75 protein-coding genes and 1 pseudogene are annotated in these 81,538 nt (G+C 38.4%); 36 read left to right on the top strand and 40 right to left on the bottom strand.

Going from position 1 to position 81,538, the window contains the following annotated elements; genetic code table 11:
* Window positions 1–127 precede the first annotated feature (127 nt).
* Entirely contained in the window at window positions 128–361 is a 234-nt protein-coding gene (locus H4J63_RS04530; RefSeq protein WP_007582405.1) for a TIGR02647 family protein, read from the bottom strand.
* A gap of 138 nt (window positions 362–499) precedes the next feature.
* Here H4J63_RS04530 and H4J63_RS04525 point away from each other — a divergent pair, with 138 nt between their 5' ends.
* Both H4J63_RS04525 and H4J63_RS04520 read left to right on the top strand, forming a co-directional pair.
* Window positions 500–802: a DUF1496 domain-containing protein gene (locus H4J63_RS04525; RefSeq protein WP_024604176.1), complete on the top strand. Its 303-nt coding sequence runs from the start codon at window positions 500–502 to the stop codon at window positions 800–802.
* A gap of 54 nt (window positions 803–856) precedes the next feature.
* A complete protein-coding gene (locus tag H4J63_RS04520) occupies window positions 857–1,165 on the top strand; it encodes a VF530 family DNA-binding protein (protein ID WP_024591820.1) in 309 nt (102 codons plus the stop codon).
* Between the two features lie 50 nt (window positions 1,166–1,215).
* Here H4J63_RS04520 and H4J63_RS04515 read toward each other — a convergent pair whose 3' ends face one another.
* The gene (locus tag H4J63_RS04515) at window positions 1,216–2,835 is read right to left on the bottom strand and encodes a diacylglycerol kinase family protein (protein ID WP_182194825.1); all 1,620 of its coding nucleotides are present in this window, start codon (window positions 2,833–2,835) and stop codon (window positions 1,216–1,218) included.
* A gap of 348 nt (window positions 2,836–3,183) precedes the next feature.
* On the opposite strand from H4J63_RS04515, the gene H4J63_RS04510 reads away from it, so the two are divergent.
* From H4J63_RS04510 to H4J63_RS04485, 6 genes are all read left to right on the top strand, one after another.
* Window positions 3,184–3,708, top strand: coding sequence for a sigma-70 family RNA polymerase sigma factor (locus H4J63_RS04510; protein WP_182194822.1), 525 nt, complete (start codon window positions 3,184–3,186; stop codon window positions 3,706–3,708).
* Window positions 3,705–4,388 (top strand): anti-sigma factor domain-containing protein, encoded by a 684-nt coding sequence (locus tag H4J63_RS04505; RefSeq protein ID WP_182194819.1) that lies wholly within the window; start codon window positions 3,705–3,707, stop codon window positions 4,386–4,388. The genes H4J63_RS04510 and H4J63_RS04505 overlap by 4 nt, the downstream gene beginning before the upstream one ends.
* Before the next feature lie 158 nt (window positions 4,389–4,546).
* Window positions 4,547–6,139, top strand: a complete 1,593-nt coding sequence (locus tag H4J63_RS04500) for a DUF4331 domain-containing protein (protein WP_182194816.1) — start codon at window positions 4,547–4,549, stop codon at window positions 6,137–6,139.
* An 11-nt stretch (window positions 6,140–6,150) separates the two neighbouring features.
* On the top strand, window positions 6,151–6,660 hold the full coding sequence (locus tag H4J63_RS04495) for an Ig-like domain-containing protein (RefSeq protein ID WP_149603607.1): 510 nt from the start codon (window positions 6,151–6,153) through the stop codon (window positions 6,658–6,660).
* A gap of 53 nt (window positions 6,661–6,713) precedes the next feature.
* Window positions 6,714–7,739: a hypothetical protein gene (locus H4J63_RS04490; RefSeq protein WP_182194814.1), complete on the top strand. Its 1,026-nt coding sequence runs from the start codon at window positions 6,714–6,716 to the stop codon at window positions 7,737–7,739.
* Entirely contained in the window at window positions 7,736–8,848 is a 1,113-nt protein-coding gene (locus H4J63_RS04485; protein ID WP_182194811.1) for a HupE/UreJ family protein, read from the top strand. The genes H4J63_RS04490 and H4J63_RS04485 overlap by 4 nt, the downstream gene beginning before the upstream one ends.
* 66 nt (window positions 8,849–8,914) lie before the next feature.
* On the opposite strand, the gene H4J63_RS04480 is transcribed toward H4J63_RS04485, so the two are convergent.
* From H4J63_RS04480 to H4J63_RS04450, 7 genes and pseudogenes are all read right to left on the bottom strand, one after another.
* A complete protein-coding gene (locus H4J63_RS04480; protein ID WP_182194809.1) occupies window positions 8,915–9,541 on the bottom strand; it encodes a TetR/AcrR family transcriptional regulator in 627 nt (208 codons plus the stop codon).
* A gap of 96 nt (window positions 9,542–9,637) precedes the next feature.
* Window positions 9,638–11,056 carry an efflux transporter outer membrane subunit gene (locus H4J63_RS04475; RefSeq protein WP_182194806.1) on the bottom strand — a complete coding sequence of 473 codons (1,419 nt, stop codon included), beginning with the start codon at window positions 11,054–11,056 and terminating at the stop codon, window positions 9,638–9,640.
* Window positions 11,053–14,187 (bottom strand): efflux RND transporter permease subunit, encoded by a 3,135-nt coding sequence (locus H4J63_RS04470; RefSeq protein ID WP_182194803.1) that lies wholly within the window; start codon window positions 14,185–14,187, stop codon window positions 11,053–11,055. Before H4J63_RS04470 ends, H4J63_RS04475 begins: the two co-directional genes overlap by 4 nt.
* Before the next feature lie 12 nt (window positions 14,188–14,199).
* Window positions 14,200–15,369, bottom strand: a complete 1,170-nt coding sequence (locus H4J63_RS04465; protein ID WP_004588754.1) for an efflux RND transporter periplasmic adaptor subunit — start codon at window positions 15,367–15,369, stop codon at window positions 14,200–14,202.
* Window positions 15,370–15,655: 286 nt separating this feature from the next.
* On the bottom strand, window positions 15,656–16,957 hold the full coding sequence (locus H4J63_RS04460) for a hemolysin family protein (protein WP_182194800.1): 1,302 nt from the start codon (window positions 16,955–16,957) through the stop codon (window positions 15,656–15,658).
* A 147-nt stretch (window positions 16,958–17,104) separates the two neighbouring features.
* Window positions 17,105–17,794, bottom strand: a pseudogene (locus tag H4J63_RS20515) (amino acid ABC transporter substrate-binding protein).
* A gap of 129 nt (window positions 17,795–17,923) precedes the next feature.
* Complete coding sequence (locus tag H4J63_RS04450) at window positions 17,924–19,033, bottom strand: arginase family protein (protein WP_024605708.1); 1,110 nt, start codon at window positions 19,031–19,033, stop codon at window positions 17,924–17,926.
* A gap of 454 nt (window positions 19,034–19,487) precedes the next feature.
* Here H4J63_RS04450 and udp point away from each other — a divergent pair, with 454 nt between their 5' ends.
* A complete protein-coding gene (gene udp, locus H4J63_RS04445) occupies window positions 19,488–20,243 on the top strand; it encodes a uridine phosphorylase (protein WP_007582384.1) in 756 nt (251 codons plus the stop codon).
* A gap of 98 nt (window positions 20,244–20,341) precedes the next feature.
* Here udp and cdd read toward each other — a convergent pair whose 3' ends face one another.
* Together cdd and ppc are read right to left on the bottom strand one after the other, a co-directional pair.
* A complete protein-coding gene (gene cdd / locus H4J63_RS04440) occupies window positions 20,342–21,268 on the bottom strand; it encodes a cytidine deaminase (protein ID WP_182194797.1) in 927 nt (308 codons plus the stop codon).
* Window positions 21,269–21,423: 155 nt separating this feature from the next.
* Window positions 21,424–24,069, bottom strand: coding sequence for a phosphoenolpyruvate carboxylase (ppc, locus tag H4J63_RS04435; RefSeq protein WP_182194794.1), 2,646 nt, complete (start codon window positions 24,067–24,069; stop codon window positions 21,424–21,426).
* A gap of 120 nt (window positions 24,070–24,189) precedes the next feature.
* Between ppc and H4J63_RS04430 the strand changes: the two genes are divergently transcribed.
* The 5 genes from H4J63_RS04430 (at window position 24,190) to H4J63_RS04410 (ending at window position 28,026) form a co-directional block, all read left to right on the top strand.
* Window positions 24,190–24,588, top strand: a complete 399-nt coding sequence (locus H4J63_RS04430) for a thiol-disulfide oxidoreductase DCC family protein (RefSeq protein WP_182194791.1) — start codon at window positions 24,190–24,192, stop codon at window positions 24,586–24,588.
* Entirely contained in the window at window positions 24,585–25,310 is a 726-nt protein-coding gene (locus tag H4J63_RS04425) for an SDR family oxidoreductase (protein ID WP_182194788.1), read from the top strand. Before H4J63_RS04430 ends, H4J63_RS04425 begins: the two co-directional genes overlap by 4 nt.
* Window positions 25,311–25,319: 9 nt before the next feature.
* Window positions 25,320–25,928, top strand: coding sequence for a flavin reductase family protein (locus tag H4J63_RS04420; RefSeq protein ID WP_182194786.1), 609 nt, complete (start codon window positions 25,320–25,322; stop codon window positions 25,926–25,928).
* A gap of 101 nt (window positions 25,929–26,029) precedes the next feature.
* Window positions 26,030–27,250: a Xaa-Pro peptidase family protein gene (locus H4J63_RS04415; protein ID WP_182194783.1), complete on the top strand. Its 1,221-nt coding sequence runs from the start codon at window positions 26,030–26,032 to the stop codon at window positions 27,248–27,250.
* Between the two features lie 116 nt (window positions 27,251–27,366).
* Window positions 27,367–28,026: a DsbA family oxidoreductase gene (locus tag H4J63_RS04410; protein WP_182194780.1), complete on the top strand. Its 660-nt coding sequence runs from the start codon at window positions 27,367–27,369 to the stop codon at window positions 28,024–28,026.
* Between the two features lie 113 nt (window positions 28,027–28,139).
* Here H4J63_RS04410 and H4J63_RS04405 read toward each other — a convergent pair whose 3' ends face one another.
* Window positions 28,140–28,628, bottom strand: a complete 489-nt coding sequence (locus tag H4J63_RS04405; RefSeq protein ID WP_310734701.1) for an immunity 49 family protein — start codon at window positions 28,626–28,628, stop codon at window positions 28,140–28,142.
* On the opposite strand from H4J63_RS04405, the gene H4J63_RS04400 reads away from it, so the two are divergent.
* The gene (locus H4J63_RS04400) at window positions 28,622–28,990 is read left to right on the top strand and encodes an endonuclease V (protein ID WP_182194833.1); all 369 of its coding nucleotides are present in this window, start codon (window positions 28,622–28,624) and stop codon (window positions 28,988–28,990) included. The two genes, H4J63_RS04405 and H4J63_RS04400, sit on opposite strands and share 7 nt — an antisense overlap.
* 14 nt (window positions 28,991–29,004) lie before the next feature.
* On the opposite strand, the gene H4J63_RS04395 is transcribed toward H4J63_RS04400, so the two are convergent.
* Both H4J63_RS04395 and H4J63_RS20630 read right to left on the bottom strand, forming a co-directional pair.
* The gene (locus tag H4J63_RS04395) at window positions 29,005–29,901 is read right to left on the bottom strand and encodes a hypothetical protein (protein WP_182194774.1); all 897 of its coding nucleotides are present in this window, start codon (window positions 29,899–29,901) and stop codon (window positions 29,005–29,007) included.
* Window positions 29,901–30,113 carry a YwqJ-related putative deaminase gene (locus tag H4J63_RS20630; protein ID WP_409072673.1) on the bottom strand — a complete coding sequence of 71 codons (213 nt, stop codon included), beginning with the start codon at window positions 30,111–30,113 and terminating at the stop codon, window positions 29,901–29,903. The genes H4J63_RS04395 and H4J63_RS20630 overlap by 1 nt, the downstream gene beginning before the upstream one ends.
* Window positions 30,114–30,252: 139 nt before the next feature.
* On the opposite strand from H4J63_RS20630, the gene H4J63_RS04385 reads away from it, so the two are divergent.
* Both H4J63_RS04385 and H4J63_RS04380 read left to right on the top strand, forming a co-directional pair.
* Window positions 30,253–30,912, top strand: coding sequence for a DsbA family protein (locus H4J63_RS04385; RefSeq protein ID WP_182194771.1), 660 nt, complete (start codon window positions 30,253–30,255; stop codon window positions 30,910–30,912).
* Between the two features lie 341 nt (window positions 30,913–31,253).
* Window positions 31,254–31,985 (top strand): MauE/DoxX family redox-associated membrane protein, encoded by a 732-nt coding sequence (locus tag H4J63_RS04380; RefSeq protein WP_182194769.1) that lies wholly within the window; start codon window positions 31,254–31,256, stop codon window positions 31,983–31,985.
* A gap of 60 nt (window positions 31,986–32,045) precedes the next feature.
* Here the strand turns inward: H4J63_RS04380 and H4J63_RS04375 are convergent, their stop codons facing one another.
* From H4J63_RS04375 to H4J63_RS04350, 6 genes are all read right to left on the bottom strand, one after another.
* Window positions 32,046–32,324 (bottom strand): peptidylprolyl isomerase, encoded by a 279-nt coding sequence (locus H4J63_RS04375; RefSeq protein WP_002959014.1) that lies wholly within the window; start codon window positions 32,322–32,324, stop codon window positions 32,046–32,048.
* A gap of 102 nt (window positions 32,325–32,426) precedes the next feature.
* Complete coding sequence (locus H4J63_RS04370; protein WP_182194766.1) at window positions 32,427–32,849, bottom strand: thiol-disulfide oxidoreductase DCC family protein; 423 nt, start codon at window positions 32,847–32,849, stop codon at window positions 32,427–32,429.
* Window positions 32,850–32,876: 27 nt separating this feature from the next.
* Window positions 32,877–33,404, bottom strand: coding sequence for a response regulator transcription factor (locus tag H4J63_RS04365; protein WP_002959011.1), 528 nt, complete (start codon window positions 33,402–33,404; stop codon window positions 32,877–32,879).
* Window positions 33,401–34,642 carry a sensor histidine kinase gene (locus H4J63_RS04360; RefSeq protein WP_182194828.1) on the bottom strand — a complete coding sequence of 414 codons (1,242 nt, stop codon included), beginning with the start codon at window positions 34,640–34,642 and terminating at the stop codon, window positions 33,401–33,403. The genes H4J63_RS04365 and H4J63_RS04360 overlap by 4 nt, the downstream gene beginning before the upstream one ends.
* A 61-nt stretch (window positions 34,643–34,703) precedes the next feature.
* Complete coding sequence (locus H4J63_RS04355; RefSeq protein WP_182194762.1) at window positions 34,704–35,108, bottom strand: DUF4440 domain-containing protein; 405 nt, start codon at window positions 35,106–35,108, stop codon at window positions 34,704–34,706.
* A gap of 8 nt (window positions 35,109–35,116) precedes the next feature.
* Window positions 35,117–36,424 (bottom strand): amidohydrolase family protein, encoded by a 1,308-nt coding sequence (locus tag H4J63_RS04350; protein ID WP_182194759.1) that lies wholly within the window; start codon window positions 36,422–36,424, stop codon window positions 35,117–35,119.
* 153 nt (window positions 36,425–36,577) lie between these two features.
* On the opposite strand from H4J63_RS04350, the gene H4J63_RS04345 reads away from it, so the two are divergent.
* Both H4J63_RS04345 and H4J63_RS04340 read left to right on the top strand, forming a co-directional pair.
* The gene (locus H4J63_RS04345) at window positions 36,578–37,657 is read left to right on the top strand and encodes a ketoacyl-ACP synthase III (RefSeq protein ID WP_182194756.1); all 1,080 of its coding nucleotides are present in this window, start codon (window positions 36,578–36,580) and stop codon (window positions 37,655–37,657) included.
* 70 nt (window positions 37,658–37,727) lie between these two features.
* A complete protein-coding gene (locus H4J63_RS04340) occupies window positions 37,728–38,114 on the top strand; it encodes a VOC family protein (protein ID WP_182194753.1) in 387 nt (128 codons plus the stop codon).
* A gap of 39 nt (window positions 38,115–38,153) precedes the next feature.
* Here H4J63_RS04340 and H4J63_RS04335 read toward each other — a convergent pair whose 3' ends face one another.
* Window positions 38,154–39,518, bottom strand: a complete 1,365-nt coding sequence (locus H4J63_RS04335; RefSeq protein ID WP_182194749.1) for a M17 family metallopeptidase — start codon at window positions 39,516–39,518, stop codon at window positions 38,154–38,156.
* A gap of 87 nt (window positions 39,519–39,605) precedes the next feature.
* Complete coding sequence (locus tag H4J63_RS04330) at window positions 39,606–40,028, bottom strand: hypothetical protein (protein ID WP_007582356.1); 423 nt, start codon at window positions 40,026–40,028, stop codon at window positions 39,606–39,608.
* A 112-nt stretch (window positions 40,029–40,140) separates the two neighbouring features.
* Here H4J63_RS04330 and H4J63_RS04325 point away from each other — a divergent pair, with 112 nt between their 5' ends.
* The 3 genes from H4J63_RS04325 to H4J63_RS04315 all read left to right on the top strand — a co-directional run bounded on the left by H4J63_RS04325 (window position 40,141) and on the right by H4J63_RS04315 (window position 44,888).
* The gene (locus tag H4J63_RS04325) at window positions 40,141–40,311 is read left to right on the top strand and encodes an oxidoreductase-like domain-containing protein (RefSeq protein ID WP_010553991.1); all 171 of its coding nucleotides are present in this window, start codon (window positions 40,141–40,143) and stop codon (window positions 40,309–40,311) included.
* Window positions 40,312–40,621: 310 nt separating this feature from the next.
* A complete protein-coding gene (locus tag H4J63_RS04320) occupies window positions 40,622–43,204 on the top strand; it encodes a TonB-dependent siderophore receptor (protein WP_024605691.1) in 2,583 nt (860 codons plus the stop codon).
* A gap of 250 nt (window positions 43,205–43,454) precedes the next feature.
* Window positions 43,455–44,888, top strand: a complete 1,434-nt coding sequence (locus H4J63_RS04315; protein ID WP_024605690.1) for a sulfotransferase — start codon at window positions 43,455–43,457, stop codon at window positions 44,886–44,888.
* Here H4J63_RS04315 and H4J63_RS04310 read toward each other — a convergent pair.
* Complete coding sequence (locus H4J63_RS04310) at window positions 44,885–45,793, bottom strand: alpha/beta hydrolase (protein ID WP_024605689.1); 909 nt, start codon at window positions 45,791–45,793, stop codon at window positions 44,885–44,887. The two genes, H4J63_RS04315 and H4J63_RS04310, sit on opposite strands and share 4 nt — an antisense overlap.
* A 128-nt stretch (window positions 45,794–45,921) precedes the next feature.
* On the opposite strand from H4J63_RS04310, the gene rlmF reads away from it, so the two are divergent.
* Together rlmF and ltaE are read left to right on the top strand one after the other, a co-directional pair.
* Window positions 45,922–46,854 (top strand): 23S rRNA (adenine(1618)-N(6))-methyltransferase RlmF, encoded by a 933-nt coding sequence (gene rlmF, locus H4J63_RS04305; protein ID WP_024605688.1) that lies wholly within the window; start codon window positions 45,922–45,924, stop codon window positions 46,852–46,854.
* 40 nt (window positions 46,855–46,894) lie between these two features.
* Window positions 46,895–47,899, top strand: a complete 1,005-nt coding sequence (ltaE, locus tag H4J63_RS04300) for a low-specificity L-threonine aldolase (protein ID WP_024605687.1) — start codon at window positions 46,895–46,897, stop codon at window positions 47,897–47,899.
* On the opposite strand, the gene H4J63_RS04295 is transcribed toward ltaE, so the two are convergent.
* The 8 genes from H4J63_RS04295 to H4J63_RS04260 all read right to left on the bottom strand — a co-directional run bounded on the left by H4J63_RS04295 (window position 47,873) and on the right by H4J63_RS04260 (window position 57,789).
* Window positions 47,873–48,466 (bottom strand): thymidine kinase, encoded by a 594-nt coding sequence (locus H4J63_RS04295; protein ID WP_007582344.1) that lies wholly within the window; start codon window positions 48,464–48,466, stop codon window positions 47,873–47,875. The two genes, ltaE and H4J63_RS04295, sit on opposite strands and share 27 nt — an antisense overlap.
* A 185-nt stretch (window positions 48,467–48,651) precedes the next feature.
* Window positions 48,652–49,341, bottom strand: a complete 690-nt coding sequence (locus H4J63_RS04290; protein ID WP_240917420.1) for an amino acid ABC transporter substrate-binding protein — start codon at window positions 49,339–49,341, stop codon at window positions 48,652–48,654.
* A 72-nt stretch (window positions 49,342–49,413) separates the two neighbouring features.
* The gene (locus H4J63_RS04285; protein ID WP_024605686.1) at window positions 49,414–49,884 is read right to left on the bottom strand and encodes a methylated-DNA--[protein]-cysteine S-methyltransferase; all 471 of its coding nucleotides are present in this window, start codon (window positions 49,882–49,884) and stop codon (window positions 49,414–49,416) included.
* Window positions 49,884–51,236, bottom strand: coding sequence for a DNA-3-methyladenine glycosylase 2 family protein (locus H4J63_RS04280; protein ID WP_024605685.1), 1,353 nt, complete (start codon window positions 51,234–51,236; stop codon window positions 49,884–49,886). The genes H4J63_RS04285 and H4J63_RS04280 overlap by 1 nt, the downstream gene beginning before the upstream one ends.
* Before the next feature lie 74 nt (window positions 51,237–51,310).
* Window positions 51,311–51,922, bottom strand: coding sequence for a superoxide dismutase (locus H4J63_RS04275; protein WP_024605684.1), 612 nt, complete (start codon window positions 51,920–51,922; stop codon window positions 51,311–51,313).
* A gap of 22 nt (window positions 51,923–51,944) precedes the next feature.
* A complete protein-coding gene (locus H4J63_RS04270) occupies window positions 51,945–52,451 on the bottom strand; it encodes a hypothetical protein (protein ID WP_024605683.1) in 507 nt (168 codons plus the stop codon).
* A gap of 79 nt (window positions 52,452–52,530) precedes the next feature.
* Window positions 52,531–53,013, bottom strand: a complete 483-nt coding sequence (locus tag H4J63_RS04265) for a GNAT family N-acetyltransferase (RefSeq protein ID WP_024593105.1) — start codon at window positions 53,011–53,013, stop codon at window positions 52,531–52,533.
* A 12-nt stretch (window positions 53,014–53,025) separates the two neighbouring features.
* On the bottom strand, window positions 53,026–57,789 hold the full coding sequence (locus H4J63_RS04260; protein ID WP_024605682.1) for a PAS domain-containing protein: 4,764 nt from the start codon (window positions 57,787–57,789) through the stop codon (window positions 53,026–53,028).
* 257 nt (window positions 57,790–58,046) lie between these two features.
* On the opposite strand from H4J63_RS04260, the gene H4J63_RS04255 reads away from it, so the two are divergent.
* From H4J63_RS04255 to bfr (H4J63_RS04235), 5 genes are all read left to right on the top strand, one after another.
* On the top strand, window positions 58,047–58,922 hold the full coding sequence (locus H4J63_RS04255; protein ID WP_024600553.1) for a cation diffusion facilitator family transporter: 876 nt from the start codon (window positions 58,047–58,049) through the stop codon (window positions 58,920–58,922).
* Between the two features lie 57 nt (window positions 58,923–58,979).
* Entirely contained in the window at window positions 58,980–60,050 is a 1,071-nt protein-coding gene (locus H4J63_RS04250) for a PepSY domain-containing protein (protein ID WP_024605681.1), read from the top strand.
* 72 nt (window positions 60,051–60,122) lie between these two features.
* Complete coding sequence (locus H4J63_RS04245) at window positions 60,123–62,258, top strand: TonB-dependent receptor (protein WP_182194746.1); 2,136 nt, start codon at window positions 60,123–60,125, stop codon at window positions 62,256–62,258.
* A gap of 274 nt (window positions 62,259–62,532) precedes the next feature.
* The gene (bfr, locus tag H4J63_RS04240) at window positions 62,533–63,003 is read left to right on the top strand and encodes a bacterioferritin (protein WP_002958985.1); all 471 of its coding nucleotides are present in this window, start codon (window positions 62,533–62,535) and stop codon (window positions 63,001–63,003) included.
* Window positions 63,004–63,015: 12 nt separating this feature from the next.
* Entirely contained in the window at window positions 63,016–63,480 is a 465-nt protein-coding gene (gene bfr, locus H4J63_RS04235; protein ID WP_002958984.1) for a bacterioferritin, read from the top strand.
* Window positions 63,481–63,545: 65 nt separating this feature from the next.
* Here the strand turns inward: bfr (H4J63_RS04235) and H4J63_RS04230 are convergent, their stop codons facing one another.
* Window positions 63,546–63,740, bottom strand: coding sequence for a (2Fe-2S)-binding protein (locus H4J63_RS04230; RefSeq protein WP_002960627.1), 195 nt, complete (start codon window positions 63,738–63,740; stop codon window positions 63,546–63,548).
* A 342-nt stretch (window positions 63,741–64,082) separates the two neighbouring features.
* Here H4J63_RS04230 and H4J63_RS04225 point away from each other — a divergent pair, with 342 nt between their 5' ends.
* A complete protein-coding gene (locus tag H4J63_RS04225; RefSeq protein ID WP_024605680.1) occupies window positions 64,083–64,640 on the top strand; it encodes a TMEM165/GDT1 family protein in 558 nt (185 codons plus the stop codon).
* A gap of 61 nt (window positions 64,641–64,701) precedes the next feature.
* On the opposite strand, the gene H4J63_RS04220 is transcribed toward H4J63_RS04225, so the two are convergent.
* The 3 genes from H4J63_RS04220 to H4J63_RS04210 form a co-directional block, all read right to left on the bottom strand.
* Entirely contained in the window at window positions 64,702–65,226 is a 525-nt protein-coding gene (locus tag H4J63_RS04220) for a DUF6436 domain-containing protein (RefSeq protein ID WP_024605679.1), read from the bottom strand.
* Complete coding sequence (locus tag H4J63_RS04215) at window positions 65,210–66,676, bottom strand: methyl-accepting chemotaxis protein (protein WP_182194743.1); 1,467 nt, start codon at window positions 66,674–66,676, stop codon at window positions 65,210–65,212. The genes H4J63_RS04220 and H4J63_RS04215 overlap by 17 nt, the downstream gene beginning before the upstream one ends.
* 141 nt (window positions 66,677–66,817) lie before the next feature.
* Entirely contained in the window at window positions 66,818–67,369 is a 552-nt protein-coding gene (locus H4J63_RS04210; RefSeq protein ID WP_024605677.1) for a hydrolase, read from the bottom strand.
* A gap of 166 nt (window positions 67,370–67,535) precedes the next feature.
* Here H4J63_RS04210 and H4J63_RS04205 point away from each other — a divergent pair, with 166 nt between their 5' ends.
* Window positions 67,536–72,035 (top strand): EAL domain-containing protein, encoded by a 4,500-nt coding sequence (locus H4J63_RS04205; RefSeq protein WP_182194741.1) that lies wholly within the window; start codon window positions 67,536–67,538, stop codon window positions 72,033–72,035.
* A gap of 74 nt (window positions 72,036–72,109) precedes the next feature.
* On the opposite strand, the gene H4J63_RS04200 is transcribed toward H4J63_RS04205, so the two are convergent.
* Window positions 72,110–73,003, bottom strand: a complete 894-nt coding sequence (locus tag H4J63_RS04200) for a cation diffusion facilitator family transporter (protein ID WP_182194738.1) — start codon at window positions 73,001–73,003, stop codon at window positions 72,110–72,112.
* A 380-nt stretch (window positions 73,004–73,383) separates the two neighbouring features.
* On the opposite strand from H4J63_RS04200, the gene H4J63_RS04195 reads away from it, so the two are divergent.
* From H4J63_RS04195 to H4J63_RS04185, 3 genes are all read left to right on the top strand, one after another.
* Window positions 73,384–74,868, top strand: coding sequence for a diguanylate cyclase domain-containing protein (locus H4J63_RS04195; protein WP_182194735.1), 1,485 nt, complete (start codon window positions 73,384–73,386; stop codon window positions 74,866–74,868).
* An 85-nt stretch (window positions 74,869–74,953) separates the two neighbouring features.
* Window positions 74,954–75,907: a slipin family protein gene (locus H4J63_RS04190; RefSeq protein ID WP_007581832.1), complete on the top strand. Its 954-nt coding sequence runs from the start codon at window positions 74,954–74,956 to the stop codon at window positions 75,905–75,907.
* Window positions 75,908–75,928: 21 nt separating this feature from the next.
* A complete protein-coding gene (locus tag H4J63_RS04185; protein ID WP_024605673.1) occupies window positions 75,929–76,384 on the top strand; it encodes an NfeD family protein in 456 nt (151 codons plus the stop codon).
* Between the two features lie 34 nt (window positions 76,385–76,418).
* Here the strand turns inward: H4J63_RS04185 and H4J63_RS04180 are convergent, their stop codons facing one another.
* Window positions 76,419–77,291, bottom strand: coding sequence for an SMP-30/gluconolactonase/LRE family protein (locus tag H4J63_RS04180; protein ID WP_024605672.1), 873 nt, complete (start codon window positions 77,289–77,291; stop codon window positions 76,419–76,421).
* A gap of 166 nt (window positions 77,292–77,457) precedes the next feature.
* Here H4J63_RS04180 and H4J63_RS04175 point away from each other — a divergent pair, with 166 nt between their 5' ends.
* Window positions 77,458–78,294 (top strand): patatin family protein, encoded by an 837-nt coding sequence (locus H4J63_RS04175; RefSeq protein ID WP_182194732.1) that lies wholly within the window; start codon window positions 77,458–77,460, stop codon window positions 78,292–78,294.
* A 9-nt stretch (window positions 78,295–78,303) separates the two neighbouring features.
* On the opposite strand, the gene H4J63_RS04170 is transcribed toward H4J63_RS04175, so the two are convergent.
* From H4J63_RS04170 to H4J63_RS04160, 3 genes are read right to left on the bottom strand one after another with little or no spacing between them, the layout of a single operon-like run.
* A complete protein-coding gene (locus tag H4J63_RS04170; protein ID WP_007581829.1) occupies window positions 78,304–78,549 on the bottom strand; it encodes a hypothetical protein in 246 nt (81 codons plus the stop codon).
* Window positions 78,546–80,141 carry a PepSY domain-containing protein gene (locus H4J63_RS04165; protein WP_182194730.1) on the bottom strand — a complete coding sequence of 532 codons (1,596 nt, stop codon included), beginning with the start codon at window positions 80,139–80,141 and terminating at the stop codon, window positions 78,546–78,548. Before H4J63_RS04165 ends, H4J63_RS04170 begins: the two co-directional genes overlap by 4 nt.
* A complete protein-coding gene (locus tag H4J63_RS04160; RefSeq protein WP_024600574.1) occupies window positions 80,138–80,425 on the bottom strand; it encodes a hypothetical protein in 288 nt (95 codons plus the stop codon). Before H4J63_RS04160 ends, H4J63_RS04165 begins: the two co-directional genes overlap by 4 nt.
* Window positions 80,426–80,661: 236 nt before the next feature.
* Between H4J63_RS04160 and H4J63_RS04155 the strand changes: the two genes are divergently transcribed.
* Window positions 80,662–81,429 (top strand): undecaprenyl-diphosphate phosphatase, encoded by a 768-nt coding sequence (locus H4J63_RS04155; protein ID WP_182194727.1) that lies wholly within the window; start codon window positions 80,662–80,664, stop codon window positions 81,427–81,429.
* Window positions 81,430–81,538: the final 109 nt, after the last annotated feature.

Raw genomic sequence — 81,538 nt, 5'->3', positions numbered from 1 at the left:
AATCTTTTTGCTATGTCTAAACCAATTGTTGTAATCTTCATTTTGGTCTTCTCCCTTTGATTATTGTAACCACTTTAATCATGGCACATAGATGCCGTATAGGGAGGAGACCATTACATCAGGTTAGCTAACTTTGTAGCGCACTATGAATAACCGTAATATGCTCAATTAAATCTAAGCCCAGATCAGTTAAATATCCGCCATCTGGGCTATCTATAATCCCTTTTTCAAATAAACGTTGCGCTGCACTAAGTAAGCTTGGCTCTGCGTCTGAGTGTAATTTAATACCCTGCATTTTACTGTCGCGAGGAAACTTTGCTAATAGTGTGAATTCTTCGATCATTGTTTGATTAAATTGCATTGTGTGCACCTTTTTATTTGAATCTAAGTTGTTCTGTGTGTAACTAAGTTTATAATTAAAATCACTTTGTGTACTTTACACTAGCACGTTTTTTAGCTTAATGTATTATTTTTAACCCTCCCTATTTAAAGGCCTCTAATGCGTAACTTTTTAATTCTATGCTTTTGTTTTAGCAGCTTATCGTATTCAATACTTAGTGAAGCAACAACCCTTAAAACCCATTCTATTATTGATGCAAACCAGTTTGTAAATGAAGAATCTAACTGTTGGTACGACAACAAACGCTATAGCGAAGGCGCATTAATACAAGTTCACTCTTTTACACTTTTGTGTGGTGCTAAAACACCCCAACACAGTAACAGCCAACTCATTTGGCTTAAAATAGATAAGCAAGGTAATACTATTTACCCAACAGCTCCTAAAACAATCACTGTGAATTAGCGCTAAAAGCTGATTTAAGCTACAATGCACGCAGTTTAAATAAGTAGTATGGCTATGAATAATCAACCTAAAAACCCTTTACATGGGGTAACGCTAGAACAAATACTTGTTGAGTTAGAACAGCGACTTGGCTGGAGAACACTTGGCGAGCAAGTAAAAATTAAATGTTTTACTGATCAACCCAGCATTAAATCGAGTTTAAAGTTTTTGCGTAAAACGCCTTGGGCTCGCGATAAAGTGGAAGCACTTTATATTCACACTATAAATAATAAGCCTATTCGTAGACCAAAAAGTGCACCAAGAGAAACATCTTCTCAAGCGCCGGATACAACAGGGTTTGTTTGGCCATCAATTAAAAAATGATGTAAAAAAGGAGCTAATTTAGCTCCTTTTTTGATTATAACTAGCGCGATTTATTGCTCTTTGCAAATCACATTTAATGAAGCCGGCTCAATAGTAATAACGAGTTTGTGAGCAGTTTTAATTTCACCATCAAGTACGTATTTAAGCTCACCTTCGCCTGTAACCTCGACTCTTTTAGCATTTGTATGGTGCGAGTTTATAGCTAAATGTGTTTGCGTTAAGCTACTGTACATCAGCTCAGCAATACTTAAAATGGTTGTTGAGTTTTCATTATTGGGTGTTAGCCAATTTACATCAAGAAGCCCGTCACTATGATCTGGCTGCCCACCACCTTGAGCCAATAATGTTGTAAAAGGCGCGGCATTTGCCACAATAAAGCTATTTGTACATATTTCTTTGGGCTCATTATCGTCGAGTTTTATATTAAGTAGCTGTGATTTTTGTTCGCCAAAAGCTTCAAAAAAACCATTTAGATAGGCAAGTTGCCCCGACTTATTTTTCGACTCTCTATCTGCTTTTTCTATCATTGATTGCTCAAAACCAATGCCCGCTAATAAAAGTACTAATTCATTATTACAATAAGCAGTATCTATTATGCTTGTTTGACCATCTATAATTAGGTCACAGGCTTGTTCTACTGGAATAAACTTAGAGGTAATACCCATCAATACATGCGCAAGGGCGTTTGCAGTCCCCATAGGGATGATGCCTAGTTTACATTGTGTATTTACAAGTACGCTTGCAACTTCGGCCACTGTACCATCTCCCCCGCATGTGATAATAATATCCGGATTTTGCGCAATTTCCTGTTTAGCCAGCTCAATACCGTTAACTTCTTTTGTAGTAGTGAGTACTTTCAAATCGTAATAGTCCGATAGCCGCGCAACAATTAAGTGCTCTTTTTCTTCCCATAATCGTGTACCAGATACAGGGTTAGCAATTAAAACGGCTTTGTTTTTAATCAGTAATTCGCCTTTTTTATGTCGCTTAGCTAAATGGCGAAGTTGATGCTTATTTAAATTTGCGGTTTCGCGGGTTTCTTTTATTTGCGCAAGTACTTCATGTACATCTGCATTTTTGTTTTGACTCAATAAATAAGCCGCCATTACAAAAACAGACCGCCCACGGCCTAAGGCGCAATGTACAACTACGCGACGATTTTCTTTAATATGGTGATGTATCCAATTAATAGCCTGATTCAGCTGCGAATGTGAAGGGACACTATGATCAAGCACCGGAATATTTAAGTAATTAAAGTTCTCTTGCGTTGAACTCCACTCTAGACCGTCAAACTCGCACGTTACATCCAAAATCGCTGTAATTCCGTTATCTTTTAATGTGTCTATGTCTGAGGGAAATAATCGGCAAGCTAAAAATAGATTTTCGTTTACTTGTTGAATGGGCGGTACTTTGTCATGCTTACGCGACCAGGCATTATAAATTTGCACACCAAATAAAAATGGCACAAACGCCCAACGTATATAAAATGGGATCACTCCATTTTCACGTTTTCTAAATATTTTTGCTGTATTAAAAATATATGCGGTACTCACTAATAAAAGTGACAGCGCAGTCCAATAAAAAACAATAGCAAAATAAACAGAGTTCACTTCCCAACCAATAAAAATAAGCAGTAGTGCTAATAGTAAATAACTAATTGCAGCCCACATAGTCTCTCCTTTGTGAAAATAATGCCGATTTATAATCTTAATTTAAACGGCTTTAAGTAGTCTTTTGCAAATATCACGCCATATAAATGCCATTTAAAATTCAAACTCGAACAGTAGATCATTGATATATATAGTAATTAATAAACTAAAATCTACTACAGACCGCTCTTTGTGCATTTTTTACAAACATGTGAATAAATTATACTTACACGTCTAAATTTCAAACACTGATCGGTTATTGCTTGTACTAACGTATAAAGCAGCTAATCTAAAAGGCAATTAAATTTTTTGCATCCAAATCACACCCTCAACCGTTTACTCAATGATAATAAGAAAAACAGGACCCCTATGGATAACGATGATTTACTCCCTCTTTTGTGCGCAACAGCACAAGGAGACAAAAATGCTTTCTCAAGTTTATATCAACAAACTAGCGGCAAACTTTTTGCTATTAGCTTAAATATGCTCACTAACAGAGCTTATGCGGAAGAGGCACTACAAGACGCTTTTATAAAAATTTGGCATAACGCATCTGAATATAACGCCTCTAAAGGCACCGTTATTAGTTGGATGATAAGTATAGTCAGATACAGAAGTCTTGACTTACTTCGATATCACAAAGTACGAAAAGAGCAGTCGTTAGGCGATGACGAATATGAAAATGAAAGTATCGACGTTAATTACGATGAAGAAACGAAACTGGTCAATTGTATCGAACAGCTTGAGCCGCAACAAAAACAAGCTATTCACTTAGCTTATTATAAGGGGCTGAGTCATAGCGAGTTAGTGGATCATATAGAAACGCCATTAGGTACAGTTAAAAGCTGGATCAGGGGTGGGCTTATGCAGCTACAAAGGTGTTTAACATTATGAATTATAATAAACCCGAACTATTAGACGCGCTTGCTGGGCAGTACGTGCTTGGCACACTTAGAGGGCTTGCCCGTAAGCATTTTCAGCGTCTGTTACTTAGCTCAAATCAAGCACGTGAAGCAACAAATATGTGGGAGCAAAACCTAAACAACTTAGCGAGTGCTATTACACCGCAAACGCCACGTGACGATGTATGGGTAAATATACTACAGCGTATTGAAAACAGACCACAAACAAGTAAAACAGTCATACATACCAAGCCTTCAATTTGGCGTACATGGTCTTTTGTGGCGACTGCCGCATGCATTGTTTTAGCCTTTTTGGTTATTCAGCCTAGTACCAATGTTATGCAAACTCAGCAAATTGCTTTGGTTCAAAATCAAGATAAACAATCATTGTGGTTTATTGATGTAAGCGAGCAAGGGCTCTCAATTAAAGCTAGTAGCCAATTGGTTGCTCAAACTAATAAAGATTATGAGCTGTGGATGATTTTAAAAGGTCAAGATGCACCTATTTCATTGGGTTTACTGCCCAAGCAAGGCAGTAAAATATTATTTAAAGATAACCGCTTTAACGCAAGTGATATCGCATTGTTAGCAGTGAGTTTAGAGCCTATAGGTGGCTCACCAAATGGCTCTCCCACTGAAGTGCTTTACACCACAGAGCTGGTACTTTTATAACCCGACTATTATTACCAAAGTTGGCTGCTTACACAAAGCAGCCAACCTACTTTTAAACTTTTTAACAAAAAAAATAAAATAATTTAACTTTTTTGCATCCAATTTAAATCCTGCCCCGTTATTAGCTATGACTTCAATCAAAACTAAAGGACAAAGTCATGAAAGCTTTAACTCCATCAATACTCGCAGTAGTAATATGTAGTACATTTGTAAGTGCACCAAGTGAAGCATCTAGCCACAGAGAAGCGCCAAATATAAGCCGTTTCCCGACTTTAGATTCAACCGATTTTTATGTATTTAATAGTTACGAACAAGGTCGTGGTGATTTTGTAACACTAATAGCTAACTATATCCCGCTGCAAGATGCATACGGCGGTCCTAATTACTTTGCAATGGACCCAGATGCTACCTACAGCATTCATATAGATAACGACGGCGATGCTGTTGAAGATATTACATTTGCGTTTAACTTTAAAAGCATGCTCCCTAACGACAATCAAGGCGTGCAATTAACAGTTGGACCTGAAGGTAATCAACGAACAGTTTCGGTACCACTTAAAAATGTTGGCGGCGTGGCTGCAGGTGATGACAGCGCAGCAAATTTTAGTGAATCATACACAATGACCATGATTAGCGGCGCGCAGCGTACTGGCGAAACAACGGTATTAAATAACACTGCATCAAACTCAAGCTCATTTCCTAAACCGCTTGATTATGTAGGTGATAAAACATTTGGATCGATGAGTGATTATCAAACTTATGCTGACCAATTTGTTTATCAGGTTTCAATTCCTAACTGTGAAAACATGGCACAAGTTTTTGTAGGACAACGAAAAGACCCATTTGTAGTTAACCTAGGTAAAACATTTGATTTAGTTAACTATGTACCTGTAGAAGGTGATAGCGCCCCAGGTGCTGGTGACGGCGGTGGTTTCCCAGGTGGTATAACGCAATCTGCTGATAACGACGATCTTGCAGATAAAAACGTCACATCAATCGCTATCGAAATACCAAAGAGTTGTATTGTTGGTGAAGGTAACGGTGTAATTGGCTCGTGGACAACGGCAAGCTTACCTCAAGCACGTGTATTAAACCCAAATGCTAAATTTGCTAATAATGCGGTAAACGGTGGTGCATTAACTCAGGTCTCACGCCTAGGTAGCCCACTTGTAAATGAGCTTGTAATTGGCATTAAAGACAAAGACGCATTTTCAACAGCGCACCCTAAAGATGATGCACAATTCTTAGATTATGTATCTCACCCAGCACTACCAGAGTTATTAAATATTTTGTTTAAAGATGCGGTTAATACAACACTAGATACTAACTTTGAAACTCTGGCACCCACTAACTTCCCGCGTACTGATTTAATCACTGCATTTTTAACGGGTTTTGCAGACGTTAATCAGCAAGCAACGGTAACACCTTCAGAAATGCTGCGTTTAAACACAGCCATTACCGCAACAGCGCAGGCTGATCAATCTGCATTTGGTGTAGCGGGTAATGATTTAGCGGGTTTCCCAAATGGTCGTCGCCCGGGTGATGATGTGGTTGATATTGCACTTCGTGTTGTGATGGGTCGTTTATGTCATCCGATTCCTGTAAATGGTGAAGACACTGATTTAGGACTTTGTGCACCAGAGGATGCTAATACAGGCACAGTGCCATTTACAGACGGCGCACCTATTGATGCAACAATGATGGACTCAACATTCCCATATCTTGCAACACCACTTGCTGGCTCTAAATAAGGAGTAAAATAATGCGTAATTTAAAAACTACCCATATTTGTGTTCTCCTCAGTGCATTAACATTGGGAGCATGTAGTAGCGATGATGATAAAAAACAGCCTACACCGGTTGTAAACACAGCGCCGACCGCAAGTGATGCAATGCTAACTACACAAACTGAAGTAAGCATTACCGATATGCTTAGCGCAACCGACAATGATGGCGATTCGCTTACTTACTCATTAACAAGTGAACCAACTCTTGGAACTGTTACCGTTAATAGCGATGGTAACTTTACCTATACACCAAATAAAGAAGTGACAGGTTCAGATAGTTTTATGTTTGGTGTAAGTGATGGCGTTAATTCGCAAGTAACTGCAACAGTAAACATTACAATTGACGCACTACAAGTCGACTTTGCTCAATTTGCAACCGATGCATTTAATCAAGCGCCAAATGCAGAGCCGTTAACTGTTAACGGTCGGGTGTTTACAAACACAGATACCGATGTTGATGGATTAATTTCAACAAACGGTAACTAACCAAGTCATTAAGCTGACAGGCCATGGATGGCTTTTTTCAAAGGATATTTATAATGCATTTATCAATTTTTAAGTCCGTCGCATTTATTACTTTATGCCTAACACCCTTTGCGTTGAGCGCTGCGCCTTTTACCCCAAAAGATGATGCAGTTATTGCCAAAAGTAATTCAACGCTTAGTACTTCTCTCTCTGTTGACGAAATAAATACATTAGTCACTAACAGCCAATATGTAGGCCAAACAGAGCGTTTACAGGGGCTACTTAAAACCCGTTTAGCCCAGCTATATAAACAAACACCCTCATCTCAAATTGGTTACTTATATGCTCGCGTTTTACAAAAAGAGCACCTTTTTGACGAAGCTATTGATATTGCTAACAACGTTTTGATTGGAGAGCCAAAACATAATAATAGCCATTTATTGCTAGCCAATATATTTATGACTCAAGGTAAGTTCGCACAAGCAAAAAAACACTGCGTAGCCTTAATTGGGCAAGTAAGCACTATTACTGCTAGCACCTGTGTACTCGATGTACAAAGCCAACATGAAAGCGTTTTAGACAGCTACCAAGCATTAGTAAAAATTATAAATAATAATCAAACTAGCCTAGCTACAAACCATGTTTTAAGTGAAATGAGCTACCGTTTAAATAACTACAAACAAGCGTTGTCTCACTTACAAAGTGTAGATTTAGTTCAAGCCCCTGTGAGCCTTATTGTTTTATGGGCCGATATTCAAATTGCTCTAAATCAACCACAACAAGTATTAAATACATTAAGCGTACTGCTACCTGATAAAAGTAATTTAGAGGATGCTATTTTGTTAAGACTTTCAATCGCAGAAAAAAAACTAAATAAACGCGATAAAACATGGCAAAATACAATGGCGCAAAGAGTTACACTACGAGAGCTTCGTAAAGATTCTTTTCATGCAAGTGACTTAGCTAAATATTACCTTGATGTACAACCAAATCGCGAAAAAGCACTTTACTGGGCTCATATTAATTGGCAACAGGCTAAAATGAGCACCGATGAGCAATTACTTACTCAAGCAAAAGCGATGCAACGAGACACACTATGAAAACGCCTTATCTATTTATACTCACTTTAATGCTGTGTATTTTTTCAACTTACAGCTTTGCCCATCAACTAAGTACAAGTTATATAACCTTAAATAGCGAGAACAATAACGACACCAACAAAAACCAATACACGGGTACCTGGCAAATTAATATAGCCGACTTAGAGCACGCAGTACCTCTGGATTTAGATAAAAACGGGCAAATTTCGTGGGCAGAAATAAAAGCAAAACGCAGCTCAATTAATAACTTCATTGAAGAAAATTTAAATATCACGCAAAACGCGCAATCATGCCCTTTAAAAAGTGAAGGTATCTATCAGCTAGATAACCATTTTAACCAGCCTTATTTGGTGATTCCGCTGCAGTTTAGCTGTGATGACAATGAAACAATCTCCCTTTCCTATTCTGCTTTTTTTAAAACCGATGCCAATCATAAATCCATCGTAAATATAAACGGTGTATCTCGTGTATTTAATATCAACGAGGCACAACAAACGTTCAGCTTTGAGCAAACAAGTTATTTAAGTACCTTTAATCAATACGTGTATCAGGGTGTTTTACATATTTGGATTGGTATTGATCATATTTTATTTTTAATCGCCCTGTTACTTACCTGTGTTTTAAAGCGCAGCGATAAAGCATGGCAAGGTATTAGCTCTAAAAAACAAATTATTAAACACACAGCATGGATAGTAACCGCGTTTACGCTTGCGCACTCTATTACGCTTACCGCAACAGCTATGAGCTTAGTCTCACCAAATAGCCGCTGGGTAGAGCTTGGAATTGCTATATCGGTTTTATTTGCAGCATTAAATAATGTGTGGCCGCTGATACTTCGTTTAGGTTGGCTTACTTTTGCTTTTGGTTTACTACATGGTATGGGATTTGCGAGCGTACTTGGCGAGCTTGGCCTGTCGAGCGACTATCAACTGCTCAGTATTTTGGCGTTTAATTTAGGCGTCGAAATCGGTCAACTTAGTATATTACTGATAGCCTTACCAATACTCATTTATGTACGACACTACACTTGGTATAAAAAGTGGTTAATGCCAATGGGCTCCGTTGCTATCGCAATCATTGCACTTCAGTGGTCAATCGAGCGTTTTTAAATAGTATAAATAAAAAAGCTAGCCAAAATATTGGCTAGCTTACTTTTTAGTTATCTATTTTGAGCGTTACTGCGCTTCATCAAATGGCATCAGTAATGTTTTCATTGCAGGGCGAAGCGCTATGAGTACCGTTTCTTCGGTTAGCTCAGGGTAAAGTAACTTTCTAAGTAATAACCCCGCCATCATCGAAAAAATAACATTAATTCGGCTTTCAAGTTCAAGCTCATCAATGTCTTTGAGCGCACTTCGCTCGCTTGCTAAAAGCTGCCTCATGCGCCCTCTTGCTTGAATATCGGTTTCACGCAAAAGAGTAGCGACTTTAATATTACGACCCGCTTCTGCCATCATATCTAAATCGATAACACATGAGCCTGTATCCATGTGTCTTTGCACGCCAATATTTAAGCCATCTAAAAGAGCCGCCAAAACATCACCAGGGTGATCTTCAAACTTTTGAAAGATAGAGAACATTTCTTCCATGTCTTTTTCAATAATGCTTTCTATAATCGCCTCTTTGCTTTCAAAGTAATTATAAATATGGCCTGCACTCATCCCTGCCGTTTTAGATATTTCTGCCATACCTGCACCGTGGTAACCTTTACGGCGAAAACACTCTGCAGCAGCTGATAAAATTTGCTCACGCCTAGCAAGTGCTATCGCGGGATCTGTTTGCCTTTTTGCTTTAGGCTTCATGTTCAACTCCACTACCAAGTCATAAACTCAGTAAAGCAAGAGCTATAAATAGTCTCGCTATATAAATATGTAATGCGGCTTTAAAAGCCGCAAATATTATTTCTCTTCCTGAGTTGTTTCACTGGCTACATTCCATCCGCCACCAAGCGCTTTGTACAAGTTAATTTGACTCGCAAGATACGCTTGCTGACCCGCAATTAACTGCTGTTGCGCGCCGTACCACGTACGCTGAGCATCAAGTACTTGCAAGTAGCTATCTGCGCCTTTTTCGTAACGCATTTTTGATAAATCAAACGTGATTTGTCGACTACTTATAAGCATATCAAGGGCACTTAATTGCTCTTGGTAACCTTCTCTATCAGCAAGTGCATCGGCAACTTCGCGAAACGCATTTTGAATTTTTTGCTGATACGTTGCCACTGCAATTTCTTGATCTGCTTTTGCTACATCAAGATTTGCTTGGTTACGTCCCATATTAAAAATAGGTAAGCTAATTGTCGGCACAAAACTCCATGTCCCAGAGCCTGAATCAAACAAGCCACTTAAGTCACTTGAAGCTGACCCCGCATTGGCTGTTAAGCTTATGCTTGGATAAAACGCCGCACGAGCAATACCAATATTGGCATTTGCAGCAAGCATTAAATGCTCAGCGGCTTTAATATCAGGGCGCTGTGATAACAGGTCAGACGGTAAACCAACGGGTACTTCTGGCATACTGATCAAGTTAGTCAGGTCTTTATTAGGTAGTAAATCAGCTGAAACAGATTTACCTACTAATAAATCTAAGGCACTTTTATCACGCTTTAACAAACGTTTGTACGTTGCTATGTCTACTTTTGCCGTAGCAACTGTGCTTTTAAGCTGCTCAAGAGTAATAGAAGACGTCGCACCTAAATCAAAGCTTTTTTGCGTAAGCGATAATGACTCTTGCTGAGAGGTAAGCGTTTCTTTTGCAAGCTCTAGCAGTTGCAAATCAGTTGCATAATTTAGCCACGCATTTGCCAACTCTGAAATTAAAGACACCTGCGTGCTGTATTGACTAAGCTCTGTAGAGTATAAGTTTTGCAGTGCTTGCGCTGATTGGTTACTTACCTTGCCCCAAATATCTAACTCGTAAGAGGTAATACCCACTGTTGCACTGTATTGCGAGCTAATAGCTGCATCGCCAGTACCTGATAAGTCAGCCGGTAAACGCTGGCGCGTACCTGAGGCATTTAAATCAAGGGATGGATACAAAGCAGAGTCTTCAATTTGATATAAACCACGCACACGCTGCACATTAAGCACTGCAATTTGCATGTCTTTGTTATGCTCAAGGCTTTGACTAATTAACGTTTGTAGTTTTTCGTCATTAAAAAACTGCTGCCAATTTAATTGCTGCGCAGCGCTTTGCCCAGTATCTGATGCATAAGCATCAGATACTGGTAAAGCAAGGTCTTTTTGCTCTGGCGCTAGTTGGCAACCACTTAGCACCAATAAAGCAATTGCACTTAGGCTGAATGTTTTAATGCTCATTCTGCGCTCTCCTTCGTAGTCTCTTTAGCTTTGCCAGGAAATACACGGCGCACTAACACAAAGAATAACGGTACAAAAACAACAACTAATATTGATGATGCAAGTGTGCCGCCAATAATCGAAATACCTAACGCATTTTGCGCACCAGAACCCGCGCTTGAGGCAATAGCAAGCGGTAAAACACCACAAATAAAGGCCATCGAAGTCATAAGTATTGGACGCAAACGAAGGCGAACAGCAGCAATAGCCGCATCAACTAAGCCAAGCCCTTCTTCCATTTTATGAATCGCAAACTCTACAATCAGTATCGCATTTTTAGATGCCAAACCAATGGTGGTCAACAAGCCTACCTGCAAGTAGATATCGTTAGATAAGCCACCGCCAAGCGCTGCCATAATTGCACCAAATATACCCAGTGGCACAATCATCATTACCGCAAACGGTACCGACCAACTTTCATAAAGCGCGGCTAAACATAAAAATACAAATAACAGCGATAGGCCATATAGTAGAGGTGCTTGACCGCTACTAGAGCGCTCTTGGAATGAAATACCGGTCCACTCAGACGAAATACCATTTGGTAATTGTTTAACTAAACGCTCCATTTCATCCATTGCTTGGCCTGTACTGTAACCTGGCGCTGCACTACCTTGAATTTCCATTGCTGAAAAACCATTGTAACGCTCTAAACGCGGCGAACCATACGTCCAGTAGGCACTAGCAAACGCTGAAAAGGGCACCATATCGCCATTATCATTGCGTACATACCACTTATTTAGATCCTCAGGCACCATGCGAGATTGTACATCACCTTGCATATACACTTTTTTCACTCGACCACGGTCAATAAAGTCATTCACATAACTACTACCCCATGCTGTCGAAAGTGTACTGTTAATATCGTTTTGCGACACACCAAGCGCTTCGGCTTTTGCCAAATCTGTATCAAGTTGTAGCTCTGGCATATCTTCTTGTCCATTTGGACGCACGCCCGCTAAAATTGGACTTTGGCTTGCTAAACCTAATAACTGATTTCGTGCAGCTAAAAGTGCCTCATGGCCAAGGCCTACACGGTCTTGTAAGAAAATATTAAAGCCATTAGCAGTTCCCAGCTCAACAATTGCAGGTGGCGGAAAGGCAAAAACAAATGCTTCTTTTATCGTTGAAAAGTAGCCCATCGCTTTACCTGCAACACCTTGAACAGATAACTCGTCACGCTGACGCTCATCCCAATGTTTAAGATTTATAAAGGCAATTGCTGAGTTTTGACCAGAACCTGCAAAACTAAAACCAGTCACGGTTAAAATACCGTTTACTGCTTCAGATTGATCGTTTAAAAAGTGATTTTCTACCTTTTTAACAACCTCAAGCGTTTGCTGTGTTGTAGAACCCGCTGGTAATGAAACTTGGTTAAATAAAATACCTTGGTCTTCGTCTGGTAAAAACGCCGTTGGTAAATGCGAAAATACATACACCATGCCACCCACTATCACCGCGTAAATAAGTAAATAACGCTTAGAGTGGTTGATCATTCGGCTAACAAAGCCTTGCGCACCGCTATTAGTTTTATCAAACCCACGGTTAAAGCCAGAGAAAAATTTGCCAATAAATGAGGTGTTATCGTGAACGTGGCTTGGTTTTAAAAGCGTTGCACACAATGCAGGTGTTAAAATAAGTGCCACCAATACCGAAAGACCCATCGCCGATACCAGTGTAATAGAGAACTGACGATAAATAATACCGGTAGAACCACTAAAAAATGCCATTGGAATAAATACAGCCGAAAGCACCATAGCTATACCTACCAGCGCGCCTTTAATTTCATCCATAGATTTTCGTGTTGCTTCAAGCGCTGAGAGTTTTTCCTCGGTCATTAAGCGCTCTACGTTTTCTACAACAACGATTGCATCATCTACCAATAATCCTATGGCAAGTACCATCGCAAACATCGTTAGTGTATTTATTGAATAACCAAAGGTGTATAAAATACCAAACGTACCAAGTAAAACTACAGGCACGGCAATAGTTGGAATAAGTGTTGCCCTAAAGTTTTGTAGGAACAAATACATAACTACAAATACTAAAACAACGGCTTCAATTAAAGTGTGAATAACTTTTTCGATAGAGAGCGATACAAATGGCGTTGTGTCGTAAGGTACAACCGCATCTAACCCTTCAGGAAAAAATGGCTTTAACTCTTCAATTGCTTTTTTAACACCTTCAGCTGTATCAAGTGCGTTCGCGCCACTGGCTAATTTGATACCTAAGCCTGATGCTGGTTGTCCATCGTAACGTGCAACAACACGGTAGCTTTCACCGCCAAGCTCTACTCTAGCAACGTCCTCTAGACGCACAAAAGAGCCATCTGGATTGGTTTTAACTAAGATTTGTTCAAATTGCTCTGGCGTTTGTAATCGGCTTTGCGCCGTTACTGTAGCATTAAGCTGCTGACCATTAACCGCTGGCATACCACCAAGTTGACCAGCAGATACTTGTGCATTCTGTGCAGAAATAGAGGCGCTGATGTCGGCAGGTGTAAGCTGATAGTTTTGTAGTTTTGCAGGGTCTAACCAAATACGCATCGCGTACTGAGAACCAAACAGCTGTACTTCACCTACGCCTTCAACACGCGAGACAACGTCTTGCACGTTTGATGAAACATAATCGCCAATATCAATATTGGTCATGCTGCCATCTTTAGACACAAAAGCATAAACCATTAAAAAGTTACGCGCTGATTTTGCAACTACCACACCTTGCCTTTGTACGGCTTCTGGTAATAGTGGAGTTGCTGTAGCTAGTTTATTTTGCACTTGAACTTGTGCAATATCAGGGTCAGTTTCAGCGCTAAACGAAAGTGTAAGCGTAGCAGAACCACTCGACTCAGACGTAGATGACATATAAAGCAAGCCATCAAGCCCTTTCATTTTTTGCTCAATAACTTGCGTTACCGTATCTTCAAGTGTTCGTGCAGATGCACCAGGGTACGTTGCAGTAATACTCACTGCAGGTGGTGCAATTGAAGGATACTGCGAAATAGGTAAACTCCTAATCGCCAAAATACCTGCAAGCATCACTACAATAGCGAGTACCCAAGCAAATATCGGTCTATCGATAAAAAATCGTGACATTAAAACTCTCCGTTATTGCGCTTGATCGGCTTTAGCAGACGATTGAATTTCAGATGGGTTCACAGGTGCACCAGGGCGGATTTTTTGTAAACCTTCAACTATTAACTTATCGCCATCACTTAGGCCATCAGTAACAAGCCAATCAGAACCAATAGTTCTATCTACTTTTAATACGCGGCTTTCTACTGTGTTGTCTTTACTGACAACCATTGCTGTTGGTTCGCCTTTTGAATTACGGCTAACGCCACGTTGCGGAGCTAAAATAGCACCCGCTTTAACACCTTCCACAATAGAAGCTCGAGCATACATGCCAGGCAGTAATAATTTTTCTGGGTTTGAAAATTTAGCACGCAGTGTTACTGAGCCAGTACTTGGATCAACGGTCACTTCAGAAAACTGTAATGTGCCTTTATGAGGATAAATAGAGCCATCTTCCATAATAAGTTCAACGTCAGTTTGATTAGCCGAATCGACAGTTAGAGCACCTGATGATATTGCTTTTTTAAGTTGGGTAAGCTCATTACTTGATTGTGTTAAATCGATATAAATTGGATCTAACTGAGTTACTGTAGCAAGTGCTGTACTTTGATTGGCACTTACAAGTGCACCCACTGTTACGCTTGATTTACTAATTTGACCACTAATAGGAGAAGAGACGTGGCTGTAATCGAGATTAATTTGCGCTGATTTTAACTGCGCTTTAGCTGTTAATAATTCAGCATTAGCTTGCTTGTATGCGGCATCTGCTTCATCAAAATCTTGTTGGCTCACGGCTTTAATTTTTAAAAGTTCTTTATAACGCGATGCTTTTGATTTAGAGCTGGCAATGCTTGCCTCTGCGCGCGCTACGCTTGCTTCACTTGCTGCTAAGTCTGCTTCAAATGTAGCAGGGTCTATTTGATACAGTGCTTGGCCTTGTTTAACCTCATTACCTTCAACAAATAAACGAGATTGTACAATACCACTTACTTGTGGACGAATTTCAGCAATTTGAAATGCACTAATGCGACCAGGAAGTTCTTTTTTGAGAGTAAGCGCTTGGCTTTTTACTGTAATTACACCCACTGGGACAGCTTTAGGAGCTGAAGCTTGTGACTGCTCAGCAGCCTGATCACAACCAGTTAAAGCAACAGAACCGACGAGGGCTGACAATACAAATAAAGCGATGCGGGAACGCTGCATGTTAAATACCTTTTAGTTTAGAGTGAACGATCATTCTAAATTAAAATGCGCTGATAATGAATCTTAATAAGAAGAAATTTACACAAACTTACACTATTGAGTACAATATACGCCTTAGGTAGCATTTAATGTTAATTTGATGAAAATAGAATCAAAGCTGTTTGAAAATAAAGCAATTAAACAGATTGAAATAACCACTCCTTTTAAGCACAAAACTTTTAAATAGGCACAAAAAAGCCAAGCTAAAAACAACTTGGCTAGTTATATAAACGACTATCTTACTTTTTTAAAGGGGGGTGTCGTTCTGTGGATTAATAACTCTTGAAACTAACAACTGCTCTACCCTAATGCCCTCTACATCAACAACTTCAAACTTAAAGCCTGAAAAAGTTAAATGCTCTGCACGTTTAGGGATTCGCTTCATACTGTAAATTAAAAATCCAGCGACAGTTTCATAGTGCATCTGATCTGGAAATTCTTCTATATCAAGTACCTTTGCTAAATCGGTAATTGGAGTTAACCCATCTACAAGCCATGAATTTTTATCGCGCTCTATAATTAATTCATCACCTTGATGAGTAATTAAATCACCCATAAACCCTTTCATTAAGTCTTTAACCGTTACAATACCTACCGAAAGCGCGTATTCGTTTACGACAACAGCAAATGGCTTTGCTGCGCTTTTAAACGCATTTAAAGCTTCTGATAGGCTTAATGTTTCAGGTAAGTAAAAAACATCTTTATCAATCAGCTCATCGTTTATATTGGCGGCTTCGCCTTTGAGTACTTGTCGTAAAATATCTTTAGATTCAACAGAGCCATGCAATTTATCTAAATTTCCTGACACTACTAAAAAGTGATTATGAGGGTGATCAATAATTTTGGTCGCAATATCATGGCTAGATTCGTTTAAATCAAAATAGACAATTTGGTCGCGTGGCGTCATTACGCTTGATAAAAACCGCGCTTCTAGGTCAAACACATTACCAATGAGTTCATACTCTTGCTTTTGCAAACTACCATATGCAGCACCCGCTTCCATCATGGCAACAATGTCCTCAGTTGTAACGTTGTCTTCTCGCTCAGCAGGCACTTTAAATAAGTGCAGCACAAAGTTCGTTACCCCATTAAAAAACATCACTAGCGGAGTTAAGGCAAAGGTTACCCAGCGCATTATTGTAACGACTCTAACAGCGACAGCTTCTGGCATGATCATCGCTAAACGTTTTGGCATTAAATCGGCGAACAAGATAAACAGAGATGTAATAGTAAAAAATGAGAATAAAAAGCTAATTTTTTCTAAGTGTGCACCTTGATAAAAAAGCACTAAAACACTTTCAACATAAGGCGATAAAGCCTGCTCACCCACAATACCACCCAATATCGCAATCGCGTTGAGTGCAATTTGGATCATGGCAAAAAAAGCCCCTGGATTTTCTTGTAGCTTTAATACCGCTGCTGCTTTTATATTTCCTTCATCTGCCATTACTCGCAGTTTTATTTTACGCGACGCTGCAATTGCTATTTCTGACATAGCAAACAACGCACTGATCAAGATCAATAAGCTAATCCCGATTAAATCACCCATTTAACGCTCCAATAAGTTAGCGCTTTTTTAAACAAAAAGCAGCTGGATTATAATCGGTTTTTTAAACGCAGCAATTTATATTTACGAAATATATTTAAGCTATTAATTTTCAATTATTTAAGAGGTAAAACAGTGAGTTTAAAGTGCTTAAATTTTATTAAAGGCAACTTTTAATTGAGAAACTAAAGCCGGATCCATATTTATATTACAGGCAAAAAATAACGGAGACTGAGTTGTGTTTAAATCAAGTAATGGTTCTAGTAACTCAAGCTTAGGCTCTGTTTTAACTCGATAGTTAAATTGCTTTTTGTTGAGGATAACAAAATCAAGTATATGGTGACGAGTGCTTATGAGTTTATCTATTTTATCTAGGCTATCGATGAGTAATAAATGCTTGCTTTCACTAAAGCCCCTTTCAAGCAAATAATGATGACTAAAGTTATCACGCAGTACTGCTATTTTGTATTTTTTAGCATCATTGAGAGTGTTTAACTTTATACCTCTGGATTTTAGACCATAAATGGCAGAGTCAAAGCTTTCCAGTTCGCCTACCTAGTTAAACTTACTTTCTCTATTAGGTAATCGAACAATCGAAAATATACAGGTGTTTTTATCGCGTAGCGCTGCATTGTAGGATATGGCCCAACTATGCGCCAACATAGTGTAGTTTATACCTGTACCTTCTAGCGCTTTATGAACTTTTTCGACAGAGCGGCCAACGAGTTTGTTATCTTCATTAATATACTGAAAGTCCGGAAATACTTCCGTTACTATTGTAATTTCAGCTGCATCAACTTTAATACAGCTAATGAACAATAAAAAGATCAACAATTTCATCTAGCGAGGCCTCAACCAACTCATTATATGTATTTAATAAATATAGCTGAGGCTTTATGAACTGCTAGTTTTTAGTTATGTAATGCACACTTATACGCTGATAGTGCTAGTATCTATAGCTTCTACAGCTTACTTGTTCATTGCACTAATTAAAAAGGCTGAAATTTTAGCGCCTTCTCTAAGTGTAGTTTCTGAGCTTGATTGACCAACTAAAGAGCTGTCGGTAAATGGCGCTATCTCCATCATATCTGCACCCGTAATAGGAAACTCATCCGCAATGGCTGATAAAATATCAAGCGCATGCTGAGGCGTTAAACCGTGATGCTCTGGCGTACCTGTGGCGGATGCAAATTCAGCATCAAGTGCATCAATATCAAAGCTTACGTATATTTCATCAACGTTATCGGCTTTTAATTGTGCAATAGCGTCGGCAGCAACCGCTGCTGCGCCGCGTTCAATGATTTCATGTGCCCAGTGCTGTTTAACACCAAAAGTATTTTCCCAATGCGCTTTAGGCTTACCACTTGAGCGAATACCAAATTGTATTAAATGATGCGGCGCCGGTAAAAACTCTAGTATATGTGTACACCAAGAGCCAAAGCATAAATCTATGCCTAAGCGCTCAACAAGTAAATCGGTATGCGCGTCAAAGTGAATAATAGCCGTGCGCTTACCTTGCTCACGTTTTGCTTTTAAGTACGCTTTAGTAAGTGGGTAACTAATTGAGTGATCGCCACCAATACCAAATAATCCTTTATCTTTAAACGTTGCGTAAAAACTGTCGCACACATCCTCAGTGATTGATAACGGGCTTACGTAATAGTCGTTATCTTCATCACCATATAAGGCTTTTTGGCAATTAGAAATGGTTGCATCATTTAGGTATTTGTCATGAAGTAAATGTGGGATCACACGTACATCACCTAAATCAAACGAATGACACTGAGGTTGCTGATCAATTAATGCTGAGCGCACAAACAACGGCCCCCAGTTTGCGCCGCGTAATATCCCACCGCCACAGTCTGAGCTAATACCTAACATAACGGCTTTATGTGGTGAGTTTGGTAATTCGTTTAAAGACTCGCGCCACAAATTATCAACGTTTTCAGTTTGTCCATAAAGTTTATTACGCAGTGCGGCTTTGCGCTCTTTTGCAGTATTTACTGTGTATACGCCATCACCCGGTGCGCACAAACAGTGCTCAACTTTGTTTTTAAATGCTTCAAATTGTGTGCTCATAATAAACTCCTTCGGTTTTTATTCTGTACGTAGCTAATTACTTTTGAGTAGTTATGCAAAATCACTAAAAATGCCTAAACTTCAAATAAATGCCACTTTGCTAAATAAGTCAGTGCTTAATATAAGTAAACACGTTAGTTTTTACGTGTTCACTAAAAATTTAAGCCATTGAATTTATTTGATATTAATTAAAATCTGTAATCATCCATTTAATCGTAGTTACGCGCTTGAGTGATACTTATTATGTCTGCTTGAACATGTCAACAGCGCAACAAGGCTACGTATATAAGTACTTGAGTGAATATTCATAGTTGGTGAATAAATCAAATTAGCCCTTAAAATTATTAAGGCTTTATTGGAAGAGTTAAGACAAAACGGACAATCGTCCTGTACTTGATAAACGTTTCTAGCAATCATGCTAGATTGACAACAAATTATTATAAAAGGCTTAGCTATGGAAAAGGTATTTCACTTAGGACTATGTATTGACGATCTTAAAGGTGCAAAACTTGCGATTGTACCGGGCGATCCAGATCGTGCAGCACGTATTTCACAATTCCTAGACAACCCAACCTGCCTTGCTCAAACTCGCGAGTTTCATGTTTACTTAGGTCAATTAAACGGCCATTCTGTGGTTGTTTGTTCTACGGGTATTGGTGGCCCATCTACGTCGATTGCTGTAGAAGAATTAGCACAACTTGGCGTGCGTAAGTTTTTACGTATTGGTACAACAGGTGCGATTCAGCCACATATCAACGAAGGCGAAATTTTAATTAGCCAAGCGTCTGTACGTTTAGACGGTGCAAGTCAGCATTTTGCTCCTCTTAGCTACCCTGCTGTGTCTGACTTTTATGCAACACAAGCTATGGTACAAGCATGTAAAAACTTAAATATCGATTTCCATATTGGTATTACTGCATCAAGCGATACATTTTACCCAGGGCAAGAGCGTTACGATACGCATTCTGGTTACGTTCCTAAATCACTACAAGGTAGCTGCGAAGAGTGGCAAAAATTGGGCGTGATGAACTACGAAATGGAATCGGCAACATTATTTACTATGTGTGCAGCCCTTGGATTACAAGCTGCCTGTGTAGCAGGCGTACTTGTTAACCGTACTCGCCAAGAAATACCAAATGTAGACCACGGTGAAATTGAGCGTAAATCTGTAGCAGTAGTATTAGAAGCAGCTAAAGTATTACTTGATTAATACAGGTTATAGCAGTCAGTCAGTCAGTGAGTTAATTCGATAGAATGGCTCGCTTTAATAAAGCACAGCTCCGGCTGTGCTTTATTGTATGCAAGCCACTATTTAAGTGGTGCGCTAATTACTTTAAGTGCTGGTAAATGCGTAAAACTGGCAAGTACAGCTTTTGCCACTTGCGACTGGTTTTCACGACCCGCTGTTTCGAGCAATGTTATTCCCTTCACCGTACTTTCGTTAAAGCTAAGCCCAGCTAAAAAGAACTGACTTAGTGCACTTTGTAGTGGCGATAAACTTGGACTGTAAGCTGCATTTTCGGCGTAACTTCCGTAAAAGTCACCATCACTAAATGTGCTTATTTTTACGGCGCTAAAGTTGTGGCTGTAAGGCACATACGCATTAAGTGCAAAACGCGCAAGGGTTTCATCAAGGTCTTCAGCGCTAAAATTACCTTGCTGTGGTTTTGGGTTAAATAAGCTAAATTCGTTACCTAAATCGGTAGGTCCAAATGAATGCGGCAGTAATTCAGCAAGTTTAAATTGCTGATCAGGAAGTAAAATATCAAACTCTTTCGCATCAGCTAGTTCATTCATAAACTGGCGACAATACCCACAAGGCGCATCGCTAATAGCAATTTTAACTATTTTTTTAGCGCCGTTTAACCATGCGTTATTTATAGCCGATTGCTCTGCATGAACCACTAAACTCAATGCTTGATGATCAAACTCTACATTTGCACCAAAGTAAAAGTTTACCTCACCCTTTTCATCAAGTGCTTTAACAATTGCGCCTACATGAAAATCTGACACTGGCGCAACGGCATACTCAGAAGCTAAAGGTACTAAACCTTGTAGTAATACATCATCAGACACATTGAGTTGCGTGCATAACGCTTTAATATTATTAGAATTTAATATGCCACGCTGTGATTTTAATTGACTACGTAATGACGCTGTTTGCGCTACGCTTAATGTGATGTGCGAATTTGTAAGTGCTGTATCTTGCTGTACAGTAAAAGTTGCTGAAGCCATAACATTTTTTAATTATTCAATGGCTACGTAGTTTAAAAGTTTAGGATGCGAAATACCAGCCTATTCAACGCAAAAAAAGGGAGCACATCGCGTGCTCCCTTTAATTTTAATTGGTATACCTAACAAAATAATTGATTGGTATACATAACAAAATGTTAGCCGGTATTGCGCATACCTGCTGCAATACCTGTCATTGTGATCATTAATGCATTATCAATGTCACCTTCGCTATGTTTTTCCTGTGAGCGAGCACGGCGTAAAAGCTCAACCTGTAGTAAGTTAAGTGGATCGGTGTACGGGTTACGTAAACTAATCGACTCTTTAATCCAAGGCTGTTCGGCTAATAAGCTTTTTTGTGGGCTAAGTGATTGCACTAAGCTAATGGCTTCTTGAAGCTCTTTACGAAGTGTTACACCCAGTGGTTTGTACATATCTTCCACCAGCGCATTATCATAATGCTCACTCAACCAACAATCGGCTTTACTAAATACCATTTCTAGCATTTCTAAGCGAGATCTAAAGAACGGCCACTGTAAGCTCATTTCGTTTAGGGTTTCTGCGCCGTACTTATTAAGCGCAGCTTTTAGGCCTGTTAATGCACCTAACCATGCTGGAAGCATTAAACGGTTTTGGCTCCAAGCAAAAATCCATGGAATAGCACGCAGGCTTTCAACACCGCCATTAGGATTACGTTTTGCAGGGCGAGAGCCAAGCGGTAGCTTAGACAGTTCCAGTTCAGGTGTTGCCATTCTAAAGTAAGGTACAAAGTTTTCATCATGGCGAACTACATTACGGTAGTGCTCACACGACTCCTCACTTATTAGCTTCATTACTTCGCGCCACTCTGGTTTTGGCTCCGGTGGCGGTAATAAGTTACTTTGCAGAACTGCGCCTGCGTAAATATTTAAGCTTTGCAGTGCTACATCAGGTAAACCAAATTTAAAGCGAATCATCTCGCCTTGCTCGGTTACACGCAAACCACCTTTTAGAGAGCCTGGTGGTTGTGAATGCAGTGCTTGTGCAGCGGGTGCACCACCACGACCTACTGTGCCACCACGTCCGTGGAATAAAACAAGCTCAATACCACGTGCATCAGCAAGTTGTACTAGTTTATCCATTGCTTCGTACTGCGCCCAACCTGCTGCCATCATGCCGGCATCTTTAGCTGAATCAGAGTAACCAATCATTACGTTTTGGGTGTTTTTAATGTGCCCGCGATACCAAACATTATCAAGCAATGTGGTAATTACATCACTGCCTGCGTTTAAATCGTCAAGTGTTTCAAAAAGCGGTGCTACTGGTAAATCAAAGCTGCAGCCGCTTTCTTTTAGCAATAGTTGTACCGCTAAAATATCTGACGCTGTGCGCGCCATCGAAATAATATACAACCCAAATGTGGCTTCGTCTTGCTTGGCAATCACATCAAAGGTATCAAGTACTTCTTGTACATCTGGGCTTGGTTGCCAATGTTTTGGAATTAGCGGTCTGCGCGAGTTAAGCTCTGCAAGTAAAAATGCTTGTTTGTCTTGCTCTTGCCATTGGTTATAGTCGCCTAAACCTAAGTAACGCGTCAGCTCAGAAAACACATCGCCGTGGCGAGACGAATCTTGGCGCACATCAAGTTTAGCTAAACGCAAACCAAAGCTATTTATACGATGCAGTAAATCAAGTAATAAGCCATCCGCAACTACTTTCATATTACACTTTAATAACGATCGATAGCACACTTCAACCGGGTGTTTAAGCTGATTAATATCAGTAATTAAATCTTGTGAATCGCTGCGCTTATTTTTAATTTTAGCGCCCAGGTTAGCCACGGTCTCTGCAACTTGGTTTTTAAGCTTTTTGATCACCGCTCTGTATGGTTCAAAGTCTTGACCTGCCAACTCAATAAGCTCATCACTGGCGTCTGACATAGATAGTTCAGCGCACAACGTTTTTAAATCTTGAATGTATAAGTTAAGTGCCATCCAACGACCATGATCAAGCACTTCTTTTGTTACCTGCGATGTTACAAATGGATTACCATCACGGTCTCCACCCATCCAAGATGTAAACTCAATTGGGCTGTAATCTATTGGTAACTCTAAACTGAGTTGGTCTTTAACATTTGCTGAAAATTCACGTAAAAAACGTGGTACCGCATGCCAAAGGCTATTTTCTATTACGGCATAGCCCCATTTAGCTTCATCTACTGGCGTTGGACGAGAGCGACGAATATCGTCGGTATGCCACGCTTGGCTAATCAGCTGTTCAATACGATTTAAAATATTGTCACGCTCTTGCACTAAGTTATCTTTTCGCTCTAATGATGCAAGGCAATCACTTAGTTCAACATGTTTATTGATGATAGTACGGCGCGTAACCTCGGTTGGGTGAGCAGTTAGTACTAAGTTTATGTGGAGTTTTGAGAGTGTTTCGGCCAAATGATTACTGTCTAGCTGGCCTTGTTCTGCTTTTGTAGCTAACGTTTTTAATGTTTGAGTGAGAGGGTTTTGTTGACCAAGGCCAACGTCATTAAAACGCGAAACGGTATGAAATTGCTCTGCTACATTAGCAAGGTTTAAAAAATGATTAAATGAACGGGCAACCGGTAAAAGCTCTTCGTCACTAAGCGCATGTAAAACTTCTATAAGCGCTTGTCTGTCGTCTTCGTTACCACTGCGAGATGATTTAGATAAAGCCCGAATTTCTTCTACTTTATCTAAAATAGCTTGGCCTTGAGCATCCTTAATAGTTTGTCCTAGTAATTGCCCAAGTAAATTTACATTACCTCGCAAGGCGGCATATTGTTCACTCATTTCTCATTCTCCTTTGTTTCGTAGGACACTATTAATATCATCATGAAGAGATATTTAATAGATCCATTTGCAATGTCTTGTCGTAAAAAAGTATATATAAAATAATCACAAAGAAATTACATGATCATTTTTTACGATGGAAACTGCCCTCTTTGCAGCACCGAAATGCAGCAACTAAAACACGCAGACTCTAAAAATCTAATTACGCTTGAAGATCTTAACGCGAGCGACTTTAGTGAACGCTACTCGTATATCGATAGAGACAAAGCAATGACTTACCTACAAGCTCAAAAACAATCAGGTGAAATGATTTACGGGCTTGATGTAACTTACGAGGCATGGAAAATAGTGGGTAAACACGGCTGGTTGAAAATTTTTCGCTTGCCAATAATTAGCTTTTTCGCTGACTGTGGATATGTGTTATTTGCAAAATACAGACATTCCCTTAGTAAAATTTTAATGCCAAACACAACGTGTTCTAATGGGCAATGCAGTTTAAAAAATAAGGGTAGTAAATGAAAACCATTGTTTTATTTGGCGCTAGTAGTGCGATTGCAAAAGCGTATGTTGAGCACTTAAATAACCATGCATCACAATTTAAGGTTCTGTGTGTCAGCTCAAGTGAATACAGCAGCGCCCCTACAAACACTGAATACTTTAGCACCGACTACAGCGCTCAAAGCTTGGCTATTTTTACCCAGCACTTAAAAGACACTCAAGCCGATTTACATCAAGTTATTATATTCAATGGTAAACTTCATAACACTCAACACATGCCCGAAAAAAAGTTAGAAGATTTAAACGCTGATTATTTTAACGAGTTACTAAATGCTAATACACTCACGCCGTTACTTTGTTTACAGAGCATATTGCCTCTATTAACCCACAAAACGCAGAGTACTATTACAGCATTGAGTGCGCGCGTAGGTAGCATAAACGACAATGAATTAGGTGGCTGGTATACCTATCGCGCATCTAAAGCGGCGCTTAACATGCTATTTAAAACGGCGGCTATTGAACTTGCTCGTCGTGCTAAAAACACCAAACTCATTTTGTTTCATCCAGGCACCACCGATACCGAACTCTCAAAGCCTTTTCAAAAAAACGTACCTGCAGGTAAGTTATTTACGCCTGAATTTGTAGCTGGGCAACTTTTTGAATTAACAAACAACAACCCTGATTTAAAACTTAACGGTGAACCTGCTTATTTAGACTGGCAAGGTTCAACCATACCGTGGTAAGGATTTTTAATGCATTTTACTAAAGCGCGAATAGGCGCACTTGAAAAACATACCCGTACTCACTTAATCAACTCTCTTTCGGGTTTTAAAAGCGCTAACTTAATTGGTACACAAGACTTACTTGGCAATACTAACTTGTCGATTGTAAGCTCAGTTATTCACCTTGGGGCTAACCCACCGTTAGTCGCAATGATTATGCGTCCTCATAGTGTGCCGCGTCATACGTTTGAAAATATTTTACAAACGGGGACTTACACCATTAATCAAGTGAATAAGTCGATTTATAAACAAGCTCATCAAACCTCAGCCCGTTACGATAAAGACGAATCTGAGTTTGATGCTACAGGCTTAACACCTGAATACTTAAACGACTTTGCAGCGCCTTTTGTAAAAGAAAGCCGCTTAAAATACTCGGTTAAATTTGTAGAAAACCAACATTTAGCCATCAATGGGACTGAGCTCGTTATTGGCGAAATTATTGATGTTTTTGTTGATAAAGCCGCGCTGCAAAGCGATGGTTTCCTAGATTTACAAGCAATAGAAACAGTGGCAGTAACTGGGCTCGATAGCTACCACACAAGTAATAAACTTACGCGTTTACCTTACGCTAAAAAATAATATGACCTTTTAAGAGGCTATTAATTTATAGCCTCTTATCGCATAACATTGAATTTTACCTTGGTATTAATCACACTAGCTAAAAATCCAAGGAGAAAAATATGACCACTATAGGCATAGGTACACAATCTAGCGAGCAAGCGTTGGCAAGCTTAAGCAATATGACGCACACGCTAACCCCTATTGCAGCTGACGAACATTTAGAGCGCATAGCCAAGGCGCAAGCGTATATGCTAGCTAACAACATAGATGCAATTTATTTAAACGCTGGCACCAACCTAACCTACTTTACAGGTATGAAATGGTACGCGAGCGAGCGCATGGTTGGCGCGATATTACCTGCCCTTGGTGAAGTACAATACATTGCACCTTATTTCGAAATTGGTTCACTAAACGGGTTTAAAGTAATAGAGGGGCCTATTCATGGGTGGCAAGAGCACGAAAATCCTTATGCACTTTTTGTCGAAGTATTAAAAAAGTTAAACATTGATGAAAACGCAACCATTGGCATTGATGAAAGCGCACAGTTTTTTATATTCGACGGCATTAATAAAGCGCAAACGGGTTTAACCCTCATAAACGCCCAACCTGTAACGGCGCATTGCCGTATGCATAAGTCAGTTCATGAGCTTAGCTTAATGCAGCGCGCGATGGACATGACCTTAGCCGTACATCAAGCCACAGCAAGCATGCTTTATGAAGGAATAACCACCACCGAAGTAGAAGCCTTTATCAAGCAAGCACACCAAAAAGTAGGTGCACCGGGTAACTATTTTTGTATTGTTTTATTTGGTGTTGCAACGTCTTTCCCGCACGGTGTTAAAGACGCCCAAGTACTTAAAAAAGGCGATATGGTACTAATTGATACCGGCTGTAAAGTACACGATTACTTATCAGATATAACCCGTACCTATGTATTTGGTGAACCAACAATGCGCCAACGCATGTTTTGGGATCATGAAAAAGCAGCGCAAATGGCGGCGTTTAGTGCAGCAAAAATTGGTGCTACCTGCGAAGACGTAGACGCTGGCGCACGGACTTATTTAGCGGCGCAAGGATTAGGCCCGCAGTATCAAACACCGGGTTGCCCGCATCGAACGGGTCATGGCATTGGGCTAGACATTCACGAATGGCCATACTTAGTTGGTGGTGATAAAACCCCACTTGCCACAGGCATGTGCTTTAGTAACGAGCCAATGTTAGTTATACCTGATGAATTTGGCGTGCGCCTAGAAGATCATTTTTACATGACCGACAACGGCCCTCATTGGTTTACTGAGCCTAGCCATAGTATTGACGACCCATTTGGGCTTAACGCTTAATACCTTCTAAAAGAGCAGCTGTTTAGCTGCTCTTTTTAGTTTGGTATTGATAAAGCTAAATTAATCCCAATATCCTTTTTTATACTTAGTTATAAGCAATCCTCAAAAGGATAAATATGAAAAACTTTAAAATTGATATCGTTTCAGACGTAATGTGCCCTTGGTGTGTAGTGGGTTATAAAAACCTAGAAACTGCACTAGAGCAACTTAAAGACGAAATGAGCGCAGATATTACGTGGCATCCTTTTGAACTAAATCCAGATATGCCAATTGAAGGTCAGGATTTAAACGAACATTTAATGCAAAAGTACAACCTAACAGAAGAGCAAGGCGACGAAAATCGTAAAAACATGTTCGAAGCAGGTCAACGTGCTGGGTTTACGTTTAATTTTGATGGCAAACGCATCATGATCAACAGCTTTGATTTGCATCGTTTATTAATGTGGGCACGTGAAGAAGGTAAGCAAACCGAGTTAAAACTCGCCTTTTTTGAAGCGCACTTCACTGATTTAAAATACTTAAATCAAGAAGAAGCACTGCTCGACGTTGTTGAAAAAGTAGGTCTTGATAAAGAAACTGCGCGCAGTATCCTACATTCAGACAAATACGTTCAAGACGTACGCCAAGAGCAAGACAACTTTAAACAGATGGGTATTACTTCTGTCCCTACATTTATCATAAACGATAAATATGCACTTACTGGCGGACAACCAAGCGACTCATTCATTCAAGCACTAAAACAAATTAGTGAAGAAGAAGCGAAGCAAGAAGCTTAGTTAGCTAGGAAAAATTAAAGGCTGCAATATGCAGCCTCTTAGCCTAGTTTAAATAAATGGTTATACACCGCAATCCGCCTTATACAATTAACTCGTAGCCAAACGAGGCTGATTTAAGCATATTCAAACTCTTTATAAATCAGCCACTTTGGAAGGTAGGGAGTGTCGGGCACTTGCCAACCATGTTTATCATAGGCAAGGCTAGCCACTGCGCTTATTAGCAGAGCTACATCGCCTTCCCACGTAACTGCGCCCTCTGGTGGATCATTGTAGAATGTATAATGTAATTCAATAGCCTTATAGATTGCCCGTTTATAATGAGCTTCATCGTTTGATAAAAGCGCTACCCACACATCCAAATAAGGCAAGAAAAGCTTGTTCACATAAGGCGCTCTAAATTCATCAACATGCTCAGGGCCTGATTTCTCCATTACTTCACGCAATAACTCAGTTTGGTCCATATCTTGTACAAAAATATTGCGCACAAAATTAAACAGCGCAACGTTAAACGGCTCGTTAAACTCCAACCAATCTTCTTCGCACCGACAGATTAACTTAGCCGTATCAGTATCTCTTAAGCAAAGCGCTAAACTCAATTGCACTAACCAATTATCAACAAACCAGCAGGGTCAGGTCTTGTATCTTAGGTGTCACCTTAGATATACCCACCATAGGCTGTGGCAAGAGCAAGTTATTAGGTGAGTTTAAAGAACTTGCAAAACACCGTGGCTCAACGTCTGATTTAATAGATGACAACAAGATTATTGGCAAAGTGCTACGTACGCAAGATAATATCAAACCTGTTTATGTATCCATTGGCCATAAAGTATCACTAGATACTGCAGTTGAGTGGATATTAAAACTAGCGTCTAAATATCGACTCCCAGAAACCACTCGTCAAGCAGACCAATTGGTTAATAAAACTTTAAAAGAACATAGAGAAAAGACTTATGAAAAACCATAAGTCTCACATACTCATTAATAAGTTTTATTTTCGTATGAAATATTTACCTTCTTAAAATTATCATTTCGAAAAGCAATGACTTCATCTAGCGTTAAATTAACTAAATGGTGAAAGCTTAGTTCTTCTAGCTCCAGCCAAGCATGTTTGTTAAGCCCATATAAAATATTCCTGCTAATATTTGAGACAAAAAGCGTATTAACTGGGAATTCTAACAGCGACGGCAGTAATTCTGTAAATTTTATATCCGTTACGTCTTGTAAGCTAAGTTCTATAACATTATCAGAAGGCAATTTTTTTATATCGTTAAAGCTAGTAATTTTTAGCGGTGAATTACCAACAGCAGCATTCAAACAAAAAATATCGTCAATACTTTTATAGATATATATACCACGAAGCCTGTTTTCTTTACTAAAAGCTAACTTTAAACTTCTTTTATCCTCTGATTGAAACCTAGCTTCATAATAAGATAACACTGAAGGCTCATTCCATTCATATTCATACTGAATAGGGCCAACGTCATAAAATAATTCAGAGTAGCAATCATGTTTTTGAAAGTGTTGTGCTATTGCATCAGCAATCCATCCATTAACGATGCAGCGTACATCACACACCCAACCGTAAGCAGTCTCATATACAACACCATTGAAAGGTTTGCCTTTGTGAACAAGCTGAAAATTTCCATCCCATTCTTGATCAATGGCTGCATCTAAAAGCTCAAGCCCTTTAATGTCTATAAAAGGAAAATCGTAATCACCCAATATTTGACCATTAAAAAATTGCTTTTTGCTAACAACAATCCCCCTTTCAGCGAAAATAGCCACGCCCGTAAAGGGCGCTCCTTTGAAAAAGTAGGTATTATCTTGATTCACTAGCGCATCAAACACAACAAGTGGTGGAGCTTCACATTTCATTAATCAACTCTTCCTGTAAGAATTTCAAACTTTTGTAATATACCAGAACAATTCATACAAGCAGGGAAATTTGTTCCTGCGTCATCGCCTTTTAACCTCACAGTTGCAATCGAAATATCTGAAAAGCTAACTGTGGGGTTCTCTTTTAATATTTTATTTACTGATCGAACTTCAGCATGAAGCCCAGGTGCACCAGCTCTTCCATGAGGTATTTGAATTTTATGTTTATAAGCAAAATCTAAATATGATTCTATTTCTGTAATTAATCGTGCACACTAGCAGGGTCAGGTCTTGTATCTTGCCTTTTACTACAAAACGCAAGAAGAAAGACCTGACCCTATTATTTTCAATATGAAAAACTTTAAAATTGATATCGTTTCAGACGTAATGTGCCCTTGGTGTGTAGTGGGTTATAAAAACCTAGAAACTGCACTAGAGCAACTCAAAGACGAAATGAGCGCAGATATTACGTGGCATCCTTTTGAACTAAACCCAGATATGCCAATTGAAGGTCAAGACTTAAACGAACATTTAATGCAAAAGTACAACCTAAGTGAAGATCAAGGCGACGAAAATCGTAAAAACATGTTCGAAGCCGGTCAGCGTACTGGGTTTACCTTTAATTTTGATGGCAAACGCATCATGATCAACAGCTTTGATTTGCATCGTTTATTAATGTGGGCACGTGAAGAAGGTAAGCAAACGAAGCTAAAACTCGCCTTTTTTGAAGCGCACTTCACAGATTTAAAATACTTAAACCAAGAAGAAGCGTTGCTCGACGTTGTTGAAAAAGTGGGTCTTGATAAAGAAACTGCACGCGGTATCCTACATTCAGACAAATACTTACAAGACGTAAGCCAAGAGCAAGACAACTTTAAACAGATGGGTATTACGTCAGTACCTACGTTTATCATAAACGATAAGTATGCACTTACTGGCGGACAACCAAGCGATTCGTTTATTCAAGCACTAAAACAAATTAGTGAAGAAGAAGCCAAGCAAGACGCTTAATACACAAATAAAGTTTAAAATTAAGAAAGGCTGCCCAATGCAGCCTTATTTCATTTAAAGGTCCAGCGTAAATTCACGCTTTACTATCTATGTAAGCCGATTTTTTTATAAGCTTTCATCACAAACCTCTTCCAATAAAACCTTATCACCTGCGCTACTATAAAAGCGCTGGCACTAAACGTGCATTGTCTATTATGTGTCCTTAGAGAGTGTGCTGCGCGCTATTTTGTTTCAAGTGCCACGTAAATATTACAAGGTGCTATTAACTTCTTTCATACCGCTATTCACTCTCACTATTACTTAAGGGTTAACTAGTAACTAAATACGCATAAGGAGCAAGCATGGCTAAGTCAGCAACATTATACAGAATGGTAACCGATGAGCATATTTGCCCATTTGGACTCAAATCAAAAGATTTACTGAGGCGAAAGGGCTATAAGGTAGATGATAAACCACTGACTTCGCGCGAAGAAACCGATGCATTTCAACAAAAACACAATGTTGATACCACACCTCAAACATTTATCGATAACGAACGCATTGGCGGATATGATGATTTGCGCGCTTACTTTAATAAATCAGAGCCAGGCCAACAAGGTACAACTTATACCCCCGTTACGGCCATTTTTGCTGTCACGTTATTACTTGCCTTTGCATTTAGCTACTCGACTGGCTTTGCACTTTTTTCTATGCATACAGTTATGCTGTTTGTCGCGCTAACAATGGGCGTACTGGCTATTCAAAAATTACGCAACTTATACAGCTTTAGTAATTCTTTTATAACCTATGATTTATTTGCTATGAAAGTAGTTAGGTATGCTTATGTGTATCCATTTTTAGAAGCATTTGTCAGTATAGGCATGATTGCAGGGCTTTCAGCTTATGTTGTTGCACCAATTTCTTTATTTATTGGAGGAGTTGGAGCCGTGTCGGTGATTAAGGCTGTTTACATAGACAAACGAGAGCTTAAGTGTGCCTGCGTTGGCGGTGATAGTAATGTACCGCTGGGGTTTGTCTCTCTGACCGAAAACCTGTTTATGATTGCTGCAGGTATTTGGATGTTGATTAAATAAAAAACTGAATACTAAACAGGCTGCAGTGTACAGCCTTTTTAGTATTTGTCAGCGAGCTTATTAAGTACGATAAAGTACTTTAATTACATGCCAGCCAAATTTTGTTTTAACTAGGTGGGGCTCTAAAATTGCGCCTTTAAACGCAATTTTGTCAAACTGTGGGACCATTTGGCCGCGTCTAAATTCACCTAAGTCTCCGCCTTTTTTCCCCGATGGGCATGACGAATACTTTTTAGCTAAGGTCTGAAACTTTGCACCTTTACCCAATTGCTTAATAATATCTTCTGCAATTTCTTTGTGCTTAACCAAAATGTGAAGTGCGTGTGCTGTATTTGCCATCAAAAAAGCCTTTTATACCGTTAGCTAAAATTAAACGCGGCGATTTTAACACAACCTCATAAACCTAGCATCTACTTATACTGCAGTGTATTAACGCCTAATTTATAAATAATGTTTAGTATTATCTGGGTTGGGAATTCTGCAATACTGATATTTTCCAAATAAGGTATAGCGGTTTAAAGCAACCCTATCGTATAACCAATTATTAAAACTATTTGGCAAAATACTAAATACGTTTGCTAGCTTGTATGGGTAACCTAGCTGCTTAACAACATTAAAAAAAGCATGGCTTTGTGTAAATGCTTTACCATTTTCAACAAGCACCATTGAGGCATATTCAGTTGTTGAAAAACCAAAATGCGTTAACAGCAATTCCCCTTTTGGAGATTGCACGCTGCATAATTTAAAAATAGTATTTTTATCGTGAGCAATAATAAAATTACACCACGCGCTGCACAGCTTACATTGCGCATCAAATAATATAATTTTTTGATTTTGCATGAGTGCTGCTGCATCATCGCTCATAACACTTTCCTTAAATTAAGTACTAAATTACTGTTGCACCGGCTTTTTTTGTAACTTGCGCTGCAAAGTACGCCTATGCATATTAAGTTGCCGCGCGGTAACCGACACATTGCCATTATTGCTGTGCAGTACTTGTTGAATATGCTCCCACTCTAAGCGCTCCGGCGACATAACCGCATCATCAATAACATTCGATGCCAATGCCACAGGCTCGGTGTTAAGCGCTTTTAATAATGTTGCCATATCAACCGGCTTAGTAAGGTAATCGTTTGCACCTAACCGCATTGCCTCTACTGCGGTTGCAATACTTGCAAACCCAGTTAGTAAAACAATATGAGTTTGGGGGAGCAAACTACGCAGCGGCTTTATTAGTGTCAGTCCGTTATCGTCGCCTAGTTTCATGTCTAATAAAACAAAGTCGGGTAATAATTTACGCGCAGCAAGTAACGCATCACTTTGGTTATGCGCCACCTCACAGGTAAAGCTTTGTTTAGTTAAGCGCCTTGCCAGTGTGCTGGCTAAATTTATGTCGTCTTCAATTATAAGTAACTTCATGAGGCGTTATTCTCAGTGTTTACAATAGCAAGTTTAACTTTGGCGACAGCGCCGCCATCTGCATGGTTAAACAAGGTAAGTGAGCCATTTAAACGCTCAAAAGTAACGTTTGATAAAAGCACAGCAAGCCCCATTCCTTGATCGCTTGGCATAAGTTGCCCGCCCAGTTCTGCTAATTGCGATGATGAAAAGCCAGGGCCAAAATCGCGAATTAACAAGTAAACGCATTCACTATGTAAGTTATCTTGCTGCCAACTCAGCTCTAATTGAGTTTGACCTTGTTTTTGATTAGCGAGCGCGGCGTTTTGCAATAAATTTAAAATAGCAGGCAATAACATCGCATCACTTATCAATGTTGCTGCAATAGGTGGCGTAATCCAGTTAATGTGCTGATCAGGGTATTGTAGTAAAAGTGTGTCTGTAATTTGTGTTTGCAGTTGCTTTACGGTGGTATGCTCTTGCGAATTTTTAAGGCGTAATTGCTCTGAGAGTTTTCTAAAGTCGTTAAGTTGCGTACTACACTGAGTAAGCGGCGCTTGCATGTGCTTAACAATGGGGTTGTTTGGTTGCTCTTCTAATAACTCTTCAAACAATAGCTGTAAATTTGCAATTGGGGTCGCTAGTTGATGGGTTATTTGTGCAGCGGCCCCATCAAGGGTAACAAGCTGTTCATTACGTAATTGTTTTTCACGCACGTTTGCAATAATTCGCTCTCGCTCTTTAAGTGCCCTGCTCATTGCGCCAATAACAAGTGCGATTACGCTGGCACTTAAAACAAAATTGACCCACATGCCAATAAAGTGACCACTCATATTCATTTGATGCATATTGTGATCGGGCATCTTTATCAGTAGCAAACTGTATGAGGCAATGGCTAATACTGCAATATAAGCTAATCCTTTTTCTCGCAGCGTAACAGCTGCGATCATTATCGGGAGCAATAACAGTGATACAAATGCATTAGTTGCACCGCCACTTAGTGAGAGCAAAACCGTTAAAAATAATACATCAGCGGTTAACTGCATCAACATACCCAAAGGTTTAGCGCGGCTTACATTACGATAGGCAAACAGGCTAATAAGCTGAAACACAGCCTCAACGGCAATAACAACCAGTAATGGCAGTAATGCAATTTGATGTTCTAGTAAAAAATAAACGCTAAGCACCGCAATTAATTGCACGGCAATAGCGCCGCTTCGCAGCATTAATAATCGACTAATGGTGGGGTCGGTACGCATTAACAAGAGGTTATTGCCCAATCAAATGTTTAATAAGGTTATTTTAACGGTTATGTGATTTTTAATCATCATCCATCGAAATTGAAAACGGTGCACAAGGCGTTCCTTGATGAAACACCATTTGCCATTGCTCACCTTGCTTACGCCAAAGCGACATACGCAATGAATAATTAAATTCAGCGCGAGCAGAGCGCCTATAAGCGGCTTGATAACTAAGTTGCACTACATCATCGCTCAGCATTCGGCCCTTAAAATGCTGATTATAAAACTGTGGCACAACCTCGGTAGGTAAGCGGGTAAGTACTTGGTATTTATTAAATGTAGTGCCGTTGGCAGCAATTTCGATAAATTCATCATCGAGTAAAGCATCTAATGCGCGCTCAGATTGGCGAACTTCTGGGTCGAGTAACTGGCGCTCAGCGTCAATTAAATGATTAAACAACGACACTTTTATTTTGCTGTTCATAACCTTCCCTATTGTTTATAAACTTGCCCGGCTTTCATAACAAATTGCACGTTTTTAAGTACGTCGATATTTTTAAGTGGTGAGCCATTCACACTGATAATATCTGCTTGTTTACCAACACTCAAGTCGCCAATGAGTGCGCTTTTTCCAAGCAGTTTAGCTGCATGTATGGTTGCTGATTTAATAGCTTGGGCTTCGCTCATACCATTGTTTACCATTAAACTAAATTCGTTAGCATTGAGGCCATGACGCGACACCCCAGAATCTGTTCCAAAAGCTATATTAACCTTATTTTTCAGTGCAAGTTTAAACGAAGCCTGCATTTTTGGAGTCACTTCACGCACTTTGTCGGCTATTGCCGGTGGCATATTTGGATTTGTTAGCACCTCTTCACTTACCGTTGCACCCGCTAAAAGCGTCGGTACTAAATAAGCTCCCGTTTTTTTAAATAACTTTATTGCCTCTTTATCTAAATAAGAGCCATGCTCAATAGAATCTACACTGGCTTTTAAGGCCGCTTTTATACCTTGTGTACCGTGCGCATGCGCTGTAACTTTACGCCCTAAGTGGTGAGCAGTATCAACAATTGCAATCAGCTCTGCATCTGTAAGTTGTTGGTTAACCCGTGCGGCGGTATTACTCAATACTCCACCTGTGGCAGTAATTTTAATTACATCAGCGCCACTTTTTATTACCTCGCGTACCGCACGGCTACAATCATCCGCGCCATTACAAATACCAATCCCACCTGTAACCGCATCTGTAATATCTTTTCGATAACCGTGCATATCTGCGTGTCCACCGGTAGGCGATATTGTATTACCCGCTGCAAAAATACGAGGGCCGTTAATATCATTTCTCTCGATAGCGCGTTTTAGCGGAAATATAACTTTATGATCGCTACCTAAATCTCGCACTGATGTAAAACCCGCATCGAGCGTACGTTGCAAATATTTAATTGAGCGCAAAGCATAATCGGCATCATATTCTGTTGCCCAGCGGTGAGGGTTTGCTTTAGCATCTCGCTCAAACGTAACGTGAACATGCATATCAATAAGACCAGGCATTACAAATTGATTTTTAAGATTGATAATATCGGCATCAGATAGGTTAAGTTCTGCTTTTGTGAGATAGCCGTCTTCAATGGCTGTTATTGTATTATCTGTTATGACTAACGTTTGCTCTGTTTTTACTTTTTGCTCCTCGAATGCAAGTAAACTGCCCGCATATATAATTTTATGCTGTTGAGCAAAAGCCCCATTTGTTATTAGTGCCAGCGTTATTGCAGTGAATGTTGTTATTAGTGTTGTTTTCATACTTGCTCCTTTTTTATACTAGCATTACCTTAAATAACCTGTAATTGCGAATATTTACGATGCAAAGCATGCTATAAACTAGTCTTGAAAGCCGTTTTTTGGTATAACTCCCCCATTAGTAACACATGTCAGACCACCTTAAGAGAACATACTATGCCTTACGCACATATCACTGGTTGGGGTAAATGCATTCCACCAGCAAGCATTAGCAACGATGAAATTAGTGAAATAGTTGATACCACCGACGAGTGGATAACCACGCGTACTGGCATTAAATCTCGCCGAGTGAGTCATGTAAGTACCGCTGAGCTGGCAACCGTTGCAGCTAAGCATGCTATTGCGTGCGCAGGCATTGATCCTAAAGATATTGATTTAGTGATATTAGCAACCTGTACACCTTCTACTGTTGTGGCAAATACCGCCTCACAAGTGCAAAAAAATATTGGTGCAACAGGCGCTGCCGCAATGGATACAAACGCGGCATGTTCGGGCTTTTTATATGCGTTGCAAGCTGCTACAGCACAAATTCAAGCGGGTATGATTAAAAAAGCAGTCGTTATTGCCGCTGAACGTATGACCTGGTATGTAAACTGGGCACGTCGCGACAGCGCTGTTTTATTTGGTGATGGCGCAGGTGCAGTAATACTTGAAGCTGCCGATACGCCTGCTGGTTTACTTGGTACCAAAACCGGTTGTGACAGCGAAGACCGCGATATTTTACACATCACCAACTTTGGTAGCGATTTAAATAAGTATGAGCCAATTGGTCCTTCTGATTTATTATTTGAAGGTCGTGAAATTTTTAAACGTGCTGTAAAAGGTATGAGTGAAGCCTGCGACGACGTACTACAACAGGCCAACTTAAGCCTTGACGACATTAATGTACTCGTTCCACACCAAGCTAACTTACGTATTATTCAGGCTATTCAGCATCGCTTAAAAGTACCTGACGAAAAAGTAATGGTTAACATTGGTGACTATGGTAATACCTCTGCTGCGACTATTGCTATTGCGTTATGTGAAGCGGTTGAGCAAGGGTTAATTAAACCGCATTCAAACATTATGTCTGCAGCATTTGGTGCAGGCCTTACGTGGGCTGCAAGTTACATAAAATGGGGCGAACGTGTAACGCCTATTAGTGTAAGCGATGCTGCTTTACCACCGTGTGATAAAACTGGTTTAGAGCTTGTAGCACCGGCCGTTAAAGCATGTAAAGAAGCAGAGCAAAGCTAACACAACATGTAGTAAGCCACATATAAAATGCACTTATTTAAGTGCGTTTTTGCTTTTTAAGGAATTAAATTTGAAACTTTTAGGTATTCATCACGCTGCTATAATTTGTAGTGACTATGCACGTTCTAAACACTTTTATAGCAATGTACTTAAACTTAACGTTATTAATGAGCACTTTAGAGCTGATCGTAATTCATATAAATTAGATTTAGCCATGCCCGATGGTAGCCAAATAGAGCTATTTTCGTTTGATGGTTCGCCCGAAAGACCCAGCTATCCAGAAGCACAAGGCTTAAGACATTTAGCTTTTAAGGTAGCGGATGTACAGATTGCAAAAACGTATTTAGAGTCGTGCGATGTAAACGTTGAGGATATTAGAGTGGATGAAATAACCGGCAAAAAGTTTACCTTTTTTTCCGATCCAGATAACTTGCCACTTGAGCTTTATGAGGTTTAAAGCTCATAAAGCTCAAGTTCTTACTATTGAATCAAAAACTTACTTATTAAAACGATTTTGTAAGTAGTTAAATACAGCACGAATACCTAATGCTTCACCACCCGTTGGACGACCTGGTAATGCACGTAAGTTCCATGCCATTACATCAAAGTGTACCCACGGTGTTGTTGGTTCAACAAATTCTTTTAAGTAAAGCGCTGCGGTAATAGCACCACCAAACGGTGTGCTTGCGCAATTTGCCATATCAGCTACATCACTTTTTAGTAAGCTTTTGTATTGCTCAAACAACGGAAGTTGCCAAACAGGGTCATGTACACTTAAACCGGCGTCAATAATCCCATTTGCTACATCGCGCTCTGTTGAGAAAAAGCCCGGAAGCTCCGTGCCCAGTGCAACACGACATGCACCCGTGAGGGTAGCAAAATCAATAATTAGCTCAGGATTATCGTTTTGCGCTTCGCTTAATGCATCACACAATACTAAGCGGCCTTCAGCGTCTGTATTATCAATTTCGACCATAATACCTTTGCGCGTTTTAATAACATCGCCTGGGCGAAATGCATTGCGCGATACTGCATTTTCAACAGCAGGTACAAGCACTCGTAATCTAATTGGTAAGTTAGCTGCCATAATAAGCTGTGCTAGTGCAATTACGTGCGCCGCGCCGCCCATGTCTTTTTTCATGTTACGCATGCCAGAGCTTGGTTTTAAATCAAGTCCGCCTGAGTCAAAACATACGCCCTTACCTACTAGTGTAATTAATGGAGCATCTGTTGCGCCCCATTTTAAATCAAGTAAACGCGGTTTATTTTCGCTTGCACGACCCACCATGTGAATAGTCGGGTAGTTTTGCTCTAGTAACTCATCGCCAATCCACTGTGAAAATTCGCCATTGTAAGTTGCAGCTAAATCTTCCATTACTTGCGATAAATGTTGCGGCATCATGTCTACCGCTGGTGTATTAACTAAATCACGTGCAAGTGTAATGGCATCAGCTTGTTGGCTAATACGCTCAAACAACGCTTTATCGCTAATGGCTAATTGCGCTTTTGCTGTTGGTTTTTCTTTATATTCACTAAATTCGTAACCACCAAGCACAAACCCTAAAGCAACTTGCTCTACAAAAGCGCTCTCGCCTTGAATTTGATAAGTACCAGTAGGAAGTGTATTTGCTAAATTACCCGCAGCCCAAAAATCATCGCTACTTTGCATTAAACAAAATACCTGGCTTAACTCGCCCGTTTTAGCATCAGGAATTAAAGCAACACCTTGCTTTTCAAAACCTGTATTAGTTAACCAATTTTGTATAAATGCAGGCTGCTGTGCTTGCCAGTCAGATAATTCGTTTTTAAGAATAAAAGATAAAGGAATACCAGAAGATGTATGACGTAGTAATGCACTCATTAAAAAGCTCATATAATATAAAAATGGTACTTAAGAGCATATCAATAAGCGCACCTAAAAGGTATCGCTAATTTGAAGGGATTTTAGCTACTTTTTTAAGCTATTTTTGGATTCTTGCTTTTGATTTTCTTGATCTATTTTAGCATCAAGTTCTTTAATTGATTTGTTCATATTAAACGAACTTGGCAGTACATCAACTCCCACTAAACTCCCTAATTTAACAACTAAAGGAATTGTAAGCGGGGCAAAAGGTAATACTGCAAACACACCAAGCCCTAACCCTTTTAAAATATCAACAAATTGCTCATTTGCGCGCTTTAACTCCTCTTTACTTGTTTGGCCTTGAGTGTAGCGCCTATAAATAGAGAGCATTTCTTTGGTTTCTTGTTTTTCTTGCGCAAGTGCAATTTTAAGCGCCACCATAGCACGGCGAAAACGCAGCTGTTGGCGTTTTTTACTAATTTTAACTACCCGCCAAGGTGCACGGTGAATAACTTTATATAATCGCATAACTTTTATTTTCACACAGCAGCACGGGTTCACAAAGAATAATTTACTTACAACATCCTTTAACTTATCCTTTGCACCAAATTAGTATTAAATACATACAACAACACTGAATATGACAAACCAACTACCGCAAAAACCTGAAAAACCAAAATCTGATGAATGTTGTGGTGGTGGCAGTTGCTGCCCCTGCGTGTGGGATGAATATAAAGAAAAATTAGCAACTTGGCGATGCGCACAAAACATTGAAAACCCCACCAAAAAGAAACAAATAAATAACATTTAAATACTGATAACGCATTAATTTTCCTCTCAACAACCCTATTTTCACTTATTTAGTTAATTTTAGCTTTACTTTGCACCATTGTTGCATTTTTTCTTAAATTGAATCTTTTTGTTATCAAATGGTTAATTGGTAATTGCCCTTCCAGTTTTTTACCTATAGTCTGTAAATAGGACTTCACAAAAAGTAAGCTTAATTGATTAGGCTTTTGAGCTAAACCCTCAAACTTATGTGAAACAAAAAATTAAGTAAAAAATAAATGATGTGAAATTAGCATCAAAAATAAGAATTATTCTAACTGGGGAAAATTAGAATGAAATTAAAAAATAATGCGCTAAACCAAGCAATCAAATTTGCTTTAGCTACAACCACTGCAGGGTTGTTTTTTTCGGGTTCTGCTATTGCAGCAGACGAGCAACAGCAAACTAAAGTAAATAAAAACGTAGAGAAAATTGCCGTAGTAGGTACGCGTTCAGCTCCTCGTTCAATAGGTGACTCACCGGTTCCAATCGACATTATTGGCGGCGAAGAGCTTGAAAAGTCAGGTAACACTGACATGCTTGAACTTTTAAAAGGTGCAGTACCATCGTTTAACGTACACCAAAACCCTATCAGTGATGCGGCTTCTCTTGTTCGTCCAGCTAACTTACGTGGTTTACCGTCAGACAGCACATTGGTTCTTTTAAACGGCAAACGTCGTCACCGTGCTTCTGTAATCGCATTTTTAGGCGGTGGTATTAACGATGGCGCGCAAGGCGCAGATATTTCAGTTATTCCAAGCATTGCGATTAAACAAGTAGAAGTACTTCGCGATGGCGCGGCTGCGCAGTATGGTTCTGATGCAATCGCCGGTGTAATGAATTTCCAACTAAAAGACGCTTCAGAAGGTGGTAAATTAGAAATCCGCCATGGTCAATTTTATGAAGGTGATGGCGATACAACACAAGTGTCGGGTAACGTAGGTTTACCGTTTACCGACAATGGTTTTGCTAATTTAAGCTTTCAATATAAAACAGCTGATGCAACAAGTCGTTCAGTTCAACGTGCCGATGCCGCAGCACTTTCAGCTGCAGGTGTGCCTGATGTATCTTCTCTTGCACAAGTATGGGGCGCACCAGAAGTAGATGACGATATTACTATTTTTGGTAATGTGGGTTTAGAGCTAACAAACGACTCTGAATTTTACATGTTTGGTAACTACTCTGAACGTGATGTACGTGGCGGTTTTTATTACCGTAACCCGCAAACACGTTCTGGTGTTTACTCAAATGATGGTGGCGAAACATTACTTGTTGCCGACACAACACCTGATATGAGCGCTAACTGTCCAACTATCACAATAACAGACGGCAATGTACTAGATGATCCTGCTTACATAAATGGTGTAGCAAACAACCCAGATTGTTTTGCCTTTAATGAGATGCTTCTAGGTGGTTTTACACCTAACTTTGGCGGCAACATTACTGATACTTCTTTAACTATTGGTACTAAAGGTCGATTCACTGGTGGCTTCTTAAAAGATACTTACTATGACTTAAGCGGCACTGTAGGTTTAAATGAATCACGTTACTTTATTTACGACACGGTTAATGCCTCTTTAGGTGCAGATACGCCACGTGACTTTAGCCCAGGTAAATACGAACAGCTAGAGAAAAACTTTAACTTTGATTTATCAAAGGGTGTCGACTTTGGTTTAGCATATGATGTAAACATTGCCGGTGGTTTTGAATGGCATGAAGAAACATTCACTATCGTCTCTGGTGATGAAGAATCTTACACTGCAGGCCCTTTAACAGCACAAGGTTTTGGTATTGGCTCTAACGGCTTTCCTGGTTTTAAACCATCACAAGCAGGTGAATTTTCTCGCCGTAACTATGCAGCATATGTTGATGTTGAAGCACCGTTTACTGAAGACTTCTTAATGGGCGTAGCACTTCGATTTGAAGACTACGACAGCTTTGGCACTACCACTAACTACAAAGTAATGGCTCAATACCATTTAACTGAAGATTTAAATATTCGTGGCTCTGTAAGCAGTGGTTTCCGTGCACCAACGGTTGGTCAAGCTAACGTAAGTAATGTACAAACAAGTTTAGATGGCGGTGTATTACAAGATTCAGCGCTTCTTCCACCAACAAACCCAATTGCAGTGCAATTAGGTGGTACAGAGCTTGAGCCGGAAGAATCACAAAGTTATACGCTTGGTGCTGTATACACAATTGGCGAATTATTTTTAACGCTTGATTACTACAACATCCAAGTAGATGACCGTATTAGCCAATCAGATAAAATCAACTTAAGCCAAGCAGACAAAGATACCCTTGCAGCAGCAGGAGTACCTAATGTACAAGGTCTTGCTCAGGTAAGCTTTTTTACAAACGACTTTGACACAACAACACAAGGTATCGATTTAGTTGCAAACTATACAGCTGAATTAATGGGCGGTAGCTCTACATTTAGCCTTGCATATAACTGGAATGATACTGAAGTAACTAAATTTAGTGAAATTACAGGTGCGTTTAAAGTTAAGCGTTTAGAAGAAGATTTACCTAATCATCGTGCAACGTTCACATTGTCTCAACAATGGGAATCAGTTTCTGCATTTGCTCGTGCAAACTACTACGGCGAATACCAAGGTGTTCACGTTGATTATGATGCAACAGCTAAAACAGCAGATGCTGCAGTCACTATTGATGCTGAAGTAACTTACTTCTTAAATGAATCAGTTAGCTTCTCAGTAGGTGCTCAAAACTTATTCGACCAAGATGCTGAAAAACTTGATTTTGCAGATGCAACGGGCATCCCTAATAACAACTGGGGTGGTCAGTTCTACGAAACATCTCCGTTTGGTATTAACGGTGGCTTTTACTACGCTAAAGCAACATATACTTTTTAAACTATTTTCATGAAGAACCAAAGGCGAAATGTTAAAGACATTTCGCCTTTTTAATTTTATAGTTAATAAAAATAATAATGAACAATACCAATTGCATTGAATAAGTGTTCTATTATAGCGCTCAGAAAATAGCGTAATAACAAGGCGAAAACTATGATATATAGTTGCTCTATATGAATAATTTTTAACGCAGTGAGTACGCTATTTAATGCGATAGAATGATTATTTTTTTAATAAAATTGGTATAACTATGCTACTTGAAAAAGCCAACCAACTACTGCAACAAAATAAACTCAAAGAAGCTGAGTTTCATTTTAAAACGCTATTAAATAGTAACCCTGAAAATGGTGAGGCTTTATTTGGCTTAGGCAGAATTGCCTTACGACTAGAACGTTACGACGCTGCTGTATACCTACTCCAAAAAGCCTGTGAGCGCTTGCCTCATATGCTTGAACCATTACATGCCCTTGCTGATGCATTTAACGGTGTTCATTCGCCAAACGATGCACTAACGGTGCTTGAATACGCAAAAAAATTAGCAAGTCATAACCCAGAGCCTCATTATTACTTAGCACAGCACTATTTAACACATGGCGAGTTAGATAAAGCTCATACAACCTTTGCTCATGCACTCAGTATTGGGGTATACCCTGTAACAGCTTATATTTTATTTGAACTTGTGCAGTTAGGTCGCTTTGATAATGAGCATAATTATGTAAGTAATTTGCACCACTTATTAACTCAAACGAGTAATTTACGTTTAAAAATGGTGTGTTACTACGCATTAGCAAACAGTTACGATGCACTTGAGGATACCGAGCAAGCATTTAATTATTTTATATTGGCGAATAAATTACAAAAAAAATTAAGTGAATTTAACACTAAAGATTTAACCCCTTTTTACGATGAAATAATAAAATACAACACCGAGGAGTTTATAGCCTCTGCCGATAAAAAGTTTACGGGTAATATCACGCCTGTATTTATTATTGGCATGCCTCGTAGTGGTTCTACCCTTGTGGAGCAAATGCTGGCAAGCCATAGTCAGTTTTCGAGCCTAGGAGAGAGCACGAGTATTAGTAATAACGCAGTTGCTTTTATCGAACAAAAAACGGGAGTGACTTACCCGCAATGTTTAGCATATTTAACGCCGGATTTAATCAAAAAAGTCCGCGAGCTGTATATTACAACATTAAAAACAGCATCGCCCATCAGACCTTTTATAATAAATAAACTGCCGAGTAATTATCAGTCGCTCGGACTTATATATATTCTATTTCCAAATGCTAAATTTATAAATTTAAGTCGTGATTTTAATGCCACCGCATTTTCTATCTTCACTAATTACTTTGCTGAAAACGAGCCTTACTTTTGCTCACTACCTGAGTTTAAGCTTTATCATAAGTTGTATGAAAAATTGATGAGCCATTGGCACTCTTTTAAAGAGATGCCAATTTATGATGTCAGTTACGAAGATTTAGTGAGTAACCCAAAAGAGCAGCTAACGCAGTTACTTGGTTTTTTAAACTGTAGTTTTGAAGAGCGCTGCTTAGCATTTTATAAACAAAAAACACCGGTAACGACCTTGAGTAAACATGCTATTCGCCAACCTATTAATAACGCCGCAATCGCTAAGTGGGAGCGTTACAAAACACCTCTTTTAAAGTTACTTGATGAGAATTAATTAATCGGATGTGCTTTAAACCAATTAAGTAAATCTTTAAATTGATCATCACGCGCACTTGGGTGGGTAAGCATATTAATATGATCGTAATCAAAATTATGCCCGTGTTTACGACCGTAAATTTGCATTTGTTGAATGCCTAGCCCCGATTCGTCCATAAATTTTTGAATATCGATTGGTTGCGCTAATGCTTTATCTTTTACCGCAGCAATATGAAGCGTTGGCGGTAAATGCAGGTTGTTTAGCGCTTTTGCATAATCAAAATTATCATCAGAATCTATCCATGGCTTCTTTTTAGCCCATTGCATACTTTGATAATGCGACTTTTGAGTTTCGTTATCGCTTCCCCACTTATAACCTTTAGCATTTAAATAGCCGTGTTTTTTAGCAAGTAAAGGTGCCATAAAATACCAAATTAAATTGGCTTGTAATAATTTTTGAGGATGATTATTAAATAAAGAACGCTTAGAGCCAAAATACACACACGCTTTTACATCATTAATATATTCTGGAAAACGTGCAAACGCGCTGTTCATCAATACCCCGCCCCAAGAGTGAGCGACCCAGTAGTCAGGCTTCTTGCCTTCAATCAACTCTATTTGCTTAATAAAGGCAGGAATGTCTTCTAGGATAGACTCAGTTTGTCCATATTCGGACTCGCTCGAAATAATTGGCTTACTATCACCTCGTCCACGTAAATCAGCCACATAACATCTATACCCATGCTCAGCCAAAAAAGGGGCAAGCCCTTTATTAGAATGGGTGTAAAAAATTTTACCGTTTTCTATTGCTCCATGCATAAAAAATACGATGGGCCCTTGCTGATCTTCATCGCTAATACGGCGTAAATGAAGAGTTTGCTGAGAGTCTAAATCAACTATTATTGATTGCTGAGAAATTGCCACAGTTATTCCTTTTTATTATTTTCAACTCATCCTACCAGCAATATTAAATATACCAAAGGAAATGTCTGCACTTTACTCATCAGCATTTGTTACAATCACCACATCATATCTGTTGTTAAAATGAAGCCATGAAAGAAAATAAAGCACGTTCAAAATTACACCCTCGTAACCTACATAAAAATGGGTACGACTTCGATTTATTAACAACAGAGCACCCTGCTCTACTGCCCTTTGTTATAACCACACCTGCAGGTACTAAAAGTATTGATTTTAGTGATAACAAAGCCGTTAAAACACTAAATCAAGCTCTTTTAAAAGCACATTATAATATTGATTTTTGGGATATTCCCGAGCACAACTTATGTCCACCTATACCTGGGCGTGTTGACTACATTCATTACTTAGCCGACTTATTAAGTGATGATAATCAACAACAAATACCTTTAGGTAAGCAAATTAAAGTACTTGATATTGGTACTGGCGCTAATTTAGTTTACCCGCTTACTGGTACAAGTGAATATAAGTGGCATTTTACAGGGACTGATATTGATGCAACCTCAGTAAAAATAGCAAAGCAAATTGCTCAGTTTAATGGTTTAAAAATAACCCTAAAACAACAAAAAAACGCATCACATATTTTTAAAGGCGTTATAAATCAAAAAGATTTATTCCATTTAACACTTTGTAATCCTCCGTTTCATGCCAGTGAAGAAGAAGCGACTAAAGGTAGTGAACGTAAATGGAAAAACTTAGGCAAAACACCAAGTAACGCGCTTAACTTTGGTGGCCATAATAATGAATTATGGTGCGAAGGCGGTGAAGTACAGTTTATCTCTAATATGATTAAAGAAAGCGAAGACTTTGCAGAGCAAGTACTGTGGTTTACGTCGTTAGTATCCAAAAAAGATAATATTGCAGCCCTTGAAAAAGTATTAAAAGCCCACCCGATAGCACAATATAAAATAGTTGATATGGCACAAGGTCAAAAAATTAGCCGCTTTATTGCATGGAGCTACTTTGATAAAGAAACCCGCGAGCAAATTTGTAGCGAGCTTGATTAATACCAATTTTATTAAAAACAATAAAAAGGATAAGGCAATCATGATAGATTTTCGCTCTGATACAGTTACAAAACCAACAAAAGAAATGCGCGATATTATGTGCAGCGCACCGGTTGGTGATGATGTATATGGTGATGATGAAAGCGTTAACCAACTAGAAGCTTATGCGTGTAAGCGTTTTAACTTTGAAGCCGCACTTTATTGTAGCTCAGGTACACAAGCCAACTTACTTGCAATAATGGCGCATTGTGAGCGAGGTGACGAATACATTTGTGGCCAAAATGCGCATAACTATAAGTTTGAGGGCGGCGGTGCAGCTGTTTTAGGGTCTGTGCAACCACAGCCTATCGAAAACGATGCTGATGGCAGTATACCTTTTAGTAAAATATCGGCGGCTATAAAACCAGACGATTGCCATTTTGCAAAAACGCGATTGCTTAGTTTAGAAAATACCATTGGCGGAAAGGTGCTGCCTCTTGAGTACTTAGCCCAAGCTCGTGACTTTGTTAACACACATAATTTAGCGCTGCACTTAGACGGCGCACGTGCATTTAATGCCGCAGTTGAGCTAAATGTTGATATCACTGAAATTACAAAACACTTTGATTCAGTTTCTATTTGTTTATCTAAAGGCTTGGGAGCGCCCGTAGGCTCTTTATTATTAGGCTCACCAGCACTTATTAATAAAGCAAGACGATGGAGAAAAGTACTTGGTGGCGGTTTGCGTCAAGCCGGAATGCTTGCAGCCGCTGGGCAGTTTGCACTTGAGCACAATGTAGAGCGCTTAAAAGACGATCATGCAAATGCACGTTATTTGGCTCAACAATTAAGTGAAATCAGTGGCTTTACTGTCGATATGAGTAACACCACTAATATGGTTTACGCAACATACACTAACAGTATAAACATTGAAGAGGTTGCTGAGGCACTTAAACAACAAGGTATATTATTTAGCCCAAGCAAGCAGCTTAGGCTAGTAACGCATTTAGATATTACGCGCGAAGATATTGATACATTTTTAAATGCTTTGTCGGCCCATATTTAACGCGGCTTTATAATGTTTGCGGCATACCGAAACATATCGGTCATTGCCGCCAATTTCTACTTGGTTACCATCGGCAATTGCTTCACCATTTTCATCGGTACGAAGTACATGGTTAGCTTTACGCCCGCAGTGGCATACAGTTTTAAGCTCAACTAACTTATCAGCCCACGCAAGTAAGTATTGCGACCCTATAAATAGCTCGCCTCTAAAGTCATTACGCAGGCCATAACACAATACCGGTATACCAAGTTCATCAACCACATCGGTTAATTGCATTACTTGTTCTTTTGATAAAAATTGACACTCGTCAACTAATACACAATGGCGTTTTTTATCATTGTTGAGTGATTGAATAAGATCAAAAACATCTTTGCTAGCATCAAATACATGCGCATCAGCTTGCAAGCCAATACGAGACGATACTTTACCCACGCCTTGTCTATCATCAATGGCCGCAGTAAGGATGACAGGTTCCATGCCACGTTCTTTATAGTTAAATGCAGATTGTAATAACGTGGTTGATTTACCTGCGTTCATTGCAGAGTAGTAAAAGTATAATTGAGCCATTGCGGTGCCATTTTATAAAAAGTGCGCTTATGCTACCTTAATATTAAATTAATACCAATTTACAAACGCGAATTTAATGAGGTTATTTAGGTGGTTGTAAGTATTTAATATACACAGGTGCACTTTCAAATTTTGATAACCATTGCCACATTTGCAAGCTTAGAGTGCTATTTTCTTCGTAGAATTTAGGAAAAAATAAGGTAACCATGGCTGGTTTCGTACGGTGGGTAGATAGGTTTAACATTTTTACTTTTATAAGGGTAACTCGACACTTTTAAGCCATCTACTTGGCATAGATCGACACTTGCCTGCACCACGCCCTTATCTAGCAACTCAAAAGCTTTGCTTTTAGAGAACGTATTATGAATAAAAAATGGTTCTTCTTTCAACGCGCTATTTAGTCCATAGCCATTAGGAATAGCTATCGTAAATGCTTTATTTTGAAATACTTCGCGAGTCTCCCATTCCTTATGAAATTTATAACGCCCTATAAGGCAGCTGCCAAATTCACTTACTGCGTAGTCATCTTGTAACTTACCTTGCTCATCAACAGGGTAAACAGCAACGTTTTCTCGCCCTTTGCGGTAACTTGCAATAACAGCATTAACTCGATTAAATTCTAAATCGTTTAAGCATCTACGCCATGGCTTTCTAACAAATGATATTGCTACATTGGGCAATGCTAAATCAAGTTTTTGAAGTATTTCGATTGATGCACCAGGTTTATCTGTTGGTATATTTTGGCCATCACCTAAAAACATAGGAGCTATATTTTTGTCTTCGTAACAAAACACGAGACTTTGCGGCTTGCTAAACGCAGTAGCGGTAAACATTAAACTGGCAATAAAAAAGTACACTAAGCTATTAATACGCATAATAATTTTTATTAGTTGATTATTTAAATTATAGGTTGAGTTAAGCAGACTGGCTATATTTTATCAATTAATTTACATTAATCCTTCGTGTTTCAGCAACCAAAGTTTCCTATCAAGCCCACCAGCATAGCCCGTTAACTTTGCATTTGCGCCAATAATTCGGTGGCAAGGCACTATAATACTAATCGGATTTTTACCATTCGCAGCACCTACTGCCCTCACTGCTTTTGGATTATTGAGTTGGTTTGCAATATAGCCGTATGTTTGCGACTTTCCAAAAGGTACCGTTAATAGTGCTTGCCATACGCTTTGTTGAAATACCGTACCATTTGTATCAAGTGGTACATCAAAAGTAGTACGTTTTTTTGCAAAGTACTCATTTAACTGCGCAGCACAAATAAGCACCGCCTTGTTAGCGACTTGCTCAAATGGCGTATGAAGGTGCTCAACTGGAGGATAAAACCCAACGTAACTCACTCCTTTATCTGTCGCTTGAATAATTATGTCGTCTATAGGGCTCGAAATGGATGTTTGAATGATCATTATAATTGCTGCCAAAGTTGAAAAGTTAAGTAAGAGCGAAAAGGAGCGCTGTTAGCAGGTACGAAAGGGTTTGCCGCCGCTTGAGCTTTTTTAACACCTAAGTCGCCATCAAGTAATATATCGGGCTGGCTTTGCCCTCGCAACTTTGCATAATTTACCGTCCAAGGACCAATTCCCTTTAAATTAAGCCATTCGTCTAAATCGTCATTTTCAGGATTTAGTGCACAAAACTGGGCTAAGTTGTGTAGCGCATTTTTGCGTGCTTGTGGCATTTTAAAAAATGCAAAATCACTATTAGCAACAATTTTAGCCGTAGGAAAATAAACGGCATCGCCCTCTTTTTCGCCTAATTCGTCAACTAACTTTGTTACTAAATTATGCGCCGCAGTAACACTCACTTGTTGTCCGAGTACCGCCCTTATACCGGCTTCAAAACTTGACCAAATCCCTAGAAGTCTGAGCCCTTCACACACTGTAAACGCATTGTTTATATTGGCGCTTAAATGCGTTTCAATTAAATTAATATCAACATCTAAATCAAGCACACGGCGTATATTATTTATAACAGGTTGTAAGTACACCGTATTGTCTATATTGATAGATACACTAAAGTGATTTTTACTCGCTATAAATTCAGCGGTAAAGCTTCCTTTATATTCCTCACTTGCAAAAGTACGTCCGTAGCTCGTTTGTGTTATCCACTCCATTGGTTTTATCAAGCGCCTTTGTAAAAAGCTCTGCAAAGCAGGCCAATTATAAGGCGGCCTAAATGGCAGGGTTAAAATGAGTGTTGACGTTGGTTTTTTATCGCCACTGCGCAGCTTTGAGGGAGCTATATTTAACTGCTGTAAAAAAGCATCATTAAAACGCCTAATACTTTTAAAGCCAGCGGCAAATGCTATTTCGGTAAGGGGTAAATGTGTTTCTTGAATCAGTTTTTTAGCAAAGTGGCATTGGTTAAATAATCGATATTGCGTAATCGACACGCCAAAATACTGCTTAAACAACTGCCTTAAATAACGACTACTTACGCCTAAACGAGCTGCTAATTTTTCGCAGTCGTGCTCGTCATTTTGATCTATTAACTGTTTTGCTCTAAGTGCCGTCGTTTTTGTACCCTGCCATGCTGCGCTGCCTGGGGCACTATCGGGCCTGCAACGAATACAGGGCCTAAAACCATCTTGCGCCGCGTTATGGGCAAACTGATAATAAGCAACGTTTTTTTCGTGAGCCGTTGGTGCAGGGCAAATTGGTCTGCAATAAATACCGGTACTTTTTACCGCTACGTAAAAAAGCCCGTCAAAACGAGGATCGCGACTCTGACGTGCTTTTTGCCAATGTGAAGTGTCCATAAACGGCTCTATAAATTAATCTAATAGAGCCTAGCTTATAGAAAATAAACTGTATTACTAGCCATATTCGGCACTCAACTTACTGCGGCTAGGTAGCGTTTTTCAACTTCAGTCCAATTAATTACATTATAAAAAGCAGCAATATAGTCAGGACGCTTATTTTGATACTTCAAATAGTAGGCATGCTCCCATACATCAAGTCCCAAAATAGGGGTATTTCCCTGCATTAAAGGGCAATCTTGATTAGCACTATTTTCTACAATCAACTTTTTATCTGGGGTCACACATAGCCACGCCCAACCACTGCCAAATTGACTAATTGCAACAGCAGTAAATTCCTCTTTAAACTTATCAAAACTGCCAAACTGTTCATTTATTGCCTGAGCTACACTACCTTCAGGTTCACCTCCTCCTTGAGGGCTCATTACTTGCCAAAATAAGCTGTGATTAAAATGCCCTCCTACATGCTCTTGTACTGCTTTTTGTAAATTACTAGGCAGACTGTTTATTCCCTTAAGTAATTTTTCAGCATTTGCGGTTGCATAAACAGTATCTGCTAAAGCAGCATTGGCTTTATTGATATACGTTTGATGATGCAATGTGTGGTGAATATGCATTGTTTTACCATCAATATGAGGCTCAAGCGCATCGTACTCATAGTTAAGTGCAGGCAAAGTAAAAGCCATAAATACTCCTTTTTCTTTTAAATTAGTGCAGTTGATTGTTTGTAGTGCTCTCTGAGCATAAGCAAAAATTCACTTGCTCTATTAGCTCAGGTAAAAAATGATAGCGTCTTGCAAATAATACAAGTTCAGAGGACGTTTTAGTGTAATGATGCTTACTCACTTTTTGTATATCGTAATGAGTATGCTTAATTAGCGAACAGAGTGTTAAGTGTACTTCGCATAGCCATTTGCATGCATTTTCTGGCTGCTGCATAGCTATATAGGTATCAGCTAAATTATGCGACGCAACAACAAGTGCGGGTATACAATGCTCAATAGCATAAATGGCATTGTTATTAATCTGAGCATATAAAAACTGCTGAAGAAGATGATCTGCAAGTGTTTTAGCTAATAAGTATTTATCGCGGGCTTCGAGAAGTGCACCTTGTTCAAATGCATAATTACCTTGCATTATATTCGACTGCCAAGGGCTTAATGCTTGATCAAGACAAAGTAAATCTGAGTGGGATTGTTTTTGACCTGAGATCATATAATCATCTGCACGTTTATTTATGGGCGTGTAGTTAACTTACACACCCACAAAACTAAATGCAAATGATTTTCATTAACTATTTAGCGAAGTCTAGTAATTCCTGCCCTGTTAAGCGATATATAATCCATTCGTTTTGCGGCTTTGCACCAATGCTATTGTAAAAATCGATAGCGGGTTTATTCCAATCAAGCACTACCCATTCAAAACGACCACAGTTATTACTAATCGCCTTATTAGCTAAGTGCTTCATAATGGCTTTGCCTGCACCATTGCCACGGCTATCTGGGCTTACGTATAAATCTTCAAGGTATAGGCCATTTTTACCTAACCATGTAGAGTAATTATAAAAATAGACCGCAAAACCAATTGGCTCATCACCTTCTAAACAAATTATGCTGTGCGCAGTAGCACCTTCACTAAACAGAGTATCTAAAATAGCCTGTTCATCGGTTTTTACCGCATCCGGTTCTTTTTCGTATATGGCAAGTTCGGTAATAAAGTGCAAAATTGTTTTTGCGTCACTTGGTTTTGCATCACGTATTATAACGGGTTGGCTCATTGTATTTTTACCTTAAATATACTGCTCTAATTTATCTTTTAAAATATCTAATTGAATAGGTTTACTCAAATAATCATCCATTCCAGCTGTAATACAACGCTCTTTATCGGAGTCCATTGCATTAGCGGTGATAGCAATAATTCTAATATTTTTGTGCTGTTCACCCGCTAATCCTTTGCGAATAGCCGCGGTTGAAGCAAAACCATCCATAACAGGCATTTGGCAATCCATAAGTACTAACTTAAAGAACCCTGAATCGTGAGCTTTTAATATATCAATTGCCAGTTGACCATTCCCGGCAATTGTAACGTCACAATTAAGCTTTTTGAGCATTAATGTAGCCACTTGCCGATTAATTGGATTATCTTCTACAAGTAATATTTGGGTAGGTTCCTGCACCTTTTCTTTTTTAAGAGAGGAAATATAGCCTGAAGTAACAAGTGGGAGTGTCTCATCTGAATCATTACTTGTTATGACTGACAGTGCAGAAATTAAATCAGCGGTGGTTACAGGTTTGGGGAAATATGCCTGAAAGCCTGCATTAGAATAGCGCTGCGCACCTTCCATACCAGCAATACTGGTCATCATTACAAGTGGCATTGATTTATAATGTTCATGTGCTTTTAGTGCTTTACACAGCTCTATACCATCCATTCCTGGCATTTGCATATCAAGCACTGCAATGTCATACATGCAATTGTTACTTTTATACTGCTGCGCGCACATATCAAGAGCTTCGCGTGCGTCACATGCAAGCGCAACTTTAGCGCCCCAATGTTCAAGCTGCTGTGAAATTACAATTCGATTTGTTTCGTTATCATCAACAACTAAAACTGTTAATTCTTTCATATTAATATTAGGAATATAACGCTCTTTTTGATCTCCCGATGTTAGCATTATAGAGGCAGTAAAAGTGCTTCCTTTACCTGCTTCGCTAGTGACAGAAATAGCTCCTCCCATTAACTCGCAAAGTTGTTTACAGATGGCAAGCCCTAAGCCACTGCCCCCGTACTCACGCGTTGTTGATGCATCTACTTGAGAAAACGGAGTAAATAATTGCTGTTGTTTGTCTTCACTTATTCCTATGCCTGAGTCTTTTACACTTACAACAAATTCTAAACCTTGAACCATTTTATTAATTTTCGCACTTACCACAACCTCGCCTTTAGCCGTAAACTTAACGGCGTTACTCAGTAAATTAGTAAGCACTTGGCGAATTCGCCCGGGGTCACCACATAATTGCGAAGGCTCCAAGGCTAACAAATCTAAAATTATTTCAATGCCTTTGTCTTGAGCAGTAAATGCTTGCGCGGCGGCAACTTCGCCAATTAAATCTCGTCCATTAAAGTTAATTTCTTCAAGTTCGATTTTACCAGCCTCGGCTTTAGAAAAATCTAAAATATCGTTAATTACGGCTAATAAAGAATGTGCGCTTGTTTTGGCAATGTCTACTTTTGTCTCTATTGACTTAGGTAATGATTCTAATTGAACAAGCTCTAGCATACCGAGCACACCATTCATTGGCGTTCTTATTTCGTGGCTCATAGTTGCTAAGAATTGACTCTTAGCAAGCGCTGCATCTTCAGCTTTAACAAGCGCTACTTTTAACTCCTCACTGATTACTTTACGCTGCTGAGAAACTAAAGAGCTTCCCACTAAAGTAGCTAATGATCGAAGATACGTTTCTTCGCTTTGCGTCCAATTGTGGTGCTCGCCTACCGTTTCAGCACACAAAATACCTAAATTACCATCGCCAGTTGCTATCACTGCATCAAGCATCGATTTAATATTTAGTGGTTTTGCATACGCTTCTATAAAATCAGCAGTTGCTGGGTGCGTATAAACATCATCAATAGCTACTAAGTTTTGCTTATAAATGGCGTTATAATATTCAGGGTAGTCTTTAGCAGTTAAAACAGCATTTGTATCTACAAAACCTTGCCCTTTAATGTATAAACCATGACATGTCATCACATCTCTTTTATCGTTAAAAATCCATACCGAAGCGCGAGTAATATCTAGCACTTCACACATAGATTTAACTGCTAACTTTTTAACTTGTTCTACATTACTGTTTTGTACTTCAGGGGCAACAGTAAGTGCGGCTAAATTTTTGTTATACCTGTTTGTTTTTTCGCTTTCGAGTTCAAGTCGCTTATGCGCATCAATACTTTGAAACGAGCCAAAAACACGTACGCATTTTCCATCTCTAAGCTCTGCTTGGCCCATTGATTTAACCCAACGCTCCTGCCCCGAATAAGTTAAAATAATAAGCTCAACACTCCAACTTTCACCTAAAGTCACAGCGCATTCAAACAAGGTACTTATAGTGTCTCGGTGTATTCCTGGTTTATAAAAATCAATTGCGGTATCTATGCTAGGCTCATAACCCTCTGGTACCTCATGAATAACTTTAACTTCATCAGACCAATAAAGCGTATGCGCCTCTAAGTCAATTTCCCATGCGCCAATCTGACCTTGCTTACTCATTGATTCGAGTAAATTTTGCTGACGATTTATTTCTAATTGAGTGTTATAACGATCCGTAATATCTAAAATAAACCCATCTAAATACAATATGTTGCCATCATCTGCGTAAATCGCTTGGCCTTTTTCGTTTACCCAATGCAAGGAACCATCGCGGGCTGTAATTCTATACTCAACAGACCATGGCTGCTTGGCGCCGACACAGCTTAATATTTCAGCTTTTATTTTTGTAGAATCGTCTTTGCATATTAAATCAAAAAAGTTAATGGCTTCGCTATGTATCAACTCATCAGGCGAATAGCCTGTTATTTCACTCGCTTGGTCGCTCATATAAAGCATGCTTAATTTGTCATCAAATTTACATCGATAAATAATGCCCGGTATATTTGATACTAAAGATGCAAACCTATCTCGACTTCCTTGCAATTCATGCTGTGTAGATTTTTGATCAGATATGTCTAAATGCGTACCTATCATACGTTTTGGAGAGCCATCGGTATTCCACTCAACTATTTTTGCAGTATCGAGAACCCAAATCCAATCTCCATTTTTATGCTTCATGCGGGCTTCGCTAACATAATAGTCAGTCTCGCCGGCAAAATACGCTTTAAGTTTTCTCTCCGATATAGCTAAATCATCAGGGTGAGCAAATGTATACCAAGTATCTATAGTGCATGGTTCAAGCTCGCTGAGTTTGTAACCTATAATCTCGGCCCAGCGATTATTAAATGTCACTTTTTTAGAATCGATATACCAATCCCAAATACCCACGGCTGTTGAGTCAATCACTAGTTGTAACTGTGTTTTGTGCTGTTCAAGCTCTAGCTCTTGTAATTTAAGTGCTGAAATGTCAGTACGAATAGCAATATAGTTTTGTGGTTTACCGTTTTCATCTAAAAATGGCACGATGGTCGTATCTACCCAATAAAAATCACCATTTTTAGCTTTGTTACATATTTGCCCGTTCCATATGTCGCCATGTTTAAGGGTTTTATACATATTTTTAAAAAATTCTTTTTCGTGTTTTCCTGAATTTAAAAGGCGATGGTTTTGACCTATTAATTCGTGTTCATCGTAGCCACTAATCTCACAAAATTTCTTATTTACAAAAGTGATGGTGCCATGCAAATCAGTTACAGCAACAATAGCGTGTTCATCTAATGCACTTTTTTGCTCGGCTAACTGTTTTAATGCAATTTGAAGTGCAGAGCGTTGTTTTTGTAATATACTTTGTTGCTCTGCTTTTACGTCCACTAACTTACGAAGACCTAATGAAAGCTGATTAAACTCTATACTGTCGTTTATTATTGGAACTTTAACCAAATCGCCTTTTGTAATATTTTCAACAATTTTAGCTAAGTTAATTAAAGGCTGAGAAAGCCGGCGACCAAACCACCAAGACAGCGTTAATATAAGCAATAACGCCCCCGTATTAGTCAATACAGCAAGCTGCTTATAATAATTGGCGCCTTGTAGTGCGACTTCTTTTGGTTTTGATACGAGTAGCTGCCAGCCAGATTCATTTAAAAACTCTAATGAATTAATATACCCATATAAAGTGACTTCATTCTTATCACTATAAGTAAAAACACGTTGTGTTGGTGATCCGTTTTGAGAGAAAAATAGTGGTTGGGTATCGTCTGAATTATTACTTTTTTGAATTTTATTTTTGTACATAACATAAAATGTTATGTCTTTATTAGCAGCGTGTATTTTACTTAAATTATTTAATAAGCCGTTTAAATTTATATCTGCGATCAATATTGTTTGTAACTTATTTTCATCATTTAATACTGGCAAGCCAATAATATGATAGTCGCGCCCTGAGGCAGTCATTGACCGAAACTGAATCTTGCCTGTATTTTTAATACCTGTGCGTATGTCGTCAAAGCGCTGCTCTTTAATAACATCAAAAAAAGGTGATAAAGGTCGTGAGTTAACAAGGTTTATATCTATAAGCTCTACATGATTAACGAAGTCATACTGCTCAACAAATTGATTTATTAATTTTTGTTTTTTAGCAGAGCTAATATCAAGTTGTGACCTAAGCAAATATAAATCTTTAACATGGTCTGCAAACCAAATATCAGCAAATTGCTTGCCTATATTATTAAGCTCGTTAAGTTCGGTGTCTGCATTTTGTTTAAGGGTGCGATTTACGTGTTCAAGACTAAACCACGTAAGTATACAAAGTGGCACTAAAGCTATAATTATAAAGGTTATAATTAACTTACTTCGAACAGATTGTCCTTTACCTGTTAATTCACCAAAGTTTAAACCTTTGTCCATGCTTAATACCCAGCAGCTTTTAATCATTTAATATTACTTACATTAATGCACTAAATATATAAAGACGCAAGTTTTGAGCCGTAAACTCCTTAAAAACTCGACATTTAGCGCGACAAACTTAAATTTACGCATTTAAGAAAATACGCCTTTATCATTAACTTAAAATTACGTTCATGTACGCGACAACTTCTGTAGCTGTTTTAAACCACCCATGATATAATCAATATTCAGTCAATGTATTTGAAGGGATTATGGCAATGGCGCACGATCATTCACATAGTCATGTAGACGAAAACCAAAGTAATAAGCAGCTCACCGTTGCAGTTTTTATTAATGTATTACTAACCATAGCCCAAGTTATTGGTGGGTTATTTTCGGGCAGTTTGTCACTTATAGCAGATGCACTTCACAACTTAAGTGATGCCGCCGCTATATTTATAGCCTTGATTGCACGAAAAATCGGTAATAAACCAGCTGATGACACTCATCACTTTGGCTATAAACGCGCTGAAATACTCGCCACTCTTTTTAATAGCAGTACACTAATAATAATTGGTGTGTATTTAATTTTTGAATCAATTTCGAGTTATTTAAACCCTCAACCAATTAATGGTTGGATAGTTGTGTGGGTGGCCGCAATAGCGTTAGTGATTGATTTAGCAACAGCGTATTTAACCTATCGAGCTGGTGCAAATCACAGTATAAATATAAAAGCAGCCTTCATTCATAACGTATCAGATGCAATGGCATCTATTGTGGTAATCATTGCTGGCACCTTAATTATTTTATATCAATGGTATATTGTTGATTTAATCGCCACTGTACTTATTTCTATGTATGTAATTTATCATGGCATTTTACTTTTAAAACAAAGCTGCAAAGTTTTAATGCAAGCAGCGCCTGACAATATCGACACACACGCAATATCGGATGCTATTAGTAGTAAATTTAATATCGAATCGGTAACCAGTATTAAGCTTTGGCAATTAGACGATAAAGAAAGCTACTGCGAGCTTATTATTAGCACTCAGCAAGCGATTAATTTGCAAGCCATAAAAATATTCTTACACGATAATTATAATATCGAAAATTGCATAATAGAAATCCAACCAAATACACAACTATTTAATTGAAAACAGCTCGTATTATCATTTACAATATTAGCATTAACTCATAATGAGATACCGTTTTTGAAAATTTGGTTACGTAGAATTCATTTAGGCCTTGCCCTTATTAGCGGACTATTTTTATTAATAGTGAGCTTAACCGGTGCTGTTATGATTTATGCAAAAGACATTCAGCACTTAATAGAACCCGCAAAATGGCAAGTAGCACCACAAGCTACTTTTATGCATTACGATGAGCTTATACAAAATGTACAAACTCAAACTAAGCAAAAAATTACTTTTTTTATGCCAGAGCAAGCACCGGACGCCGCATGGCAGTTTAGGTTAGCTAATAAACACTACGCTAGTGTTAATCCCTATTCAGGGAGTGTACTAAACGTCTATGAATCAACCGATACTATTTATGGGTTTGCCCAAGGCTTACATCGCTGGCTGTTGTTTGAAAATAGTAAGGGTGAAAAAACCTTTCGAAATTGGATGTCGGTATGTGCATTGCTACTTTTAATAAATGTATTACTGGGCTTTTACTTATGGGTAAAACCAAAAAACAGAGTTAAACGTTTAGCTATAAAACCAAAAGCCAAATTTAGAGTGCTCATGTATCAATTTCATACAGTGCTTGGTGTTTACTTTTTTATACCGCTTATACTGATTGCATTTACTGGTATGGCATTTAACTGGAAAACACAAACTCAATCTGTATTAGAATTTGTAACGTTTAACAAAGTAGAGCAAAGACCTAAAGCGCCAAAAATAATCCCCCTTTCTCAAGCTGTTTTAAATTATAACGAAGCAATAAAAAATGCCGAGAGCGTATTCCCTGATGGCAAAACATATAGAATTTACTTGCCTAAAAAAGATGACGAAGCAATTGCACTGAGAATGCAAAACCCTGGCGAAAGCCATGCTTACAGCTGGGTTTGGACTAACCCATTTACTGGTAAAGTATTAAACTCATTTGACGCCAGTAAAACCAACTTCACAACACAAGCATGGAACTTTAAGTATAAATTTCACATTGGTGATTTTGCAGGTCCTATAGTGCAGTTTTTATGGTTATTAATAGCCCTTTCACTCGCATTTTTTATTGTAAGCGGTGTATATTTTTGGTTAAAACGCCATAAATGGAAATAAATCTCATTAACACTTGTGTCGTTAGTTGATAATAATTACCATTACGTAAATTGTTATCAACTAAGACACCCCATGTTAAAAACTTCGCTTTGCCTTATTGCTATTGCAATAAGTACTAACACGTTAGCAAATGAAAATAATAAAAATGAATACACTTCTGATCAGTTAGAGCATGTCATTGTATCTGGCAGCCGCATATCAGAGAACATTGACGAAGTACCTGCCTCGATTACCGTTATTAATCAGCAACAAATACAACAGCATTTAAAAGTAAGCTCAGAACTGGGGAGCTTACTCGCGCAAATGGTTCCAGGGCTTGCCCCAGATACAGGCAGTTCAAGTAATTCAGGACAAACACTACGCGGCCGTGCGCCATTAATAATGATTGATGGTGTACCGCAATCAACACCTCTTCGTAATGGTTCTTTAGGCGTAAAAACGCTTGATGCAAGTGCCATAGCGCGCATTGAAGTCATAAAAGGCGCAACGTCTATTTATGGTAATGGTGCCTCAGGTGGCATTATTAACTACATAACAAAACAGGCTCGCAGTGATGGTAAACCGGAAGGTGAAATAAGTATTTCAAGCCGCTTTAGCGCTGTTAAATTAGCAGAAAGTGGCGGCGGTAGAGTATCAGCCGCAGTAAACGGTAAGCTCGACCAACTAAGCTACCTGCTAACGGCAAGCTATGAAGAAAACGGCGTGCAACGCGATGCAGAGGGCGATATTTTAGGCTTGCAATATGGTTTATCAGACTCTGAAACTCAAAACTATTTTACCAAACTAACTTATGATTTTGACGACGAAAAGCAACTGCAGTTTAGCTATAACTTTTACAGCTCACAGCAAAAAACTGATTTAGGCGATGTTACTGGCGATGGCAATATAGGGGAGAAAACATACGCTATACACGTCCCCTTAGAGCTTCAAAAACAAGGTAAGCCGCAAGGCCCAGAAGGCAACGAAAATATAACCCTAAAATATGTTGATTACGCGCTGTTTGAAAACACACAAATGACCCTCGATCTGTATAAACAAAATATAGAAAACGTATTCTTTTTCTCAACCGCTTTAGCCAACCTTGATGAAGGTTATAGCGGTGGTCAATCGGTTATTAAATCAGACAAGCAAGGTGCCAGAGCTACATTTAATAGTCAGTTTGATTTTGAAAACGTAACAGCCACCCTAATCTACGGTATTGATGCCTTAAACGATAAAACATCGCAACCTTTAGTAGATGGCCGTGTGTGGGTGCCAGAAATGGACATGGAAAGTGTGGCTGGCTTTTTACAAACCAAATGGGTAATAAACGACGACATTATTGTAAAAGCGGGTGTAAGAAAAGAAAGCATTGATTTGAGCGTAAGTGACTACCAAACGCTAAAACTTTGCAAAACCGCATCGCAATGTTCAGTACCATTAAATGTGCGTGGCGACACCATTAATTACGATGCAACAACTTATAACGCCGGTATTAAATATAACTTAACAGATGCCTTTAGCCCGTTTTTTAGCTACTCACAGGGCTCTGATATTTCTGATATTGGTCGCTTACTTCGTGCTGCAACCGTTGACGACATTGCACTTATTCAAACACAAGCCTCAATAATCGACAATTACGAAGTTGGTTTTACCTCACAGTTTGAAAACGTACGTTTTGAATTTGCTCTTTACAGAAGTACCTCAGAGCTTGGTACAAGTAATGAGTATAATGAAGTAACAGGAGTTTACGAACCTGTGCGTGCGCCACAAGAAATATGGGGTTACGAAGGGTTAGTTAATTACACTATTACCCAAGATCTTAAATTAAGCGCAACGTACAGCTATGTTGAAGGTAAAAATACCGAGGCCGATGACTATTTAGGGGCAAGCCAAATTAGCCCACCTAAAGCAACAGCGAATGTAACGTGGCAAACAAATGACGAGCTATCTCTTGCAATGAGCTTTTTATATGTAGGCAACAGAAAGCGTTTTGATAAAAATGCGCAAGGCCAATACTCTGGCGATCAGGGCCCTGTTAGTAGCTACAACACATTTAACTTAAGTGGCCAGTACAATGTTAACGCCAGCTGGAGTGGCTATTTTGGTATCGAAAACCTGTTCAATAGCGATTACTACCCTGCCCGCGCACAATCTTACACTTACGGCGGCTATAACATCAAAGGATTAGGCACAACGGCTACCCTAGGTGCTAAATACCAGTTTTAATTAGTAATATACTCAATAAATAGGCATCATCAGCATGCCTATTTATTTAAAAAATAATATGAAATGCAGTCTCTCAACTTATTGTTTATAAATACCTCTAGTAATCATTCTCAGATACTAATACAAATAAAAAACTGTCCACAAACCAAGCAGTAACGCAAACTTAAATAAGAATCAAAACCAATAGTAAAGCAATGATTTTTATAGAGAAAACTTGCAATATAGGCTATATGTACTACACTGCATACAATTGAAATAGTTGAGGCGATTTATCATGAAAGGTAATCAAAAAGTAATCGATGCGTTTAATACATTGTTAGCTAACGAATTAGCAGCAATCGATCAGTATTTTATACACTCGCGCATGTATGACGACTGGGGTTTAAACAAACTATACGAGCGCCTTAACCACGAAATGGAAGAAGAAAAAGATCACGCAGACTGGCTTATTAAGCGCATCTTGTTTTTAGAAGGTGTACCAAATATGACTAAGCGCCGTGATTTACTTATCGGTAACGATGTAAAAAGCATGATGCAAAACGATTTAACACTAGAGCTTGAAGTAGTTGCGTGTGTTAAAGACGTCATCGCAATATGTGAAGAACAACAAGATTATCAATCTCGTAGCATTTTAGAAAAGCTGTTATTTGATACCGAAGAAGATCATGTTTACTGGTTAGAGCAACAACTTGGTCTAATTGATAAAATTGGTTCTGAAAATTATCATCAAGCACAAATGGCTTAGTAGGAGCATATTATGAAAGGCGATAAAGACGTTATTGCAGCGCTTAATAAAGTACTCGCTAATGAGCTTGTTGGTATTAACCAATACTTTTTACATGCACGTATGTTTAAAGATTTTGGCTTTACACAGCTTGATAAAGCAGACTACAAAGTATCAATTCAAAAAATGAAAAACGCTGATCGTTTAATTGAACGTATTTTGTTTTTAGAAGGCTTACCAAATCTTCAAGACCTAGGCCGATTACGTATTGGTGAAAACAGCGAAGAAATGATTGCTGCTAACATGAGTTTTGAACTCGATACTATTGATGAGTTACGTAGCGCAGTTAAACTGGCTGAAAGTAAAAAAGATTACATTACCCGTGAAGCCCTTGATCACATTTTAAATGAACAAGAAGAGCAAATTGATTGGTTAGAAACCCAACAATTACTTATTAAAAATACGGGTATCAAAAACTACTTACAGTCTCAACTGTAAATAGTAACAAGCATAAAAAAAGCAGCTAAAAAGCTGCTTTTTTTATATCTAAATTTTATATGTAATTAAGCAACTTGATCCGTTACATCCGCAATTTGAATAAGCCTGCGATTAAGGATCTTTTTAGTACAACCACAACACTTACCGCATTGGCTGCCTACTTTAAGCTCTTTGGTTAATTCACGCATGGTCGTTGCACCATCGTCAATTGTTTGCTCAATTTTTTTATCAGTCACACCGTGACAAAGACAAATATACATCAATACAAACCGTGTTAATTACATTCAATAGATGCATACTAATCTAAACGACAATTGTTATCAATAGCTTCCTCACTAATAAATATAAATTATTTATTAGAATATGGTATTTGTTCTCTTAACTATATTTACCTAAGAATAAAGTTATGGAATAATGGCCGCCTCTTAGGGGAGTAGCCCGCTCAGTAATGAGTAAACTTATCAACATAATTGCACCTCATGTGCATGGTAAGTTTGTAATGTTGTAGCAAGCGTTATCGGCGAGACCTAGGTAGACACTATCCTCATGGCGGGAGATAGTTGTTTGCCTTGGTTTAGCATTCCCGCCTGTAAGAATCAATAATGGAAGTTTTTTTAACCTCAACCGTCACTGTTACACTTGCCGAAATTGGCGATAAAACCCAGCTTTTATCACTCCTGTTAGCTGCCCGTTTTCGTAATAAAAGCGCACTTATTCTTGGTATTTTAGCCGCAACTTTACTCAATCATGGCCTATCAGCGTGGTTTGGGCAGTGGTTAAGTAATAGTTTTTCTTCTGAATATTTACCTTGGCTTGTAAACATCAGCTTTATTGTTGTTGGCCTTTGGCTATTAGTTCCAGACAAAGACGAAGATGTAAGTAGTAAATACGATAGCTACGGGGCTTTTTTAGTTGCTTTTGTATTATTTTTTATTGCAGAAATTGGTGATAAAACACAAATAGCGACAGTGTTGCTAGGCGCACAATATCAGTCTGTGTTTTGGGTAACGGTAGGAACCACGTTAGGTATGCTAATTGCTAACGTGCCTGTTATATATGCTGGTAATGCATTACTAAAAAGAATATCTCTAAACACCGTACGTGCTATTGCTGCTTGTGTGTTTGTGTCATTAGGTATTTATGGCTTAGTTACAATTTAATCAATGTTAAAGCTCGAACCTATTAATTTAAGTGCGAGCTTTAATTTTTTCTGCACGTTATTTACGTATTATTTACACAATAACATCCCTTGGTTTGTGTAATTAAGAGGTTTGAGTTAAAACCTGCAGCTAAATTAGTGACCGCAGTTTCAACAAAGCCACTTCCCTGGGCACACGCTAACCCTTCGGAGAGAGGACCGGCATAAACAAAATCACCGTTTTTATTAATAATAACGGCGGCAGGCGTTGCCGGAATAACAAGTTTAAGCTTTGGTGTTAATTCAACTTGTACAACCTTCATAGCTTTATTGGCAGCAAAGGAGCTTAACGATGAAATATGCGGCTTGGCTTGTATGGTGCACCCGCAATTTTTTTCAGTTATAAGCACTAACGACGCTTCATTAGTGTCAACCCAGTCCAATTGCTTTTTAAAGTTATTAAACCAGTGCTTTTGCAATAAAACTTTTGAGCTATCAAACGGTTTAAGTTGCTCTAACTGAAAATACACTAACCCTGCAACAACACAAACAAGCCATATAGTTATAAGCGAAAATACAAAAGAGTTAGATTTATTTAAACTTGGCAATGCTTTGCTCTAATACATCAATACTTACATCGATTAACTGCACCTTAGCGGTTAACTGCTGCACTATTTGCGTATCTTGGTACTGATTTTGGCGCATAGTATCAGTACTGCTTGCTATTAACTCGGTATTACCTGCCTGCTCCGCTACCACTTGTGCAACTGAGTCAGAGCTTGAAGATACTGCGGCTATTTGCTCGCTCATTGCTGAAATATTCTCTTTCATTGCAGCACTAATACTTGTTAAATCAACTACAAAACTCACACACTGACTCATTGATTGCGTTGACGTTTTACTATTATTAACAAGATCTTTTAATGTAAGACTAATTTTATCTGTTGTTGCTTTACTGTGGTTAGCCAAAGATCTTACCTCATCAGCAACAACAGCAAAACCTCGACCGTGTTCGCCTGCGCGGGCAGCTTCAATAGCGGCATTTAAAGCAAGTAGGTTTGTTTGCTCAGCAATACCTGATATTTCATTAAGAAGCCCTGAAATAACATCGCCCGCTGCCACTAAGTGATTTATCTTTTCTTCGGTATGGTTAAGCAGTGTTAACAACTCTCTACTTTTAGCATCTGTTTGAAGCACTTCTTTTAATGCATCACCTGCAGATTGTGTAATATGGTCAACTTGGCGCTTAAGCACCTCACTTTCTTCTTCTACAAGTTTAAAGCCATTGGCAACTTGAGCGCCAGAATTAGCAATATCATCGGTTTGTTGTGTGCGTTGAACCGCACCACTCGCTAACTGATCGTGTACATCAATAAGCTCTTGTGAGTTTTTTTGCAATGATTCTGATTGAGTTTGTACCTGCTTAATAACATCAGATATATAGTCTAGCAATGTATTAAATCCAACCACAGCATCGCTTTTAGTATCATCAGCACGTAGGGAAAGTTTAATATTCTCAGGATCTTTCATTATTTGCTCTGTCGCATAACTTAAAGATAAACCCGCACGACGTTCGCGTTGTAATGTTTTAGCTATATAACCTGCAACTAACACTTCAACTATTGCATATCCTGCATGTATAAGTACTGTAGTAAAAGCAAGCCTATCGGGGTCAAATACGTAGAAACCCGTATTTTGAGTTTGTAGATAATAAAAAGATAAATGGTGAACAGCTACAAAAATAATCGCGGTAATAAACACTCGCCACTGTACAAAAACAATTAACATGGGCATTAAAATAAATATTTCAAAATGTACTTCAATCAACCCAAAAGTTTGTTGTATGTGCAAAAATGAAAACATCATTATGGCCGCAGCCACCACATGCGGCGTTACAGGACTATCCCCCTGTGTGTTTAAAAGCCATATAGGTAATAAACACAATGGCAAACCTATCATAAAAGCCTGCGCTAACGTGTCGAAGTACAAACCAATAGCGATAGACTCGACAAACAAAAGACTGAAAATAATCGTAAATAACCGGCCAATACTAGACATAAGAACCTTAAAATTGTTGTTTGCATTATTGTTTATAAAAGCAGTCTGCAATATACGTACATAAACAAGTTTCAGTTCACTGAGCACAGTAATAAACTATCTGCACAACCATAAACATATTCAATTTACATTACATTCCGTCTACTTAATTATAGGCAGTATTTTTTTAAACGTAGGCGTTGCTGCTTTTTTTGTCCATTGAAAAAGAACTATTTCAGCGCATGAAATTACCGCACCTGCTTGGCGTAATTGCTCAACTGCCAGGTTTTTATGTTCTGGATTTCTAGAACCAATTCCATCGTGTGCAACAATAATTTCAAAACCATTTTTAATTAAATCTAAGCATGTTTGTAAAACACACACATGTGCTTCAGTTCCCACAACAACAACTTGCTGTTTACCATAACTTTTTAACTTATCAATAAAGCCTGGCTCTGCACACGCACTAAAGTACGTCTTATGAAAATACACGGCATTAGGTAACATGCTTTTAATTTGCTGATTAGTTTTGCCCAACCCCTTGACATATTGCTCGGTTATTAAGACTGGGACACTGTGAATAATACCCGCCTGCGCTAACTGCAATGTACTTTTTAAAATATTCGGAAAGTCTTTAATTGCAGGAGCAAGCAACTCTTGTAAGTCTATTATTAATAACACGCTATTTTTTGCATCAACATTAGAGAAAACCACTATACTCTCCTTCTAAGCATTTACTATTATCTGTATAGAGTAGCTCACTATTTGAAAATAGAGCTTTTAACTTTACGTATATCATTTGTAATTAAAAAATAAAAACTTATGCTATATTTACTATCTAGCTAAGTATCATCCTATCCTCCACTGAGAGTGTTTATAAGTGCGTTTGAGCAAACTTTTTTTTCATATCACTATTGTTTTTTTACTATGCATCCAAAGCACTTTTGCATCACAAAACTATGCTCAACAATTACAACGAATTTCTACTGACGAAGGCCTATCACAAAGTTACGTTTTGCAGACTCAAGAGGATGATATTGGTTATATTTGGATAGCAACCCAACAGGGTTTAAACCGTTTTGATGGATATAATGTAAAAACTTTTAGTGGCGGCTTTGGCCTAGATAAACACTATATTTATGCGTTATTTAAAGCCGAAGACGGAAAAATCATTGTCTCAACAGACCTTTCTGGTGCTTATATAATAGATCCCCTCACTTTAAAAACCGAAAAAATCTATTCTGGTCAAATAGATAAAGAACAAAAAATATTCTCTCCGATCTCTGCAATGACTCAGCAACAAGGTACTTTTTACTTCGCCATAGATGCCCAAATATATACATTTGATGAGACGAGTAAACGCTTCACATTTAAGCTAATCCTGCCAAATAAAGGTGACTACATTCGGTCATTAACAATATATAAAAACACTTTATATATTGGTACAAATGATGGTTTATACACTGCAAATATAGATAATTCAGAACTTGTAAAAATACCTCTTCATCCCCCTGAAAAAAATACGATAGATAATGTAAACGTCAAATTCTTAAGTGTTGATAATGAATTAGGATTACTTGTTGGTACTGTTGAAGGCATGTATCAATTAGCATTCGATAATAACAAAAATATATCTGCAGCAAATATTACAACTTTAATCCCTGATTATAATATATGGGATTATGCCAATACTGTTTACGGGGAGTTTGTAGCAACCCAAAGTGGATTGTTCAGTTATCACCGCGAAACCAAAGAACTAGAATTCGTATTAAATTATGAAAAAAGTAAGTTTAATATTAATGAAAACTCAATAAACGATCTAATGGTTGATAAGTCCGGCGTACTTTGGCTCACATCTAGAACCCAGGGCGTGTTTACATGGCCAATTAAAACCCGACGGTTTAAACACATTACTTTACCCGGTAACAATACTATTCATGCCACCTACCAAGACAAAAATAATATTATTTGGTTAGGAACAGAAGATGGAATTGCACGGTACGACAAAGCAACAAATAAAAGTGATGTATATCTGAGCTCAACCGACTCAAAAGCAATATACGGGGCATCTGCCGTTTATGATATTTTTGCGTCTTCAATTGGTAATAATCAATTCCTTTGGCTTGTTACTTTCAACGGGTTCAAACTGTTTGATAAACAAACGGGTAAAATTATTGAAAATAAAGACACAGAAAAAAATGTAATTAACCAATCCAACTTATTTGGCTTTGCCCAGTTATCTGCAGACACATATGCATTTATGTCGGATGATAATTTTTATGTTTTTAATGAAACAACAGGAAAAACAAGAATTATTAAGGGGCTCAAAGAGCAAGTCGATCCTTTATTTTCTTACGCTTTTTATAAACACCTTAAAACTAACCCTGACGAATTTTTACTTGGTACATCAAAAAGCTTCCTTAGGTACAACGAAAAAAATCAAAAATTAACAACTATATTTCAGTCATTTAACCCTAAAAAAGATATTTTTTACACGGTAGAAAATTTTTACTTAGACTCAAAGCGAAATATTTTATGGTTAGCAACCACCCACGAAGGTTTACTTGGTGTTGACCCAGTTACTTATGAGAGAAAACACTACATAGGATTAAAAAATTCATTTAATACTGATTCTATTTATTCATTACTTCCTGATGAAAATGGTTTTTTATGGGCAAGTACCGACAATGGTTTGTATCAAATAAACTTAGATACACTCAATGTAATGAGTTATTCAGTAAAAGACGGGTTGAACATAAACCAATTCACACAAATCGCAGCAACAACATTAAATGATGGCAAATTAATTTTTGGTAGCAATGCGGGAGCTCTACTGTTTGATCCCTTAGATTTTGATGAGAAAGAGTTATTTAAAAAAAATAACTTAGCTATTACTGATATAAATCTCTTTACCAAAGAACTAAATTATTATCCGCAGAAATACCTTAGCCAACCGCTTGAGCTTGACTATGAGGATATGGGTCTTACGGTTAGTTTTTCTAGCTTTTCTTACCCCAATATAGACAAAGCGTATTATAAGGTAATTCTTTCAGGGCCAACATCCCTTACATATGAAGACTTACAATCTAATCAAGTGTTTTTCACAAAGCTTCAACCAGGTAGCTACTCACTAACAATATCAGCACATAATCGTGATGGTGTTGTTACAAGCGAACCAGCCACACTCAACATCAACGTAGCCTACGCTCCTTGGAAATCGCCCTTTTCTATTGCCGCCTATGTAATTTTAATACTTGCCGTATTGTTTTTCATTTTTTGGCAATACCGCAGCCGCCAAGTTGCAATTGAACGAGCCCATAGAGCCACTATTCATTCACAAAAACAAACAGAACTCGCGCTTAAAAATAATAAAAGCGGTGTTTGGGATTATAATTTTAAAGATAATTCTGTAAACACACTTAGAGGAAGTGAGCTAGGTTACTCAGACTTACCTGAACGCGTGCACATAGGCCAATTTTTAGTACTTATACATCCAGATGATCGTCGTCGTTTTGAAAGCCAATGGGAAAACTATTTCAAATATAAAAAACAGCAAAATTGGCAAGCAACCTATCGTTTACAACACAAAAAAGGCCACTGGCTGTGGTATCAAGATACAGGGCAAGTTATTTATAACCCTCAAACAAATGAGCCTTTATATGTTTCTGGCATATATACCAACATCACCGAGCAACGGGCTAACGAGCAACAAGCAAAAATTTTAGGTGAAGCGTTCAGCCAAATAAACGACTGGTTACTTATACTCGATGAACATTTAATGCCATTTTCTGCGAACAACAGTTTTATTGAAACATTTTCAAATGAAAAAGTAGCCACTAAAATTAGTCCTAAATTGTTCATAAAAGCGATTGGTAAAGATAAGTGTAAAGAATTTGCTGGTATTTTAAAAAAATTAAAACCGACAGAAAACTGGCAAAGTGATGCTTATATAAAAACAGCAAGAAATAACGAACATCCAATTCACATAAGTGCCACAGCAGTTACAAAAGATACTGCTAGTTACTACGTAGTTGTTATTACAGATTTAACCGAACAAAAACGTGCTGAAAACGAGCTGCGCTATTTAGCTAATTTTGATCCTCTAACGCATTTACCAAATCGTAGTTTAATGTATCAGAACATCGAAAAAGCGATTAGATATGCCGATGAAAATAATACACAATGTGCATTGTTATTTATTGATTTAGATAAATTTAAACCTGTTAATGACTCTTTTGGCCACGCAGTTGGCGATAAGCTCTTGTGTAATATTACCCAAAGAGTGAACGGTATGCTCGGCGCAAACGCAAAACTTGGCCGACAAAGTGGTGATGAATTTTTAGTGCTGATTCAAAATATAAAATCGCTTCAGTCTCTTCGCGATACAGTAAGAAAAATTAGTAATGAGTTAGCTAATAAAGTAATTATTGAAGACTTCTCTATTAATATTTCAGCCAGTATTGGCGTTGCTTTATACCCATTCGATGCTGTAACCACCGATTTACTTATCCGTAATGCCGATGTAGCCATGATGCACGCTAAACAAGGCGGGAGAAACGACTTTAAGTTTTTTAGCGATGAAATGAATGAGCTGATAAAACAAAAGTTACTGCTCGAAAATGATTTAAAAGATGCAGTAAAAGACAACCGATTTTTTAATCACTATCAGCCCATTATCGATATAGAAGAAAAAACAATAAATGGCGTGGAGTTACTCATGCGCTGGAAAAATCAAGGACAGTTGGTATCCCCAGCACTTTTTATACCGGTAGCAGAAGAAACCGGTTTAATAGAACTCCTTACTGAGCAAGCATTGCAACGAGCTCTTATTGAAATTGCACCTATACTCAGCGCAAACCCATTGTTTTATATATCTTTAAACTTATCGCCTAAACACATTTTAAAAACAAACATAACCCAGCGGTTAATGTCCATATTAGCGGACTCTCAAGTTCATCCAAGACAATTAAGACTTGAAATAACAGAGAGTATTTTACTAGAAGATAAACTCAAAGCAGCCAAGCAGCTACAAAACTTAAAAGCTGCTGGGTTTAAATTACTACTTGATGATTTTGGTACTGGTTACTCGTCACTCACCTATTTGAGCCAATTTCCTATTAATGTTATTAAAATAGATCAAAGCTTTGTAAACAGTATTGGTATAGATAAAGGGGATGAGTCAATTATTAAGACCATTCTTTTATTGGCCGAAAACCTAGATCTTTACTGTATTGCAGAAGGAGTAGAAACGCGCGAACAGATGATCTTTTTAGCCGAGGTTGGGTGTACTGTACTGCAAGGTTATTACTTTGCAAGGCCAATGGATGCTAAAGACTTACGTAAAAGCGATTGTTTTAGCAATATCATTGATTTGATTTGATTTGATTTGATTTGATTTAAAACATTAAAAGCGTGCTAATCATTATTACACGCTTTTATATTAATTAAATGCTACTAATGGATGTGATGGCATTCGTGGCTTTCTATTTGTAATACACTATTGCGTACATTAAATTTTTCAGCTAACAGTTGTTCTACCTTCATACGACATGCTTCATCGTGTTTTTCAATAGTACAATGCTCTTTAAGTACAACGTGCGCCCCGACTACTACACCCTTATATTTACGCGTTACAGTGACGTTATGGACATTGTGAACATGCTCCATATCTGTAATCTCACTTTCAATATCTGCAACTTTAGGAAGTTTGGCCTTATTTAAGCGTAAACCTTTTATACAACTAATAATGACCTTAACACCGGTAAACAACACGAAAGAGGCGATTAACATGCTCGATAAAATATCGATAACAACCCAGCCCGTAAAATATATAAGAATACCAGCCACAAATGTCGATACGGTAGAAATCAAATCAAAGAATGAATGTAAAAATACCGCGTAAACATTAATACTCGCTTTGCGGCCTTCATATAAAACCCATGCAGCAGCACCATGAAATAAAAAACCAATAGCAGCAATAACCGACATTAAATAACTATTAATAGCCAGCTCATTTCCTTCATGCTGGTGTATATAGCGCTCACCACCTTCATACAAAATAATTAAACTGATTGCTAGGTATAAAAATCCGTTCACCAGACCACCCAAAAGCTCGGCTCGTTGATGGCCATCGTTATAGGTTTTAGCAAAATGAATAGCGAGACTTGATGCAATCAGTGCGATGAATAACGAGCTATTGTGAACAAACAAATGCCCCGCATCGGCAAGTACAGCAAGCGAATTAGAATAATAAGCACCTATAACCTGAATTACCATAAACGAACACGTAATTGCTAGCGCAATAAGTAACCGACGACGAGAAGCTTGGTGTGTAGTGATTTCTGTCATGAAATGCTTGAATAACCTATACTTAAAGTGTAAATAAACCAAAGATGGCTTAGAGTAGAAAAGGGTAATGATATACAGTATCAATTATAATACGTACTGCCCTCAAACGCACTAAAAACTTAGTAAATCAAAAAAAATGTGCTAATAATTAGTAGGGCTTGTTGAACTTCGGTGGTTGAATTTACACCAGTATTTTTTTTTAGGCAAGGCAGAGCCTATGTAGTGTGGCTATTCCCCATAAATAGGCGATAACGCAGCATAAATACCAAACATGTGCTGCCTTTTGAGCTCGTTCTAAGGACGATTAACACGCCCAAGTAAAAACAATAAAAATACAATAGATAACAATTTAATTGTGGCTTAAACACATGGAGAGTTGAGTGAGTAATAACCTATCAAATGAAATATGGCGAAACTTGGAGTTACTGCCGTTTTGTGTATTACTTTATGATGCCAATGAAAATATATTTAAAGTTAACAGCCAAGCACAGGACTTGTTTGGCTTAAGAAATAAATCACATTTTAATAAAATTGATTTTTCACACATCACTTTAACCAATCATCACAGTAAAAAAGAACTATTAGTCGAGGAGCTATTCTTTGATTATTTCACTGCAAATAACCAATGCCAGTTTGTTTTATCAAAACAGGTATCTAAATTGCTACTCAATGTAAAATTTGCAAAATTACCTAACTCAAGCTCCATTATTATAATCGATGTATTGAATAATAATGTAGATGAACAATATGATTTTGATAATATTATTTCGAACATATCAACTGACTTAATTGATATTCAAAACGACGACGTTGATAAGCATATCAACTACGCATTAAAAGCTATTGGTACCGTTTGCCACGCAGATAGAAGTTATCTTTTTAAGTTTGCCGAGGATGGTAAAACCATAAATAACACCCACGAATGGGTCAATAATGATATACAAGCATTTAAAGAGGACTTACAAAACCTTCCGAAAAGCGATCTCCCATATTTTTTTAGTTTGATGGCACGTACTCACTTATTTAGAGTTAACGATGTAACGTCGTTACCCATTCAAGCAATGAGCGAAAAAACAATTTTCCAGCGACAAAAAATAAAATCAGTACTTTGCATTGGTCTACGTTATGACAAAGAGCTCGTTGGCTTTATAGGCTGTGATTGCGTTGTTCAAAAGCGAAACTGGACTGATTTAGACCTTATTCGCTTAAGGTTAGTAGGTGAAATGCTTGCTAATGCTTTCAAAAATTTAAATTACAAGCAAGAGCTACAACAAGCTCAGCAGCAACTCATTAATGCCAATCATAAACTTAACAAACAAGTTAATACTGATGGCCTTACAAACATTGCTAACCGACGCTGTTTTGATCAAACTTTAAAATGCGAAATTAAGCGCGGCGCACGTAATAAAGAACCCATTAGTTTAATAATGTGTGATATTGATTTTTTTAAGCGTTATAACGATAACTATGGGCATCAGCTAGGTGACGAAGTGTTAAAACAAGTTGCCAAAGCGCTGCATGATCTTTGTAAACGTGAAGGTGATTTAGCCGCTCGTTTCGGTGGTGAAGAATTTGCGATAATTTTACCTGCAGTCGACACAGATCATTGCCAAAGATATGCTGTTCTTATTCAGGAAAAAATTGCAGAACTTGCAATTGAACATAACTTTTCAAGTGCCAGTAAATACCTCACTTTGAGTATCGGATTTTATAGCCTTATACCCAATCAAAAAACAACACCTAAAGAAGTTATAACTAACGCCGACATAGCCCTTTATAACGCAAAAGAAACAGGCAGAAATAAAATAGCCAGTTTTTACAAAAACCGACTAAGCCGGCGCGCTACAGTGAGTTTTAGTGGTTAAAAGTTCGCTGTAGTGATAATCTATACACGCTGAAATTATAAACAATACAACCACTCAGCGTTTAATTATTATAAGGAATGTTTAAATGGATCCAGTCACACAAATTCTCGATATGGTTTTTACTGTTGAGGCTTTTTTACTTGTTTTTGTTATCGTGCTTTTAAAAAGTAGCGTTAAATTTGTACCACAAAACCGCGCCTGGTTAATCGAACGTTTTGGTAAATACCAATCAACTAAAGAAGCCGGCCTTAACTTTATTATTCCATTTATTGATAGAATCTCGGCTGATCGTAGCTTAAAAGAACAAGCTCAAGATGTACCATCGCAGTCAGCTATCACTAAAGATAACATCTCACTTATAGTTGATGGCGTACTGTACTTTAGAGTACTAGACCCGTACAAAGCAACGTATGGCGTTGACGACTATACGTTTGCAGTTGTACAACTTTCACAAACAACAATGCGTTCAGAATTAGGTAAAATGGAGCTTGATAAAACATTTGAAGAGCGTGATTTACTTAATACCAACATTGTTGCAGCTATAAACCAGGCATCTGAGCCTTGGGGTATTCAAGTACTTCGCTACGAAATTAAAGATATTGTGCCGCCTAACTCTATTATGGAAGCGATGGAAGCACAAATGAAAGCTGAGCGTGTTAAACGAGCTCAAATTTTAGAGTCAGAAGGTGATCGCCAAGCAAATATCAACGTTGCTGAAGGTAAAAAACAAGCACAAGTACTTGCTGCTGAAGCCGACAAAGCCGAGCAAATTTTACGCGCTGAAGGTGAAGCAACAGCTATTACTACGGTTGCAGAAGCACAAGCAAATGCACTTATTAAAATAGGCGAAGCTGCAGATACAGAGCAAGGTCAAAAAGCAATTCAGTTAGATTTAGCAACTAAAGCAATCGCGGCTAAAGAAGCGATTGCTCGTGAATCATCAATTGTATTACTGCCAGACAACGCGACAGATGCAAGCTCAATGGTTGCCCAAGGTATGGCAATCATTAATAGCTTAAATAAAAAGCATTTGGGTTAATAACTAAATAAAGAGGTTTGTATGGATTTTATTACGCAAAATTTACCGCAAACACTTATGGTACTTGGTATTGTTGCTTTAATAATAGAAGTAGCAGTACTTGGCCTTTCTACATTTATTTTGTTGTTTTTTGGATTATCGCTATTCCTTACAGGATTATTAATGAGTTTTGGTATTTTACCTGACTCATTAGCAACAGCCCTTTGGAGTAATGCAGTTGTAACAGCTGGCTTAGCCGTTGCACTTTGGAAACCATTAAAACAAATGCAAAATCGCGTAGATAAGAAGCAAGTGAATAGTGATTTTGCTGAACTGACTTTTGTACTTACTAGCGATGTAACAGAACAAGGTTTAACTACCCATCAATATTCAGGTATTAGCTGGAAACTCAAAAGTGAGCAACCAATTAGCGCCGGTACTGAGGTTTTAGTAACCAAAAAAGAAGTGGGTGTTATGTGGGTTAAGCCTAAAAGCTAACCATCACTTTAAAACAAGCACTGTGTATAATAAATTACAGTAAAACGGGCGACTCAAACTGCCCGTTTTTTATGCCTGAGATTTGAAATACAGCGCCTTGTTCAGTAACAGTATTATTAATCGATTCATCAAATGCCGATGTCACAAGTAACAATTCAGCATTTTTACCGCCAAATGCAGTGCATGTCGGTTTTATTGCACAAAGCTTTATTGTTTTAATTAGCTCACCGCCTGGGGATAAACACATAACACACCCCATTCCCCACACAGCTAGCCACAAATTACCTAATTGGTCGGTTACGCAGCCATCGGGGTCAACATCAGTATTATTAAATTGATAAAAAACACGTGGCTCAGAGCAAGGTTCGCCAGTTTGCTCATCCAAATCTAATACATAAATACAACTCGTTAAAGAGTCGCAGTAATAACCGCGTAAACGTGGCTTATCAAAGCACAATCCATTTGGGATACTCAAGTTACTTACAACGACTTTAAGCTGGTGTTTATAATAACGGTATATCTTACCGTCACCTTTTTTAGCATTTACGTCCATTGTACTTAACCAAAAACCACCCCATGGATCAGCGCGGCCGTCGTTTGAACGCCTATTTAGTTGTGTATTTTCAATATTAAGAATAAGGTGGCGAGTGCACGAATTAATATGGTATTTGTATAAACCAGTACTTGTACCTAGCAACAAGTGCTGCTCATCAATCCACGCTATTGCACTGAGTGTATCAGGCATATTAACTGTTTTTAGTTGGCTTTCGCTGTGTATTTTTTTGCTTAAAAGTAATTTTTTATTTATGTCGACCCAATAAAAAGTATTCAGCATAGGGTGCCAAAGAGGACTTTCTGCAAGCCGATTCTGTGTGCTTTCAAAAATGGTTACGCTAGGGTCAAACATAAATACTTATTCTTTATTATTAACAAAGCCTTGTAACCCAAACCTTACCAGAAAACAGTTGATTTCGCGATGTGTACCTGGCTTTAATTTATCAACACCTTCAGTAATCTCTATCGCATTTTTTAGACTGAGTTGATAACATCAAATTTAATAAAAAGGATTGACCATGAACAACAATAATAAAAATACACTCGTCGTTGAAGGCGGTGCAATGCGCGGTATATTTGCCGCAGGTGTGCTTGATGAGTTTTTAAAACAGCAATATCAGCCGTTTGAACGCTATTTTGGTGTTTCAGCCGGGGCCACTAATATAGCCGCATTTTTATGCAAACAACCAATGCGAAATTATAAAGTGATTACTGACTATTCATGCCGTCCTGAATTTATTAATTTAGCGCGCTTTATTAAAGGTGGTCATTTATTTGATTTAGATTGGTTATGGCAAGAAACGATTCGCGAAATACGTCTTCATACAGAGGTATTCGAACAAACTCCACACGAGTTTTATATTGTATCTACGGCAATCGAATCAGGCAAAGCACACTATTTAAAAGCCACCAGCGCCGATATGGTGCATCAATTAAAAGCATCATGCGCTATATCCATTGCATATCGTGACTACCCTATTATTAATGACATAGCGATGACCGATGGCGGTGTTGCTGATTCAATTCCGGTTATAAAAGCTTACGAAATGGGTGCACGCGAAATCACCGTTATTTTGTCTCAATGTTTAGGCTATCGTAAAAAACCAAGTAAGGCACCTTGGCTTACTAAAAAAATGTATAAAAACTATCCCGCATTAATTCAAACGACCTTAAATAGGGCTGATTTTTATAATAAGTCTATCGATTTTATTATGAATCCACCAAATGACTGCAAAATCAATATCATTGCACCACCGGCTAATTTTAAAGTTGGGCGTACCACTAAAAAGTTTGAAATACTTAATAGTGGTTACAACATGGGAGTTGATACTGCTAAGGCCTTTTTAGCTAAATAACTGCATTATTTAACCTAATAATTGCGGTGCTTTACCCGCAATAACTGCGGTTAGTAAACCAGCTAACATAGCTCCCACAACGGTGCATATTGCACCGCCTAAAATACCGTAAACACTCATAAAACATATCAGCGCTAAACCAAATAGCAGTGCACTTAAAAATGTTTTAGTCGCTAATGTAAGTGTGTTTTTTCGTAGGTTGAGCATCATTAATAATAAACTTACCATCGCAATTGTAATTAGTAGCTCGTTCATGCGAGTTGTACCTCAACTTGTAATTTTTGTGTGCTTTTTATTTTTAAAGCACCAAACATACACACGGTACCCACCACCATAAAGCTTATATCTACTACCGCAACAAGCGAGCTATTAAGGTTAATAACATTGCTCACTCCAAATATAATATTAAGTGGCAGCACCAAAGCAAGCGAAGCGCCGCATAGTAAAAGTGTCAGCTTAAAGTAGTTTTTATAACCTATGGGCAATACGCTTAAGAGTACCCATGCCAACCACGTATAAAAAAACACGGGTCCAAAAAAGCTATTTTGCGCCACACCAATAACGGTATAATTAAGTACAACTTGCACAGGAAATAGCACAAAGCTTGCTAATACCAAGCCACCACAACTGCCAATAATAAAGCGATTCCAGCGTGCATATGCCTGCATACTCAGTGAAGGACTACTGCCACGTATACGCTTTGCTAGCCACATCATCATGCCCGAAATAGGTAAAAGCGCAGTACTTAAACCAAGTAATACCCAAAGCAGTTTGACAAACACCCCTGCAAAGTTTCCAAAGTGCAGCGGAAACATCAGCTCAATTACTTTTATTGAAACACCTGAAATATCACCAAAACTACTCATCGACTGTACAAACTCACCATTGCCTTGGTAATGCAGTAACTGAGAAGCAACAGCCTCGCCACCTAACAAACGCAAATATACCTGCGCATTCGCATCGTTATGCGCCATTATTGTGACATCTCTAATTATTGCTTCAGGGTAACGACTATGAGCATGCTCTAAAATAGTGTCTATTTTTGTAGGTTGCTTAATGTGGCTAACTACAGGCTCAGGAATGGCGGTAAACGTTTCTATTAACTTATCTTGATCGCCACCAAAGCTCACAAAGGCAGCTGCTGGTAGTAAAATAATGGTCGCGAGCCCTAAAAATGATCCTGTAAAACCAATCACAATATTAAATACGCTGCCCCAAATACCTATAACCTTATGAGCATCGCTTATTGCAATATCTAACCCTTTATCTCGCCTAAACGTAAAGAGCTCTTTTATCAATTTGCGATGAATAAACAAGCCTGTCACTGCACTTACTAAAAGCGTTAAACCTAAAAACCCAGTGAGTATTAACCCAATTGGTCGCCCTAAATGCAAATCTGCATGAAACTCACCTATATAAGTTGGCGCATCGGTTTTTTTATTGGCGTAAAACTCTTTACTAGGCCCATAGTAAGTATTTTCCAGCACCAGTGTATTGGGATGAAATTGAAATACTCTAGCCACCTCTTGGTCGTAATTTTCATCGCCATGGTGAGATTCAAATACCAACGTTAATAAATGAAAGTTATGCCCACTTGGTAAAAACACATGAATGTTTTCGCCAAATTCACTAGGTACTTGTTTATGATATTCGTTTACTAGTCTATTAATTTTCGCGCTGGCAACGTGTTGGCTAGATTGCAGTTCTGGATTAGCCCATATTTTTAACTCAGGTCGCGACAGAACTGCTAATGCGCCGCTAAATGCAACAATAAATAGCAGTACCGCAGTAATAATTCCTACCCAGCTATGTAATAAAAATAGCTTTTTTAAAATAATCGACTTCATCCCTGCCCCTGCGTTAACGCCCAAAAACTCAATAAACCATGTAATACACACAATGCAATCATGACTACAAAAGGTTGCCATACTTTTTGCGCCAAATACGCATAAATAAACAACGCAGTCCAAATAACAGGAAAGAGTAAAATAGGCAGTAATATTTGTTCATTCATTTGAAATGGTAAATAGGTTGTCATACCCGGAATCATTATTACCGCTGTAACTAGCGCTAAAACACACGCAATTAAGTGCCTTCTCCGTGTAGCTGTAAACGTTTTTTTATTATTCATTATTCGCTCAATAAATTTGCCCAAACATATACAAAACAGCATATGCAAATGATAACAATTACTATTATAAATTGCATTTATCACTTAATGCAATTTATTAAACAAATTAAGTCTAATAACACTGTTGGTTTGCCTTAAGAGCTTTTATGCTACGCCTCGCAATTTAGGTACGCAGTAATGCGTCATTTCAGTTAAGCCGAGTTCGGGCTTTTTAATTTTTCAGGAAGCAGTAAACCGTGGATATAATTAACTCGATTATTTTAGGTATTATTGAAGGTATAACAGAATTTTTACCCATATCATCAACCGGGCACTTAATTGTAGCGTCAAAGTGGTTAGGCATTGAATCAACAGACACTAACCTCGCCTTCGAAGTCATTATTCAACTTGCCGCCATTTTAGCGGTACTAGCTAACTATAAAGACAAGTTTAGCCCTAAACATTTTAATTTATGGATTAAAGTTGCCATTGCATTTATTCCTTTGGGTATTATTGGTTTTATATTTAGTGATGTAATAAAAACACTGTTTAGCGTACCTGTAGTAGGTGTTATGTTTATTGTAGGCGGTGTGATTTTTTTACTATTAGAGCGCAGTTATAAAGAGGCTCACTGCACAACTACCGATGTAACCCAAGTTACTTATAAACAAGCACTTTGGATTGGCGTAGCACAAGTATTTGCGTTAATTCCAGGGACTAGTCGTGCTGGGAGCTCTATTGTTGGTGCCATGTTGTGTGGTTTAAACCGAAAAACCAGCGCTGAATTTTCATTTTTACTTGGTTTACCTGTACTTGCAGCAGCCTCAGGGTACGACTTACTTAAACATTACCAACTGTTTAGCTTAGATGACCTAACTGCCCTTGCTGTGGGTTTTTTAACGTCTTTTATAGTTGCTTATTTTACTATTAAACTATTCATACGCTTTCTAGAAAATTTCACTTTTGTTAGTTTTGGTCTTTACCGAATCGTATTTGGTGTTATTTTACTAACTAACCTGATGTAATGGTCTCCTCCCTATACGGCATCTATGTGCCATGATTAAAGTGGTTACAATAATCAAAGGGAGAAGACCAAAATGAAGATTACAACAATTGGTTTAGACATAGCAAAAA

The sequence above is a fragment of the Pseudoalteromonas sp. 5Ae-yellow genome (assembly GCF_014077565.1).
In the GTDB taxonomy this organism is placed as follows: Bacteria; Pseudomonadota; Gammaproteobacteria; order Enterobacterales; family Alteromonadaceae; genus Pseudoalteromonas.
This window is presented reverse-complemented; position numbering and strand designations above follow the sequence as displayed.

Coding starts and splice junctions, on each gene's coding strand:
- H4J63_RS04425 (WP_182194788.1), top strand. CDS start 24,585: ATGAAAACCATTGTTTTATTTGGCGCTAGTAGTGCGATTGCAAAAGCG.
- H4J63_RS04170 (WP_007581829.1), bottom strand. CDS start 78,549: ATGAACGAGCTACTAATTACAATTGCGATGGTAAGTTTATTATTAATG.
- udp (WP_007582384.1), top strand. CDS start 19,488: ATGGAAAAGGTATTTCACTTAGGACTATGTATTGACGATCTTAAAGGT.
- H4J63_RS04330 (WP_007582356.1), bottom strand. CDS start 40,028: ATGCGATTATATAAAGTTATTCACCGTGCACCTTGGCGGGTAGTTAAA.
- H4J63_RS04450 (WP_024605708.1), bottom strand. CDS start 19,033: ATGAGCACACAATTTGAAGCATTTAAAAACAAAGTTGAGCACTGTTTG.
- H4J63_RS04225 (WP_024605680.1), top strand. CDS start 64,083: ATGGAAGTTTTTTTAACCTCAACCGTCACTGTTACACTTGCCGAAATT.
- H4J63_RS04160 (WP_024600574.1), bottom strand. CDS start 80,425: ATGAATAATAAAAAAACGTTTACAGCTACACGGAGAAGGCACTTAATT.
- H4J63_RS04415 (WP_182194783.1), top strand. CDS start 26,030: ATGACCACTATAGGCATAGGTACACAATCTAGCGAGCAAGCGTTGGCA.
- bfr (WP_002958984.1), top strand. CDS start 63,016: ATGAAAGGCGATAAAGACGTTATTGCAGCGCTTAATAAAGTACTCGCT.
- H4J63_RS04500 (WP_182194816.1), top strand. CDS start 4,547: ATGAAAGCTTTAACTCCATCAATACTCGCAGTAGTAATATGTAGTACA.
- H4J63_RS04365 (WP_002959011.1), bottom strand. CDS start 33,404: ATGAAGTTACTTATAATTGAAGACGACATAAATTTAGCCAGCACACTG.
- H4J63_RS04495 (WP_149603607.1), top strand. CDS start 6,151: ATGCGTAATTTAAAAACTACCCATATTTGTGTTCTCCTCAGTGCATTA.
- ppc (WP_182194794.1), bottom strand. CDS start 24,069: ATGAGTGAACAATATGCCGCCTTGCGAGGTAATGTAAATTTACTTGGG.
- H4J63_RS04215 (WP_182194743.1), bottom strand. CDS start 66,676: ATGTCTAGTATTGGCCGGTTATTTACGATTATTTTCAGTCTTTTGTTT.
- H4J63_RS04180 (WP_024605672.1), bottom strand. CDS start 77,291: ATGTTTGACCCTAGCGTAACCATTTTTGAAAGCACACAGAATCGGCTT.
- H4J63_RS04355 (WP_182194762.1), bottom strand. CDS start 35,108: ATGAACAGCAAAATAAAAGTGTCGTTGTTTAATCATTTAATTGACGCT.
- H4J63_RS04480 (WP_182194809.1), bottom strand. CDS start 9,541: ATGAAGCCTAAAGCAAAAAGGCAAACAGATCCCGCGATAGCACTTGCT.
- H4J63_RS04530 (WP_007582405.1), bottom strand. CDS start 361: ATGCAATTTAATCAAACAATGATCGAAGAATTCACACTATTAGCAAAG.
- cdd (WP_182194797.1), bottom strand. CDS start 21,268: ATGGCTTCAGCAACTTTTACTGTACAGCAAGATACAGCACTTACAAAT.
- H4J63_RS04395 (WP_182194774.1), bottom strand. CDS start 29,901: ATGAAATGTGAAGCTCCACCACTTGTTGTGTTTGATGCGCTAGTGAAT.
- H4J63_RS04260 (WP_024605682.1), bottom strand. CDS start 57,789: ATGGACAAAGGTTTAAACTTTGGTGAATTAACAGGTAAAGGACAATCT.
- H4J63_RS04345 (WP_182194756.1), top strand. CDS start 36,578: ATGCCTTACGCACATATCACTGGTTGGGGTAAATGCATTCCACCAGCA.
- H4J63_RS04375 (WP_002959014.1), bottom strand. CDS start 32,324: ATGGCAAATACAGCACACGCACTTCACATTTTGGTTAAGCACAAAGAA.
- H4J63_RS04275 (WP_024605684.1), bottom strand. CDS start 51,922: ATGGCTTTTACTTTGCCTGCACTTAACTATGAGTACGATGCGCTTGAG.
- H4J63_RS04320 (WP_024605691.1), top strand. CDS start 40,622: ATGAAATTAAAAAATAATGCGCTAAACCAAGCAATCAAATTTGCTTTA.
- H4J63_RS04290 (WP_240917420.1), bottom strand. CDS start 49,341: ATGCGTATTAATAGCTTAGTGTACTTTTTTATTGCCAGTTTAATGTTT.
- H4J63_RS04335 (WP_182194749.1), bottom strand. CDS start 39,518: ATGAGTGCATTACTACGTCATACATCTTCTGGTATTCCTTTATCTTTT.
- H4J63_RS04285 (WP_024605686.1), bottom strand. CDS start 49,884: ATGATCATTCAAACATCCATTTCGAGCCCTATAGACGACATAATTATT.
- H4J63_RS04265 (WP_024593105.1), bottom strand. CDS start 53,013: ATGAGCCAACCCGTTATAATACGTGATGCAAAACCAAGTGACGCAAAA.
- H4J63_RS04510 (WP_182194822.1), top strand. CDS start 3,184: ATGGATAACGATGATTTACTCCCTCTTTTGTGCGCAACAGCACAAGGA.
- H4J63_RS04465 (WP_004588754.1), bottom strand. CDS start 15,369: ATGCAGCGTTCCCGCATCGCTTTATTTGTATTGTCAGCCCTCGTCGGT.
- H4J63_RS04460 (WP_182194800.1), bottom strand. CDS start 16,957: ATGGGTGATTTAATCGGGATTAGCTTATTGATCTTGATCAGTGCGTTG.
- H4J63_RS04185 (WP_024605673.1), top strand. CDS start 75,929: ATGGATTTTATTACGCAAAATTTACCGCAAACACTTATGGTACTTGGT.
- H4J63_RS04520 (WP_024591820.1), top strand. CDS start 857: ATGAATAATCAACCTAAAAACCCTTTACATGGGGTAACGCTAGAACAA.
- H4J63_RS04280 (WP_024605685.1), bottom strand. CDS start 51,236: ATGGACACTTCACATTGGCAAAAAGCACGTCAGAGTCGCGATCCTCGT.
- H4J63_RS04315 (WP_024605690.1), top strand. CDS start 43,455: ATGCTACTTGAAAAAGCCAACCAACTACTGCAACAAAATAAACTCAAA.
- H4J63_RS04190 (WP_007581832.1), top strand. CDS start 74,954: ATGGATCCAGTCACACAAATTCTCGATATGGTTTTTACTGTTGAGGCT.
- H4J63_RS04515 (WP_182194825.1), bottom strand. CDS start 2,835: ATGTGGGCTGCAATTAGTTATTTACTATTAGCACTACTGCTTATTTTT.
- H4J63_RS04200 (WP_182194738.1), bottom strand. CDS start 73,003: ATGACAGAAATCACTACACACCAAGCTTCTCGTCGTCGGTTACTTATT.
- rlmF (WP_024605688.1), top strand. CDS start 45,922: ATGAAAGAAAATAAAGCACGTTCAAAATTACACCCTCGTAACCTACAT.
- H4J63_RS04380 (WP_182194769.1), top strand. CDS start 31,254: ATGGCTAAGTCAGCAACATTATACAGAATGGTAACCGATGAGCATATT.
- ltaE (WP_024605687.1), top strand. CDS start 46,895: ATGATAGATTTTCGCTCTGATACAGTTACAAAACCAACAAAAGAAATG.
- H4J63_RS04490 (WP_182194814.1), top strand. CDS start 6,714: ATGCATTTATCAATTTTTAAGTCCGTCGCATTTATTACTTTATGCCTA.
- bfr (WP_002958985.1), top strand. CDS start 62,533: ATGAAAGGTAATCAAAAAGTAATCGATGCGTTTAATACATTGTTAGCT.
- H4J63_RS04475 (WP_182194806.1), bottom strand. CDS start 11,056: ATGAGCATTAAAACATTCAGCCTAAGTGCAATTGCTTTATTGGTGCTA.
- H4J63_RS04360 (WP_182194828.1), bottom strand. CDS start 34,642: ATGCGTACCGACCCCACCATTAGTCGATTATTAATGCTGCGAAGCGGC.
- H4J63_RS04230 (WP_002960627.1), bottom strand. CDS start 63,740: ATGTATATTTGTCTTTGTCACGGTGTGACTGATAAAAAAATTGAGCAA.
- H4J63_RS04270 (WP_024605683.1), bottom strand. CDS start 52,451: ATGATCTCAGGTCAAAAACAATCCCACTCAGATTTACTTTGTCTTGAT.
- H4J63_RS04505 (WP_182194819.1), top strand. CDS start 3,705: ATGAATTATAATAAACCCGAACTATTAGACGCGCTTGCTGGGCAGTAC.
- H4J63_RS04245 (WP_182194746.1), top strand. CDS start 60,123: ATGTTAAAAACTTCGCTTTGCCTTATTGCTATTGCAATAAGTACTAAC.
- H4J63_RS04165 (WP_182194730.1), bottom strand. CDS start 80,141: ATGAAGTCGATTATTTTAAAAAAGCTATTTTTATTACATAGCTGGGTA.
- H4J63_RS04385 (WP_182194771.1), top strand. CDS start 30,253: ATGAAAAACTTTAAAATTGATATCGTTTCAGACGTAATGTGCCCTTGG.
- H4J63_RS04295 (WP_007582344.1), bottom strand. CDS start 48,466: ATGGCTCAATTATACTTTTACTACTCTGCAATGAACGCAGGTAAATCA.
- H4J63_RS04485 (WP_182194811.1), top strand. CDS start 7,736: ATGAAAACGCCTTATCTATTTATACTCACTTTAATGCTGTGTATTTTT.
- H4J63_RS04175 (WP_182194732.1), top strand. CDS start 77,458: ATGAACAACAATAATAAAAATACACTCGTCGTTGAAGGCGGTGCAATG.
- H4J63_RS04325 (WP_010553991.1), top strand. CDS start 40,141: ATGACAAACCAACTACCGCAAAAACCTGAAAAACCAAAATCTGATGAA.
- H4J63_RS04420 (WP_182194786.1), top strand. CDS start 25,320: ATGCATTTTACTAAAGCGCGAATAGGCGCACTTGAAAAACATACCCGT.
- H4J63_RS04370 (WP_182194766.1), bottom strand. CDS start 32,849: ATGAGCGATGATGCAGCAGCACTCATGCAAAATCAAAAAATTATATTA.
- H4J63_RS04410 (WP_182194780.1), top strand. CDS start 27,367: ATGAAAAACTTTAAAATTGATATCGTTTCAGACGTAATGTGCCCTTGG.
- H4J63_RS04470 (WP_182194803.1), bottom strand. CDS start 14,187: ATGTCACGATTTTTTATCGATAGACCGATATTTGCTTGGGTACTCGCT.
- H4J63_RS04525 (WP_024604176.1), top strand. CDS start 500: ATGCGTAACTTTTTAATTCTATGCTTTTGTTTTAGCAGCTTATCGTAT.
- H4J63_RS04350 (WP_182194759.1), bottom strand. CDS start 36,424: ATGAAAACAACACTAATAACAACATTCACTGCAATAACGCTGGCACTA.
- H4J63_RS04430 (WP_182194791.1), top strand. CDS start 24,190: ATGATCATTTTTTACGATGGAAACTGCCCTCTTTGCAGCACCGAAATG.
- H4J63_RS04255 (WP_024600553.1), top strand. CDS start 58,047: ATGGCGCACGATCATTCACATAGTCATGTAGACGAAAACCAAAGTAAT.